Source organism: Vibrio sp. 11-4(1) (genome assembly GCF_013048625.1).
GTDB classification, from domain to species: Bacteria; Pseudomonadota; Gammaproteobacteria; order Enterobacterales; family Vibrionaceae; genus Vibrio; species Vibrio diabolicus.
On the sequence record NZ_VHSY01000002.1, the window covers coordinates 519,043 to 634,385 of the forward strand.

The following is a 115,343-nucleotide window of genomic DNA, read 5'->3' on the forward strand; positions in this document are numbered from 1 at the left end:
GTTGGCATGCACTACCGCATGCCAACTTATTGATATCATTAAATCAAAACCTAATTGTAAGTTACTGATTGAATATTGAGATGTCAATTTCCTCTACTTAGCCAGCTTCATATAGATTTTTGTTCCCGAAGCAACAAGTCTTCTTTGTCAACAAACACCCCCTTTCTTTCAACACCCGGCCCCAAAACACAGACGACACTAGGAAATGGTGCGGCATCTTGTAACTCACCAACCTTCAAGAATTTGAGCCGTCCTCGTATGAAGTACATTTCACCATTTGCTAAATAGTCATGACAGGCCTGAGTATCTGTCCTTGCGGGCACTAACATGACAACCGTAGTTCCCTTTAGCGACTCCTCATAAGCCTTCTTGGCAAAGACTCGGAGCTTTGAATATGGCGGATTACAGAAAACAACGTGACCACTCCAGTCCTGCTTCAACGCATCATCCTCTTCTGTAAAATACTTCTCACAGAGTGCTGTTTCTGGTTCGGCAGCAGCATCAAGAGTAAAGCCAAATCGGTCATTGAGTTGAGCGAAAATTTCCGGCGGTGTCTGCCACCTGTCTTTACTCTTATCACCACTATTTGCTGATGAAAACATGACATCTAGAGTACTTGATGCATGTGTTAGCACCGACACATGGGTAAAATCACCTGGGTTAATATCCAGAGGTTTGGCCGCTAACATACTGAGCTTATAAAACAGAAACTCTTTTTGTTCCCCGTAGTCCAGAGCATCTTTGCTTATAAGCTCCAGTGCTAATTTTCCTGGAATAATGGTGGTTACAGGGAAGCGCTCATCTCTATTGTAAAGCTCTTTAGTACATCGCTTGACCGCTTGTCTTAACGCACTATCAATGTCCAACCAATGCTGATTGCAGAAGTTGTCTATCAGTGTGGTTTGCACTGCCGCTAAGATGTATACCTTCACCATATTTAGACCTTCTGAGCGGCAATTGCTCGCCCAAAAACATCGAACTTTACTGTTATACAGTGCCGTCCAAAGCTCACCTGTCTTATCTTCTGGCTGAGCTTTTTCCTCTATAGATTTCAGAAATATGGAAAACCATCGCTTTGCGGCAGGTTCAGATAGTATTGGACCAACTTCAGGCAAATGGATAGTAAAATGAAAACTAATTAGTGATGAGTTGGATTTCGTCATTTGGTCAAAATGCTTTTTAAATAAAGCAATTGCATCTGTCATTAACGGACCTCGCTCTTGGTTCACTTGTATATTCCGAAAACGGTCCTTGCAGTAAAGTCGAGATGTTTCAGGGCAATAAATAACTTTGTCTTCTTTAATCATTACAATCACCCGCTATTACAGATTCAACCCAATCACTTACATCTTTTTCTACCCACGCAACAGCTCTATCACCAATGCTGACACTCTGCGGAAAATCGCCGGTATTCATCTTGCGGTAAATCGCTGAGCGCGATAACGCGGTTACATCCATCACTTCTTTTAAGCGGAGTAGTCGGTTCATGAGTTAGTCCTCTTCTATTGATTCATAAAAGAAGCCCGCCATGTATTTTTTCTCAGAATGTCCTACACAGTCTCGCCAGCACTCATGTCAAGTCAATTCCAAATAATTTCAAACACATATTACCTAAGTGAATTAGTGTACTCGATTAAACTGGAGAGTCAGACATGACAAACAAAACCGATTCAACCCACTATTCCAAAAGAAAGCCAGTAACTGAACATCAAGTGTTAGAACAGGCTGCGCAGATTATTGCTAACCGCTACTTAAGAGGAGATGTGTTTACCAGCCCAAATGCAACAAAAGAGTTTTTGATTTACAAACTAAGTCAGCACGAACGTGAAGTTTTCGCTGTGCTTTTAATGGACAACCAACATCGATTAATTGAATACAATGAGTTGTTCTTCGGGACCATTGATGCTGCTACGGTTTATCCGAGGGAAGTAGTTAAGCTCACGTTAGAGCGAAACGCCGCTGCGGTGATATTTGCTCATAACCACCCATCAGGAGAGCCTGAGCCATCGCAATCCGATAAACGCATCTCTTCACGGCTTAGTGAAGCATTGGCCCTCATTGACGTCAGAGTTCTGGACCATTTCATTGTTGGTGAGTCATGCGTATCTTTCGCTGAGAGAGGATTGATATGAGTTTACCAATACTGAACAACGACATATTGCCGCTATCAAATGAGCTTCAAGTTAGGCTGTGCGCTTCTCTTGAGTTATGCGCAATCCCCGAGGATGCCAAACGCATCGCGCTTAATTTTAGAGATTCGCAATACTACCAAACAGCTAAGGGATCTCAGCCTGTTGAAATTCACCTAACTCGAGATTCCCCCGATTGCCCCTGGCATGTAGCTGTAATGGCAAGCTTTGCCTACCCGAGTGAGCAGAGTAAACAAATGGAAGTCCAGCTCTATTTTAACTTTCGCCACGGCTGGTTTTATCAACCAGATATTGAACGCTGTGATCTCGACCAGCCCGAAGTGATTGAGCTTTTTCAATCTTGGGACAAAGCCTTTGTGAATCTACTGAATAACAAAGGTTTCAACCAACTCACTCTAACCGTTCTTAAAACGCTTTTACCTTAAACCACAACCTATTGAATAGATTGCCGCTTCCCAACAGCGGTAAGGAGCCCTTATGCCTTTAGAAACGACAACACAGACCCAATTAACCTTTGCTAATACGGTTTTAGGGATTTCAGATAAGTTCCAGGATACACTGAGAGCAGCAGTATCAAATGAAGATATATCCCAAGCAAAAACTGTCACCATCAACTTTCGCGATAGTAGTTACTCCACGGAAGCTGGTGGATTTCATCCAATTGAAGTTTGCTTTACTAAACTCAACGGTAGTCACTGCCATCTCCTTTACATAACCGACTTCAGCTTTTCTGGAGGACACTACCCGGAGCTTGCTCGCGATTTGGACTTCGATATCGGCAACAATGCCTTATTTACTCGCTACTCGGGATGGCAATGCCTTGATCGTAACGATGTGCGCGAGATGTATAAGCTTTGGGAGGGGAATTTTCTTGCTTATCTCGATATGGATAGTTTTGACGAAATAAAGGTTGAATGCTTTTAAGCGGCCAAAAGCAAGGCTTGGTCACCCCAAGCCTTGTTTCCTATGTATTAACGATTTCGAATTTTTTGCCTCATCCAAGCTTCAACATCCCGCGCTCTCCATTTTACTGATTTAGCCCCGACACGTACTTGGAGAGGAAACTGTCGGCATTCCATAAGCTTGTAGATACTGGTTCGCCCTAATGCCACACGATTCATTACCTGGCGAACATTAAGCCAATCTCCCCGATCCATTTAACACCTCAGTCCATATCATAGCCATAGAGAACATTTCCATCACGGCGCCCTAGTACATCGCGCATCCAATCTTGAACTTCACTTTCAAGCCAAGCCGTAGCACGGCATCCTAATGGGACACTTCGCGGGAAGCGTTCTTCTTTGATATACCGGTTGATAGCTGAGCGGCTTAAACTCGTCATATCCATCACCTGTTTCATCCTAATAAATCGCATGAAGCCTCCCTTTTCGTCCACTCATAAGATGAGAGTTAGTAGAGCTATTTTTTGTTCGTAGTTGTTCCCTGGAGTACAGGTTAGGTATCCAAGGGCCTAATTTATTCATTTCAATCGAAAAACAATTGGCAAAGTTAATGGTTGCAATCATTTACTGTGTTTCGCCAGCTCGCTACCCACGATAAAAACCACCTGCGTCGACTATCAATATAGTGCTTAGCTTCGCGCATCAGAGCGCAAGCTGACCTATGTGAAAGTATTAAAAACGGACTCGGAATTGGCAAAAAATCAGGTTGATACTTAAACGTCAAAGAGGAGATTATCCACCTAGCAACTCACCACGGCGAACTCAAAGGTGAAAAGCAAATGCATTCATTTGTAATTTAGTTTGTTATTCAATCTTCAATTCCGGTAAGAGTCCGCACACACATGATTTCAGAGGTTGAAACAAACTCAGACCAGAACATCATCGCAGCCATTGTAGTTCAGGTATTTTCTGATCCACAGGATAACCTATGGTGGTCATCGCTATAGCATGAAATTTCGGGGATTAGCTTCCTGATAATTTCAAAGATATATCATTACAATAAAAAGGCTTATTTGACCAATCTGTTTCCTTCTTGACTGGCTTTTGCTAACGTGTTGATACTCATAACACATAGTAAAAGGACAGCACTAAATGGCACATGATTACGAGCTAGAACAAGTAGAACAGGACCTTCTTGAAAAAGAAGAGCAATATATTGAAGAGTGCGTTAATCGCGGTGAAGATGAAACAGCGGTTAGGCAACGCCTTGAAGATGAAAAGAATCATGACCCGTCTCTAGGTCCACTACCGAGCTGAAGACACATTAACTCAATGGAGTTGGGAGGTTGCACTCCCAACTGTTAATATTGACGTATATTCAGGCTAGATACGGCTAGTTGCAAAATTTTTACAACGAGTACCATACTGCTTAGTTTCAAGTTTCGCTAAATAGCTTAACCTGTAAAATACCTTTCCGCATTGCTCAGCATAATCCGAGGCATTCCTATCAAGGCTAAACACCGGATTCTCAGGTATATAAACCAAGGACATTGACTCCTCGGGAGACATCATTAAAGCGCTTGCCCATGCTCGGTATATCTTCCCTGCGATGTTGTCACCTAGTCGACTATATCGACCAAACCCAAAGTAAGCATCACGATTCAAAATAAGCGCAACATGATAGTGAGGGTTAACTGACTGGTTTATTTCTTTAGCCCAAACGTAACGAACAGTACAACCGTACCAGCGCTCACCGTTTCTTTCTTTTTTTGCTTTATCAGCCTGCACCTGTGCCTTAAACGACTCAATAAAGCGAGTGATGACCGTCGAGTCATACTCTATTGGGTAATCGGGGCAATCTATCGCAACGGGAAGATGTAAATCGAAACGCAGAACAACACTGCGAGCATTCTCCGCCATTGCACGGTCAAATAAGTCATTGATACGCGCAAGATATTCTTCGCACAGGTTGTACCCCGGAATAACTGGATATCCGTTAAAAGATGCTTGTTTTAGTATGGTTAGCTTTTGAGTTGAATACATCTGTTTTCTCTTAGTCTAGTGAATGACATAGAGAGAGGTAGATATGTATTTTTTAATAATCCCCTCTTCAGGAGGGGTTATGATTAAATTATAAAAACGATGATTTAATATTAACTTACCAACAATTTGGTGTTGCGCTAAATCGAAGGATAAGTATCAATAAGAAGGAATCTCCTATAGCTGTAGCACAACTTATTAGAGAGACTACTCTGATAAAACATCTAGCTAGAACAAACCAATCTGCAGCTAGATAAGGCACTTCTAACAATTTCAATCAGCCTTTGAGCTACTTGATGTTAAGTACAGCTTATACGATGAACATTCTTTTTTAACCTGGACTTTCTTTCGCGGTCAGCTTTAATCTTTTCTCTGAATAAATTAATAAAACGGGTAATACTTCCTTCTAACCCATAAAACTGCATTGCGGTACCGAAGAACAACATGAAATATCAAAGTTCTCGGGTGCTCATTTAACGCATTTGATAAAACTCTATGAGCAGAACGAAGGTACCTTTCATTAAATTCATGGTTACGATTAACACTTAACCCTAAATATTTTGAATGATTATAACTATCATAATACATGACGCAACCTCATTATTATATCTTAAAGGATTAACAAACTATAAATTAATATGTAGATATCCTTTTCAGAAGACAAAAAGTAGATAAAATAAACAGTTCAATAAAAAACAGCAACAAAGCCCAAGAAGTAATTGCTAAACACCACTCTCTATTTATTTAAAAACCTTATCCATTATTTCTTTATGTGGATTTACTATTACGGATTGCAACGTTAACCTCTCAGTTCGTTCTCTTTTTATCCATTGAAGTACTTCACTCTCCAACCAACGACTTGTCCTTTTCCCCATCTTAATGTTCAAAGGAAATTTCCCATCTCTCATAAGCTGATAGATACTAGTTTTACCAAGCCCGGTAATATTTTTAACTTGAATCAATGCTATTAATTTCATTCACACCTCTCATTTTTGAACAATATCAAATAGCAAATCTTTTTTAAGTTTACCTTCGTCATACAAGTAATTAGGAAATAAATCAATGACCTTGATCTTTTTGAAAAAAATCTCACCAAATGGCTCTACAGTTTTAAGATATTCCAGTGCAACATCAAGTGACTTCTTATTTCTTGTTCCATTCGGACCAAACTGAAGTAATTTATTTCTCTTTATATATCTAACTCCCATATTAGCTTGTTCATTAAACCAATAATATAAGTTCTGAGCGTCCTGTTTGTATTTAGGCGGCATAGAGAATACCTTAATAAACTCGCCGGAAAAGTACGCCATGAGATCAATAGCCTCAAATAATGATGCTTTGGTGATCTCTTCTTCTGATAAATCATCAAAGCTATGAATTATTGCGGCTAGCCGAGCTATATTTTCAGGTAGCTTAGAAGCGTGATCTTTTACATGTTCAAATACACCTTCTGGAGCCATCTTGAACTCAATATCATTCGCGATATCAATCCAGATTTTTTGGCTTCATTTGAGAACCGAACAGTCTTTCTGGATGTATAGTTTGGTAGCTCTGATGCTTGAGATAATAATTTTTTCAATCTCTCGTTGAAGGCTGAAAGTTTATCCAACGAGTAATCAACACCATAGGATTGCCTAAAACCACAATTAGACTCCGGAGCACATACGAGAAATCTAGACAAAAAACCATTGCCACGTACATCATCCCTGCTCTTTTTTAAGAATCGCTCTAGAGCACTCCGCTGCGTCATAATGTTGATAGTGAGTCGAGCTTCTTCTAACGTAAAGGAGCCTGCTGTCTTTCTGCTTACCTTAACTTCATCCCCGCTCCATATAGCATTGAGGCTCGCTGTGTGAGACATTATTCGGCTGTTTAACAACACCCCACCTTCACTAGAACCAAGGTACGCATTGGGAATATGCTCACTTAATCCGTTCAATAAAGCTTCAACTGTACTGTCCTCAAAACTTAGGGTTTTAAGTTTGGGCTTTTTAGGAGCATTATTTTGATGTTCTAATAAAGCTTGAACCATTTCCTCCGCTGCCCCTTCATCTTCCAAATTGAATGATTTTTCGATCTGAGTTTTTCTCTTCTCAAAAAGCATTTCTCTAATACTGTACTCCTTTAACTTATTGTTATATCGCTCAGTAGATTCCTTATGAAATGATTTAATCCCCTTAGTAAGTAAATTTTCTAGCGATGACTTCCGCTCTCCTGATTCCGCAATAATTAATGACATCAGAGAAACTGGTGCCACCTTTCCTGTTGGCAGCTCTACATTTATAATCCCCTGCAGGGCTACAGACGCTGCACTAATTGTTGCTAAGTAAACCATTGGGTCTGGCGCCTGAGTGATTGTTTTTGCCTCATTAAACGCATTTGTTATCAACTTTGAATGTTCGACTCTTGGGCGGTACCCTCCATCGATTGGAAATTGATATCTATAGTAATTCACGGTGCACAACTCCTCTTTTAAGGTTGATTTACATAAGCTTGCTATTCGGCGCGAACAATGGATTCACTCCTCATAGAGTTGATCCACTCTATGATGTCCTTTTCTCTCCAGCCCACGGCTCTTGCGCCTAGGCGGATCTTGGAAGGGAATGTGGGATCAAACCTTGGGGATTTCGGGTTTTGCTTGTCATAGAGTGCTGACCGCGAAAGGCCAGTTAGCAATGCTATATCTTTCAAGCGAAGGATTTGATTTGAATGTAATGATTGATGGCCTTGCATTTTACTTCTCCCAAATTTGTTGTGATGGGAGAAGTAAACACCAAGTCAGGCAATAGGAAAAAGGAGATTACGAAACAAGAACCCTATCATTTCTTCTGATAGCCCTTTGAAATAATGGCATTAGAGTCCTATTAATTATTTGAATTTATCTGGTCTTAGTATCATTTCAACGCCTTTAGCGTTGGTAGATTTTAGCTTTAGTTCGTTCTCTAACGCGCCGAGCACATCATCAGTCACTCTCAACGCATCTCTCTTACTTAGTACAGATTGGGAGAGCCAATACCTTTCGAAAATTTCCTTTAATTTCCCAAAATAGTCACTTACAGCATCACTTTTAATCAGATTGATCACACGCCCCCCCTCCTTCGCTAACGTTCTTGGCTTGGAAGGTTGTATAATTCGTTCGCAAGTATCCAGATATACCACCGGATACCGACTTTTTATCCTTAACCAAAATCTCATAAGCTGCTTTGGAAAGCTCAAGGAAAGAAGTTGAGATGTGAAACTTAGATTCAAGATAGTAGCGGCTGGTTCTATAGGTGGAATTATCAAAGGTTAGCTGTGATAGATGCTCTTCCAAGATCCAGCAATCAGACAGCGTTACAGAGCAAAAGTCTATGATCTCAAGCGGATGGTTATACTGTTCCTCTCCGCTATATTGTCTACAAAGTACATAATCCAACTCTAGGTCCGAATACTGGAATTTTTCCACCAAAGCCTTTTGGAAAGTTGCTTGGCTATCAGTTTTGTCAACAATGAAACGATATTTAGATACTTGGACAGACTTGTTTAATCTATATTCGGAAGTCTCATCCTCATAAACGAAACAGCATCAAACTTACTAAGATCGAGCTGATGTATAGCTAATAACCTAAGAATATCACTACGTTTCAACTGTAAGTAAGGGACATCCTCTAACTTTGTTGACCCCGACAAATCTGAAGTGCGAATATTAGGTATATCTAAAGGCGAAACATATTGGCCATCTAAAAGGTGTATCCTTAAAGGTATTCGTTTAACAACATTTGGCTCACTTAGGACAACATCTTTTTTAGTTAACCGTTCTAGCTTTGGATCTATAGCCCATACATCCATCGATGTCGGAACTTTTATTAATACCGGGATATCTAGGTCAACGCATTTTTTCAACTTATCACTAATTGAAGTACCCGAATCTACTTCATCAAGTCGACTGAGTCTTTTCTTCATGTCGCTCTTCTCACCCTATAAACTGATAGCTATATGCTGCTATTAGTAGCAGAAATAGCAACGGTACACCGCTAAAGAAATCAAAACTTCATAGAGAAATAAGACACGACACTACTTATAGTAGTACATTTTCAACCCCCGATTCGAATGCTCAACTTTTCGTATTGTATCTACAAGGTGTTGACAATATTCGGAAATTCACTTAGGGTTTATTTGACTATATTGCAGTCGGCTACCGAGTACGTTACTCACTTTTCCGCTCCCTTTCTATTGCACGGGAGGTTTCAGCTGCAAATCCGGACACTGCTCCGGTTAATTCTATATGTGAAACCTAACTCCCTTTTTTATTGGAGAAAACTATGTGCAGGATAGATGCACCATTTGGCAATCGTTCCCTCGATGAAAAAAAATATCCCGTCGAACGTTTCTTGCAAGCACTCGACGAATTTGAAGTCCAAGACAATTTCCGAGCGTTATTGATTCAACACTTTTCAGAAAACTGGACTGATGTTTTTTACAGCTCTTCCAATCTTGAAGAAGCACTGTCTACTGCCAACCAGCAGAAGTCTGAACCAGAAAAATGCATAGCGCTTGTATTTAGCCGACATGTGAGCCCTCGATTTGCTCAAGAACAATTCAGTGATGATGACTCTTATAAAGAGTCCTTACTATTCAAATTTTTAGACGATGTAGCGAAGACTTACTTTCCAACATCACCTTACGGCTTCTACAAGGCTGGAATAGAAAAACATTTTGGAGAATATACTTGGTTTATTCGCAAACACTATGGAATAGAACATTTTTTCACCAAGATATTTTTTGAAGATGCAGCATTATGCTCTCTAAATGATCGCGAACGAACAAGAGTTCTTTGGGATTGTTTCAATTTGATTACTAAGCCCTTTTATTTTTCGGACGACGCAGCTTTAGTTAAAGAGACACTATCACTAGCTTCATCAAGCGAGAACTCCAGCTCTCCCAGCGAAGCTGCTCAGTATATCCAACTAGGTATAGATTACCTTAAAGCATGGATCAAACATGATGCAGAAATGGGACGAATTTCTTGTGACTTATCTAGTTTTTTTTGGGGCACGCCATGGGAACGGCTTGAGTCACTAGTTTGGCAGAAAGACTTTGATGACGAAGAGATCAAAAGGTCTCTAACTAACTGGCTCAACCACACAAAGCAGGAGCTTGAGAAGGTTTCGATTCTAAGTTTTAACTTAGATAATGCTTCAGGCCCAGAACTTGAACAATGGGCTAATCAAGTTGACCGGTACTTTAACCATATATCCCATGATTTCTACAGAGAATTTGATTGGGAGACACAACGTCATGAAGAACTGGACATTCGTCGCAACAGCGAGCTGGAAGCATTATGTTCTCAATTCAGCTCACAGCAATTAGAAACTTGGATAGGATGGTCGATCCAGCAAGACTTTGACCGCATTTTGGGCGACAAGCAAAGAGCACCAGAATTATCTAGTAGCTCTGAAAAATGGGTATGCGAAACTTTTTTTGCTACCTGGAAAGATCTTTTCTTGGCGAATATGAATGAGTTAGAAATTGAGAAGCAACTTCGCATTTTATCGGCTCATGTCCCTGCAAGAAGGGGAGTCTCTTCTGAGTTCTATTCCGCCTGTTCTGAATGGTGGCGCGAACTGTTTCGAGGGCTTCCTGAAACAGTTAATTTTCCAAAGAGGTTAATCCCTGAATGGACTACTACTGCTATTCGTTGTTTACATGGTGAAAATCTAACTCCGTATATTGATAAAAGCATTGGTATTTTGAGAGGAGAAGTCTCTAAGTCTGACGAGACAGAAACACCTCTCTACTATAGTGATCTGCTCAGGGTTTTATTGGAAAGACTAGACAAGGTTCAGCCAAGCAAATCTTTTCGTCATCGTATGTTATTAATGCGTTCTTATTCGAGTTCCTTTGCTGATGAGGCGATTTCGTTACGAGATCGTTCCTTCAATACGAGCACGAACCAGTGGTATGAGCCTATTAGCGACCTTGCTAAGAAACTTTTTGATAATAATGAAGTCATCAATTTGGGCGAAGCACCAGAAAACTATGAAAAAAAGTTATCGCAGCCCTATATAGCTTGTACTCACGAATTAGCTGAGTTTTGTCTGAGCCGTTTACGCCTTCGCAAAGGCGAAAAAGCGCGTGATAAACAATACGCAGTTGAACAAATAGTCGAACGATCTTCAGTTTGGCGACAAGGATACTTAAAGGCACTAACTGAGTTAGGGGTTGATCTTAACGGCAAAGTTCATAAAGCAGTGTATTTCATCAAACAGTCAGATCCTGATCCGGATGTACGTGCAATCGCAAATGAATGTTACAAAGCTGTCCGAAGAAACACAAAAAAGAACTCTACTATCGCAGATTTGAAGCGAGGCATTATTGCAGCTGAATGGTGGTTACTTATCTGCCAGCGACAAAATCTCGGTATGACAATAAATCATGAGGGAGCCCTCAAAACCAGACGCACCTTAATGCGTAACCCATAAACTTCATCCAACTCATTCCATCTTGGTGTACTGGAGCCCGATGCTCCTACTCCGACGTTTGCCGTCCGCCATGTAAAAACTTTACGGCCTACTCTTGTAGGCCAGTCAAGGAGTATACGTATGCCTACAAAAACTCACGGTGTTGCTAACGCCAACGCAACGAACAGAATGACCTCTAGTCAGTTAAATGAACTCGTAATCAACTGGCACATCACAGAGGCTTGCAACTATAACTGTACCTATTGTTTTGCTAAGTGGGGAAAACCCAATGAGCTGCATCGCTCATTGAGCTCTATTGAACAACTGCTCGACAAACTAGCTAACTACTTCATTCTTGGTAACCCAGAGATCAAAAGAATGCTTGGTTACCAGGATGTACGTTTAAATTTTGCTGGTGGTGAGCCAATGATGCTAGGTAGCGCGTTCTCTACTGCTTTAGTAATGGCGAAACAAAAAGGATTCCAAACTTCAATCATTACTAATGGTAGCTACCTGTTAAGACGGCGTTTCGAATTACCCGTAAATACACTGGATATGATTGGCATTAGCTTCGATAGTCAACAATCCTCCGTAAGAAGAGAGTTAGGCCGCATTGATAGAAGAGGCAATTCACTAAACGAAGATGAACTTCAGCTCGCACTACAACTTCTATCGCACACCCAAAAAGGATTGAAGACAAAAATTAACACCGTTGTAAACGCTCTAAACTGGGAAGAAGACTTTACTCATCTAATTTCAAGAATAGCAGTAGACAAATGGAAAGTGCTCCAGGTGATGCCTACTGATAAGCATGAACTGTTAATTTCAGATGATCAGTTTCGTAGGTTTGTTCAGAAACATTCAGGTAAGGGCTTACCAATATCTCCTGAGTCAAACAATACAATGACTGAGTCATACTTGATGATTGACCCAAACGGACGTTTTTATCAAAACAATAATGGTATGTCTGGTTATAGTTACAGTGAGCGTATTACTGATGTAGGTGTAGAGGCGGCCTTGAGCCAAGTAAACTTCAATTGTAATCGTTTTAAGTCTCGCTACCATGTCAAAAACATGTCCAACATCTCTGATGAGGTGCTGATATGAAAAGTGAGACATGCCTAGGGAAAGTGTCCGGAAAACCTCTAAGTGTTTACTATACGGAGTTTGAGGCACAAGTTGCCGCTGAATACTCTAGAAATGTATATGGGAATGATCTAGCACCCTATAAATGCGAGAAGTGCAGGCAATGGCATTTATCTCCAAAGTCTAGGCTTACACCTAGTAAAAAGTGCTCCAGATGCACTTCCGCTATCGGGGAATACAAAAATTCATACCCTACAAGCAAAGAAGCCAGGCTCAGAGCTAATATCATTTACGAAGAGCAAGGCATTGAGTTAGAAGTGTATAAGTGCAAGCACGGTGAAGGTTGGCATTTGACCAAAGCCAAAAGATACTAATTGCTGGGTTAAATGTAAACATGAAGTGATGTGACGATAGAGAGAGGGCTGTACCGTAGCACGGCCCTCTTTTTAATTTCCTGTTGGTTTCCCTCTCAGCCGATAGCCCTTAAGTGCACTGCGCCAGTTACAGATAGTGAACCAACTGCCGCATCATCGATGTAACTACTCCACCACTCCATCATTTTTCGTCGGCGTTCCAGGTAATCTGTTCGATTATAGACAGAGCGGATAGCATTACGGTCCTGGTGAGCTAAAGCTGCTTCAATGATATCCGGATCAAAACCTCTTTCATTCAACGTAGTACTGGCGAGAGAGCGCATGCCATGCGCGGTAGTGCGATCTTTGAATCCAATACGCCCCAACGCCTTGTTTATAGTCTCTGAATCAATAGACCGTTTGGGGAAGCGCATAGAGGGGAATACATGTACCCTATGCCCACTAATAGGATGTATGCGCTCCAGTATGGCGATAGTCTGATCAGTCAATGGAATGCGATGTTCACGTTTCATTTTCATCCGTGTGTCTGGAATAATCCAGAGTCGATTTTCTATGTCCATCTCATCCCAGCGAGCACCAGCAGCTTCACTTGGTCTAGTCATGGTGTGGAGCTGCCACTCAATTAAACATTTGGTAGCCAGCTGCATATTTGCAGTTGCGACTGTCTGTAGTAGCTCTGTTAGTTCATCAGGTTTAAGTGCAGCCATATGTTTTACATCTGGATAAGCGAACGTTTCTCCAACTCCAGATAGAACATTGTGTTGGATCAAACCGCTATTGATGGCAAAGCGCATGATTTCATTTACCAACTGGATGGTGCGTTTTACTGTCTCCAACTTGCCTCTACGAGCAATTGGCCTAAACGCCTCCTGAACTATTATTGGCGTCAGTGATTTAACCGGGATCTCACCGAACTTTGGAAATGCATAAAGCTCGAGCTTTCTCCAGTTACCTTGGACGGTCTTAGGTTTTAGTTTCGTCTTGGTCTTAACCCATTCATCAGCGACTGACTTGAATGTACAAGCTTGCTCTTGTTGAATCTGGGTCCTCTTCTCGATCCTGTCTAATTTAGGGTCAATACCTTCCTTCAGAAGTTTGCGCATCTCAAACGCTTTGTCACGAGCGCCATCAACATTGAGCATATCTAAGCTACCCAATCCCAAGAAGGTTCTGTTTTTTGTACCTGGCTTTGTGTAACGAAACTCCCAGTATTTGAGGTTGTTGGGTTTCACCAGTAGATAGAGACCTCCACCATCAGGTAAACGATAGATTCGATCTCGGCCCTGTGCTTGTTCGATTTCCTTGTCTTTCAGACGATGTATTAAGTGCGACATATTGCCCCCTGGTATGACTAAGCTACACTTAGAAAAAGTTAGGTTTTTCGCGTCATACCACTTAACCCTAAGCTATTGATTTATCGAAAATCTAAGCTGTAACTCATGTAATTCCCAAGTTTCTAATCACTTGAATAGGAACTAAGCAATTCAGGTTAAAATGGTATATTACCGAAGTCGGGAAAGATTAAAACATACACTTTGTCATACCCCAAAATGGCGAACGAACTAGGACATCTTTGGACGTTATCGGACGATAACTTATTGATTTAGAAGTATAATAGGCATAAAAAAAGACGTCCATGGACGTCTTTCTTAGGGAATGTGGCGGTGAGTGAGAGATTCGAACTCTCGATACGTTGCCGTATACACACTTTCCAGGCGTGCTCCTTCAGCCACTCGGACAACTCACCGAATCAATTTTTGGTTAGCATCATTGGCTAACGAGGCGCTAATTTAATGATTATGTGCCTGATGGTCAAGGCTAAACATAAAAAAAAGCGCCCTTTTCCACTCGATTGCTCACTAAGTAACTAAATTGAGCAAAACTGGGGCATTTAGATGCCTTGAGAATAACCGGGAACACGGAACCAACGGCGGCACATGTCCAAGAAGTACCCATACAACACACCCATACCGCAAGAAATAATGGCGTTACTTGTCACCGCGGTCACTATTTGGTCTGTAGACGCACCAACTGCGAATAAAATTCCCGCATAAACTGGAGACTGAAAAAGCACATAAGCGACCAGATCAGATACGTTTTTCATAAATGAAGACGGCGATACCTTGTTACCCTGACGTAGTACCCAATCACGAAAAACGCCATACGGCCAAGCAATAGCAATATTCACTGGAATAGATAGTGTACGTGATGCTAAAGATTGCTCAAACGTCATCCCTGAAATCAAAATCTCGACAATCATCCCTGTGATAAAGCAAAAAACAACCATAGCAAAGGTATCCGCTGCGGCGTGACGAATACAAAATGGTCCGCGAGACTTCATTAACCAACCCCTAAAATTAAATACTACCAACAATAAACAAAATAAAACTATCAACCATCAAACAAATACATGACCAGTTAATAAGGCAATTAAATCACATAAAAAGCAGCGTATGGCACTGTATTTGAAATCAAGTTGTAAATTTATAACCATTTTTTAAAATGAAAGTAGTTTTTTTCACCACCAACAACTAAAAACGCCTAAAATGACGTAAAAATGGTAGAAAAATACGGATTTAACTTACACAAAAAGTGGGATAAGTGATTGTTTGGATGGAGGGTTAGGATAAAGTTCGGGGAATAAACGATCATTCTAATAACTTATGCTACTGAGTTGTAAAAATTCAGAGTATTCCCGATGTGAGCGCAACTGAGAGCCGCACCGTTTCTCTTATGACAGAATCCAACAGCAGCGCTAAGCTCATTGAAAGTAAGGAAAAAACAGACGATTCAGCTAAGGTTAGGTATGAAGAGTAAAGACAATTCATGATTGCGTTGAATCGCGCTATATGGATTAAGCTATGATGATGCGAGCAAGAGCGTTAATGTGTCGATATCATCTTGGTTTGGAGACTGCTGACGCTTTAAGTTACGCCTTATTCGCTCGGCAACTAAAGAAACGTCTTTATTAGCATCTGGGGTGACTTGAACAATAATCGCTGAAATAGCCTCTAACGCTTCGTTGAGATGACCATTATCTAGAGCAACATAGAAGTTTAGTAGCCACTTTTCCGCATCAAGGATATCCGTTGTATTATCACCAAAGTCCGACTGGTATTGGTATAACCGTGCTGCATGGAGATACAACGCATCATTTAATTCAGACTCCACAATTGGTTTCGCAATTATGTGGTCGGCTCCTACATTTATCATGCGCTCTTGTGTTTCTTTGAATACATCCGCTGTGCAGCCAAAGATCAGTACCGACTTTACAGGCGAACTCATCGCTCGAATGGCTGATATCGCCCCAACACCATCAAGAACAGGCATATGATTGTCCATTAATATCAAATCAAATGACTGAACGGCCACCTCATCGACGGCAAGCTGACCATTTTCAACACTTGTGCACTCAAAGCCTTTGGCTCTTAGGAAAGTTTCCATAATGATCGCATTTGTTCGGTTGTCTTCGACAATGAGCGCTTTCAAACCTTTGCAATTCAGCTTATGTGCATTGACTGCTTCCACTTTCCCAGGCTCACAAGGCGTAAGCGCGATCTCGACGGTAAAGGTTGTCCCGACATTCTCTTGACTCTGCACAATCACATGACCTCCCATATGCTCGGCAATTTCTTTTACTATCGCTAAACCAAGCCCTGTCCCACCAAACCGCCTCGTCGTCGAGGACTCCGCTTGTTCAAAAGGACGGAAAATGCGTTTTTGCGCTTCTTGAGAAATACCGATACCCGTATCTTTCACCGCGAGAATTAGCTTGGTACCTGCCTTGCTCGATTTCTCGGTCAGCTCTACCTCTACGATGCCTCGGTCGGTGAACTTGACAGCGTTGTTTAGTAGGTTAAACAATACTTGGCGCAGACGGGCTTTGTCATTGTTGTACCAGCGCCCTGTTGGTAAATGAGACACGACTCTAAAACGAAGGCCTTTTTCTGCACATAGTGTTTGATAAACACTTTTTATGCTGCCGATGATCGACTCAATTGGGAAAGGCGTATTTTCGAATTCAACATGTCCTTGCTCAATTTTTGAGTAATCTAAAATCTCATTAAGTAACGTCATCATATGATCACCTGAGTCATAAAGTGTTCTCAGGTGCTTACGTTGATCATCGGTGAGTGGCGTTTTTAACAATATCTGAGCGGTTCCTAATACACCGTTCATTGGCGTACGAATCTCATGGGATAATGTGGCTAAAAATGCCGTTTTAGCGTTCGTCGAAGCCTGGGCTTTTATTCTCTCTTGCTCTAGATAAATGGTTTTTTCATTGAACTTCTCGATGAGCTGTCCAATTTCATCTTCGCTATCATAGTCAATGTCTATGATCCCGCCAGTTTTCGAGTCATCAATCTTAGCGGCAATACGGACAATCGGTTCGACAATGTAACGATTCAGCAAGTAATACCCGACCAGTACACACAAGAGTAAGAATGGAATGATCCTCCCCTCAACACTCATGACTTGTTCAAACACTTGATCGGCTACTTTAGCTTTCGCGTTGACAACTTCCATGCGCCAATCGAACTCTCCAAAATCAAGCTCACTGACATAAATTTCGTCTGTTAGTTGGAAGTTGTGCTCAATAATCACGTTCGATTCAGCATCGCGAACCTCCACACCTAAAGAATGCAGGTTCGTGTGCTCTCGAATAAACTGAAAAAGTGCATCAAGTGATAAGTCTACCGTTACAACGCCAGCGAATTGACCGTTTTGATAATATGGGGAAGACGCAGTAATCATCTGAACCTGAGTAAAAGTGTCGATATAAACCGTAGACCAACTCACAGAACCAACTGGCGCGTCAGCAGCTGCCTTATACCATGGTTCATTATCATAGCCGCCAGATTCAGGATTATTGTAGGAGTGAATTTGGTCAATACCGCCATCACTGTTTTTGTTGAAGAATAGGCTTTTATATCGCCATTGTTCAGCTTTGAGTTCTGGTTTAGGCCATACGCCACCACTGACGAGCATCTCATCACTCAATTGGAGAATATGCGGAATTGTCGTGTTGAGAGATTGAATATTTTCAGTCCCCTGGGCGAGTCCTGCAAGGCTACTCAATACACCGGTAGAGCTAAGGAGAGGCTCTTTAATCTCTAGAGCAAGGAGTTGGGTGCGTAACTCTAGGTTTTGCTCTAGCTTTTGCCTAACCGGAGGCTCGACAACCAAATAGGCAACAGAACCAATCGTTGCGATAAAGAAACACAGGTACAGTGTCAGGGCGAGAATGCTTTTTTTTCTGAGTGATGAGCGAATTTCCATAGATGTCTGTGAATCATTCCCTAATATCGATTTATCACAAATTGATTGGTAAGATGAGCGCAATCAACCAGCCCATTAACAAATGGTATTCTATTTTGAAACTACAAGACATCCTTTCTCTCCCAGAACTTGACGGTAAACTACTAAACCTAGCAAAAACTCAAGGCTTTGTAACAGCGATGGCTGCAGCGCCAAACGTATTAATGCCTCAAGAGTGGTTGCCATTCTTATGGGGTGGTGAAGAAACAGCGCCATTTACTGACGGTGAGCAATTAGAGCAATACATTGATGAGATTGTACAAATGTGGAACCAAACTCGTCCTGCGCTTCTAGAAGGATCTTGGCAGTGGCCTGAGGGATGCGCGCTAGATGAACAAGATATTGTAACAAGCCAGACCCGTGATTTCTGTGAAGGTGTATTACAAGGTTGGCAACTTGCTCGTGATGACTGGGAAACGCTAATGCCAGAGGACAGCGAAGATAATGCTCTGCTGGGCGGTGTTTTGCTTTCTCTTACGATGCTTTACGATCCAGAAACGACCATTGAAACGTTGGCAGAACAAGGCATGGAAGGCTTAGAACAGTTTGAAGAGATCTTCAATGCCATGCCAGTAATGCTATGTGGTCTTACTCAGCGCGGTGTTGCATTAGCTGAAGAGCAATAAGACACAACGCTGTCGACCATCAAGATTGAACCGCTGAATAGACAAAAGCTCTCTGGATGGAGAGCTTTTTTGATCATGTTAAAATCACATGTGGAATATATCGCGCCATATCTTGCGTGACTAAGCTAGTGTCTTCCCGAATCGAAATCCCAGCAGCTCTATCGTTGACTAGCCAGCTGCCAATTAACGTATGGCTTTGCCCAAACTTAGGTAATGGATGATACTGCTGGACGATATTGAATTTAGATTCATAAGGCCCTGCCGTTTTGAGTATGCGTTTCCCACCTTTGACGATCTCAATATTTGCGCCTTCTCGAGAGAATAGTGGTTTGATTACATAGTCTTTCAAACTGTTCGCTTTTGAATCGTTAGCAAAATAGGCAGGTAAAAGATTAGGATGATTCGGAAAGCGCTCCCACAATAACGGTAAAAGTGATTTGTTGGATAGAATCGACTTCCACATGGGTTCTAACCAATTCACTTTCGCGGTCGCTAGGTATTTCGCATATTCCTCTTCAAACATAAACTCCCACGGATAAAGCTTGAACATCCAACGAATCGCTCTGTCATCTGCATCCACGAACTGAGCATCTTCCGTCGCACCAATATCTTCGACATAAACAAACGCCGTCGCTAGCCCAGCTTCGCGCGCGCAATCTTCTAAATACTGGACAGTCCCTTTATCTTCTTCAGTGTACTTGCAGCAGCTAAAGTGAAGGGTTTGCCCGGGTTGATATTTGGCTATCTCGGAAAAACGCTCAATCAAAAAATCTTGAAGAATGTTGAATTGATCCGCGCTCTGGTGAATTAGACCTTTATTTACAACATCCTCTAACCACACCCACTGCCAAAAACCCGTTTCAAACAGGCTGGTCGGCGTATCCGCATTGTTCTCCAGTAACTTAGCTGGCGAAGTTCCGTTGTATGCAAAATCCAGACGCGAATAGAGCGAGGGTTCATTTCGGTGCCACGAAGAAGCGACCTGCTCCCACATAAATTCAGGGATCGCACATTGCGTCAGCAACCTCTCACTCCGAACTACTTCATCCACAATAGCCAAGCACATCTGATGCAGCTCTTCAGTGGGCGCTTCAATATCGTTCTCTATTTGCTCAAGCGTGAATTGATAGTAAGCACTCTCATCCCAATACGGTTGGTCATACATGGAATGGAAGCCAAAACCAAACTGGCGTGCTAACTCACGCCAGTTTTCTCGTTCTTGTATTTCTCGTCGAAACATAGTGCTTATTAACCGCCTCGGCTGACCGATACCGCTTTACCAAACCCGCCTCGAGACATCGCTCTACCAATAGTTCCACCACCACGTTTATTTAGGTTACTGGTCGCAACCTTCGTCGGCTGATTACGATAGGAACCAAAAAATTGTCCGGCACCATTATAGAATTTGGATTTATAGCGATACATTGGTTCAGAGTAATAGCTCTTGTTGTAACCTTTCAAACCGCTCAGTGCTCGACTGTAAAAGAAGCCCCCAAAGTGAGGCACATAAGCTCGGGAACTGGAACTGTAGTAACAATCGTCTTCGTAAAAATCATTTTCACATTCAAACTCATTGTTGTAGCGAGGGGCATTTCGTTCGGCGCGAGCCAAAGCTTCTTGATAAGCAATATCGCACTGCTCACTGAACTCTGGCGAGTTTGATTTGCATTCATCAGCGTCAGAAAAAATGTAGCCTTCGGTTTTCGATTCTTGTGTCGCAAAGAAGAAAATACCGCCAAAAGCAGCAAAGGGAATAATTTTCCCAAGCTTTAAACTTTTGTCCATGGAAGAACGTTTAACGTTAGAACTCCGCTTCATCGTTCCTCCTAGTACGTCATACAAGCGGCATTTAATACACCGACCGATATAGAAACAGCCGCTAATACAATACCGGCAGGCAGCTCATCTTTTTCGATACGCTCAGTCACTTTTGGAAGTAAAACAAAACGTACAATCGCAAATGCAATGATCTGCGCCAGCATTGCAACAACGCCCCATACCATAAAATCGACAATGTTGACTGAGTTTTTTGCAGCCCCCGAAATCGCAATACAATAACCAAGAAATGCGCCACTTAGTGCAATCGCTGCCGCTGTATTTTGCTTTTCTTTGATCAGGTGCCATTCATCGTAAGGCGTAAGCTTCACGTAGATGAACTTAAACGCCAAAACGAAAATAATTGAAACAGAAAAATAGAGTAAAAAGTTGGGAAAACCTGCTAACAGGTCGGCAATCATGTGCATTATTGTTCCTTGTGCATTTCTTTCCATGCAAAATCTTCAATACGTTCATCTGCAATGTAAAACAGCTTGGTACTCGGTGGTACTTCAGCATCTAAATCTGGGTTGAGTTGGATACCATGGCCAATGTCAAAAGCAATTAGCGTGGCATGATGACGCCTTTTGAGAAAAACGAAGAGACTCTCAACAGTAGTTACTGGCAGCCTTTCAGGATAAATGACCGAGTATTGAGTCATACCTCGTGTTGAAGCTAATAGCTCTTGGTGAAGTGCACTTGAGCCCGGATCTACCGCCGCTTTTGCCAGCATTTCCGCGCCAACTGCAGGTATGCATTCCGCTTTCGGACAATGTTGACTTAAAAGACGGCCTAACGCCTCATCTTTAAAGTAAGCGACCAAATGTGCGGAAGGATTCACAGAAGCGCAGTACAGCGCGGCTGACAGCGTAATATCGTCCGAGAGGTTATCAACAATAACGCAAGCGGCTTCCGCAATGTTGGCGTTTTTCATCTCTTGCGAATCCGTGTAGCTGGTCACTTTGATAAAACTGATCTCGCCTGGTAACGGGTTTTCTATTTCTGAACGGCTGCACAAAACAATCGGACGCTTCCCCTCTTCTTCATGTTGTAACATGCGAATAAGGTGCATCGTTCTCGATCCATTCCAACCCAACAATACAATATGGTTTTCCACTCTTACTCTCCGTTTTCCTAAAATACCCGCTCGCCAGTAATCCATCGCTGCTCCAGCGACACGTCCCAATAATGCAGCGAATAGGCTCAAGCCGCCTGGGATCACAAACAGTACAACAACCCATTTACCCAAATCTGTCACTGGAGAATGATCGCCATAACCCACCGTACTCGCCGTAACCATAAGGTAATAGATAAAGTTAGAGAAGCTGTCTGTTAATGCGGTTTCACCAGCGAGAACGAGCAGTCCCCATGAAAGGCTCACATACAAGCCACTAAAGATGAGAAGACTTCGGTTGCTCAATTTAAAAAGGTGTGAACTAAGCCACTTTTTAACTATTAACCACACCGCCATAAATTTATGACCTCGATATTCATTGATTACATCAATAGTAACTCATTGATAGTAAGACACAAAAAAACCAGCCATATTCGGCTGGTTTTTGAGATTTACTTTCAGTTACGCCTACTTTTTAAGCATTACCTTTCACTTGCATATTTAGCTGCTCAGCAAAGTCCAACATACGATTTAACGGAATGAGCGATTTAACACGCAATTCTTCATCAACAAAGATCTCGTGTTCTTCACCGCCTTCACTAAGCGCTTTCTCTATCGCTTTCAAACCGTTCATTGCCATCCAAGGGCAGTGTGCGCAGCTACGGCATGTTGCGCCAGCACCTGCGGTTGGAGCTTCGATAAGTTCTTTCTCTGGCACAAGTTGCTGCATTTTAAAGAAAATGCCTTTGTCTGTCGCAACGATCATTTGTTTGTGAGGAAGCGCTTTCGCTGCTTTGATCAGCTGACTCGTTGAGCCAACGGCATCGGCAAGTTCAACCACGCTTGCTGGTGACTCAGGATGAACCAAAATAGCCGCATCTGGATACACGCTCTTCATTTTGCGTAGCGCATCAGCAGAGAACTCATCATGAACCACACACTCACCTTGCCATAGCAGCATGTCTGCGCCAGTTTTATTAGCGATGTACGACCCTAGGTGACGGTCTGGTCCCCAGATGATTGGCTTGTCTTCAGCGTCTAAGTGTTCCACGATTTCAAGCGCAATGCTTGATGTAACGACCCAGTCGGCACGGGCTTTAACCGCTGCTGAGGTATTTGCATAAACCACAACCGTGTGATCAGGGTGAGCATCACAGAACTCACTGAACTTATCCGCTGGACAGCCAAGATCGAGCGAACATTCCGCTTCCAACGTTGGCATTAGAATTCGCTTTTCTGGTGTTAGGATTTTGGCCGACTCGCCCATAAAGCGAACACCGCCAATGATCAGTGTGCTTGCAGGATGACGATTACCAAACTTCGCCATTTCCAACGAGTCACCAACAAAACCACCCGTTTCTTCCGCTAGGGCTTGAATCTCAGGATCGGTATAGTAGTGTGCGATAAGTACCGCATCCTTTTCTTTTAGCAGCTTTTTAATGCGCTCAATGTAAGACGCTTTTTCTTCTTCGCTTAATGGAACTGGCTTCGGTGGGAATGGGTAAACAGTGTCGATTTTATCTAATATATGACTCATTGCTCTTGCTCTACGCAACTTCCTTTAATCCGAGTATTGTAACCTCGTTAATTTTCAAAAACCAACTTGTCGCGGGGATTTCTAGCTATCTAGCCGTATATCTTTGTTACAGGTAGCATTTCTGATTGAAAGGATCCGTTGCAAGATGGGGATAAAAGGCTCGATGCCATTCCTCTCGATTTATTCGATCACCACCGATAAAGAAACGGAAAAGAAAAAGGAAGCCGAAGCTTCCTTTTTAAAACATAACGTCTTACAGCTTAGAGCTGGCAAGTTTTGCAGATGCACTACCTGGGTATTCATCAACCACTTGTTGGTAGTACTTTTTCGCTTGAGCTGCATTGTTATTACGCTCAGCGATTTCACCTAACTTGAGCAAAGCATCGGCTCGCTTATTGGAGTCTTTATAAGACACCACCGCAGCAAAGCTCTTTACAGCATCTTTGTCCTGCTTCTTAGCGAAGTACAATTGGCCTAGCCAATAGTGAGAATTCGCTGAGTATGTGGAGTCAGGATAATCTTTCTGGAACTGCTGGAACGCTGCAATTGCGCCAGTGTAGTCACGTTTCTTGAGAATGAGGTCGACTGCATTTTGGTATGCCGTTTGCTCATCAACATTTGGTGTGTACTGACCACCTGTTTTAGCCGGTTTCGCATCTTGCGCAGGCGCGGATTTGATTTCTCCACGCACACGATCTAGCTCGACAAACAACTCTCGTTGACGTTGCAACATTTGCTTCATTTCGTAGCTATTTCGCTCTAATTGACCACGTAACTCACTGATCTCTTGTGACATTTGGTCAATTTGCTGTTGCATTTGGAGCTGAACGCGATTGCGGTTTTGTAGCAAGCGCTCTAGACGCTCTACTTCCGTTTCAGATGAACGGCTCTTAGAGACGGATGATGTGCTGTTGAGATCGGATACTGGAGCTGGTGCAGCGAACGCAAAGTTCGCTGCACTTGCCAGTAACGTAAGCGCAACAGCGCGCTTAGTGTTACTGAACATGAGGATTACCTCGAATTAGTATACTAGAACCGCGCGACGGTTCTTAGCGTAAACTTCATCTGATTGACCTAGAAGAAGTGGCTTCTCTTCACCGTAGCTAACGATTGAGATTTGGTCAGCTTGAACACCTAGTGCTTGCAGGTAGTTCGCTACTGCTTGTGCACGACGCTCACCAAGAGCGATGTTGTACTCAGGAGTACCACGCTCATCAGCGTGACCTTCGATAGTTACGTTAAGAGCTGGGTTCTTGCTTAAGTAAGAAGCATGAGCTGCAAGCATCTCTTCGTAATCTGCTGCAATTGTTGAGTTATCAAAAGCAAAGTAGATTGTTTGAGTTTCACGTAGCGCTTGCTCTTTTAGCTCTTGCTCTGTTAGCTGACCGCTTTGATCAATTGGCGTAGCTACTGTTGTTTCAACTGCGCCATTGTTGTTTGTTGCTGCACCAGTGTTAGAAGCAGCGTCGTCGCTTGAACTACACGCTGTAACAGCCATTACAGGAAGCGCGATTAGTAGCCCTTTTAGAACCTTGTTCAGTTGCATCTTATTTTCCTTTATTAATCAAACTTATTACTACAAAAACGGTGACCATGCAGGCGCTCTAACACGCCCATTTGTTGCCGGTAATCTAGCTTTGAATCGACCATCAATTGACACCATCGATAGTACGTTTTTCTTGTTGTAAATCGAGCTATACACAACCATGCCACCGTTTGGGGCAATACTAGGAGACTCATCAAGCAAGGTCTTAGTTAAGACTTGAAGAGCACCAGTTTCCAAATCTTGTTTCGCCAAGTTAAATCCTGCGTTACTGCGGTTCACCATTACTAGGAATCGCCCATCAGGAGTAATCTGGCCACCCAAATTTTGGCTGCCTTGCCAAGTCAAACGGTCAATAGAACCGCTGCCCAAATTTACTTGATAAATCTGTGGTTTACCACCCCTATCCGATGTGAAAATCAACGATTTTCCATCTGGATGCCAGAACGGTTCAGTATTATTTGATCTGCCACGCGTAATTTGCGTCAGCTTGCGAGTGTTAAGATCGAACGTATAAACATGAAGCGAGCCTGTCTTAGAGAGAACAATCGCTAACTTGTTGCCATCAGGCGAAAATCTTGGCGCACCATTATGACGTGGGTATGAAGTAATCTTCTCACGCTCACCGGTGTAGATGTTCATGATAAAGATTTCTGCTTGACCATTTTGGAAGCTAACATACGCAAGCTTTTTACCATCTGGCGACCATGCTGGTGACATTAATGGTTGCTTAGAACGTAAAACCAAGCGCTCGTTGTAACCATCGTAATCAGCCACACGAAGTTGGTAAGGGAAACGGTCTTTATCATTCACCACCACGTATGCAATACGGGTCATGAAGGCACCACGGTCACCCGTTAACTGCTCATACACCAAATCAGAGATGCGGTGAGCGTACTCACGCATGCGAGGGCCTTGAACGGTCGCGACCTTATTGAACAGCACATGATCTTTTGACAGTACTAATTCGCCATCGCTACCAAGCGCTTTACTTTTCCCGCCCGTTAGCTGGCCACGCACAATATCAACAAGTTGGTAGTTGATAACGTAATCACCTTGAGCATTTTGTTTGATTGAGCCAGTCAGCAGAGCATCTACACCTAAATTAGTCCAGGCATCAAAATTGACTTCTGATTCACTGAACGGAGTTTGTGGCATCTTGCTCGTTGGAACGGGGCTGAACTTACCACTGCGTTGCAAATCCGAGGCAATAACAGCAGAAATATCCGTTGGAAGCGCTTGAGTGCCCTCCCACTTAAACGGAACAACAGCAATTGGTCGTGCTGAATCAATACCATCGGTAATGACCAACTCTAATGCGGCATTCGCCACATTTGTCATACTGCTAAACAGTACAAACATTCCTAGTAAAAGGCGTCTAATCACGTCTTATTCCTTTTAGTCCAAAGCAACAGTTATGTTGATGTCTTTTAGTCTTTCGTTTACCGCAGCTTCTGAAGATTTAGGGAACGTCCCTACCTGAGCTATCGCTCGCTTCGCCGCTGCACATACTCGAGTATCGCCACTCAAAACGGTAACACCAGAGACCATCATATCAGTTCCTGTCGGAATCAATTTGATGTTTACCCTACACTCCTTTCCCAGCAAGTAGTCATCCTTAATCAACTTTTGCTGAATATTTTGAGTATAGATGGATGACATTCGAGAAAGTTCATCGTCAATAAATTGATTTCGAGCAGCACTATTTTTACTAACCTCATCCTCAAGACCCGCAAAAATATCATCTAACGCGGCTTCTTGAGCTTTACGCTCACGCTCGGCACGCTCAGCTGCTTCTCTCGCTTTACGCTCTCGCTCTGCCGCCTCTTTTGCCGCTTTCTCTTTTGCAATGCGCTCTTGTTCAGCTTTTTCAGCAGCTTCACGCTCACGACGTGCTTTTTCTTCCGCTTCTTTTGCTGCCTTCTCACGAGCTAGACGTTCTTGCTCAGCTTTTGCTATAGCCGCTTCTTTCGCTAAACGCTCCTGCTCAGCTTTACGCACAGCTTCTTCTTTTGCCTTACGCTCTTTCTCTAGCTTAGCAGCTCGCTCTTTTTCTTTGCGAACGCGTTCTTCTTCCTGCTTGCGCTCTTGCTCTTTTTTCTTACGTGCAGCTTCTGCTTCTCGTGCCGCTTGAGCATCTTTCGCTTGCTGTTCTTTCAACTTGCGAATTTGCTCTTCTTCAGCTTTACGGTTTTTTTCTAGCTGCTCTGCTTCGCGTCTCAATTTATCAAGACGCTCTTGTTCTTTTTTTGCTGCCTTTTCGCGTTGCTGGCGAATTTCTTTCGCTTGTTGCTGCACAAGTTTTGGATCGATGACAACAGCTTGAACCATTTGCCCTGTAGGCTCTGGTTTAGACATGTTGAAGTCCGTCCCCCAAAGCAGGGCTGCAACGAGAATTGCATGCAAACCAACCGATATTGCTATCGGTTTGGCGTATTGGTTGGGCTTCTTCTTGTGATCTTTCATAGATAATTGATGTCTATTCCCTGATATCGGTCATTAGACCTACCTTAGGGATACCAGCTCGACTTAGTTCATCCAGTAATAGAACAACATCGGCATATGGTGTTGCCGCGTCGCCACCTACCGCAACTGGTGAATCTGGCTTAACCTCTCGCTCCGCTTTCACTCGCACAATAACATCTTGCAACGACAAACCTCGCTGAACTTCTTCATCGTTTACGCTTAGGCCTAAATTACCCTCGCTATCAATTTCGATGATGATAAAACTACTGTCAGTTTCGCCAGCAAGGTCTTGCATAGATTCAGCGGTCGATGTTTTCGGAAGATCAACATCGACGCCTTGAGTCACAAATGGAGCGGTCGCCATAAAAATGATCAACAGTACGAGCATTACGTCAATGTACGGAACAACGTTGATCTCCGCTGTCATTTTTCGCTTTTTAGGTTGATAACCCGCCATGCTTTATTCCTTATCCGCGCTGTCTCGGCCAGCCATCGCTTGACGATGAAGGATGCTGTGGAATTCTTCAGAAAATGTTGCGTAAGTGTGCTCTAGTTTGCTCACTTTATTGCTTAGGCGGTTGTAGGCCATTACAGCCGGGATAGCCGCAAATAGACCCATCGCTGTCGCGATCAATGCCTCGGCGATACCCGGTGCAACCATAGACAACGTAGCTTGCTTTACTTCACCCAGCGCAATAAAGGCGTGCATGATCCCCCAAACGGTACCAAATAGGCCGATGTAAGGACTGATAGAACCGACTGTCGCTAAGAACGGTAAGCTTGTTTCTAGTTCATCAACCTCACGAGAGACAGCAACGCGCATTGCGCGGCCAGTGCCTTCCATGATGTACGCTGGTGAGTTTGCGTTGCTCTTACGTAGACGAGCAAACTCCGTGAAACCTGCGTAAAAAATTTCTTCTGTGCCTTCAATTTCGTCTTTACGCGCTTTTACTTTTTGGTAAAGCTGAGAAAGATCAGTACCCGACCAGAATTTGTCTTCAAACTGCTCTGCATTCTTTGACGCTTGAGAAAGCACTTTGCTGCGCTTGATGATCATTGCCCATGACACAATTGACATGCCAAGCAACGTCAGCATCACAAGCTTTACCAACAGACTGGCCTGAAGAAAGAGATCTAAAATGGAAATATCAGCAGTCACTATTTGTTAGCTCCGAATTTATAAAGGTTGGAATAGCTATTGGTTTCATTTTCTTATTATCGATACATGCTACCTTAACAGAGGCCTTGCACAATATCTTGCCTTGATCATTGACCAACTCTTGACAGAATTGCAGGGAAGCACGTTTTATTTCTGACACTCGGGTTAATACTGTCAAATGCTCGTCCAGCCTTGCCCCTTGGTTGAAATCAATATCCATGTGTCGGACAACAAAGCCGATATTTTGTTCCAGTAACACATGTTGAGAAATGCCTTTGGCACGTAACATTTCTGTCCGCGCGCGCTCAAAGAATTTTAGATAATTAGAATGATATACAACGCCGCCCGCATCGGTGTCTTCATAGTACACGGTGATCGGCCAGCGAAAGAGATTTGATGTGCCTTGCAAGGGAGTCCCAATATATTCAATTCTTTAAAGTAATTACTATAACTGAAGCGACAGCAATTGGTACCGAGCTAAGGGAATATTTTTGAAATTTGTAGAAAAAATAAAAGCTAGGCGAAATACCTAGCTTTTATTCGATGATTTAGTAACCGACTTTATTACAGCGTATTTCAGCCTAAAAGAAATAAAGTACCGTTAAATAAATTAAGATAGCTAACGAAAAATAGGGACTAAACAAAACTTGCCAGTACCAGTTTCTCGGTTTGAAGCCCACACCGTAAACCATGCTTGAACATACAGACCAAATCAGTGCCGGTGCGATGATTGAGTTAAAACCACCAATCGCTTGATGATAAGCTTCAGGATCCCACATCACCAATCCTACGTGCATAAAGCCAAGGATGAGAGATAAGACTCTTAACAGAGTCTTATCCATCGGAGCGTGAAGTTGCGCTACCTTATCAGCGAGATTACTCACTGTCTTTGTCCATCATTTCTGAGTGCTCTAACCAAAGAGCGTTGATGATACCGAATGCACAAGCAAGTAGTACACCTAGAATCCATGCGAAATACCACATAGTAAATGCTCCTTAGTAAAGTGAGTTTTTGTTGTCTTCAATGTACTGATCATCAAGGCGACCAAACATCTTGTAGTAAGTCCAAGACGTGTAACCAAGGATGATTGGTACCATAACAAACGCAACGCCTGTCATTAGGTTCAGAGTCAGTTCAGATGACGTTGCATCCCACATTGTTAAGCTGTGGCTTGGCATTAAGTCTGAAGGCATGATGAATGGGAACATCGCAAAACCTGCAGTAAAGATAACGCCAGCAACACCCAGACTTGAAGTAATGAACGAAATCGCACATTTTTCAAGACGAGATGCCAATACGGCAAGAAGCGGCATTGCAACACCTAGTACAGGAGCAGCCCATAGTAGTGGGTAGTTTTCAAAATTCTTCATCCACGCACCAGCTTCACGGATTACCTCTTTGTTTAGAGGGTTAGAAGCTGCATTAGTGTCGATACCGCCAACAATGACGTAACCATCGATATTTTGGATCCAGAAACCAGCCGCTACAAACGCTGCAACCGTCAGTAAACCTGCCAACTGAGCAACGTTGCGAGCACGCATATGCACTTCGCCCGTTGTTTTCATTTGTAGCCAAGTCGAACCTTGCATCAAAATCATGAACAAGCTAACTAGGCCACACAGCAGTGCAAATGGGTTTAGAAGACCAAAGAATGAGCCATAGTATGTTGGCATCAAGAACTCACTCAATTGGAATGGTACACCCTGTAGTAGGTTGCCAAACGCTACACCAAAGATGATTGGTGGAACAAAACCACTGATTGAGATACAGATATCCCAGGTATTGCGCCATTTTGGATCTTCAATTTTAGAGCGGTAGTCTAGGCCCAGAGGACGAAGCCATAGCGCTGCTAGTGTCAAAATCATCGCTAAGTAGAAGCCTGAAAATGACGTTGCGTAAACCAAAGGCCAAGCTGCGAACAGTGCACCACCAGCAGTGATAAGCCAAACTTGGTTACCATCCCAGTGAGGGGCAATTGAGTTAATCATGACGCGACGTTGCGTGTCGTTTTTACCGATAATAGGTACAAGCGCGCCTACACCCATATCGAAACCGTCTGTTACTGCAAAACCAACTAGTAGAACACCGATTAGTACCCACCAGATGAGTCGCAAGATTTCGTAATCAAACATCTTGTTATCTCCTTACCTTACGCTTCTACTTGGCGACTAACTTTGTCTTCAACAGAGTCAGCATTTTGCTCGAAGTGGTAGCGACCCGTTTTCAGGCTACTTGGGCCTTTACGAGCGAATTTCAACATGAGGTAAACTTCTGCAATCAGGAATACCGTGTATAGCGCCAGAATTGCGAATAGTGAAGTCCAGATTTCGCCAGCAGTTAGTGCAGAAGCTGCAACGTGCACTGGTAAAATTTCACCAACAGCCCATGGCTGACGACCGTACTCAGCGACGAACCAACCCGCTTCAATCGCAATCCACGGTAGTGGGATGCTGAATAGTGCAGCTTTAAGAATCCATTGTTTCTGTTCGATCTTCTGACGACACGTTTGAATAAATGCCGCACCGAAAACGAATAGCATGATGAAACCACAAGCAACCATGATACGGAATGACCAGAATAGCGGCCATACTGTTGGGATTGAGTCATCCGCAGCAGCTTGGATTTGCTCTTCTGTCGCATCAACAACATTGTCTGTGTAGCGTTTTAGAAGTAGACCGTAACCTAGGTCACCCTTCACTTCATCAAACGCAGTCATGTTTTCTTCTGACTTGTCGCCCGCACGAAGCTTCTCAAGAAGTTCATAAGCGTACATACCGTCACGAATACGATCGACGTGCTCATCACGTAGGTCACGAAGACCTGTTACTTGCTCATCAAAAGAACGTGTCGCGATGATACCCATTACGTAAGGGATCTTGATTGCGTAATCTGTGTGCATGGTTTCTTGGTTAGGAACACCAAACAACGTAAACGCTGCTGGAGCTGGTTCTGTGTGCCACTCTGCTTCAATTGCAGCAAGCTTCACTTTTTGAACTTCACCAAGCTCGTAGCCAGATTCATCGCCAAGAACGATGGTAGATAAGATAGCCGCAATACCGAAAGAAGCAGCGATAGCAAATGAACGACGAGCAAACGCAATGTCACGACCTTTTAATAGGTAGTATGAACTGATGCCTAGAATAAACATTGCGCCACAAGTGTAACCAGAAGCAACCGTATGCACGAACTTAACCTGAGCAACTGGGTTTAGTACAACTTCAGAGAAGCTTACCATTTCCATTCGCATGGTTTCGAAGTTGAAGTCCGCGCCTACTGGGTTTTGCATCCAGCCGTTTGCGATAAGAATCCAAAGTGCAGAGAAGTTAGAGCCCAGCGCCACAAGCCAAGTAACCGCTAAGTGTTGACGTTTAGATAGACGATCCCACCCGAAGAAGAATAGACCAACAAAAGTTGACTCCAGGAAGAATGCGACAAGGGCTTCGATCGCTAGCGGCGCACCGAAGATGTCACCTACATAGTGGGAGTAGTAAGACCAGTTCGTACCAAACTGGAATTCCATGGTAAGGCCTGTCGCCACACCAAGTGCAAAGTTAATACCGAATAGCTTACCCCAGAACTTGGTCATGTCCTTGTAGATTTGCTTGTTCGTCATTACGTACATCGATTCCATAATGGCCAGAAGGAAGGCCATACCAAGGGTCAATGGTACGAATAGGAAGTGATACATCGCTGTCAGTGCAAACTGCAACCGCGATAGATCAACTACGTCAATCATGGTAACTCCTATGTGTCGGCTGAATGACACTCTCTACATATTGCAATCCATATTCAAGTGTTATTTACACTTGAAAAATGTTGAATTATCACAACTCATTGTTGCAAAAATGTGCTTCATTGGTTAGTTAATTGTTAAGCATCAGCTAATATAGCTAGGGCTAATATTACTTGTAAAAACAGATTGTTTCAAAAGGTTTATAGCCGGAATGCGCTTTGATATACATCAATGTTTATGCGCGGAATTTGCACAAAAATCCATCACATTGATCCAGATCAACCAGTATTAGATACGGATGTTAAGAGAGAGTAATCAGGAGAGAAATTAACCAGTTGCGAGCAAACATAGAGTTAACAATCAATGCTTTTTACTTACTAAACTGGTATGAGAAGAAATTCAAAAAATGTGAGTTTGGTCAACTTTAATGAAGCGCTGGGCAGCAAAGGCCCAGCGCGGGAATCTTATTTTTCAATTCCGAAATGCAAATACGCACGATCTGTCGCGATTCTTCCACGTGGAGTGCGTTGTAAATAACCTTGCTGAATAAGATAAGGCTCAAGAACGTCTTCGATAGTATCCTTTTCTTCACCAATCGCTGCCGCCATGTTATCGAGTCCTACCGGACCACCACCAAATTTCTCCATAATTGCGAGTAGCAGTTTGCGGTCCATATAATCGAAACCTTCGGCGTCCACATCAAGCATATTCAGCGCTTTGTCGGCAACCTCTGCACAAATGTGACCATTTCCTTTCACTTCCGCATAATCGCGAACACGACGTAGTAGACGGTTAGCAATACGTGGTGTGCCACGTGCACGTCTTGCCACTTCCAAGGCACCTTCAGGTTCCATTGACAAACCTAAACAATCCGCGCTGCGCTGCACAATATCTTGGAGGTCTTTTATCTTATAAAACTCAAGGCGCTGAGTAATACCAAAGCGGTCGCGCAATGGTGACGTTAAAGAGCCCGCTCGGGTCGTCGCACCAATTAACGTAAATGGTGGTAAATCGATCTTAATAGAACGAGCGGCCGGACCTTCACCGATCATAATATCCAGTTGATAATCTTCCATCGCCGGATACAGCACCTCTTCAACCATCGGGCTCAAGCGGTGAATCTCATCGATGAACAACACATCGTTTTCTTCTAGGTTAGTTAACAGCGCGGCCAAATCCCCTGCTTTCTCAAGTACAGGGCCCGAAGTGGTGCGAATGTTCACTTCCATTTCATTGGCAACGATATTCGCAAGTGTGGTTTTACCCAAACCTGGAGGACCAAAAATCAAAAGGTGATCAAGTGCTTCGCTACGTAACTGAGCAGCTTTAATGAAGATCTCCATTTGGTCACGGACATGGTCCTGACCTTGGTAATCCGCTAATTTTTTTGGTCGAATAGCACGGTCAATGACATCTTCATCACGAAAGGCAGGGTTTTCTGGCGCGATTAAACGATCGGCTTCAATCATCTTTTTACCTTGAAAAATGGTTACCTGAGAGAATAATGCCGCTCGTTTAACAGCAAGTGGCATATTTCTGTATCTCGTCATCCTGTACAGCGACGAAGGAGCGTGATACAGGATCTTCTATCCGAGCGGTTTATGGTCAAATTGTTTCATTAACCGCTCAGCGTGCTGCTATTAGATTCCCGATCTCGCTAGGCTCGCTGGAATGACACAAAAAATATCGTTAAGCGATTGGCATTAACCTTAGAGAATGAGTTATCTTGAACAAATGCTCACTGTGAAACCAGCGTTACACCATTGATTTTAGAGCTTCACGGATCATTTGCTCACTGCTCATGTCCGGTTTAGCGATCTGAGACACCACTTTCGACGCTTGAGTCGGCTTGTAACCCAAAGCTAGAAGCGCGCTAATTGCCTCTTCTTCCGCGTTGTTGGATGTCGCACCAGAATCCGCAGGAGCAGCATCCGTAAATGGTGTAAATAGATCGCCAGCGCCCCACCCTTTCAAGCGGTCTTTCATTTCAACAACCAATCGCTCTGCGGTTTTCTTGCCAACGCCTGGAAGCTTAACCAGCGTAGAAACGTCTTCATGTTCCACACAAGTAACAAATTGCGTTGCTGTCATACCAGAGAGAATACCAAGACCGAGTTTAGGACCAACGCCATTGGCTTTGATCACTTCACGGAAAAGTGCTCGTTCTTTTACTGTGTTGAAACCGTATAGCAATTGTGCATCTTCACGGACGACAAAGTGAGTATAAATAATGGCTTCTTCGCCAACATTTGGCAGCTCGTAAAAACAGCTCATTGGCATCTGGACTTCATAACCAATGCCATTAACTTCAATTAATACTTCAGGTGGTTGTTTTTCAATCAGTGTGCCACGAAGACGTCCAATCACTATAAATACTCTTTGGAAATGAATTTGCGACAGGATAATAAAGAACTGGATAGACATCCAGTTAATTTTATCGGTAGCGCCCTTTTCTGGCACTGGTTGCTTTGCCCGCTAAGGCAACGAGGGTTTTGTTCGTATTGGCATGACAAATCGCCACACCTAAAGCATCGGCTGCATCCGCTTGAGGCTTGGCGGGCAGTTTAAGCATCTGCTGAACCATATGCTGAACTTGCGCTTTGTCCGCACCACCAGTACCTACTACAGCTTGCTTAATAAGACGCGCGGCGTATTCGTATACCGGCAACTCTGCATTCACCGCAGCAACAATTGCACTGCCACGAGCCTGGCCAAGCTTTAATGCTGAATCCGCATTTTTAGCCATAAACACTTGCTCAATCGCAAATACGTCCGGTTGAAACTGGGTAATGATTTCCGTGACGCCAGCGTAAATCTGCTTAAGACGGCCCGGAAGTTCTTTTTCTGAAGTACGAATACAGCCACTACCAAGGTATTGCAAATGGCGTCCATTTTGACGAATGACCCCATAACCGGTAATGCGTGAACCTGGGTCAATGCCCAAAATAATTGACATGAATGTTCCTAAAAATGAGGCCGAATGCGACCTCAATTTCTTATTATCACTTTCTAATTTCGGAGCGAATACCGCTCACTGCACATTGAGTTTACTCTAGAGAGGCCGCAACGTCGTCAGAGATGTCACCGTTGTGATAAACCTCCTGAACATCGTCCAGATCTTCTAAAGCGTCAATCAAACGAAGCAGTTTTGGCGCAGTGTCCACATCCAGTTCTGCTTTCGTTGAAGGGATAAGCGACACTTCGGCGTTTTCCGCCTCAAAACCTGCAGCATCAAGGGCATCTTTTACGAGTCCAAAATCGCTTGGCGCGGTGTAAACATCAATCGAGCCATCTTCTGATGTTTCGATGTCATCAGCGCCACTTTCTAACGCCACTTCCATCACCACATCTTCATCTAAACCTGGGGCGTATGAGATCACGCCTTTCTTGTCGAAAAGATAGTTTACACTACCATCCGTACCCAGATTGCCTCCTGACTTCGAGAACGCATGGCGTACGCCAGATACTGTGCGATTTCGGTTATCCGTCATACATTCGACCATGACCGCAGTGCCACCCGGACCATAACCTTCATAGATTACGGTTTCCATATTGTCATCGCCTTCACCACCAGCACCTCGGCTGACAGCGCGGTTGACAGTGTCACGCGTCATGTTGTTAGACAACGCTTTATCAATTGCAGCTCGCAAACGTGGGTTATTTTCTGGCTCACCGCCTCCCTCTTTTGCCGCAACAACGATTTCACGGATTAATTTGGTAAAGATTTTGCCGCGCTTCGCATCTTGCGCTGCTTTACGGTGACGAATATTCGCCCATTTACTATGACCTGCCATAATTCACCTTTTAATGTATTTTGACGCTTAATAGCAAACATGAGCTAAAAAGCGTTGCTTGGGAAATTGCTTTGGAAGTTTCTTGGGTTTATTTAAACAAAAACTCCCGCAGTTGCGGGAGTTTTCTTCAAATGTTGTGCGCTTATTCTGCGTCTTTTTCTTTCGCTGCAGTCACTGCGATTGCTAGCTCTTCTAGCGCTGCTGGGTTCGCAATGCTTGGTGCGTCTGTTAGTAGACACGCCGCTGCTGTTGTTTTAGGGAACGCGATAACATCACGGATGTTCTCGGTACCACATAGCAGCATCACTAGACGGTCAAGACCGAATGCAAGACCAGCGTGTGGAGGCGTACCGAATTTCAGTGCATCAAGCAGGAAGCCGAACTTAAGCTGTTGCTCTTCAGGTGTGATGCCTAGAATATCAAATACGGCTTCTTGCATATCTGCGTTGTGGATACGGACAGAACCGCCGCCAACTTCGTAGCCATTTAGAACCATATCATAAGCGTTAGAGTTTGCCGCAGCTGGGTTCGCTTTTAGCTCTTCCGCAGTCACACCTAGAGGTGACGTGAATGGGTGGTGCATCGCGTGTAGGTTGCCTTCGTCATCTTCTTCGAACATTGGGAAGTCAACAACCCATAGTGGAGCCCATGCAGATTCGTCAGTTAGCTCTAGATCTTTACCTAGTTTCAAACGTAGCGCGCCCATTGCTTCTGCAACGATACCCGCTTTATCAGCGCCAAATAGGATGATATCGCCAGATTCCGCTTGAGTGCGATCTAGGATGCCGTTGATCACATCTTCGTTTAGGAACTTAGCTACTGGAGACTGGATACCTTCCATGCCTGCTGCACGGTCGTTAATCTTCATCCATGCTAGACCTTTCGCACCGTAGATACCAACGAATTCACCGTAGCCATCAATTTGCTTACGAGTCAAAGATGCACCACCTGGAACGCGAATAACGGCAACGCGACCTTTCTCATCGTTTGCTGGGCCAGAGAATACTTTGAACTCAACGTCTTTCATTAGGTCAGCAACGTCTACTAGCTCTAGTGGGTTACGTAGGTCTGGCTTGTCAGAACCGAAACGGCGAATCGCTTCGCTGAATGGCATTACTGGGAACTGGCCTAGGTCTACGTTTAGTAGCTCTTGCCACATATCGCGAACCATGTTTTCCGTCACTTCACGTACTTGCTCAGCCGTCATGAAAGACGTTTCGATATCGATTTGAGTGAATTCTGGTTGACGGTCAGCGCGTAAGTCTTCATCACGGAAACACTTAACGATTTGGTAGTAACGGTCAAAACCAGACATCATTAGCAGCTGTTTGAATAGCTGTGGAGACTGAGGAAGCGCGTAGAAGCTGCCTTTGTGAACACGGCTAGGTACTAGGTAGTCACGCGCACCTTCTGGTGTCGCTTTCGTTAGTACTGGAGTTTCAATGTCTAGGAAGCCGTTGTCATCTAGGAAACGACGAACAAAGCTAGACGCTTTAGCACGTAGCTTGATGCGATCACTCATTTCAGGACGACGTAGATCTAAGTAACGGTACTTCAGACGTTGCTCTTCAGAGTTCTTTTGGTTGAAGTCTAGAGGCAAAACGTCACTGCGGTTGATGATTTCAAGACCTGTCGCAAGGATCTCAACTTCACCTGTTGCCATGTCTTTGTTTGCTTGGCTTTCTGGACGAACGCGTACTTCACCCGTTAGTTTGATACAGAATTCATTACGAAGTGTGTTAGCCACTTCATACGCATCCGCCATATCTGGATCAACAACTACCTGAACGATACCTTCGCGATCTCGCATATCAATAAAAATAAGACCGCCTAAATCACGACGACGGTTAACCCAGCCGCAAAGTTCTACAGTTTGTCCTGCAAGGGACTTGTTCAGGTGACCACAGTAATGGGTACGCATAATGAAATTCCCAATCTCTCAAATGTTGTTAACTACGCTCTGTCAGCCTCATTGCCAAGCAGAGTAAAGATTCAGTTATACGCTGAATGTCCACGAAAATCGACTACTCAACATACAATTAAGTGTGTTTTATCATTCACTGGTGCTTTTTAGTACAACAAATGTTCAAAAGCGCACCAAAGCGAAAAAATTGGTGGGGATTATAGCGTGAAATTACCTATTTCAGCAAAACTCTCGTAAAGTATTCACACGAGTAGCAAGCAGTAAAGAATAATGGATAACTTACCTCTTCGACTTGGATTGACAATGTGGTCGCATAATCAATGGCAGCAAAGCTTTTACGGCAGCGGGACAAAGCCCGCTGAACGTTTAGAAAAGTATGCACAGGTGTTCCATACCGTAGAAGGCAACACGACATTTTATGCCACGCCGACGCTCAACACGGTGCAAAACTGGAGAGCAGCAACCCACGATGATTTTCGCTTTACTTTCAAACTTCCTAAAGCCATCACTCATGAGCAAATGCTAAGAGGTTGCAGCGAACAACTGAGAGACTTCATGAAAATCATGGAGCCGTTGCATGACCGTGTGGGGCAATGGACAATTCAATTGCCAGCCGCTTTTGGTCCTGAGCACCTTGATCGATTGAAAAAGTTCTGTGCGAGCTTTCCACCTAACTTCCCTCTTGGTGTTGAGGTTCGTCATATGGCATTTTTCTCCAAAGGTGAAGAAGAGCGAGCGCTTAACCAATGGTTAGTAGAAAATAACATTGACCGCATTATTATGGATAGCCGCCCTGTCTTTGCCGCTAAGCCAAACAATGAAGCGATCATTGATGCGCAAATGAAAAAACCAAGAGTACCAGTCCACGCCATTGCTACCGCTTCACACCCTTTGATTCGCTTTATTGGTCATCCAGAAGAACAGCAAAATTACGAGTTTTTTACACCATGGCTCAGCAAGTTGCCGCAATGGATTGCAGAAGGTAAACAGCCGTATGTCATGATCCATACTGCGGACAATATAATTGCGCCGGAGTTGGCAGCCAATCTGTATAAAGACATACAAAAGCGTATAACACTTCCTGACTTAGCCTCTTTCCCGGCTGACGATGGCAACTCGCAGTTGCAGATGTTCTAACGCAACACATGACAGAGGCGTGAAATTCCCATAAAATACGCGCCTTTTTTGGTGCCTGACGTTTTCAGGCGGCTTGTATGCAGAGACTTGGTTATGAACCCTAAGAGCAATCCAGATACTATTTTTTCGGCTCCAATCGATAAAATTGGGGATTTCACGTTCGATGAACGCGTAGCGGAAGTATTTCCTGACATGATTCAACGATCGGTGCCGGGTTACAGCAACATTATTTCTGCAATTGGTATGCTGGCAGAACGTTTTGTAAAACCTCACTCAAACATCTACGACCTAGGTTGCTCTTTGGGTGCTGCTACGCTGTCTATGCGTCGCCATATCAAACAAGAAGGCTGTAAGATCATTGCGGTCGACAATTCACCTGCAATGGTTGAGCGTTGCAAATTACATGTAAACGCGTACCGAAGCGATACTCCTGTAGATGTGGTTGAAGCGGATATTCGTAATATCGATATTGAAAACGCATCAGTTGTCGTACTGAACTTTACTCTGCAATTTCTTTCTCCAGACGATCGTTACGCCCTGCTTGAACGAATCTATGCAGGTCTGCGTCCAGGCGGAATTTTGATTTTGTCGGAGAAATTCGTCTTCGAAGATGAAGTGTCAAACGAGCTGTTAATTGACCTTCACCACGACTTTAAACGTGCAAATGGTTATAGCGAACTAGAAATCAGCCAAAAGCGCAGCGCGATAGAAAACGTAATGCGCCCAGATTCAAAGAAAGAGCATAAAGAGCGTTTCGCTAAAATTGGCTTTTCTAGCTACGATGTTTGGTTCCAATGCTTTAACTTTGGCTCTATGTTCGCAATTAAATAAACCTTGCATATATATGCCCTGAATCACGCCGATTTAGGCTGTTATTTAATAATTTTAATACCATCAACTCAGCGATTAACTAACTATGTTTAACTTTGCAAACTTCTACCAATTGATTGCCCAAGACACACGTCTTCAACCTTGGCTCAATGTGCTACCACAACAGCTAACGGATTGGCAAAATGCAGAGCACGGTGACTTTGGTCGCTGGTTGAAAGCACTGAACAAGATTCCAGAAGGCTCACCGGATCAAATTGACATCAAGAACTCAGTGACCATCAGCAACGACACTCCTTTCCATGAAGGTGAGCTGAAGAAATTAGAGAACTTACTTCGTACATTCCACCCATGGCGCAAAGGGCCATACCACGTACACGGCATTCATATTGATACTGAGTGGCGCAGTGACTGGAAATGGGACCGTGTGCTTCCGCATATTTCTCCATTAAAGAACCGCAGCGTACTCGATGTTGGTTGTGGTAACGGCTACCACATGTGGCGCATGCTGGGTGAAGGTGCACGCTTAACCGTCGGTATCGATCCATCTCACCTGTTCCTAATTCAGTTCGAAGCAATTCGTAAACTAATGGGAGATGACCAACGTGCGCACCTACTGCCGTTGGGTATTGAACAACTACCTAAGTTAGAAGCGTTCGACACGGTATTCAGCATGGGCGTGCTTTACCACCGTCGCTCTCCACTGGATCACTTGGTGCAGCTAAAAGATCAATTAGTGTCTGGTGGTGAACTCGTACTAGAAACACTAGTGATTGAAGGTGATGAGAATGCAGTGTTGGTTCCAACTTCTCGTTACGCACAAATGCGTAATGTCTATTTCTTCCCTTCAGCAAAAGCGCTGAAAGTGTGGTTAGAGTTGGTAGGATTTGAAGATGTGCGCATCGTTGATGAAAACGTCACTTCAGTTGATGAACAACGTACCACAGATTGGATGACGCATAACTCTCTACCAGACTATCTAGATCCGAACGACCCAAGCAAGACTGTAGAAGGTTACCCTGCCCCTCGCCGCGCGGTTCTTGTCGCTCGCAAACCATAATTCGCTGAGATTCCTGACATTGTCTTAACTCATTTTACGAGTTAAGACATTACCCTCTTTCCTCGTACTGAGCGTGTTTGTTTTTCGAGTCCATTTGTTACATCAAAACATAAGCACGCTCTAAATAAGGATGCGCTTTTATGTCCTTGATTTTTAGCTTTTCATCACTATTCCTCAAACAATAAGTAATAGAGAAACATTCTTACTTGTGAGGCTTTATCGATATGAGCTAAACTCCTAAAAAATAAACAACTTAATCCAATCCCAAGGTTTTCAATGTTATTACGATTGACCCCGATTGTTGCCATCGCCTTACTATCTGGATGCTCACTAACCAAAGGCGAACAGTACCACCAAGAAACGTTAGCGGCTATTCAAACTTCAGAAGCGAATGTCAATAATCGCATTACTAACTTAGAGCTTCAGCTCAGCAACCAATCGGACTATATCGACAGCCTTGAAGAACAAGTCGATAAACTACAGGTTGAACTTTTGACATTTCGCGATGAAGCAATGGCAGAAGTGAAAAAGCCAAAAGAGCCGATTATTGTCCAATCTCCTGCTCCTGTGGAACCAACACCAACTCATGATATTGTCCTTGGCTCAATTGAAAAGGTCACTATCGACTCCATTAAGCAGACTTTTGATGCACGTGTCGACACCGGTGCCGCAACCTCATCTTTAAATGCAGTTGATATTGAAGAGTTCGAAAGAAACGGCAAAAACTGGGTTCGATTCCACCTGGCAGATACCAGTAAATCTGAAGAAGAAAAAAATACTTGGATCGAAGCGCCAGTCATTCGTTACGTAAAAATTCGCCAAGTTACCAGTGAAGAACTAGAACGTCGCGCTGTAGTCGAACTTTGGGTGCGCGTTGGAAAAATTCATGAAAAAGCGCAATTTACGTTGGCAGATCGCTCGCATATGAACCATCCTATTTTACTGGGTAGAGAATTTATGCGCGACATCGCACTTGTCGATGTAAGTCGTACCTATATCCAAACGGACGAAGATAAAAAATAATAAGGTAGATTATGACGTCAAAAATACCGTTTTACCTTTCAATCATCTTATTGGTGATTGCGGGCATTGCTTTGAGTGTTTTCAGACATGAAAACTACGGCGTGCCTTGGACACCAGGCGAAACTCGTCAGGTATGGGATGTAGAGGCACGTATTGAGTTCAATGCTAACGGCAATGAAGTCAAAGCTTCACTCGCAGCACCTCATACACAAAGTGGTTATACGCTTATCGGTGAATCCGCTTCCTCTTCTGGTTATGGCGTTTCCTACATTAATTCTGATTCTGGACGTCGTGCCGAGTGGTCAATTCGTCAGGCCAAAGGTCCTCAAACCATTTACTACAAAGCGCAGTTCTTAGTGGACCCTCAGGCTAAAGTTACGCCTCTACCACCAACTGAAGACATTACGCCACCAACGCTATCAGCGCCACAAGCCGCGGCGGCAAATGCCCTTGTAGAGCGTGCGATGAGTCGCTCTGCCGACAATGTGACCTTTACTCGTGAGCTCATCAAAGCGCTTAATGACCCAGACAGTCAAAATTCATCGCTACTACTGAATGACTTCAGCCGTACTGATGCACTACATAATATTTTGCTTACCGCAGGTATACAGAGTAAAACAGTCGGTGTTATCGAACTAGAAGATGGACGTCGACGCCAAACCATTCAACCAATGGTTCAGGTTTGGTCGGGTAAAGATTGGGTACTGTTCTCACCAAATTCCGAACAGAAAGCCGTGAAACCAAACTTATTAGTTTGGGATGAGTCGAATGTATCCCTGCTTGATCTTGTTGGTGGTAAAAATAGCCAAGTTCATTTCTCAATGATCAAGCAAGAAATGACTCCACAGCAAGCGACGAACAACAAGATAGAAGCTGATGGGCTGCTGAATATTTCAATTCATAGCTTGCCTCTTGAAGAACAAGCAATGTTTAAGACCATCATGCTGATCCCTATCGGTGCCCTTATCGTGGTGTTCTTGCGTGTGATTATCGGTCTAAAAACATCCGGTACTTTCATGCCAGTACTGATTGCTGTTGCATTTGTTCAAACCCAGCTATTAACGGGTATTGTCGGTTTCTTACTGATCGTTGGCACAGGCTTGATTATTCGAAGTTACTTATCGAGGTTGAACTTACTGCTTGTAGCACGGATATCAGCGGTCATTATTACCGTTATTATGATCATTTCGGTGTTCACAGTAGTCGCATTTAAGATGGGCTTAACGGAAGGCTTAACAATTACGTTCTTCCCGATGATCATCTTGTCTTGGACAATTGAACGTATGTCTATCCTATGGGAAGAAGAAGGCGCGAAAGAAGTTGCTCTGCAAGGTGGGGGCTCACTGCTCACCGCAGTATTGGTTTACTTAGCGATGACGAACTCATACATTCAGCACCTAACCTTTAATTTCATTGGTCTACAGTTGATTGTTCTGGCCGGTATTCTATTGCTAGGTACTTATACAGGTTACCGTCTAACTGAGTTACGTCGTTTCAAACCACTAGCGGAGGACTAAACGATGTTCGAAAGTTTTACTTCGCCAGCTAAGCTTCGCCATAAAGGCATTATGGGGATGAACAAACGTAACCACAGTTATATCGGCCGTTACAATGATCGTTCTAAATACCCATTAGTTGATGACAAGCTCAAGACTAAAATTATTGCGCAGGCAGCAGGGGCGACAGTCCCTGCCCTGATCGGCGTTATTCATAACCAAGCAGAAGTAAAGACAATCCATAGAATGGTGCAAGATTGGCCTGGTTTTGTTATCAAGCCCGCTCAAGGTAGTGGTGGTAAGGGTATTTTGGTTATTACCTCGCATAAAGATGGGGTCTATACCAAACCTTCCGGCTCTACAATTGGTAAGGACGAAGTTGAACGTCATATCAGTAATGCGCTTGCTGGCCTTTTCTCTCTTGGTGGTAAAAACGACGTCGCAGTCGTTGAGAACCTGATTAAGTTTGATGATTGTTTCGATGGCTTCAGTTATGAAGGTGTGCCTGATGTTCGAATCATCGTATTTAAAGGCTACCCTGTTATGGCAATGATGCGCTGTTCTACGGCGGCGTCGGACGGTAAAGCAAACCTCCACCAAGGCGCTGTGGGCGTGGGCATTGATATCGCCACAGGTAAAGCAATCCGAGCGGTGCAATTCGACCATCCAGTCACCCACCATCCGGATACAGGCAAAGACCTTTCTACCCTCCAAGTCCCGCACTGGGAGCGCTTGCTTGAGCTTGCGTCTAGTGCGTGGGAGATGACAGGGTTGGGGTACATGGGCACGGATATGGTGTTAGATAAAGAAGAAGGACCTATGGTTTTAGAGCTCAACGCTCGTCCTGGCTTGGCAATCCAAATCGCCAATGGTGCAGGCTTGCTTCCTCGTTTGAAACACATAGAGAGACTCGGCACACCTGCCGAGTATCCAAAGCCGATTGAACGTGTCGCCTACGCAGCAGAGCAGTTTGGGGTAAAACCACAGTTCTAATCGCCAATCACAATATCATTCGCCAGTAATTGTTCTGATTGCTGGCGTTTTTGTTTCCGTTTCCAAAACCGTCTACCTACTCATCTTATTAAACAAACCCATCTCACCTATAACTTGAATCAATGATCGAGCTAACAGAATCAACATAGATCGTTTCTTTTCTCCTTTAACTTTTGAGTATGATGAGGTCTCCCCTTACTCAACTTGAGAGGTTGAGAAATGCTAACAAAAGAAACAGATAACGATGAACCAGAGCTTGAAGAACAAGAGAGCTTAGACCAGCATTTACAACGCTTGTCTGAGCTTTCTGTCCAAGCACTTGAAGAGCTTGCTGAAATGATCGATATCAGAGACGACATTTCAGAGGAATAAAACTTAGCCTCCCCGCTAAGTTCTATTAATAAGCCGAGACTGTCGTCCTACAGTCTCGGCTTATTTTATACGCTTTGAAGCCTCCCTCTAACAAATACAAAAACGCCCGCAATAAATGCGGGCGTTTTGCTAGATTCGAAGTTTACGATTCAAACTCTTCGATCATCTCTTGCGCTTCGGTCTTAGGCTTATCTGTTTGACCAAAACCACGTAGACCAACTACGTGTACGTGCTCATGGTCTTTAAACACCTTACGCACCAACTTGTAGGTAGTACCTTTCTCTGGGCTGATGTTTTCTGGTGCCGCGATAAGAAGTTGCATATCCAGACGGTCACACAATTCGAACAATGTCGCGATCGATTTCGCATCCAGACGCGCTGCTTCATCCAAGAAGAGTAAACGACAAGGCACAATGTCTTTGCTGCGTAGACGACGAGACTCTTCTTCCCAGCTTTGCACTACCATCAGTAGGATTGACTGACCGGTACCGATCGCTTCACCTGTTGATAGTGCGCCAGACTCAGCCTGTAGCCAGCCATCTGTACCACGGTTCACTTCTACACTTAGCTCTAGGTAGTTACGGTAATCCAGTAGCTCTTCACCCAGAACCTGAGGAGAACGTTGACCCATATCGATATGTGGGTTCACACGTTGGAACAGTTTCGCCATTGCTTCAGAGAAGGTAAAGCGAGTCGATTCGAACAGATCTTTATGCTGCTCTTGTTGTGTCGCTAGACCGTTCAGTAGCACTTCGTGACTTTCGCGAATTTTCACGTTTAGACGTACGCCCTTGACCTGACCGAACGAGATGTTCGACAAGCCTTGGTTCAGCATACGAATACGGTTTTGCTCACGCTGAATCGTCTTCTTGATGATGCTCGCTACCGACTCAGAGCTGATCGCTAGGCGGTTTTCACGTTGCGTTAGCTCTTCCGTTAGACGCGCCAGTTCCACTTCCATCTCTTCGATTGCTTCAACTGGGTCATCAGTACGGATGATATCCTGACGAATACGCTCACGAAGGTGTTGGTATACCGCAATATAGAACAGAACTTTACGCTCTGGGCGAGCGTTGTCTTCAGACAAACGGAGTGCATCACGCAAGTCATCATTGTTTGCAACAGCAAGACGCAGCGCACCCAATGATTTATCCGACATGGAACGCAATTCATCTGCCGACATATACGCCAGTTCACGTTTGTGTAGACGACGTTCAACATCGTTTTCACGCGCTAAGCGAAGTACTGAACACCAACCCGCTTTCGCTGCAACGACAAATTTGCGCAGCTCTGCGTATTCTTTCTGCACTTTCTTCAGACGTTTCGCTAAGCCTTTCATCTCAAGCTCGGTCGACGTTATCGTGCGCTCGTATTCACTCTTACGACTACGTGAAGTATGTAAGCGTTCGTGCAGCTCGTCACGACGGCGCATTGCACGCTCTTCCGCACCTTCGTCGGCATTTACGCCATACTCTTGCAGCTCTTGTTTGAACTCTTGAACCGTTTCCAGTTTCGCTTGGTGCGAACTCTTCAAAGACGCCAATACTTGGTTGTATTGGTTCATTTGTCCTTGTGCTTGCTTCAACTCTTCACGAGAACGAGTACGAGTCTGTTCAGCTTGAATCAACTTCGCTTTTAGCTGCTCACTCAGTTCGCTACTTTTGTTCAGAAGATCAACCGAGTCTGAGTAAGCGAAGTAGTGACGACGTTCAACCAGATCCGAGAGTGCAAAGATTTGCTTCTTAAGATCTTGTAACTGTTCATCTGCCGCTTTGTATTCTGCTTCTAGTGCATCGAATTGCTCTGGGTCAGCATCAAGCGCAGACGCAATATTCTCTAGTTGCGCGACGGCTTTTGCATGATTGTTTAAGAAGTTTTTCGCCTCTGCAAGCTGAGCGATTTTCTCTTCTAGCTCATCAAAACGCGCTTGCAATGATTCATCTTCAACAAGCACCATGTGTGATGCTAGCTTGTCCAGAGAAGACAGTGCTTGCTTGCTGGTTTGAAGCTGAGAGCGTTGCTGCTGCTCTTTTGCATCCAGATCCGCCAGCACGCGAGCGATTTGGTTACGCTTATCACGAATGGTTGCGAGCGCTTGTTCTGGATCAGCGTCAAAAGCCACTTGAATGTGGTTAGACACAAATTGGTTAAATGCTTGGTACAAACGCTGCATTTTCTGAGAGTCAAACGCCGCTTTTGCGTGCTTCTCTACCACTTCTTCTCGTTCGTTACGCAGCAACTCTAAACGCTGCTCACGGGCCGCACGACCAAACAATGGGATCTCAGGCAAGCGAGAGTAACGCATTTGGCGATCGTTCATGCGAACGCAAACCGCGCCTTCTAGCTCTTCTGCATCGAACGAGCTGTCATCAAAGGCATCGATGTCACCTTCAATGATGTACAAGTCTTCTGGACAGTCGTCTAGCTCTACCAGTTTCTCTTCGATACCTGACAGGTCAGAAACAACGATAGCGTGACGAGCCGGACCGTACATCGCACTAAAGTAAGGCGCATCATCAATCGTGATGTCATCGTAGATCTCAGACAGTAATACACCGCCTAAAGTATCAGCCAAACCTTTCAGGCGAGGGTCGTTTGAACCACCAGGAGAAGCAAGACGTTCAATCTCAGTGTCAAGCTGACTGCGACGCTCAGCAAGTTTATCTTTAGCTAAGGACAGCTCCCTTTCTTGCTCAAGAACAACCTGCATGTGGTTCATTACTGCATGGCGATCCTCAAGGTCTGCCCCGCTCTGCTCTCTCAGTTTCTCTAGCGCATCATTAGCCGCAATCCAAGCTGGCGCTATCGCTTCAAGTTTACTGATTTCTGCCGCCGCGTTTTGCTCTAGACGGCGCTGTTCACCACGCTGATCACGAACTTCTTCTTGAGCTATCTCTAGTGATTCTATTTGCATCGCATGACGTTCACGTTCTTGTTCAAACGTAACTTCATCGGTTAGCTCGACGTGATATTGCTTTTTATATTCAGCAACCAGTTCACGCGCTTGACGTTGCTGATTGAGGCTACGCTCAAGATCGCGATGCTGCGCTCGCCATTGCTGTTCGTTTTGTACAATTTGCTGTGATTCTCGAGCTTTAGCGATTGCCAATTTTGCGTGCTCAGAGGCTTCTTTGCGCTCAACAGAGCCAACGATGCTCTGTACAAGCTTTAATGCAGTATCAAACTGCTCTGCCGCAGCTGATGACATATCGAGCTTATGTTTCACAGACAACAACGTATTGGTATTTTCCGACTCTTTGTTTTTCAGCTCCGCCACTAACGCTTGTGCGGATTCCGCCGTTAGGCTGTCATCGCCAAGTAGCTGCTTGGCTTTCTCCAGCGCTTGAACGGCTTGTTGGTATTGAAGCGCGCGAGTTTGCTGAACGTCAAGAGCTTGCTGGTAATCAGCAAGTTGCGTTTTAAGGCTGTCCACCTCTTCTTCCGCAACAGTAGCTTGCTCTTCCACCATCATCACGCGTTCTTGCGCTTCTTCCACTACCATCATTTGTTCTTCAAGACGCTCACTCAGCTCTTCAAGATCTTCTTGGTAGCGTTCGATCTTCTCTTGCTGACGCAGTGCGTTTTGCACCAGCTGCAAGTGATCCGAAGCCGCTTGGTAATCTTGCTCTAGAGCAGATTCCGATTCGATCAGCAGTTCTAGCTCTTCTTGAACGCGGTTAAGCAGGTTGTTTTGCTCAACGAGAGTTTCACGAGAACCGAACAACTCTGAACGCAATGACAGCGTTTTATCCAGCTTGTTACGACGATCGTTCGCGTGACGCATGTAGTCCGCAGCCACGTAGTTGGTCGACTCTGTGATCAAGTGTTTGAACAAGTCACGGTCTGCTTGCGTGGTTTTGATTGCTTCTAGCGTCATGCGGTTTTCACGCAGCGCCGATTCCATATCTTGGAACGCTTTCTTCACGCCGCCGTTTTGTGGCAGAAGGTAGTCACGTAGCGAGCGTGTAATCGCACTTGAGATACCACCGTAAAGCGATGCTTCGATCAGGCGGTAGAATTTAGAACGGTCACCAGAGTTACGCAGTTTCTTCGGAATCACACCGAATTCAAACATTTGCGCGTGGTAATCCACGATAGAAGAGAACGCTTTGAATTGAACACCTTCAAATTCTGCGATCGATTCTTTTACTTCGTTGATTTGACGTACACGAGCTTGAGTCGCTGATACGCTTTCAATCAAGATATCCGTTGGTTTCACATGGCTTGGCAGACCTTGGATAACAAACGGTTTGATGTCTACTTTCTTATCACGACCCGCAACTTGCTGCAGTTTTACTGCGAACAATAAGCGTTGGTTACGTGAGTTCACCACGTCTAGCGCCGCATAACATGCGCCCGGCTGTAGCTTACCGTACAGACCTTTGTCACGAGACGATTGGCTGCTGCCCGCTTCTGTGGTGTTACGGAAGTGCAGTAGCGTTTGGTCAGGAATCAATGCGGTGATGAAAGCCGCCATTGTGGTTGATTTACCTGCGCCGTTACCACCTGATAGCGTGGTGACCAGACCATCGATGTCAAACGTACGGGCAAAGAAGCCGTTCCAGTTGACCATGGTCAGCGATTGGTATTTACCGCGTTCAATCATGCTCATGCTTCACCCTCTTCTGTTGTTTCTTCTTGGGCTTGGTCGTCTTGATCTTCTTCAGACAATAGGCTGCCTTGGCTTGGCTCTTTGGTGTGCACTACCGCTTCACCATCGCGGATCAGACGCAGTTGCGCTTCACGCATGTCATCGCCAATACGTACATCGGCACCAAAGCGGAATACTGCTTCACTGATGCTGAATTTACCGGTTTCACCGATGTTGATGATCATGCCTAGGCGGCGTAGACGACGAAGTGACGTACGCACTTTTTCAAACAGCTTTTCTTTATCAAGGTCAGAACCGGTAGCACGGTTCGTCACTAGCTTCATCAGCTTGTTTTCATCTGCTAGAGCAAGCAGTTCGTCGTACAGCTCTTGGTTAGTGAAGATGCCTTCGTGTGCAAGACGCTCTGGGCTTAGGTAAAGGAAACACAGTACCTTACCCACCAGCATATCCAGTTCAGAAAGAACACTACGGCCAATCAGAGACGTTGAACGTGGACGAAGGTAGAAGAAACCTTCTGGCGCTTTCACCAATTCGGTGTTGTAGCGTTGGTAGAAAGAAGAAAGCTCAAGTTCAAAATCCGACAACAACGCGTGGTTGTCTAGATCTTCACTTGAGATATGACGCCCTGCTCGAAGCATGCTGTCTAGCGCTGGGAACAGAGGGTTAGAAATTGCTTTTGCCAGATTCTCTGACATGTATTCATTAGTATCGGTCGATGACATTCGCTTGTACCTTTGCCCCAAATTCGTTGATTGCTTTCCAGTCCGGTTGAATCGCTTGGTAATCCGATTCTGAATACCCAAGACGTACGGCTTGATCAACGATAATGCGAGCTAAATCAAAATGATGAGTGTAAGGATGCTGTGCAAGGTAATCTCGCAATACCACACTCAAGTCGATTGGCGTGCCTTGATCTTTATGCGCTTTTAGCATGTCACCAATTCGTTCAGACAACTCATCATTGACTTGTTGAAACTCTTCGTATTCTACTTCCATCGGAACTTGACCCGTTACCTCGTCATCACGCAGGACTAGGGCCTCATCACGAAGGTCAGAAAGCCTTTCCGCATCTGCATAAGTCAGATACCAAGGCGCATCGAAGTAATCTTTGACGGATTGACGTAGACGCGAGCTAAACGCACGGTTCTTATCCATATCAATTGCAGTACGGATGAACTTGTGCACATGTCGGTCGTAACCAATCCAAAGGTCGATCGCTTGCTGGCCCCAGCTTGTGATTCGATCCAGCTTCATTTGCAGACCAAACAACGCTTCTTCGATGAACTCTAGCTCAGGATCGCCGTACACAATTTCTTGAATATCTAGTATCTGAGTTTGCAGTTCATCACTGGCGGCTTGCAGCGTATCTTGAAGTTCACGCAACGTGCTTGATGTTTCTGATAGGAGCGCTTCACAGTTGTTGATCGCTTCGCGCCAGTCTTTATTTAGCAGATCGGCAATTTGTTGTTTTACAGATTGCTGCTGCTCATCCATCACACGTTGGTTAAGATCGATTTGATCGAAGATTTCGCCTACAGAATATTTTAAAACTCCGTATACGTTTTTCTTCCAGTGGCCCGGTGTGCCACCTTTTTGTGCTGCCTCAATCGCTTTCGCCATTTCATCTGCCACCATAGACAGTTGAATAGAAAGGCGCAGTTTCGAGAACTCACGATGACGCACGTAGTAATCGGTAATTCCTATCGCTAAAGGCGACAAGCGGTAAATGCTCGCTCCATCAGTAATCTCACTGACAAAACGGCTAATAAGGCGCTGCTTTACCATCTCGTTGATGGCGTTGTTAGCACGAAAAGCGGATGCTTCGCCAGTCTCATCAAATAATCGAGTGACGATGGCAAACGCATCATGCAATTCACCTTCACCCAATTCTTCATCGAACCTTTCATTACTCAGTACGGCAATGGCTATTAAGAATGCCAATCGCTCTGTGGTCAGGTTCAACGAGAAATCGTGCTGCTTAACCCAGCCAACCAACTCATCGATTGGTTGCTCTGCAGCATTGAGAGTCATCTCACTCATTGTTATTCCTGTTTATCGTTCTTTTTAGCCCACACATGAATGTAGCGGCCTAATGAGAGGTATGGCTCTTGTCGACAAAGTTGTTTTTCTAGCGCCAACACATCTTCAAACTCGTAATCGCCCATGTATTGCATATTACCTATGTAATCACTAAATGAGCGGATACCAGATTTGCCACAAATACTAAAGCCTGAATCTTCTATCCATTGGTAGACTTCTTCAGGTTTTAAGCCTTTTTGCGGCTGTAGTTTAAATCTTTTTCGGTGGGGCATGCCGTCTAATATATGAGGAATGTTGCCACAAACCACGTTTTTATAGACTAAACCATGGTGGTTATAGAACATCACTGATGCAATGCCTCCCGGTTTTACTTGTTCTAGTACCGTTTCAAGTGCGGCCTTAGGATCGACCAACCACTCCATGACGGCGTGAAACATAACAAGATCCACCTGTTCACCCATATGCTCACCAATGGATTGGACAGGCGAATGAATCAGGCGATACTGCTCAAGCAAACCGTTTTTTTCAATATCCTGCTTAGCCAACTGCAGCATTTCCGAAGATAGATCACATAAAGCGATTCGATGTCCGAGCTTAGCAAGCTTTTGCGACATTTGTGCCAAACCACCACCAGCATCCAACACCTCTAGGGGTTGCTGGTCAGCATCTAATTCACTTAGAATCTGTAGAAAATCTTCCCACACAATGATTTGGCGGATCTCCCCTTTGTCGGAGCCGTAAATATTTTTTGCAAATTTGTGGGCGATATCGTCGAAATTGCGGTCTTCTGTCACTTCTGCTGAGTTATCATAACGGATTGTGCCGCTATTCTGGCACAAGGAAAGCAGGAATAAAGAGGGGTACCCTCATTTTTATTATCAATTGATGTTTTTTCGGACTATTTATGTATGTTTGAGCTGAAAAAAGTAGTGTCAGCCTTGCTTATGCCACTTCCGGCATTGCTGCTGATAGGCTTGTTGGGTCTTGCTCTCATTAGTTTTACCACAAAACGTAAAACTGGCTGCTTCGTTGTTCTATTCTCTTTTGTTGGCATTTTTCTTGTTGCCTTCCAACCTGTTTCAACCAAGCTTCTTATGCCATTAGAGCGAGAGCATAAAGCCTTTTTGCCAGTTTCTGGCACCATCGACTACGTGATGGTTTTAGGGAATGGTCATGTTATCGATGACGAAATTCCACCCACCTCGCAGTTAAGCCGTGCAGCATTAATGCGCTTAACTGAAGGCATTCGTATTTTAAGAATGTATCCAGGTGCTAAATTAATTTTGTCTGGCTATGCTGGCGGTTCTGAAATTAGCCATGCGAGAATGATGGCGAACGTTGCCCTTGCGTTGGGAGTCGCGAAATCCGATATCATTTTATTAGAAGATGCGAAAGATACGTGGGAAGAGGCGCGTCAAGCGGCTGCATTCGTTCAACAAAAGGAGATTGTGTTAGTCACTTCTGCGAGCCACATGAGCCGTGCATTGTATGAGTTCAACGCAGCAGGCATTAAACCAATCCCAGCCCCGACCAACTTCTTAGCTATTAGCGAAATCAGTCAACCTTGGGATAAATACTCACCTAAAGCGCGTTACTTAGAACAAACGGAGCTTTATTGGCATGAGTACTTGGGCAGCATTTGGCAAAGATTGCGTGATACTGTCGGCCAAACACCAATGGTTGAAGCAAAGTAGTACTATCTTGAAACCACAAAAAAGGAGAGCCGAAGCTCTCCTTTTTCTTTTTAAGACTTAGGTTTGTTCAGTTTAATCACCAGCAAACATATAGCCTTCGCCGTGCACCGTCACAAAAATTTGCGGGTTCTTTGGATCAAACTCCATTTTTGCGCGCATACGTCGAATAAGAACATCAATAGTACGATCATTGGGAGCATCAACTCGGTGGCTGATCATATTCAAAATACGCTCGCGACTTAACACCTGGTTAGGGTAAGACGATAACGCCACCAAAAGTTCGTATTCTGCTTTGGTCAATTTTACGGGTTCGCCGTTACGGCTCAGCGCACGACGTTGAATGTCGAATGTCCACTCTCCAAAACGTACAATATGTTCTTCACTGGTTTCGTTCGCTTTCGCGCTACCGCTACGCGCTGCTGAAATACGCCACAGCAAGTTTTTAACGCGAACCAACAATTCCCTCAGTTCAAAAGGTTTTGTCACATAATCGTCAGCGCCCATTTCTAGGCCTACGATTTTATCAATGCTATCCGTGCGTCCTGTTACTAATATGATACCAATATCCGATTGGCTACGTAATTCACGAGTAAGCATCAGGCCGTCTTCACCCGGCAGGTTGATATCCAGCATGATCAGGTCTACATCGCCCGCTTGCAGGACCTCACGCATTTCTGCGCCACTCTCTGCTTCGCTGACTTGGTAACCCTCATTTTGGAAATATCCCGCAAGCTTACTACGAGTTACAACATCATCTTCTACGACTAATACGTGATAGCTCATTTACACCACTTTTCTGTCTTCTTATTATCCAAGACGTATTCTATTCATAACTAGTAACATTTCTAGTCATAGATACATTAAAAAGCAAGATTTAGCGTTTTTATTGATTCAAAACAAGCTTACCCATCGCTATTAATAAACGTTAATTTTTGACCATAAAACATAATAATTATAGTTACTGCTATTCATTTTAATTGATTACACTTAGGGGATATCCCTAATTGACTTTGTGATGCACAACTTGAAGCATCATTCAGGAGCCCAAAATGCAAGAAGTGAAAGCTTTTAATGAAAAACGCGCTGAAATTTACTGGTGGTTTTCGAGCTTGTTCGCAAAAGAGCTAACAGCGAAAGAGCTGGAAGCCTACCACAGTGTTGAAATTCGTAGTTTTCTAGCAGGTTTAGGTGAAAATGAGTCGCTGAAACCAGCCGTTGATAGCCTCGTTGATGCGCTAAACCGATTGCAAGATCGTGAAGACGCTCAATTGGAGCTTGCTGCTGACTTTTGTGAACTGTTTTTGAAGACAGAAAAATACGGCGCTCTTCCTTACGCATCGATGTACATCGGTGAATCAGGTTTGCTGAATGACAAGCCAGCCGAGGAAATGGAAAAGTTGATGGCAGAATTTGGCGTTCAAGTAGATGAAAATCTAAAAGAGCCTGCGGACCACTTAGCCGTTGAACTCGACTTTCTCGGCAACATGATTATCCGCTCAAACGAGCTTGAGCAAGAAAAACACATGGAAGAAGCCTTCGTTAAACAAAACGACTTTATCCAGCAACAGTTGATGTCTTGGCTACCTCAGTTTGCAGACAAATGTAAACAATTCGACGAATTTGGGTTCTACTCGAGCGTCGCGAAACTATTAGTTGCATTTTGTAAACTAGACAGCGCTTACCTTCTTGGTGAATAATTGCCGCCTATTTTTAAGGAGCCCGCCTATCGGGCTTCCTGTATACCTGGAATAACTGAATGTAAGTAAGTTGGGTATATTATTCGTTTGCCTTAACTTAGCTCAAAGACGCTTGGTTATTTAGCAGTCAAAATGTGACTTCAAATACACAAATCTCTTACTGAAAACATTGCTAGTCAGTCCACATAGGGCTAAAATGTGAGCGCAAACGATTAAATATGATTTATATGTAAACCGCTGAAATATAGCGGTTTTTGTGTTTTTTAACAGGTTGATGGCAATTTCTCATCAGATAGAAAAAAGATAAAATTCATCGACCGATGCTGCTACGTACCCTTTTGTCGTACTTGGACCAACCGCTGCCGAAACACTTAGCGCCAACCTTAGATTGCTGGGTGTAAAACCATTAGAGCATCAGGTACATCCAACACGACATATTTCAGTAGCTCGATACAGGACACCATTTATGGCCACTATAAAAGACGTTGCTCGCTTAGCCGGCGTTTCCACTACGACAGTTTCGCACGTTATCAATAAAACGCGTTTCGTTGCAGAAGCAACGCAAGAAAAAGTAATGAAAGCCGTGGACGAGTTGAATTACGCGCCAAGTGCGGTTGCACGCAGCCTAAAGTGCAACTCAACTCGTACGATTGGCATGTTAGTAACGCAGTCAACCAACCTATTCTTCTCAGAAGTGATTGACGGGGTTGAGAGCTACTGTTACCGCCAAGGCTACACTCTGATTCTGTGTAATACGGGTGGGATTTACGAAAAACAACGCGATTACATCCGTATGCTGGCTGAAAAACGTGTTGATGGCATCCTAGTGATGTGTTCTGACTTAACCGAAGAGCTTAAAGAGATGCTTGACCGTCATGCCGACATCCCTAAAGTGGTCATGGATTGGGGTCCAGAAAGCTCACAAGCGGACAAGATCATGGATAACTCAGAAGAAGGTGGCTACATCGCAACCAAACATCTGATCGACAATGGCCATACTGATATTGCTTGTCTAAGCGGTCATTTTGAAAAACTTGCTTGCCAAGAGCGCATTGCAGGTTTCCGTCGCGCGATGAGCGAAGCGAACCTAACTGTAAATGAGGACTGGATCCTTGAAGGTAACTTTGAATGTGATACGGCCGTATTAGTCGCAGATAAAATTACAGCAATGGACAAACGTCCGACAGCGGTATTCTGTTTTAACGACACAATGGCTTTGGGCTTAATGAGCCGCCTACAACAAAACGGTATCAAAGTTCCTGATGATATTTCAGTGATCGGCTACGACAACATCGAGCTTGCGGAATACTTCTCTCCACCGTTAACCACTATCCACCAACCTAAACGTCGTGTGGGTAAAAATGCGTTCGAGATCCTACTTGAGCGAATCAAAGATAAAGAACACGAAAAGCGAATTTTCGAAATGCAACCTGAGCTTGTAATTCGAAACACCGTGAAGAAAATGAACTAAAATTCGCCAAATATAACGATGTCAAATAAGCGCTCTAAAAGGGCGCTTATTTTTTGTCTCTAAATAACTTTTCCCTGACTTAGGTTTGTTAGACAAAAAATCTCGAATCTCTAAGTCTCTGTTTTATATGTAGGTAAATCACACTCGCTCACAACCTCGAGATCATCCCGCCTTATTCTCAAATATGCACAAATATGCGCTTGTCGACACTTTTTATTGAACCAAAATCACACTTTTACGGGTAAAACGTGATGTTAATTCAATATACGAAGTATGCTCATTCTGTCACGCACAGGGCAAACCATTCGAAAGGGTGGGACGCAAAGCCTCCGGCCTGAACCATAGTACTATATGGAAGGTAGCGGGGTTACCGATGGCAAGTGTGCAAGCGATGACTTTACCCTGTAATGACATTGCTTTTGCGCATGTTTGCTACTCTCTCGGACCTGACTTTTGGTGGCGTAATATTAATTACACCGAGATAACAAAACATGGATAAACCGATACTCAAAGACTCTATGAAGCTATTTGAGGCACTTGGTAATATCAAGTCGCGCTCAATGTTTGGTGGCTTCGGACTATTCGCTGATGAAACAATGTTTGCACTAGTTGTAAATAATCAGCTTCATATAAGAGCAGACCAACAAACTTCATCTGACTTCGAGAAACAAGGGCTAAAGCCTTACGTTTATAAGAAACGTGGCTTCCCAGTCGTTACTAAGTACTACGCAATTTCCAACGATTTATGGGAGTCTAGCGAACGCTTAATCGAAGTAGCTAACCAATCGTTGAAAAAGGCAAAGCTTGAAAAAGAACAGCAAGCAACTACAAAGCCTAATCGCTTAAAAGATTTGCCTAACTTACGACTGGCGACTGAACGCATGCTGAAAAAAGCAGGCATTGAGTCAGTAGAAAAACTGGAAGAGGAAGGTGCACTTAACGCTTATAAAGCGATAAGAGATACGCACTCTGCAACCGTCAACATTGAGCTGTTATGGGCACTAGAAGGGGCTATTAACGGTACTCATTGGAGCGTTGTACCTCAAGCTCGCCGAGATGAGTTGATGAACGGCCTCCAATAAAAGTCGGCCTTAAAAACTATCTTGTAAAACCGCAGTCTAATCTGCGGTTTTTTTGTGAAATTTTTTCGACTTTCCTTCTGTCTTATTATATATATCCCAAATTGGAATCATAAATATGAATAAGAAACTGATATTAGGCCTAATCCTGGTCGCGATCATTATCTTTTTAGGCGTTAACTTTAGTCAGTATTTAACGTTGGAAAATGCAAAAGCACAACAAGAAGCGCTGACCACATACATCGATCAGAACTTTGTTTTTTCGGCAGCTATTTACTTTTTTGCCTACATTGCAATTACCGCTTTTTCTATTCCTGGGGCAGCTGTGGTTACATTACTTGGTGCGGCTCTATTTGGTTTTTGGACGAGCTTATTACTGGTTTCTTTCGCCAGTACTATGGGTGCAACACTAGCATTTTTAAGCAGCCGATATTTGCTGCGTGACTGGGTACAAAACAAGTTTGGCAATAAGTTAATCGCAATTAACCAAGGCGTCGAGAAAGACGGAGCATTTTATCTATTTTCCTTACGTCTCATTCCGGTATTTCCTTTCTTTCTTATCAACTTGTTGATGGGCTTAACGCCAATGTCTGTAGGTCGATTTTATCTTACTAGCCAAGTAGGTATGTTGCCAGGCACTGCAGTTTACTTAAACGCCGGTACTCAGTTAGCCACAATTGAAAGCCTGTCAGGCATTGTTTCACCTGCGGTATTGGCCTCTTTTGCATTACTGGGGCTGTTTCCAATCATCACTAAATGGGTTATGAATAAGGTAAGGCCAACACCGAGTCAGCAAAACTCATAATTAGTAAGTGGACGTGTTTAATGAAAATATTCATTGCTAAAAACCCAGCAGAAGCGCATATCGTGTGCGAATTATTGAAAACCGAGCAAGTCTATTGTGAAGTCCGCGGAGAAGGTATTTTCGGTTTAAAAGGAGAGCTGCCGTTTAGTGATGATACCGATCCTTATGTCTGGCTTTTTGACGCCAAACAACAAGTAAAAGCAGAAGGAATAGTACAAGCCTACCGCAAACAATCCGATGGAAATGAGTATCAAGATTGGCAGTGCCCGAAGTGCCATGAGGTAAACGAGGGGCAGTTTGGTGCTTGTTGGCAATGTGGACATCAAATAGGGGAGCCTTAATAACTCCCCTACTCCTACTCAATCGATTTATTCAGCGCTAAGCAGAAACCGTTTGCAGCTTAATAAATTCGATGGAATGTTGATTGAAATCTTCAGGGCGCTCAACATTACAAACATGACCACAGTTTGGGATCTCTCGTAAAACACTAAGCTTATGCGCCGCAACCATTTCTTTAACAGGCTTAATAAACATGTAATCTCTGTCGCCCATTAAATAGAGTGTGGGAATGGGTAACTCTCGATCTTTAAAATACTTCATTAAAGGATTTACATCAGCAGCAAGAATAAACCAACGTTTAAATTCTTTTTGGCAAAGCTTCTTGGCCTCACGAATAAAAAGATGGCGAGACTCTCGCTGGCTTCTCTGTGGCATAACAATGTACGCAAAAAGTTTGTAGAGCCACATGTACGGCAGAATGTGCTTACAAAAATTACCTAATTTAACCAATATTTGAGAACGAGTATTGAGCCTTGTGACAGCGCCACCGAGTACCATTGAACGCACGCGTTCTGCTGATAATTCAGCAAGGTTTCGAACAATAATGGTACCAAGTGACATACCGACAAAATGAGCGGATTGGATCTTTAAATGGTCCAATACTTTCAAAATATCTTGGGTAACTTCCGTAAAGGTATAACGGCTGGCAATGAGCTCTTTAAGTAACTGATTTGACTTTCCATGACCTCTTAAATCGATCAGCAATAAGTTAAAGTGTTGCTTGTAAGCTTTGATTTGCTTGAACCAGATAGAAGAGCTACCGCCAGCACCATGCACAAATACAACCCACTCATGACTAGTAGGGTGCAAATAGGTTTTATGAAAAAGTAGCGGCTGGGTCATATTCAAGTATCAAAAAGGTCGTGCTATTGAGTAAAAAGCCATCCTACCACACTCCCCTTACTCAAGATAATAAAGGCACCTTATTCGGTGCCTTTCGTTACAATTTTAAGTCAATTTAACGCCGAATTGTAAAGTTGCAAATAAGCTTCTGCGGCCTTTTGCCAACAAAAATCTTGTTGCATCGCGTGCAACTGTACTTTATTCACTTCAGGTTCGTTTTGAGCATAGAGCAACAGTGCCCTTAGCATCGTTAACAACAATGCCTGCGGTGTCGGTTCGAAAAAAACAAACCCCGTCGCTTCAGAAGGGTTCACATCATAATCGTTGACGCTGTCTTTTAGACCACCGACACCACGTACTATCGGCAATGTCCCATAAGCCATACTATAGATTTGGTTTAAACCACATGGTTCAAACTCAGAAGGCATCAGAAAGAAATCAGAACCCGCTTCAACGATATGCGCAAGTTCATTATCATAGGCTTCTACGAAGACAAATTTACTAGAAAACTGTGCAGCAACCTCTTCTAGCTGAGCGGCTAGTACAGGGTCTCCGGTCCCAACAACAACTAGTTGAACATCGTGCTTCAAAAAATCGGCCAAAGCAGGCAACAAGTAATGCACACCTTTTTGCTGGGTCAACCGACAAACCATACCGAACATGGCTACATCTTTTTCAGGCAAATTTAGCCGCAGTTGTAATGCTTGTTTACACGCTTTCTTGCCTTGCGTCATACTTTGTTGGTCAGGGCAGTAATTAACTGGCAAGTAAGTATCCGTTTCCGGGTTCCAAGCACTGTAATCACAACCGTTCAAAATACCAACTAAGTCCTGCTCGCGTTGCTGAAACTCCCAAGCCATTCCATGACTGCCAAGCTCTGTTTTGAGTTCCTCTGCGTACGTAGGGCTGACAGCGTTTATCTTATCGGCATTCATTACACCAGCTTTGAGCATAGTAATATGCGTTGTACTCACCGCAGCATCGGGAACGTTTCGACAATGAAACTCTGGCAAGCACTGCACGTCTTCATAACTAAATACGCCTTTAAAAACCGCATTATGTATAGAAATGACACTTTTAGTATGAGCAAAAAACGGATCATTGCCATACCTGTGCTTGAGCAAAAATGGAACAAGACCAGTGTGCCAATCGTTCGCGTGTATGATATCTGGCTGAAAAGCAAGCTTCGGCAACATGTCTAAACATGCCGCACTAAAAAACGCAAAGCGCTCACCGTTATCGGTATACGCTTGGTTGTTCTCCGCATACATCGATGGTCGATTGAAATACGGCTGACAATCAATCAGATAAACAGGATTTTGACCTAGCATGAGCCGCAGAACTCGATAGTCCGTATGCGGCCATGATGTTAGTTCTGTTTCTAATACAACTTCTGCGTCAGCGAGTTTATCAATACTGCTGTACGCAGGGATGGTAATTCTTACGTCTTGCTGTAGGTTTTGAAGGGCTTCCGGTAGTGCCTTGGCAACGTCTGCCAAGCCACCACTTTTAATGAGACCTTCAACCTCAGAAGCTACAAACAGAATAGATAAGTTGTTAGTAGCCAACTCGAGCTCCTTTCGGAATAACAACAATGCCCTCCTCAGACACGTGGAAGTGTTTTTTATCTTCTTGAAGATTCACACCAATCTGAGTACCAGGAGCAATATCGGCATCCTTATCGACAATCACACGACGTAAAACACAGCCTTCGCCAATTTTCACGTCACCAAGAAGGATACATTCGCTGATATCGCAAGCAGATGCAATATTACTGCGGAACCCAAGCACCGACTTTTCTATTCTTGAGCCTCTGACGTAACTGCCATTACATACCAAACTGTCGATGATCTGAACACGGCCATTATCAGAGTCTGTAAATGTCGCTGGCGGCAATGGAGGATAATAAGTATGCAGCGGCCATTTACGGTTATATAGTGAAAACGGTGCGTCTTTTTCTAGCAGATCCATGTGCGCTTCCCAGTACGCATCAATGGTTCCCACGTCACGCCAATACACCTCTTCTCTTTCACCGCTGATTTTGTTAGTACTGAAGTCATACACGAACACGTCACCTCGAGGGAACATCTTAGGAATAATGTCCTTCCCAAAATCATGAGACGAAGCTTCATTATCCGCATCTTCAACCAACTCAGAGAATAACACCTGAGCTTCAAAAACGTAGTTACCCATTGAAACTAAAGCGTAATCAGGATCGCCAGGAATCGACTTCGGGTTTGCTGGTTTCTCTTCAAAGCCTACCATGCGACCTTCACTGTCCACTTCGATAACCCCAAATTGCGACGCCTCTTTTAGTGGCATACGCAATGCCGATACCGTCAGAGAAGCCTGCTTTTCTGAATGGAAGTTCAGCATTTGTTTGATATCCATCTTATAGATATGGTCAGAGCCAAAAATACAAACTTGCTCTGGTTCCTCTAATTCCATAAAACGGAGATTTTGATAGATCGCGTCTGCCGTTCCTTCGTACCAACGCTTACCAGTGCGCATTTGAGCAGGAATAGGATCGATAAAGCGGTCAGTGATGCCATTAATGTTCCAGCCCTTTTTTAAATGATGGAACAAAGATTGAGATTTAAATTGGGTGAGGACGTAAATGCGCATTAAATCCGCATTTACAAAATTGTTTAGAGCAAAATCGATCAATCGATAGCTACCACCAAACGGTACCGAAGGTTTACTACGAGATTCTGTTAAAGGTCTCAAACGAGAGCCTTCACCGCCAGCAAGAATCATTCCCAAAACACCAGCCATTTGTTGTTCTCCATATCGTTATAGCTTGGATTTGGTACTCGCTTGAATGAGTCATACTCGGGGAGTCAAGCGAATACATTTAGTAACCGTATCAGGAGTTTCTTTGAACTCTTACAACACGATAAAAAAGCTACGGCACTTCCAGTATGCAACGTCCACTCTTTTCTTATTTTTCGACGCAAAATGCACACAGTTGCACTAATTTTTGTAATAAATTATCTAAGCAGGTTCTAAATTACAATTTTTAATACGCCATTCTGTGTTCCATACAGTTCTTGCTTACTCAAGACGATATCTAGATCACACATGCAAAAGCAAACGATTATATTATGAAAACAATTTACGAACGGATTCACTACACCACCGACTTTTTGAGCTTAATATATAACAAATATATGAACGCAAAATGAAAGTTACGACGAATGTTTTTTACATAAAAAATACGTTCGCTACCAATAAATCGTGACTCTGGTGTTTTCTAGCGACAATGGTGCTTGTTAAAGTGAGGAAAGGTCGATTAGAGGAAGAATGCGCAGGAGAAAACTGTCGGCCCCTACGCAAAAAAGGCAGCGATATCGCTGCCTTTTTACATTACCTTAATGGTGCATTTTTATGCTTTCGCTTTTTTACGCTTATCTGTGACTTCCCACTTACCTTCAACAAAGAGCGCTGTCCAACCAGATGGTTTGCCGTTCTCTTCCGAACGAACGTAGTTCTCTTTTGTTTTGCGACTAAAGCGTACAACTGCAGGACGACCATCAGGATCTTCTTGCGGTGCGGTCGCTAGGTACTTGAACTTCTCAGGTAAACGCTCTTCAAAACGTGCCAGTTCAGCAACCAAAGGAGCACGTGTCTCGCGCGATTTCGGGAAGTTGCTTGCCGCCATAAATAGACCTGAAGCACCATCACGAAGTACGAAATACGCATCTGAGTTTTCACATGGTAACTCGGGGAAATGAACAGGATCTTCTTTCGGTGGCGCGACTTCGCCATTCTTCAGAATCTTACGAGTGTTCTTACACGTTTCACTCGTACAGTCCATGTATTTACCAAAGCGACCGTTCTTAAGCACCATATCTGAGCCACATTTGTCACATTCAACAACTGGACCATCATAGCCTTTGACTTTGAACTCACCGTATTCAACAAGGTAGCCTTCACAATTCGGGTTATTACCACAAACATGCATCTTACGCTTGTCATCAATCAGGTATGCATCCATCGCCGTTTCACAGATCGGACAACGCTTTTTAGCACGAAGCGCGGCCGTTTCAACGTCTTCTTCTAGAACGTTAATAATACCTTCTTCGTCACCCAAGTTGATGGTTGTCTTACAACGCTCTTTTGGTGGTAACGCGTAACCAGAACAGCCTAAGAACACACCTGTCGAAGCAGTACGGATACCCATTGGACGGCTACACGTCGGACACTCGATATCCGTCATGACGATGTGGTTTAACTTCATACCGCCTTCTGACTCATCCAGCTCCGCTTTTTCAAGATCGCCAGTAAAATCAGCAAAGAAGCTGTCTAACACAGCTTTCCAGTTCACTTCACCTTCAGCGATTTGGTCCAATTTCTGTTCCATACGCGCAGTAAAGTCGTAGTTCATCAAATCATTAAAGCTGTCATCAAGGCGGTCAGTAACAATTTCACCCATTTTTTCAGCGTAGAAACGGCGCTGATCAACTTTCACGTAACCACGATCTTGAATCGTAGAAATGATCGATGCGTAAGTCGACGGACGACCAATGCCTCGTTTCTCCAGCTCTTTAACCAGTGCTGCTTCAGTGTAGCGCGCAGGTGGCTTTGTAAAGTGCTGTTTAGGGTCAAGTGACTCTAAGCTTAGCTTATCGCCAAGTTGTACCGCAGGAAGGATTGTATCCTCGTTTTTGCCCATTGGACGTTGTACACGAGTCCAGCCGTCAAATTTAAGGATACGGCCTTTCGCTTTAAGCGTGTATTCTGCCGCTTTTACACTGATGGTTGTTGAATCGTATTCTGCTGGCGTCATTTGACACGCGACAAACTGATTCCAAATCAAAGCGTAAAGTTTGTGCGCATCAGCATCGACACCTTGCAGGTCTTCCGCTTTAACACCCACATTTGAAGGACGGATCGCTTCGTGCGCTTCCTGTGCCCCTTCTTTACTGCCATACGTCAGCGGTTTCGCTGGTAAGTACTTATCACCAAACTCAGAACCAATAAAGTCACGTACAGCGTCCACAGCCTCGGCACTTAGGTTAGTCGAGTCCGTACGCATATAAGTGATGTAACCGGCCTCATAGAGGCGCTGAGCTAGCATCATGGTCTTTTTCACGCCGTAGCCAAGACGTGTACTCGCTGCCTGTTGAAGCGTAGAGGTGATGTAAGGTGCTGAAGGCTTGCTCTTCGTCGGGCGATCTTCACGCTTACATACTTCGTAACTTGCATTCTCAAGCACAGACATCGCTGCTTTGGTTTCTGCCTCATTAACTGGCTTAAACGCAGAACCATCTTTCTGAGCAACAAGTAGTTTAAAGTCCGCTTTGTCTTTCGTTTTCGTATTCGCATGAATATCCCAGAATTCTTCTGGTACAAACGCGTTAATCTCACGCTCACGCTCAACTAATAGTTTCACCGCAACAGACTGCACGCGACCAGCAGATAAACCACGAGCCACTTTCTTCCAAAGTAGAGGTGAAACCATAAAACCAACGACACGGTCCATGAAGCGACGTGCTTGTTGGGCATTTACACCATCCATGTTCAGCTCACCAGGTGTCTGGAAAGCTTGTTGGATCGCGTTTTTCGTAATTTCGTTAAAAACTACACGTTTGTATCGCTCTTCATCGCCACCGATGATCTCACGAAGGTGCCATGCGATTGCTTCCCCTTCGCGGTCCAAATCGGTTGCGAGATAAACGCAATCTGCGTCTTTGGCGAGTTTTTGTAGTTCGTTGACAACTTTTTCTTTACCTGGAAGGATTTGGTAATTCGCTTCCCAGTCATGATATGGGTTAATCCCCATTTTTTTGATCAACGCTTTGCGGTCTTTCTCTTTTTTAACGCGCGCTTTCTCTTCCGGACTCATCCCTTTTGTTGAGATGGCTGCGGCTTTTTTCTCACCAGTGCTTTGACCGGCCGTAGGCAGATCACGCACATGACCAACACTAGACTTAACAATAAAGTCTTTACCAAGATACTTATTTATCGTCTTTGCCTTGGCTGGTGACTCCACTATAACGAGTGATTTACCCATAACTGACTCTAACGTCCTTCATAATAATGCGGGTAGAAACCTTGTTTAAAGGCCACCCGCATAATGTTCTATTTCATTGCTTCTTTTTTTACTATTGTGCGAGATGAAAAGAAGATCAACTGCTTTTTTGAAATTCAGATCCGATTGGTTGACAATTCATCGTCTTTATACTTCAAAGAGACAGGGTTCTGAAAGGTATTGAGCGGCATATCTAAACAGGCAAACTTAGCATCCGCTAATCCAATGCAATAAATTTTGTTACGCATCACAAAATAGTTTCGTTCAGTGGCTCTGTCATACTCCTCCAACTAATCATACTTACACTCTAAAAATTGATCTGTTTAGGCTAAGTGAACGATTGACTGAATTAATCATGCAAACCCATTTTAGTTGTAGGTATACTCAGCGTTCTCAACTGAAATGAATGGTAGAAAAAGTATGTCTGATAGAACGTTTATCGAAGAGTTCGACCTTCTTTTGATCGCTAACCAAATCATCCAAGAGCACGATGATTACATCGAAGGGATGCGAGCAACAAGCGTAGAAGAAAAAGAAGGTGTTTTAGTTTTTAAAGGTGAATACTTCCTTGATGACAAAGGTTTACCAACTTCAAATACGACTGCAGTATTCAATATGTTCAAATACTTAGCGCACCACCTTTCCAAGGAATTTACGCTGGTTAAATAGTAGCGGAAAACAAAAAAAGCCAGAGTGTTATTCACTCTGGCTTTTTTTGTTTCAGGTCAGAATATTTAGCAGCTTAAAGCCTTAAGTTTGTCGAAGTAGTCAGGGAACGTTTTCGACGTACACTTTGGATCGTTAATCGTCACAGGCGTATCACTAAGTGCCACCAGCGAAAAACACATCGCCATTCGATGATCATCGTAAGTATCAATTGCAGCATGCTTTAACTGAGAGACAGGTTTGACAATGATGTAGTCTTCCCCTTCTTCCACTTCCGCACCAACTTTACGTAATTCCGTCGCCATAGCTGACAAACGGTCTGTTTCTTTTACACGCCAGTTATAAACGTTACGAATAGCAGTAGTGCCTTCGGCAAATAGCGCTGTTGTCGCGATGGTCATTGCAGCATCAGGGATATGGTTGTAATCCATATCGATGCCTTTCAATTGACCAGCACGTGAAATTACGTAGTCATCACCCCATTCAATTTCTGCACCCATTTTTTCAAGCGCATCAGCAAATTGAATATCACCTTGAATGCTGTTTTTACCGATACCCGTGACTTTAACTTCTCCGCCTTTGATGGCTGCCGCCGCCAAGAAGTAAGAAGCAGAAGACGCGTCACCTTCAACCAAGAAATCACCTGGAGCGATGTATTGCTGACCGGCAGGAATCACAAACTCTTGATAGTCGTTGTTGATCACATCGACCCCAAACTGCTTCATGATATGCAGGGTGATATCGATATAAGGCTTAGAAACCAACTCGCCTTCGGTGTTGATGCGAATTTCACCTTCAGCCAATGGCGCAGACATTAAGAAAGCGGTCAAGAACTGACTTGAAATGGATCCATCGATAGAAACTGTACCTGCTTTTAGACCAGTACCGACTATTTTGAGAGGCGGAAAGTTCTCGTTTTCCATGAACTCAACGTTCGCACCAGCATCTTTCAGTGCCGTGACAAGGTGACCAATTGGACGCTCTTTCATACGAGGTTCGCCCGTCAGTACATACTCCCCTTCTCCAAGACAAAGAGCCGCAGCTAATGGTCGCATCGCAGTGCCAGCATTACCGAGAAATAACTCTACCGGTTCTGAGACAGAAAACGGACGCCCAAGGCCTTCAACGAGACATTCTGTTTTATCTTCGGAAAGTTGGTATTGAACGCCGAGTTTAGTCAGCGCATTCAGCATATGACGGATATCATCACTGTCGAGGAGGTTAGTAAGGCGAGTTCTGCCTTTAGCAAGAGCAGCAAGTAAAAGAGCTCGATTAGAAACGCTTTTAGAGCCAGGAAGGTTCACTTCCCCTTGAATTTTATTGATAGGTTGTAACGTTAGGCTTTCCATTAAAAGTTGATAATCCTTTGTGCCCTCAACATACGATTTTTTATGAGAGCTAAACAATTCTTCGTGAATTCAGACTACCCAAAAAAACACGACAAAACCAGAGCAAATCGGCGCTAATTTATGAATATACTCAAGTAGCCTAAAGATGCAGAATTAAAGGCATTGCCAGCGATGTAAATAAGAGCGAAAGAGGCGCGACGAAACAGCAAGCTATTTCGACTTTATTTGACGATAAGCCAGCCCTACTGTGCATGCCTGGTTAGGCTACCTTAGGTTAAAATAACATAGGATTAATAGGCGATATCAACCCTGACTCCATCATCAAAATATAAGATACGAACTTCATCCCCTCGACTAAATAGCATATTTTTATCAACATCTTGGATAACATTAATCAGCTTGTCGCCCTTCACTTTAATGAGTAGCTCAACTAACTTATATTCAACCGTGTATTGGTAATTACTTTGATTTTGTGCAACCGCTGCAAGTGCACCCACTGCCGTCGCAACTTCTCGTCCAGTACCACCACCAAATTGATTGCCGACTAAACCGCCTATTGTGGCACCAAGTAGCGTTTTCCAACCATTATTTTTCGATTGAACGACCTCTTGCTGAGTAATATAACGGACAGAGTCAATCTTCCCATACACCACTTCATTTACCGGCTTGGCAACATTTCTTTCATATGCTGCGTTGGCGGCAAGTGGGAAAAACAGTATGATCCAAAGCCATACTTTCACAATATTTCTTGACCAGGTCATCATAAACTCCTCTGACTCTAATGTTGGTAACGACTTCTTATGGCTATTTATTTAACTGAACTCGATGATACGTTCAACTTTCCCTCTCCGTATAAAGCACTCAGCGATCCCAATGGTTTGCTTGCTTTTGGCGGTGACTTAGATCCCATGAGAATCCTCAATGGTTACTATCAAGGCATTTTCCCTTGGTATGGTCCTGGAGAACCTATTCTATGGTGGAGCCCTTCCCCACGCGCTGTTTTTGATCCCTTAGCGTTTAAACCGTCTAAAAGTCTCAAAAAATTTCAGCGTAAACATAACTATAAAGTAACGCTCAATTTCGCGACAGAAGAAGTGATTAGACTATGTTCATCAACACGTCCTGCAGAGGAAACTTGGCTCAACGAGGAAATGCAAGCGTCTTACATTGAGTTAGCTAAACTTGGTCACTGTCACTCTGTAGAAGTATGGCATGACAACGAGCTCATTGGGGGACTATATGGCATCTGCGTTGGTCAACTTTTTTGCGGAGAGTCGATGTTTAGCCTAAAAGATAACGCATCTAAAATTGCATTGTGGTACTTATGCAACCATTTGGCGTCAAAGCAAGGTCAATTAATCGATTGTCAGGTTATGAACTCGCACTTGGCATCACTTGGCGCATTTGAACTAGAGCGTAACGAGTTTATGCAAAAACTACTATCTTTAAGAGAAAAACAAACACTATTTGATACCTATAAGCCCCAAGTTTTGCAGGATTCAGTATGAGTACGGATATACAACATATTCGAATTGGATTAACGAATAATCACCCTTGCAGTTACTTGCCTGAACGGCAAGAGCGTGTGGCGGTGGCACTTGATGCAGGGCTGCATACTGAAGAAAACTATCAACTACTGATGGCTAACGGTTTTCGTCGTAGTGGAGATACCATATATAAACCGCACTGCGAGCATTGCACCGCTTGCCAGCCAATTCGAGTCTCGATTCCAGACGTTAGACTATCAAAAAGTCAGAAGAGGCTGCTCAGTAAAGCACAGCCTTTACGTTGGGAAATGAAACCCGAAATGGATGAGGAATGGTTTGCGCTTTACAGTCGGTACATCTGCAAACGGCATAAAAACGGCACTATGTATCCACCAAAGCGTGATGAATTTTATCGGTTTGCCCAAACCAGCTGGTTGACCACTTCATTTTTGCATATTTACGATGAGTCAAATCAATTACTCGCCATTGCGGTAACGGATGTAATGACTCAATGTTCGAGTGCATTTTATACTTTTTTTGACCCTGACTACCCGTTATCTCTTGGCACTTTGGCAGTGCTCTATCAAATAAAATACTGCCAAGAAAACAAACAACAGTGGCTTTATTTGGGTTATCAGATTGATGAGTGTCCAGCAATGAACTACAAAACACGCTTTCAACGCCACCAAAGGCTAGTAAATCAGCGTTGGCGAGGGTAGAATACGCCTCAACTTTACATAATTACTATTTAGCGGCAGAATATAGCCCGCTAATATTGCCTAATTTCTAAAGAGGATTAAATGGCTAAAGAAGACGTAATCGAGATGCAAGGCACGGTCCTTGACACTCTACCAAACACTATGTTCCGTGTTGAACTTGAAAACGGTCACGTTGTGACTGCTCACATCTCTGGCAAGATGCGTAAGAACTACATCCGTATCCTAACGGGTGACAAAGTAACTGTAGAGATGACTCCATACGACCTGTCAAAAGGCCGCATCGTCTTCCGCGCTCGTTAATCTCTGATTTTCGGATGCAATAAAAAACGGAGCAAACTGCTCCGTTTTTTATTGCATGATTTTTATTTCCGAGTAGGTTCAGGCAAACAAAAAGCGCACGATAAAATCGTGCGCTTTTACTTCCCTTACGGGGCAGCGATTAATGCATCGCTGCCTCTTTCTCACTCAAATATTCAAATTTAAGTGTGTCATTCACTAGCGTTACTTTCACAGTGCCGCCGTCGACTAGAGAGCCAAACAACAATTCATTAGCCAAAGGTTTCTTAAGTTGCTCTTGGATAACGCGTCCCATTGGGCGAGCACCCATCGCCTTATCATAACCTTTATTCGCTAACCAATGGCGTGCATCTTGCGATACCTCCATTGATACACCACGGGCATCAAGTTGCACCTGCAGTTCAACAATAAACTTATCAACAACTTGATGGATAACGCTTTCATCAAGGCTGTTAAACCAGATGATGTTATCAAGACGGTTACGGAACTCAGGAGTGAACACCTTCTTAATTTCCGCCATCGCATCGTGACTGTTGTCTTGCTGAATCAAACCAATTGATTTCTTCTCAGTTTCAGCCACACCCGCGTTGGTTGTCATAACGAGGATGACATTACGGAAGTCTGCTTTACGACCGTTGTTGTCCGTTAGAGTACCATTATCCATCACTTGCAATAGCAAATTAAAGATATCTGGATGCGCTTTCTCAATCTCATCAAGCAATACTACTGAATGTGGGTGCTTGATAACAGCGTCTGTCAGCAAACCACCTTGGTCGTAACCGACATAACCAGGAGGCGCACCAATTAAGCGACTCACGGAGTGACGCTCACCATATTCCGACATATCAAAACGAAGTAGCTCGATCCCTAGAAGCTTAGATAGCTGCACCGTCACCTCTGTTTTACCCACCCCAGTAGGGCCAGCAAACAAGAATGAACCAACTGGTTTGTTATCCACGCCCAAACCTGCACGTGTCAGCTTGATCGCTTCGGATAATGCATCAATCGCATTATCTTGACCAAATACCAACATCTTCATCTTGCTATCTAGGTTCTTCAAGATGTCTTTATCTGAAGAAGAAACCGACTTCTCTGGGATTCGTGCCATCTTGGCAACCATCGCTTCGATATCGGCAACACCAACCGTTTTCTTACGGCGGCTTGCAGGAGCAAGACGACTGCGAGCGCCAGCTTCATCAATGACATCAATGGCTTTATCTGGTAAATGACGTTCATTGATGTATTTCGCCGAAAGTTCTACCGCGGCACGCAGTGCTTTATTGGTGTAACGTACTTCATGGTGTGCTTCGTACTTCGGCTTCAAGCCCATCAAGATTTTAGTTGTGTCATCCAGAGAAGGTTCTACAACGTCAATCTTTTGGAAGCGACGGGACAACGCACGCTCTTTCTCGAAAATGTTGCTGTATTCTTGGTATGTAGTCGAGCCGATACAACGCAACTTACCGCTACTTAGTAGAGGTTTGATAAGGTTTGCGGCATCAACTTGACCACCAGAAGCCGCACCCGCACCGATGATTGTGTGTATCTCATCGATGAACAAAATTGCATCTTCTTCTTTTTCAAGCTGTTTCAAAATCGCCTTGAAGCGTTTTTCAAAATCACCACGGTACTTAGTACCAGCCAATAGAGAACCAATATCCAATGAGTAAATCACGCTGTTTTGAATAACTTCCGGGACCTGCCCTTCTACAATTCGCCAAGCAAGACCTTCTGCGATGGCTGTTTTACCTACCCCGGCTTCACCCACTAATAATGGGTTATTCTTGCGGCGGCGGCAAAGTACTTGAATAGTGCGCTCTAGCTCTTTATCGCGACCAATCAGTGGATCGATATTGCCATCTTTAGCGACCTGATTAAGGTTAGTCGCAAAGCTTTCCAAACGTTCTTCAGAATTCGGCTCTTCGACACTCTCTGAACTGAACGAATCTGATGATGGGTCTTCGCTTGCACCTGACGCTTTAGTAATACCATGGGAGATAAAGTTAACAATATCTAATCGGGAGATGTCGTTTTTCTTCAGTAGGTAGGCGGCATGCGACTCTTGCTCACTGAAGATCGCCACAAGCACGTTTGCACCTGTTACTTCGTTGCGGCCAGACGACTGTACATGAAAGACGGCGCGTTGTAGCACACGTTGAAAACTCAAAGTCGGCTGGGTTTCACGCGTCTCATCACTGTCTGGGATAAGAGGCGTAGTTTGATCGATGAATATATCGAGTTCGTTACGTAAAGCGTCAAGATCCGCTTTACAAGCTAAAAGGGCTTCCTTAGCTGCATCATTTTCCAATAATGCAAGTAGGAGGTGTTCGACAGTCATAAACTCGTGGCGTTTATCTCGCGCCCGAGCAAATGCACCGTTAAGGCTTGACTCTAGTTCTTTATTTAGCATAAGTACCTCCCGAAAAAACAACTTGGGTTGTTCGAGCAAGTCTTCTTTGTTTACGCTTGCTCCATAGTGCAAAGTAGCGGATGTTCATTTTCCCTTGCGTACATCGTAACTTGCGCTACTTTTGTTTCGGCAATTTCTGCACTGTATGTGCCACAGATTGCCTTTCCTTCATAGTGAATCTTGAGCATGATCTGAGTCGCTTTATCAATGTCATGTGAAAAGAATCGCTCAAGTACCTCTATGACGAAATCCATAGGTGTATAGTCATCATTATTTAGTACAACATTGTACAGCTTAGGTGGCTGAACTTTCGTACTTTCTCGCTCCAGAAGATCAGAGTCCGGAGTGACCCATTCAAAATTTTTACTCATGGCAATTCAAAGATATCGTATCAAAGGGTTGATGTTTTCGACCTATAAAAACAATCTACCACAAGCGTGCAGCGCGGTGTAGTGAGATATGGCACCGAATTCGATCTTTGATCGATAAAAGTTGCTACCTAATATAGAGACTAATGCAGGTCTTGAGGGGGCGCAAATAAAAGATGCTTGTCGATAAGTTACACATTTTTACTTATAAAATAACTTTCTTTTTACCCCCTCCGAGCTATTGCGAAACATCTCTCAGTCTTCTACCGAGATCACACTTCCTAACTGAGAATGGGGTAATTATCACGAAAACTTCATTTTTTATTCAGTTAGAGGATTCATCTATCATAAGCAACACGAACAGTATGGTTTTTCCAGTGAATACTACTTTGCAGGCTAATTGACCAAACTTCCGCGTATATACGAAAAACTGTTTGCAAATTTGTTAATCTCAAAAGTGATTTGTTTTCAATTATGTTTCTGTTTGTTGCTTAATGCTATTGACTGTCGGGATTCATTGACTACAGTGGAAAGTGTTGATGCATAAATCGTCATTTTGAATCCATTTGTTTTTAAGCAGCTTGGTGAATGTGATTTCTCATTGACTAGATGTTTGTTAGCGTTCGCTGACAATAGTAGTACCAGGTTAAAGGTATAACTTGGTTGTTGTAACAACTCAGTAAAAAATGCATGAGGGATGTAAAAGCATGGCTACAGGTACAGTAAAGTGGTTTAACAATGCCAAAGGATTTGGGTTTATTTGTTCAGATGAAGAAGAGGGAGATATCTTTGCCCACTACTCAACTATCCAGATGGACGGTTATCGTACACTGAAAGCAGGCCAACAAGTCTCATACGAGATTGAAAAAGGTCCCAAAGGCTGTCACGCGAGTAGCGTCGTGCCTCTTGAAGGTCAAGCCAAATAATTAGAGCGCTGTCGAAAAATAAAAATATTGCTCTCGAAACGTCATTTTGATGTTCTGAAGAGAAAAATAAACCCGCCAAGATAGCGGGTTTCTTACTATTTGTAGCTTATGAAATACAGAGAGACCACATACAAAGTATTGATAAAAGAAGAAACACGCCGAAAGCGACGTGCTCTTTTCATCTATTTTACTTGTTAATGATCGCGTTAAAGGTTTCGCTTGGGCGCATCAACTTAGAAACCAATGCATCATCTAGCAGATAGTAACCGCCCAGTTCTCCTTTCACACCCTGTGCGTTGTTTAGCTCAGCGACGATTTTTTCTTCATGCTCTGACAACGCTTTCGCAATCGGTGCAAACTCAGCAGCGAGATCAGCATCGTCTGTTTGCTCGGCAAGTGCTTTCGCCCAGTAAAGTGCGAGGTAGAAATGACTACCGCGGTTATCTAATTCGCCCACTTTACGTGACGGAGACTTGTTGGTATCTAAAAACTCACCAGTCGCTTTGTCTAGCGTATCCGCCAAAACTTGCGCTTTCGGGTTGTTTGCCACCACACTTAGATGTTCTAGGGATGCAGCTAGTGCTAAGAACTCACCTAAAGAATCCCAACGAAGGTGATTCTCTTTTTCTACTTGTTGAACATGCTTAGGAGCAGAACCACCAGCACCTGTTTCAAATAGACCACCGCCATTCATCAATGGAACGATAGATAGCATCTTAGCTGACGTACCTAACTCTAGAATTGGGAACAGGTCTGTTAGGTAGTCACGAAGAACGTTACCCGTTACAGAGATAGTGTCCAGACCCGCTTTCATACGCTCTAGCGAGTACTTACAAGCATCAACAGGAGATAGGATCTTAATCTCTAGACCGTCAGCATCGTGCTCTGGTAAGTAGGTATTTACTTTCTTAATGAGTTCAGCATCGTGCGCACGGTTTTCGTCTAGCCAGAATACGGCTGGAACACCTGTTGCACGTGCGCGAGTCACTGCTAGTTTAACCCAATCTTGGATTGGTGCGTCCTTCACCTGACACATACGGAAGATATCGCCTTCTTCAACCGCTTGCTCTAACAATACGTTACCCGCAGTATCAACAACGCGAACAGTACCCGCTGCGTCTAGAATGAATGTCTTGTCGTGAGAACCATACTCTTCTGCCTTTTGAGCCATTAAGCCAACGTTAGGCACGCTACCCATAGTGGTCGGGTCAAATGCGCCGTGCTCTTTACAGAAATCAATCACCGCTTGGTAAATACCTGCGTAGCTACGATCTGGTATCATCGCTTTGGTGTCTTTTTGTTTACCATCTGGTCCCCACATTTGACCAGAAGAGCGAAGCATTGCTGGCATAGAAGCATCTACAATAATGTCGCTTGGTACATGTAAGTTTGTGATACCACGATCAGAATCAACCATCGCAAGTTCTGGTTGAGTTTGGTAAACCGCTTGAATGGCCGCTTCAATTTCTGCTTTTTGCGCTTCAGGTAGAGACTCAATTTTTGAGTAAACATCACCGATGCCATTGTTTACATCAACGCCTAGCTCTTCAAACAGCTTGCCGTACTTATCGAAAACGTCTTTGTAGTAAACTTTTACTGCATGGCCGAAAATGACAGGGTCAGAAACTTTCATCATTGTCGCTTTCATATGAAGAGACAGCAGCACGTCTTGTGCTTTCGCTTCAGCAATCTCTTTCTCGAAAAATTCAACCAGCGCCTTCTTCTTCATCACTGAAGTGTCAATGACTTCTTTATCTAGTAATGGGAACGCAGACTTGAGCTCTTTAACTGTACCGTCATTACCAACAAACTCGATTTTTACCTCTGTTGCACCAGAGATAGTCGTAGACTTTTCGCTACCAAAGAAGTCATTGTCCGACATGCTCGCAACATGAGACTTAGATTCTGCTGACCACGCACCCATTGAATGTGGATTTTTCTTCGCGTAGTTCTTAACCGAAGTTGGAGCACGACGGTCTGAGTTACCTTCACGAAGTACTGGGTTAACCGCACTACCTTTGATTTTGTCGTAAGCCGCTTTAATCGCTTTCTCTTCGTACGTGCTCGGTTCTTCTGGGTAGTTTGGTAAATCGTAACCTTTCGCCTGAAGCTCTTTAATCGCCGCTTTAAGCTGAGGAACTGAAGCTGAAATGTTAGGTAGCTTGATGATATTTGCTTCTGGAGTTTGAGCTAGTTCACCAAGCTCAGTCAACGCATCGCCAATGCGCTGTTCTTCTTTTAGATGCTCTGGGAAGTTAGCGATAATTCGACCTGCTAGTGAAATATCACGAGTATCTACATTGATGCCAGACGATGCTGTGAATGATTGAATGATTGGTAGTAATGAATAAGTAGCTAGCGCCGGCGCTTCATCAGTGATGGTGTAGATAATTGTAGGTTTTTCTGTAGGCATGAAATTTCCCTATTTTTTAATCAACTTGTTGGCTGATCAACTCAGCGTCTGAGTTGGTTTAATTGACGCATTGCTGCACGTTAGCAGTACATGTCTCCTCACTAACGCCACATGCGGTTCGCACTCTTTGTTGTAGTTTGAAGCTCTGGGCTCTGAATCCATGAGTGCACTGATATAATTAAACAAATAACACGAATTAGTCTATCATTCTGTGCGCGTTTGTTAGTTTTAGGCGCGCAAATCATATCCGATCATGAGAAAACTTAAAACTTTCAAACACAGTTCATTTACATTTTTGCAGGGTAGTTAACATGTCATCTCGTACAGGTCATGAAAAAGGTCGCGGTCGCAATCAATCCCAAACGGGCCGATTTAAACACTCAGGAGCTCGCAATAGCTCAAAGACTCGTACTCAAACAAACCGTCGCCCTGTTCGCTCAGCAAGAAACCAAAAGCCAAAAGTGGCCCCCAAAGATCGTAAAGTCATTATTTTCAATAAGCCTTACGATACGCTCAGTCAATTTACCGATGGTGATGGTCGCAAAACGTTAGCGGACTATATCCCAATCAAAGATGTCTATGCGGCTGGCCGATTGGACCGAGACAGCGAAGGTTTGATGGTGCTCACTAACGATGGCATCTTGCAGGCGAAGCTCACGCAGCCAAAGTCAAAATCCCCGAAGACTTATTGGGTTCAAGTCGATGGCGCTCCTCTAGAGCAAGATCTTGAAAAATTGAGAAAGGGAGTAGAGCTAAAAGATGGTATGACCCTACCAGCCGAAGTTGAAGTGATTCCAGAACCACAAGTCTGGGATAGAACCCCTCCTGTTCGTTTTCGGGCAAATATCCCAACAACGTGGCTAGCCATTACCATTATTGAGGGAAGAAATCGCCAGGTGCGTCGCATGACTGCACACATTGGCTTCCCTACTTTGCGCCTCATCCGTCATTCGATGGGTGATATCGTCCTTAACGACCTAATGCCTGGTGAATGGAGAGAAATCTCTCTCTAATACGGCAGAAAAGATAAAAGCAGGCTTAAAGCCTGCTTTTTAGATTCGTACTTTTTCAGTTAAGCCCTATCTAATGAACTAAGGGATTACTGCTCAGCAAGCCAGTTTTTAAATGCCTCTTTTTCCGCCGGAGACGCTTTCTGGTACATCGTCTTTAATACATCAACCATTGGACTGTCGTTCGATGCGACTGTTGAACGGGTATCACCACTCTCAACTCGAGGCTCGATATCACTTACTGATTGTTGATGCTGATTCACAGTTACATAACTAACGGCAACACTCGCGATACCGCCAGCAATATTGTAGTTACGAGATTCTTGAGGGTAATTACGACCAATTTGAACACCATCTGACTCTAATACATCTTCGACCAAAGCAATAGGTTGACCTTTGGTGTCCAGCAGTTGCCAATCTAAAGGTGAGATGTTGTTTTGCGCTTGACGAAGAGTTTTAAACTCTGGTAGTTCAAACTTTAGTTTTTCATTTTCAACATCAAACTTAGCGATGATCACGTCACTGTAAACTGTCTTAAGGTTTTCGTTTGTTTCAAAAGCAGGTTGATATTTGAAGACAATTTGGTTAGTTCCGTCGGGGATCTCAATTGTCTTCTCACTAGAGAAAAGTCCCCCCTCAAGTTTTGGCTTCTCCATATTGACGGCCAGTAACTTCACGTCTTCTGGAACCACTAAAGTCGTTGCAGCATAAAGGTTTGTACTGGCAAGAATAGACAACGCCATTGCCACTTTTAATGATAACTGCATAGAGTTTTTCATCCTTATCTTCATAGTAAAAGACCCAGCATATAGCTGGGTCTTACAATATCAAACTGGGTATTGATTACCAGTAGAAACGTGCACCAACACCGAAGTCAGTTTTAGAATCAGTTTCTGCAGTTGTTTTACCAGCTTCTAGCTTATCACCATCAAAATTGTAACCCGCTTCTGCGAATACGCGAGCCCATTTAGAGAACTTGTATTCAACGCCAGCGTAAAACTTAGATTGGTCGCCATCTTTCTTGCCAGATTTGTCAGAAGATGACATTACTAGCTCGTAGCCAGAGTAAAGTGTTGTTTTAGGAGCTACAGCGAACATGCCTGCTAGAGAGATACCGTGAGAATCGATAGTCTCGTTAGCTGCTTTGTCTTCATTTTCGTTGTAGTAGTACGTAGCACCTAGAGTGTGCTCATCTAGAGCGTATTCAGCAGTTACTTCGAAAGATAGGTTCTCAGTGTTGTTACCTTTAGAAGCAATCTTGTTCTCAGAAGAAAGAACGCCAGCGTGTACAGATAGGTCATTGAAAGACTTACCTACGAATACTTCGCGGATTTCTTCGTTTTGATCTTTCTCACCTAGCGCGTAACCAGCTTTTAGCCAGAATGCGTCATTTTCGTAAGCGTATTTAATTTGAGAAGAGTTGTTCCACGCGTGTCCGTAAAGAAGTGCAGAACCACCGAAGAAGTATGAGTAATCAGCTCCGTAGATGTCATCAGCCCAAGTACCTTCTTTACCAAAACGAAGTGTACCCATATCGCCCATGTCGAAGCCAAAGATGTGACGGCGTACGTATACTGAATCATCAGTACGCTCGCTTGAATCAGCACCTGCACCGTAGTTGTCACCTAGAGCAACACCGATTTCAACTTCACCTAGAACTTTTAGGTTGTCGTTTACAACGTAAACACCATTTACACCCATACGAGAAGAGCTAGTGTTTAGCTCTGCAGTGTGGTCTGTGCTGTCTAGGAATAGAAGAGTTGGACGTAGCTGACCGTAGAAATCTACAGAACCTTCTTCAGATTTGAATACTTCAGCTGCGTTCACTGAAGTTGCAGACGCAACTACAGCTAGTGCTAATAGAGTTTTTTTCATAATTAATCCACTGCCTTTTCTTAGTTCGGGATATCCTTGTCCGGTTCCCTTTTTTTATATGTTTGAGATAGAGCGTTAACAAAACGTTATACAGCGCCTTCTCAAAATCTGGAGCTAAGAGTGCAAAAGATTATTCTGGCTGTCAAATTTTCTAAATACCAATGTAAAAAAACAAAAATAACATTTAAAAACAACAGCTTGAAAAGTTTATCTTTATTTATTCGACGAACATCTAATCAATCCTCTTGATTTTTCATAATTTATAAAACCATTAACAATGAGATTTTAAACCCAAAACAAATACTAAAAAACACAATATATAGAATAAAAAACCATAAAAATATCATATTTGGAGTTTTATATTTTTCATATAATGAAATTAATTTCATTTAGATAAGGTTCAATATTTTTTTGTGAAGAAGATCTACATTCCTCATAAAAGCATTCCGTTTTGTGAACTACTGTACAACTAGTGATGTGTGCTACTATTCGCCTCCAACGCATTTGAGGCCCGTATGCTGACCAGTAACATTCAAAAATCGATTCGTAATAGCTATCAAAACCTGCAAGATCAACTTGATAACTTTGTACCTAGAAGAGCACAAAACTACCTTGTTGCAGAGATTGCAAAAACGCTGTGCGGTCAGTACCACAAATCTAACCGAATACTGGTTGCAGAAGCAGGGACTGGAATTGGTAAGTCGCTCTCCTATCTAATGGCTGCCATCCCCGTGGCTGTACATAACAATAGAAAAGTGGTTATCTCAACGGCGACCGTAGCTCTGCAAGAGCAGCTCATAAATAAAGACCTCCCTCTTTTTCGTCGGATTACCGACCGAGAGTTTTCTTTTATTTTGGCAAAAGGCCGTCAACGCTATTGTTGTGCAGAAAAACTTGCTTCAGCTTGTGGTGCTGATGGTGGTCAGTTAGCCATGTTCGAAACCAAGCCTAAGCAAAAAGATATAGAGCTGTTGGAAACAATGCATCGCTCTCTTGCGCAAGGTAAATGGGACGGTGACCGTGATTCTTGGCCTAAAACCATCGATGATAAGCTTTGGCAACTGATTGTCAGTGATAAACACAGTTGCAATAACAGTCTACCGGGCCATCGCAGCTGTCCATTTCAAAAAGCGCGCTCGGAGCTGGATAAGAATGATGTCATCATTGCGAACCACTCTCTCGTCATGGCAGACGCAGACTTGGGGGGCGGAGTAATCTTACCTGAGCCAGAAAACACGATATACGTCTTTGACGAGGCACATCACTTGCCTCATGTCGCCCGCGATCATGCTTCAGCATCTGCGAGCTTAAAAGGTGCGGCAGCGTGGCTTGAGAAGTTAAATCAGTCGATTAGCAAGTTTTCATCGCTCGCAGACGAGAAGCGCGTAGCTCGATTTCGCAACGACCTTCAAGACGCGGTTCAGAACTTGATACCAGCACTGACTCAACTGCCTAAACAGTTCGATCCAGCTCAATTTGAAGAGAGTATCTACCGCTTTGAGCACGGTGAACTGCCAGAATGGCTAGAGAACCAATCCAAAGAGTTAAAGCAGTTCAGTAAAAAAGCAAATCAAAGTGTGGCAAAAATTGCCGACCTTATTGCGGAAAGAGTAAAAGATGGGGAGCTTGCGACAAGATTGGCTGAACCAGCGCTTGCAGAGCTCGGCTTCTACATTCAAAGGTTAGAAAACCTAGCGCAAGTCTGGCACTTGATGGCTGAGCCAACTCGTGAAAAAGGTGCGCCTTTGGCTCGCTGGTTAGAAACCCACCCCGATCGCGAGGGTGATTTCATTGTGAGTGTTTCTCCGCTTGAAATTGGATGGCAACTCGACCAACAAATTTGGAGCAGGTGCATTGGCGCCATTTTAGTTTCCGCAACGATGCGTGCATTAAACTCCTTCCATTACTTTTGCCATCAGGTTGGTATTGATGGAAAACCAGAATCAGGCACACAGTTTTTAGCGCTTGCTTCACCATTCGATTACCAAAACCAGGCAGAATTGCTCATCCCTGCGATGAAATATGAACCACCAGCGCCTCAATTTACTGAATATCTTATCGAGATATTGCCTAAGTACTTGGAAGACAAGAAAGCCAACTTAGTATTATTCTCATCCTATTGGCAGATGAACCAAGTTGCGAAGGCGCTGTCTTCGGAGTTCATAAAAAAAGGCTGGGCATTGCAAGTTCAAGGTGAAAGCTCACGTCAAGAAATTCTAAAAAAACATAAAAAGCTAATAGAATCAAATAAAACCAGCATCTTATTTGGTACTGGCAGTTTCTCTGAGGGGCTAGATTTACCTGGCGAATTACTTGAAAACTTGGTGATTACAAAAATTCCATTTGGTGTTCCAACCTCTCCTGTCGAACAGGCTCACTCCGAATATATCGAGAAAAAAGGTGGGAACCCGTTTATGCAAATAACTGTACCTGACGCAAGCAAAAAGCTGATCCAGAGCGTAGGTCGCTTACTGCGTAAAGAGAGAGATTCTGGTAGAGTAACGATTCTTGATCGACGCCTAGTCACTAAGCGATACGGACAAGCCTTAATCGACTCACTACCTCCATTTAAACGTAAAATAGAATATTAGAAGAATCACCATTTATGGAAATGATTGAGCCAACTATGCTGTTGGTGTTGGCGCTTGTCGCTTTTGTCGCTGGATTTATTGATGCAGTTGCTGGTGGTGGTGGCATGCTAACCGTACCTGCTCTATTATCGTTGGGCTTGCCGCCCCATATTGCACTAGGCACCAATAAACTTGCGGCTACCTTTGCCTCTTCTACTGCGGCATTTACGTACTACAAGAAACGTTTATTCAAGCCTCAATGCTGGGGAAGAGCATTTGTAGCGACGCTTGTCGGAGCAACATTAGGTACCCTACTTGTGGACGCGATTAGCACGGATTGGCTAGAAAAAGGGTTACCCCTTGTTATTTTAGCGGCGGCGTTATACACCGTCTTCCATAAAACACCACACTCTCCTCATCAAAGTCCAATTCCCGAGCCTTGCCCAAAACTTCATAGAAAACAGTACATGCAAGGATTATCCATAGGGTTCTATGACGGGCTCGCAGGGCCTGGAACTGGGGCTTTTTGGACGGTAAGTTCAATGGCTCTGTATCGGCTGAATATCTTGCTCGCCTCTGGCTTAGCAAAAGCAATGAACTTTACCAGCAACTTTACCTCTTTGATCACGTTTGCAGTCCTCGGTCATATCAACTGGGTGCTAGGCTTAACAATGGGGGTATGTTTAATGGCTGGCGCTTTTGTTGGCGCACATTCCGCCATTCGGTTTGGTTCTAAATTCATTCGCCCTGTATTTGTTATTGTCGTCAGTATACTGGCCATAAAATTGGCTTATGACGCATGGTTTGTAGGTTTGTCATGAACATTTCTCAACTCCAGGAAAACCTAGAACAAATGGCGAAGCAAGCCGCTGTTCTTGACCGTCAAAGAGGCGAACACCATGTTCCGCTTTTTGATGAGCGCTTATTTGGTTGTCGCTCTCGCTTACTTACTCCTTGCGTAAAAGAAGCAAAAGCTACGCTGGATGCGATTGTGCGTGAGCAAAATGAAGGTAAGCTCACCGCTTTGCGTGCTGAGTACCTCACTGAACGGTTAGTAGCGCAAATAGGTGCGATTCAACGCGAGATTTCTACCACCAAAATTCGCAAGAATGAGATCAAACATAGCAGCCACTTCCGCAAGCCTATTAACGTGCTTTATCAGGAACTCGCTCAACACCAAGAGTGGGCAAGACGCTTGCGCGAAATGGTGTTAGAAAAAGAACGTGCTGTCGAAAGCGCTCCGAGTTTTATGCGTGCCGAGGCTCAGAAAGTGTTACTAGCGACCGAGCAACGTTTGGCACGTTGTGAGGCAGCGCTTCTGAAACTAGAGAACCAAATTACACATAGGGAAAAACACCAATAATGGCCGATCAACCAACCTCGCCTTTAGATGAGGCACCTGAAGAGATCAAATTGGCTGTCGATTTGATCTATTTACTTGAGAGCAATGAGATAGATCCAGAAGTTGCGCTTAACGCTTTGAAGATCGTGCAAAACGACTTAGAAAACAAATTAAAAGCAAAGTAGCCCAACGTTTCGCTCCTTTCACCGAGACTCGTTTTCAGTGCTCTTGCACAATGATACTATTCATAAAAAAGTACGCCCTCAAAAAGGATAAACAATGAAAGTAATCAGCTTTAACATCAATGGACTACGTGCGCGACTGCACCAACTCCAAGCGCTAATCGACAAACACCAACCAGATGTGATTGGCCTTCAGGAAATTAAAGTTCACGATGAAGCATTCCCGATTGAAGCTGTCGAAGCCATGGGCTACAAAGTGTATTTCCATGGTCAAAAAGCGCATTACGGCGTCGCAATGCTTTGTAAGCAAGAACCTCTACACGTACAAAAAGGGTTCCCGACGGATAACGAAGAGCACCAAAAGCGCATGATCATGGCAACGTTTTTAAATGAAAACGGCGAAAAGGTCACGGTGCTAAACGGCTACTTCCCTCAAGGGGATAACATCAGCCACGAAACAAAATTCCCATACAAACGTCAGTTTTATAAAGATCTGATGACGTACCTAAACGATCATCACAATAGTGACGAGCAATTGATTGTTATGGGTGACATCAACATTAGCCCTATTGATGCAGATATCGGTATCGGCGAACCAAACCGTAAGCGTTGGCTAAAAACAGGTAAATGTTCATTCCAACCGGAAGAGCGCGAATGGCTGAAAACCTTGCTAGACTGGGGCTTTGAGGACACCTTCCGCAAGCTATATCCAGAAGTGAACGATCAATTCTCGTGGTTTGATTATCGCTCTCGCGGGTTTGATGATAACCGAGGTCTACGAATTGATGTCATTTTGGCGACCCCTTCTCTCGCGCAAAAATGTATTGAGTCGGGTATCGATTATGAATTGCGCGGTATTGAAAAACCTTCAGACCACGCTCCAATTTGGTCGACGTTCAAGTAATACATAACTGAGCAATAAGCGGGACTCAACGCTAAGCTTAACCCATGAAAAAGGGAGACTCTGTCTCCCTTTTTCATGCAAGTTACTTTCTACTCAGCTAGTTCAGCGGCCAAACCGTTTGACCATCAACACTGACTGGCGTTTGAGCAAATTCGTTCAGACAGTAGCCGGTATTGCTGCTTGCAAAGTAAGTGAGAGGCATCGGCGGTAGATTCAGCGCCACAACCTGCTGTTTCGCTTTTTCTGTGAACGAGAAGCCCCACATATCTAAATAGCTCGTCATGTCTCGCTGAGAGATGTAGCTCAGAGCAATAAGCAACCAGTCGTTGTTTGAGATGCTATTTGCCTCTTCACGAGAGTAGTTGGCGAAACCAATACTCAATCGTCTCTCATTCCAAAGCGCATCATCCGATTTTAAACGGTTAAACTCACGTTCAGTCAGGTGCAATCGCGCCAATAAATGCCAACCATTTTGCAGTACACCTTCATGCTGCGTCGCCATCATCATTTGAATGTAAACGCGAGCTCCCCAACTCCAACCAGTTTGATTTTGCGCTGCCATGTAAGCGTTTGGATCCGCTTGAGTTCGGCTTGCTTGCAATAATTCAAACTGGCCTTTGAAATCCAAGCTTTGGCAAGTTGAAACTTTCCCCGTATTCTGGAAGAAACGAGACTTACTGTAATACGAATAGTAATTGGTCGTTGAATGCCCTTCCCAGCCTGCAAATCGGAATCGACCTTTTTCCAAGCCATGACCAAGCTCATGTAAATCACCGTGACCGAGTGGGCTGAATGACCAGTAAGCATCGTATGGGTTACCAGAACAGCCGTAACCACACGTCGCTTGGTCAGCGTTCATATGCTTCACCATATCAATATTGGCGATTTCCCAACCTTGATTTTTGGCATACTGGATAATTTCCGGAACCTCATCGATACCCGGCCCTTGGAAACCAGCCAAGACATGTGGGTAGTTATAAACATATTCTTCTGTCGCCAGGGCCATTTCAGCTGGTGTCGACCACATCTCATCGTTGACAGATTCAAGCATTTTGTCGCGTTTAGAGTGTACCTCAAATCCAGGCGTGATCAGTTCAGCCCAATCGAACAAATTCGCTTCAAGCCCCTGAATAAACGCATCGTTATCCTTTTCACTTCTCCATACAGGGTGTTGCGCTACATGGCTAAATGTTAGAGCTACTGGTACATCATTATTGTTAAAGTGAACCTGGATAGGCCCGCCATAAGGTGAAGTCAGCGTGATGGTTTCACCCGGCTTCACCTCATAGGCGAAAGAAGTCAGCATTTTTGGTCGCGTGTATCCATCTTTGCTGAACTCATGAGTTGCGCCACTTCTTAAACTGTTGATGACAATTTTAGTCGTCACTTCATTACTGTCATTGCGCGTGACCGTAAAGGTCTCCCCAGGAAGCGCATACACACCAGCAGAGCGGAAGTTACGCTTTGATTCCATATTAATCGTTGCGCTGATTCTCTTTACTTCAGGGCTAAACTCACTACGGCTGAAGTTCCCCATATTTGGTTGTTTTGGGTTCACGCTTCGGCTGTTGTATTGTACGTAATCGGCAAAATACGATTTTAGGAATTCGGTCGTTTGGGTTGATTGTTTGTCCATTGGGAACACAACCGTTTGACGATAGTGATCAGCCAGCAATACCATGAGTTTTTCGTATTGGTAGCCATCTTGATTAAACAAATCTACTTTTTGTTCATCAAGCTTTTTCAACCGATGGCGAATACTGTTTGCCCCTGCATAAAATTGACTTTCCATATTCGCAGTGTCAGGACAAGATTTGTCATCACACTGTGACAAGTCAACATTGAAGTTTTGAGATTCAAAACGAGACAACAGCGCTTGTTGCGTAGCAACAGAGTCTGGCACGAAGTTCATGAGTGATGAAGGCGCCCAATCAACCAAGCCTAACTTACGCCAATAGTTATCTCCCACATAATCAACATGGAATTTTTCCAAAATGTCTCGGCCAAGTTCAGTTAGTCCTCCATCCCAATGCAGGTATAGAACAGGAATTTGGGCTTGCTCAGCGTATGCCAGAGCATCGAGTACTTGTTGGTTGGTGTCGCCAGATTGCAGATGCTGTGACAAGATCAATAAGTTTGGAGTATTGGTTTGCAAGCAGCTAAGTAGCTTCGAACCATCGCATAGGTTGGCCTCGTTAAACGCCAACTCTTGTGAAACATTGTCTTTCAGCCAATTCCGAGTCGCTTGCTCATCAGGGAAGTAATAAGACTGATCCATTTGCGCGATGACAACGTTTGAAGTAGCTCCGCCTGACAACCAAGTGACCAGGTTGCTTAGCCATTGAGTCATCGTTGCATTCGAAGACTCGGGAAAGCGTTGTGCCGTTCTAAATGGGTTACTACCTAATAGCGCATAACGTTGACCATTAGCTTTTTCTCCAGCAACGCCAATTGACAACGCCTGATCTTTATAACCGCTAGCCATGGCCTTGTTGGTCATCAAGATGGTGTCGTTGAACCCATACTGAGGTGCCAAGATCGCTGCATCATGAGTTGGATCCCAATAAAGGCCAGAAAGGTTTTTCGCAATTGCAGATTTGATCGTATTCGACTGTTTCTTGTGCCCTTCCACAACTTGCCGACTTTCTCGGATGAAATCGTTCGGGTCAGAAACGAGCAGTGCATTACCAGTTTCCAGAGCTTGTTGAACTGGAGCTGGCGTTGGTTTTACTTGAGCATTAGATTGTGACTCTCCCTCTCCCCCACCACATCCAGTGGCAACGGCGGCAAGGCCCAACGATAGAATTGTTTTTTTCATTTTTACTTACTAAACAATGAGTTTATCAAATATTAATGTAAGTACATGAATAAAAAGAAATAGTCTTTTGTATCGGTAGGGAAAATAGGAATGAAGATAACAAAATCATCAAAAAGCAATGGTACCCATTCCGATACCATTGCTGACATTAATTATTAACTTAAAGGACGTAGGTATGCCAAGAAGCGCTTCTCTGCCACTTTAAAGCACCACAAGATCATAAACGTCAGTGCCATGTAGAACAGCCCCGCCGTTAGGAAAGATTCAAATGGCGCATAGTAACGTGAGTTAACTAAGCGCGCAGCGCCAGTTAGATCCATAATGGTAACGATACCCGCGACCGCACTACCGTGCAGCATGAAAATCACTTCGTTTGAATAAGCTGGTAATGCTCGACGCAGTGCACTAGGCAAGATAATACGTCTGTATGTCATAAACTTACTCATCCCATACGCTTTGGCAGCTTCTACTTCACCTTTGGGCAAGCCATTAATCGCACCACGAATAATTTCTGCTGTATAAGCCGACGTATTAAGAATAAAAGCGACTAAAGCACAAAACCAGGCGTTTTCCCACAAGGTATCTTTCACAGGAAAGAACTGATCCATACCGTAATAAATCAAATACAACTGGACCAACAACGGTGTTCCACGGAAAAAGTAAATGAATCCCCAAGAAGGTAAGCTAAAGGCATAATTCGTACTATTACGTGCCACGGCTAATGGAATAGAGACACACAAACCGATAACCAACGCTAATCCTACCAGCCAAACTGTCGTCCAAAGTCCCTGAAGATAAGTTGGGAAGCTTTCAATAATCAAAGAAAAATCCATAACTTACCTCGCATGAATACTGAACTTACGCTCAACAAGCTTGAGTAGCCCGGTCGAAACGCTGGTAAAAAATAGAAAGATGAGCGCGACAGCCATGTAAAAGGTAAACGGCATTTTCGTCGTACCTGCCGCCAACGAGCTCATTCTCACCATGTCATCCAGGCCGATGATGGACACTAACGCTGTGGTCTTGAGTAACACTAACCAGTTATTACCAAATCCAGGTAATGCATGACGAATCATCTGAGGCAGTAAGATTCTTCTAAACGATAAGGCTGAGCTCATACCATAAGCTTTCGCCGCTTCTAGTTCACCTTTGTCCACCGCCATGATCGCTCCGCGAAAAGTCTCCGCCATGTAGGCACCAAAGATAAAACCAATCGTGAGTACACCTGCAATAAATGGGCTGACATCAATATAGTCGGGTAAGTAAGACGTCCATTCATGGTTTGGATCACTCGAAGCAAACCACTCATTGAGCGTTTCGTTAATGGAGTACAGGCTATTGTTTAAAAGTATTTGTCCACCAAAGAAAATCAGCATCATCAGAACCAAATCTGGAATGCCGCGAATGACGGTGGTGTAAAGAGTGGCAATCGCCCTTGCCCATTTGTAAGGTGCTAACTTAGCTAATGCGCCAAGCATACCTAAGATCACCGCAAGAAGGAGTGAAAGCACTGCAACTTCTATCGTTACTAAAGCCCCTTTTAAAATCGAAGCTTCGTATCCTTGTAAATCTAGCATAGGTGAGTTCCTAATCCCTAAACTCAAAAAATCGACCGTTGACTACTTCTAGGAACAAGCCAACGGTCGCTTAATTACGGTTTATTCACCGTACACATCGTAGTTAAAGTATTTACCAGCAATTTCTTGATAAACACCTTTCTCACGTAGTGAAATTATCGCCGCGTCCAATTTCTTCGTTAGATCTTTATCTTGTTTACGCACGGCAATACCAAAACCTTCACCGAACCACTTAGGATCGGTCAATGACGGACCAACAAACTCGTACGCGTCGCCGCCCGCTTTATTAAGCACACCTTCTTCTAGAGCAGAGGCGTCGCCCAATACAGCGGCAACACGACCATTGGCTAAATCTAGGTAAGCCTCATCAAAAGAACCGTAACGAACAATTTCTACTTTATCGCCATAGTTATCTGTCAGATATTTGTCGTGTGTTGTTGCACGTTGAACGGCGATTTTCTTGCCATCTAGGTTGTCAAAATCCAGATTCGCACCCTTCTTGGCAATAAATTTGTTTGGAATCAGTGCGTATTTGCCAGTGAAATCGACTTTCTTCTTACGCTCTTCAGTAATAGACATCGCAGCGATGATTGCGTCGTACTTACGCGCTAATAGAGAAGGAATGATGCCATCCCAATCTTGCGCGACAATCTTACATTTCACTTGCATTTCCTCACAAAGCGCGTTGGCCATGTCTACGTCGAAGCCTTTAAGAGAACCATCCGTTTCTGTCCAGCTAAACGGAGGGTAAGCACCCTCAATGCCGAAGCGAACTGTTTTCCATTCTTTCGCTTGAGCGACACCAGATACTGCCGTTGCAGCGATCGTTGCTGCTAATAACCACTTTTTCATTTCCATACTCCTGTGATTGCTATTTTATTTCGTTTTGTTTGTTGTGCTGGCTTAGGAGGCAATAGTCTGCCGCCTAAAAATATTAGTAAATGGATGAGATAAACTGCTGTAATCGTTCTGAATCCGGGTTTGTAAATAGCTTAGCTGGATTTCCCTGTTCTTCCACTAAGCCTTGATGCAAGAACATCACATGGTTTGATACGTCTCGCGCAAACGCCATTTCGTGCGTGACCACCAGCATGGTTCGTCCTTCATCTGCCAAATCTCTCATTACCCCTAATACTTCCCCAACAAGTTCTGGGTCAAGCGCCGAGGTTGGCTCGTCAAACAACATCACTTCAGGGTCAACTGCTAGCGCACGGGCAATAGCGGCACGTTGCTGCTGACCGCCAGATAAGTGTCCAGGATAATAGTCTTTACGCTCATATAGGCCTACTTTCTTAAGCAAGACTTCTGCGTTTTCAATCGCTTGGGCTTTTGGTACGCCTAGGACATGAACAGGGGCTTCAATCACGTTTTCTAATACTGTCAGGTGTGACCATAAGTTGAAACCTTGGAACACCATCGCTAGCCGTGAGCGAATACGTTGCACTTGCTTTTCATTAGCAGGAACAGATTCCCCTGCTCGGTTGTTCTTCATTTGGATTAATTCACCATTCACCCAAATTTCGCCTGCGGTAGGCGTTTCTAGCAAGTTGATACATCTAAGAAAGGTACTCTTACCAGAACCGGAAGAGCCAATGATGGAGATGACATCTCCTTTGTGCGCGGCAAGAGAAATTCCCTTGAGAACTTCATTTTGTCCAAATGTTTTGTGCAGGTCTTTTATATCTAGCGCTGGTACATCATTCATGCGCTCTACTCCCTGTGTTTTTGTCACTGCAATTAAGGGACTCCGCCCTCTCTAATTCGGAACAAATTAGCACCACACCCTGAAACTTGCAACAAATTATTAACCTAAATAATTCGAATAGAAAGATACGATAGCCAAATTAATATGCAATATATAGCAACTTATTCTTCAAAAGCTGAATATTAAATATAAAAAAGCCCCTTTAAAAGGGGCTTGATAAATTTACAAAAGTGTTAATTGAAACTTATTTAGGGTCGTAATGAATTAATTAAAACGACTGACTACCAATGAGTTTGAAGTACGTAATGTCACTTCATTTTCTAGGCCTTCTTTTTCAGAAGTAATGATGCCATCCAAGTCTTCATCTAGCTCAGGCTCTGACGCTTCACCATTAGAAAAGAAGCTCATGAAAACTTTAGAATCGATATTGCTATCGTCACTCAATACCAAAGCAGTGCGATTAAAATCGTCCGAAGCTGAAACTTTCAAACCGTTAACGGCTGATGTTGGGAAATTGTAGTAATGGAGCTCAGGAACAACAACAGAGTCACTGTCGCTCTTTGTGAAAATACGATGTGTGACTTTATAGTCGCCTGAAGCCGCAAAGTAAGCAACACGAGTAAAGCCTTCTGTAGACGATGTTAAACCCATGTCCAGATCAATCACCGAGTCTGCACTTCCTTGTGTTGATACACTTGGTTTTGTGTTTGGCAGGTTATCAATATTTAAGTAAGAGCTTGGATCAACGTCAATATCCCATCCATCAGAGACCGTTTCGTTAAGTAGAGAGTCCCAACCATTAACTTGATTCTCTGAGAACGCCATGTAGACCCAAGTTTCTTTATTCGTTGCACTAGGGCGATTATATTCAACGGCCGTTTTATCTAGCTTCAGCGCATCATACGCAAAGCCGTTAGTAATAAAACCAATGTGGAGAGTGTCGTAAGTATAATCAGAAGACGAATAAATGTTTGACGTATTATCCGCTCTGACTAAGGCGATCTCACCAGTCCCCCACGAACCAATACCATACTGGTAAAGCGCTTTGTCGCTTGAACCAGATTCATACTGGAACAACGCCGTAGGCTCACCTTTAAGCCCCATAAGCTCATCGGTAGGCAACATATCAGGGTTAGGTGACGTGAAAATATCGGTTTGCGAGACAAAGTTGTAGTCTCCACCACCTGATTCAGCATTTCGGTAATCTAGGTTAGTAAACTTATTGCTTGCTAAGTTACCGCCAGTAAAGCACTTGTTCAAAGAGTCTCGGTTAAGGGCAAACGTGGCATTACGTAGTTTCTTATCTTGTAAGAATTCTTTTGAAAACGTATTTACGCGAGCTTCTCTACCGTTAAATTCTATTGCTTGAAACGTTACAAAGCCGCCGTCAGGAATATCTTCAAGATAAAACTTAAAGTTATCAGTGGTTGGTTTGATGATGTCTCCGGCTCTTTTGCCATCTGCATCAGAGTAGTAACCGATAACATAGTTAGTCACTTGCTCTTTTGACGCTGCGCTATAGGTTAAAACCGTTTTATCACCGTTTAGCTCAGTTTTGTGGTCATACACCGTACAACCTTTCGCAGTAGCTTCACTTTCAGTCATTGTTGCTGGTATAGCAAAATCAAAAGTAAACGCTGTTTTCGGCGCAGCACCACCGCCGCCACCGCCACCGCCGCCACAACCGACCATTAACCCTGAGATAATTGCCACTAGTGGCAGTACTTTAAGCTGTTTCATGTCTTTTTCCTAAACTGAGCGGCAATGATTAGCCAAAAAATCGTCTTTGCCCTGTAGAAAGCAAGAATAAAGCCAGCTTTATATAATCATCATGAATATTGATATTTACCCCGCATCCCTCGAACGATAAGAGCAACAAATTCTAATTTTATGCAACTTGTGTAATGAAATTACACAAGATTTCACCATCTCATTCGCATGCCAGAAACTTTCTGTAGTTTTATTTCACAACCATTCTTAAAGTGATCTAAATCAATCACCCTAAATGGCTATCTTGCTAGACTCCTGCCAAAAGATGAGGATTTTTTTGTGCCTCAACACAATAAGTTATTAGCTATGCTTAGGCACAATGTCGACGTGTAACAAATCTAATAATAGCTAGCATAAGCGTGCCGCAGGATGCGGATTAACACAATTGAATGAAGAATTCATAACTTTTAAATATATGAGGAATCTATGTCAGACGCAGTTAACAAAACGCACTCTGATTCAGATATCGAGACCAAGAGCTACCGTGAGCTTCATCGTCCAGCATCTGAGTTCGCAAGCCGTTCAGACTACCTAGACCACGAACTACAAATTATGAAGCCGCGTCGTTTCGGCTTAAACTTGCCAGGTCGTGACTTCCGTTTTGAACTTGAAGATCTTGTTCCAGCACTTGCCGGTACGATTGGTATTATCGCGATGTACTCTGCGGTAATGATGTCTTGGGCTGAAGGCCTAACTGCCGCATGGGACCATGTTAATCTGGGCAAAGATTTCGCCATCGAAGTTGCCCGTGTAGAGATGCTCATCCCTGCACTTCTTTTCTGTGTACTTGCTTCTGGCTTTATTAACCCTAAAGCCAACCTAGCTGGTAACCACGGCCCAATGATCCCTCTTATTGGTACCATCGCGCTTGCTGGTGCTCACCCTCTTGCATTGGCAATTCTCATTGGTGTGTTTGGTTTAATTCTGAGCCTGTTAAAAGGTGGTTCAAAACTGGTTAACCTCACCTCTGAAGGTACGGCTGGTGGCCTTCTCATCTTCTTGGGTTTAACCGGAACGATGAGCCAAATTAATTCCATTCAAGCTTGGGCTGTTGGTTTGCAATCCGACACAGTTGCCGCAGGTAGCATGGGTTACATCGGTCTAATCGTTCTTGCGGTTACCATTGGCCTGTACGCGTTTCTTGCTAAAGTGAACAAACGCTGGCTAGCAATCCCTGTTTGTGCCTTCACTGGCCTTGCAATCGCACTTGTTCTTGGCGCAGGCTTCGATATTAAATTCGTAACCGAGACGGGTCTTCCAAACCTAAACCCAATCTACTGGTGGGGTTCAACGGAAGAAGGTTGGATGCTTGGTCTTCCTAATATGGAACACTTCATTGCTTCTCTACCATTCGCAATTCTTGCTGTAGCAATGTGGTCTCCTGACTTCTTGGGTCACCGCATCTTCCAAGAAATGAACTACCCACGTAAGAGTGAAAAAGTACTGATGGACGTTGATGACACAATGACAATGTGTTCTGTGCGCCAAATGGTCGGTACCGCTGTCGGTGGTGGTAACATCACATCATCTTGGGGGACTTACATGATCCCTGCAGCAATCGCGAAGCGCCCTATTCCTGGCGGTGCAATCTTACTAGGTTCTCTATGTATTATTGTTGCAATTCTTGGTTTCCCTATGGATGTTGCTGTATGGCCACCAGTTATGCGCGTTGCTCTTCTCGTTGGTGTATCTCTGCCACTACTTGAAGCAGGCATGCAGATGGTGAAAGACTCAAAAGATTCACAAGCAGCAGGTATCTGTATCTTTGGTTCAGCAGTCGTTAACCCTGTTCTAGCTTGGGCACTAACTATGCTTTTAGATAACAACGGCTTAATTGGTGATAAAGAGCGCGCGTCTCGCTTGTCGTTTGTAGACAAGATTGTGATCCCAGTAAGCGTACTTATTATCTGTTTAGTTGCTATGCTTGCAGTTGGTATGCTTGAAGGCCAATATGGCATCCAAGCTTGGCTGTAAAGCTGACAGTTCAGAAAATGTGTGGGTAGCGCTAGTCGCTACCCCATTTTTATCGAGATTTTTGAGGATTTATTGATTTAGTTTAAGGTTTGCAAAAAAATTTTAGTTTAACCTCTAACTGTTGCTTAAAAAGAGAAACGTTAAAACTAGTGACAATATTTATAGTTTTGTAACTCGAACATTTAAATTTAAGACTATAAATATTGTTATTCATAAGAGTGTACTGTTCCCCTCTTTAACTTGGGGATAGCTGGCTCAACGGCGAAGCAGTACGTATTTTTTTCTACTAAAAAGGTAGGTATGTCATGGCAGAGCAATTTGCTAAAGCTTGGGAAGGTTTTGCTGCAGGCGACTGGCAAAACGAAGTAAACGTTCGTGATTTCATTCAGAAGAACTACACTCCGTACGAAGGCGACGAATCTTTCCTAGTTTCTGAAGGTACTGAAGCGACTAACAAGCTTTGGGCTAAGGTAATGGAAGGCATCAAACAAGAGAACGCGACTCACGCTCCTGTTGATTTTGATACTTCAGTTATCTCTACCATCACTGCTCACGATGCAGGCTACATCGAAAAAGACCTAGAAACTATCGTAGGTCTTCAAACTGACGCTCCTCTAAAACGTGCGATCATCCCTAACGGTGGTATCCGTATGGTTGAAGGTTCATGCAAAGCCTACAACCGCGAGCTTGACCCACAAGTTAAGAAAATCTACACAGAATACCGTAAAACTCACAACCAAGGCGTTTTCGACATCTACACTCCACAAATCATGGCGTGTCGTAAGTCTGGCGTATTGACTGGTCTTCCTGATGCATACGGTCGTGGTCGTATCATCGGTGACTACCGTCGTGTTGCTCTATACGGTATTGATTTCCTAATGAAGGATAAATTCGCACAGTTCTCTTCTCTACAAGAGCGTTTCGAGAACGGCGAAGACCTACAAATGACAATGCAGCTTCGTGAAGAGATCGCAGAGCAACACCGTGCTCTAGGTCAAATCAAAGAAATGGCTGCAAAATACGGTTGTGACATTTCTCGTCCTGCTGAAACTGCACAAGAAGCTATCCAGTGGACTTACTTCGGTTACCTAGCTGCTGTTAAATCTCAAAACGGCGCGGCAATGTCTCTAGGCCGTACTTCTACGTTCCTAGACATCTTCATCGAGCGCGATATCGCTGCTGGCCGCATCACAGAAGAACAAGCTCAGGAAATGATCGACCACTTCGTAATGAAACTACGTATGGTTCGTTTCCTACGTACTCCTGAGTACGATGATCTATTCTCTGGCGACCCTATCTGGGCAACTGAGTCTATGGGTGGTATGGGTCTTGACGGTCGTACGCTAGTTACTCGTACAAACTTCCGTTTCCTAAACTCACTATACACAATGGGTCCTTCTCCAGAGCCAAACATCACTGTTCTTTGGTCTGAGCAACTACCTGAAGGCTTCAAGAAGTTCTGTGCGAAAGTGTCTATCGATACTTCTTCAATCCAGTACGAAAACGACGACCTAATGCGTCCAGACATGAACTCTGACGACTACGCAATCGCATGTTGTGTATCTCCAATGGTTGTTGGTAAGCAAATGCAGTTCTTTGGTGCTCGTGCTAACCTTGCGAAAACTATGCTTTACACCATCAACGGTGGTGTGGATGAGAAGCTAAAAATCCAAGTTGGTCCACAAATGCCGAAGATCGAAGGCGATGTACTGAACTACGATGAGTTGTGGGAGAAAATGGACCACTTCATGGATTGGCTAGCGAAGCAGTACGTGACTGCACTAAACGCTATCCACTTCATGCACGACAAGTACAGCTACGAAGCGGCACTAATGGCTCTACATGACCGTGACGTTAAACGTACTATGGCTTGTGGTATTGCTGGTCTATCTGTTGCGGCTGACTCTCTGTCTGCAATCAAATACGCAAAAGTTAAGCCAATCCGTGACGAAGACGGTCTAGCAATCGACTTCGAAATCGAAGGTGATTACCCTAAATTTGGTAACAACGACCCACGCGTTGATGATATCGCATGTGAACTTGTTTCTGTATTTATGGGCAAAATCCGTAAGCTTAAGACTTACCGTGATGCAATCCCTACTCAGTCAATTCTTACTATCACTTCAAACGTGGTTTACGGTAAGAAAACTGGTAACACACCTGACGGTCGTCGTGCTGGTGCTCCATTTGCTCCAGGTGCTAACCCAATGCACGGTCGCGATGAGAAAGGTGCCGTAGCATCACTAACTTCAGTTGCAAAACTGCCGTTTGCTGACGCACAAGATGGTATCTCTTACACATTCTCTATCGTACCTAATGCACTAGGTAAAGATGAGGGTTCACAACGCGCTAACCTAGCTGGCCTGATGGATGGTTACTTCCACCACGAAGCGGGTATCGAAGGTGGTCAACACCTAAACGTGAACGTTCTTAACCGCGAAACTCTAGAAGACGCCGTTAAGCACCCAGAGAAATACCCTCAGCTAACAATCCGTGTATCTGGTTACGCTGTTCGCTTTAACTCTCTAACTGCAGAGCAACAAGCTGACGTAATCGCACGTACATTCACAGAGTCTCTATAAGACTTTAATGAAATAACGTTTTAGTGATACAACAAAGGCTGATGCTTAGAAGCATCAGCCTTTTTTTATTTCTTGAATGAAAGTTGTGATATTACGAAAGATTTTGCCCACATTCTTACGTATGATGCGAAAAAAGTTAGTAAATAAAGTATATGAAACTCAGTAAATTAATTGTTCTTACTCTTCTTTCTCCAGTTGCGATGGCATCCACTAAGTCTACGGTCTCTTTTACACTCGACAATGATGGTATTTTCGGCGTCGACCAAGACTACACAAATGGTATTTTTCTTTCCTACGCAACAGGCCAACTGAAACAAGAAAGCCAATGGAAATGGCTGAGTCTGGCAGACTCAGTACACCCCAATATCGATAAAATAGAGTTGGTTCTTGGCCACAAAATGTGGACTCCAAGCGACATTGAAGCGGATTATCCACTGGTCAATGATCGCCCATATGCGGGTTATCTACATACTGAGATCAACTATCTTTCTTTGACTGATGACAAAGCCGTCCGCTACAACTTCACCATCGGTGCAACAGGTGAAAGTTCGCTTTCAGAAAAAGCGCAAGAAATCGTTCACGGCATAACAGGCTCGACCGACCCACAAGGTTGGGATTACCAGATCGACGATAAAGTGGCGTTTAGCCTTGGCTACCGCGTATTTAATAAATTGATGCGCAGCGAAGGACAAAAAACGCAATGGGAAATCACCAACATTAACGACATCAATGCGGGTAACTTCCGTAGTGATGTCTCTCAAGGCGTCATGTTTCGTTGGGGTACAAACCTAGCAAGCAGCATCGGAGCCGCCAATATTAGTGTAGAGAGCCCATTCTCAGCGAGTATGCTCGCACAGGATACTTCAAGCTGGTTCTTATTTACGGGGTTTGAAGGTCGTTACCGTTTCAATGACATGACCATCGAAGGCGATCGCCCTGGTATTCCTGAGCCATCAGCGCCATACGACGTCACACTGCAAAATTGGCAAGCAAGCGCCGTAGCAGGTGCAACTTGGTATAACCAAAATTACGGTGCAAGCCTAACCTTTACGATAAAAACGCCAGATTATGAAGAATCCCAAACTGATGTTTATGGGACAGGCTCCTTCTCTGTGTTCGCCTTTTTTTAAAAGCTGACTTATCCCTGTATCCACACCAATCTAAATACAAGGCAAGTTCTCTCGTTTGGTATTAACCAACCCTGTGATCAAGCATTTATTTAGATTGGTCTATCTATTTTCTTTCTTCACATAACCTTGCCTTTAGTACCGACAAAGCTGTTTTAACCCTGCTTTTTGTAATAAAATAACAGCTAGAATTTACTAGTAATGAGAGCAAAAGATGTCAACAACTGGTCGTATTCACTCATTTGAGTCATGTGGTACCGTAGACGGACCTGGTATTCGTTTTATCGTCTTCTTGCAAGGTTGTTTGATGCGCTGTAAGTATTGCCACAATCGCGATACATGGGATACGCATGATGGCAAAGAAGTTACGGTTGAAGAGATCATTTCCGAAGCGAAAAGTTACCGCCACTTCATGAATGCATCAGGTGGTGGCGTTACTTGTTCTGGCGGCGAAGCGATGCTTCAACCTGAATTTGTACGGGACTTTTTCCGCGCAGCTAAAGCAGAAGGTATTCATACGTGTCTAGATACGAACGGTTATGTTCGTAAACACACTGATGTTATTGATGAAGTACTGGATGCAACAGACTTAGTAATGCTTGATATCAAGCACATGAAAGATGAAGTGCACCAAGATCTCATCGGCGTATCGAACCGACGTACATTGGACTTTGCTCGTTACTTGCAAAAAATCGGAAAGAAAACTTGGATTCGCTATGTAGTCGTGCCTGGTTACACAGATGACCCTGAAGCAGCACACATGCTTGGTGAGTTTATTAAAGATATGGATAACATCGAAAAGGTCGAGTTACTTCCTTATCACAAATTGGGTGCCCATAAATGGGAAGCATTGGGCTTAGAATACCCACTCGAAGGGGTAAACCCTCCACCGAAAGAAACTATGGACGAGATTCAATCCATTCTTGCGCAGTACAACGATAACGTAAAATACTAAGTGAACAGCAAGACTAACCTCTTTAAAATACCAGCATATTGCTGGTATTTTTTTAACTATACCTAAGTACCTTCAATGAATCTCTATGAGTTGATTTAGGTATAAAAAGAACAATAGAAATGATTGCGTCATGATCGCATAGGAAGGAAGTAACATGGATTGGTTTAACTTGGGCTCTCTGGTTGTCATACTTTGGATAGTGCTCGCCTACTGTCTACCAGATTGGAAAAAAGTAGTTTGGCCCAAGCTTGAAAAGGAAAAAGCATTTCAGCACCTCGTTTTTGCAACACTCTTTTTTTTCAGCATCCTATGGGCAACTCAAGCAGGCGTAAAAGAAGGACTACAGATTCATTTTCTCGCGCTAACAACGCTGACGATGATGTATGGTTGGCGTATGGCCTTTCTAATCAGTATCCCCGCAATGCTGGTCAACCACCTGCTACATGATGTGTCGTTGTTGCAGTTACCCACGTCTTTAGTATTGTCTGCCCTGCTTCCTATCTTCATTAGTTACCTCGTCTTTCTTTTGAGTTATCACTACTTGCCAAGAAACATTTTTGTGTTCATCTTCGTTGCAGGTTTTTTCAACGGCGCGATAACAGGAAGCCTGCATCTGCTGATTAACTCCTTTTACCATTTATCGGTTGGTCATTACGATTGGGAAACCATTCAACATAACTACTTTATTTTTGTACCGTTGCTTGCCTTCCCTGAGGGCCTATTAAATGGTATGTCACTGGCGGTTTTAACCGTATTCAAGCCAGAGTGGCTAAGAGTATTTTCAGACCGAGACTACATATACAATCATTACCATAAATAAGTGTTTTTAAACTGGTCAAAAGTGACAGTTCTTGCCATTTTTTAGTATTAAATATGTGTTGAGATCATGTTTCACTCATGTCTTAAGCGTTAACCTAAGCACATTAAAAATGTATTAGATATCTAGTGAGGTCATCATGGAAATGTCAAACGCTCAACGTTTGATTCTATCAAACCAATACAACCTTATGTCTCAACTTGATCCAAGTAATGCGGCCAAATACAAACGCTTACAAACGATCGTTGAACGTGGCTATGAGCTACAAATGCGTGAGTTGAATAAAGATTTCGGCTGTCTGTCAGAAGCGGAGTGTCGTGAGATCATCGACGTTATGGAGATGTATCACGCGATGCAAGAATCTTACAACATGCTCGATACCGAAGATCGTAACAAAGTGGATCAGCGCCGCTTGCAGTTCCTTGGGTTTGATATTGCTTCAGAGGCCCAACAAGTCCATTACGTACGCTTCCTTATTGATTCTGAAGGTCTGTACCCTCAATTTGATAAAGCAGACCATCACTTTAACAGCCAAATGCCAATGCTGGATAAATACCGTCGTATGCTACAAACTTGGCGCAACTGCCCTCGTCAGTACCATTTATGCGAAAACGAGCTTGCACAAATCTTCAGCGCATAAACTATTCGTCTACGAAAAGGAAAGCACTCGCTTTCCTTTTTTATTTGCCCTGTCACAACCTTACCGCTGCTTTTTCACCTTCTTACGCTTCCCTTGTGCGATGTAGAGCAATGAATCACTGAGACTCTTCTGTCTTTGCCAAATATCTGATTTCTATTGCACCTATTCACGACATAAATTCATCTTCAGTGAAAGAGTGATTCAAATGTCACTTTTGCAATAAATTCATAATTGTTAAGCAAAATTGCAAATCCCCGACTAGGCTTAAGTAGAGAAAGGCTGTGATTGAAAGATTCATACCCACCGCTCACCGTTGTAATGAAAAAACTGTCCATAAAGCAAAGTCTTTGGTGTCGCCAATCTTACATTCTGTACGAACCAAATGTGATAACAGGACGTATATTCAAACAACAAGGAGCATAACAATAGGTGGGAAAGCCTGAATCAACGTTCGTCGGTAGACTGACTATTAAAGGGGAAAGCGACATGAGTATTTTCGACCACTATCAATCAAGATATGAAGCTGCAAAAGATGAAGAGATGTCGTTACAGGAGTTTCTAGCCCTGTGTAAGGATGACAAAAGCGCTTATGCTAATGCAGCAGAACGCCTACTGATGGCGATCGGTGAACCAGAGATAATCGATACGGCAAAAGACCCGAGATTGAGCCGCATCTTCTCGAATCGTGTTATCTCTCGTTATGAAACCTTTAAAGATTTTTATGGTATGGAAGATGCCATAGAGCAAATTGTGTCTTACCTAAAACACGCGGCGCAAGGTTTAGAGGAACGTAAGCAGATCCTTTACCTACTCGGTCCTGTCGGCGGTGGTAAGTCCTCACTTGCTGAAAAACTTAAGGCTTTGATGGAACAGATGCCTATCTATGTTCTTACTGCTAATGGCGAACGTAGCCCAGTGAATGACCATCCATTCTGTCTATTCAAAGCCACGGAAGACGGCGATATTTTGAAAAAAGAATATGGCATCGAGCAACGTTATCTTCGCTCGATTATGTCGCCATGGGCCGCTAAGCGCCTTCATGAATTTGGCGGCGATATCACTAAATTTAAGGTAGTGAAAGTTCGCCCTTCAATTCTCGATCAGATCGGTATTGCTAAAACAGAACCTGGGGATGAAAACAACCAAGATATTTCATCACTGGTTGGTAAAGTCGATATCCGCAAACTCGAACATTATTCGCAAGACGACCCAGATGCCTACAGCTACTCCGGTGCGCTGTGTAAAGCAAACCAAGGTTTAATGGAATTCGTTGAGATGTTCAAAGCGCCGATCAAAGTACTTCACCCACTATTGACGGCAACGCAAGAAGGTAACTTCAACGGTACTGAAGGTCTATCTGCGATTCCATTCGACGGTATGATTCTGGCTCACTCGAACGAATCTGAGTGGCAGACTTTCCGTAACAACAAAAATAACGAAGCCTTCCTCGACCGTGTGTACATTGTAAAAGTACCTTACTGTCTCCGCGTATCCGAAGAAGTGAAAATCTACCAAAAACTGCTTGAAAACAGTGAGCTGTCTCAGGCCCCTTGCTCTCCAAGCACGCTCGAAACTCTAGCGCAATTCAGTATTCTTTCACGCCTGAAAGAACCTGAAAACTCATCCATTTTCTCAAAAATGCGCGTCTACGATGGTGAAACGCTAAAAGACACCGATCCGAAAGCGAAAAGCTATCAAGAGTATCGTGATTATGCGGGTGTCGATGAAGGCATGAATGGTCTCTCTACACGTTTCGCCTTTAAGATTTTGTCGCGCGTATTTAACTTCGACCAAACCGAGGTGGCAGCCAACCCTGTACACCTGTTCTATGTGATTGAACAACAGGTTGAGCGTGAACAGTTCCCTGCTGAAACGGCAGAGAAATATCTCGAGTTCTTGAAAGGCTACCTAGTGCCTCGCTACGTTGAATTTATTGGTAAAGAGATTCAGACCGCTTATCTCGAGTCTTACTCTGAATACGGTCAGAACATCTTCGACCGCTATGTCACCTACGCAGACTTCTGGATTCAAGACCAAGAGTACCGAGATCCAGAAACTGGTCAGCTATTTGATCGATCTTCACTGAACGCTGAACTAGAGAAGATCGAGAAAACCGCTGGTATTTCTAACCCGAAAGATTTCCGAAACGAAATCGTTAACTTTGTGCTTCGTGCGAAAGCGAATAACAATGGTCAAAACCCGGTTTGGACCAGCTACGAAAAACTGCGCACAGTAATCGAGAAGAAAATGTTCTCCAATACCGAAGAGCTACTTCCGGTTATCTCATTTAATGCGAAAACCTCTTCTGAAGATCAGAAGAAGCATGACGACTTTGTCGCTCGCATGATGGAAAAAGGCTATACCGAGAAACAGGTTCGCCTACTTTCTGAGTGGTACCTACGAGTACGTAAGTCATCCTAACCCAGTATTGAGTTAGGTCGCTTGTGAAACATGAAGAGGGCTATTTCATGGCGCAATTTATAGACCGAAGGCTCAATGGCAAGAACAAGAGCGCTGTTAATCGACAGCGCTTCTTGAAGCGCCACAAAGAGCAAATAAAAGAGTCGGTAGCAGACGCAGTGAATCGACGCTCGATTACGAATACGGAAACGGGCGAAGACGTCTCTATCCCTCACAAAGACATCAATGAGCCGATCTTTCATCAAGGCAAAGGTGGTGTTCGCGAACGAGTTCATCCCGGCAATGACCAGTTCATTACTGGTGATAAAATTGAGCGTCCTAAAGGTGGCGGTCAAGGTAGTGGCTCGGGAGAAGGCAATGCCAGTCCAGATGGAGAAGGCCAAGACGAATTTGTATTCCAAATATCAAAAGATGAGTACCTCGATATTTTGTTCGAAGATCTCGAGCTGCCTAATCTAGAAAAAAACCAAATTGCCAAAATTACTGAATGGAAAACGCACCGCGCAGGCTTTCAAACTGCTGGTATCCCTTCAAACATTGCGGTAGTACGTTCGCTGCAACAATCTCTTGCACGACGTACGGCAATGACCGCGGGTAAGAAACGTCTTCTCAAAGAGCTAGAAGATGAACTTGCTCGCATCAAAAACATTGAACCCGCTCAGCAGTTTGAAGAGAACCGCTTGAAGGCTGAAATTGAAGAGCTGCGTAAGAAAATTGAGGGGGTTCCATTTATTGACACCTTCGACTTACGCTTTAAAAACTATGAAAAACGCCCTGTACCATCTAGTCAAGCTGTGATGTTTTGTTTGATGGACGTATCGGGCTCGATGGATCAAGCAACGAAAGACATCGCAAAACGTTTTTACGTTCTGTTATACCTGTTCTTAACTCGTACTTACGAGAATGTAGACGTTGTCTTTATTCGCCACCACACCCAAGCGAAAGAAGTGGACGAGCACGAGTTCTTCTACTCGCAAGAGACCGGGGGCACTATTGTATCCAGCGCATTGAAACTGATGGACGAAATCGTAAAAGAGCGCTATCCAATTGGACAATGGAACATTTATGCTGCGCAAGCATCTGATGGCGATAACTGGGCAGATGACTCGCCAAGATGCCGCGATCTATTAGTGAACAAACTACTGCCAAACTGTCAGTACTACTCCTACATAGAAATTACGCGACGCTCGCACCAAACTCTATGGCATGAGTACGAAAAACTCACCGATGAATTTCCGAACTTCGCAATGAAAAACATTCGCTCTGTGGAGGATATTTTCCCAGTCTTCCGTGAACTATTCCAAAAAGAAACGGCGTAAGGAGGCTAGCGATGAGTACCGCAACGAAAAACCTCTCAGGAGAGGCGCCTAAGAAGCGTAATAGTAAAATGCTGCCAGATGGACCGGATTGGACATTTGAGCTGTTGGAACGCTACCACAAAGAGATTAAGCGTGTCGCACAACACTATCGCCTAGACACTTACCCTAACCAGATAGAAGTGATTACTTCCGAACAAATGATGGATGCCTACTCAAGTATTGGTATGCCCATCAATTACAACCACTGGTCGTTTGGTAAAAAGTTCATCCAAACGGAACAGAACTATAAGCATGGTCAAATGGGGTTAGCCTACGAGATTGTCATTAACTCCAATCCGTGTATCGCCTATTTGATGGAAGAAAACACCGTGACAATGCAAGCGCTAGTGATTGCTCACGCTTGTTACGGGCACAACTCTTTCTTCAAAGGTAATTATCTGTTCCAAACCTGGACGGACGCTAGCTCCATCATCGATTATTTGCTGTTTGCCAAAAAGTATTTGGCTGAATGTGAGGAGCGATATGGAGTACAGGAAGTGGAAAAACTGCTCGACTCCTGCCACGCCTTAATGAACTTTGGTGTGGATCGTTACAAGCGACCAGAAAAAATCTCCATTACCGAAGAGAAAGCGCGACAAGAAGAACGCGAGGCATACTTACAGTCTCAAGTGAATGAATTGTGGCGCACAGTACCAAGAGCCAAAACCAAAGAGGAAGATCTTAAAGAGCGTTTCCCAAGCGAGCCTCAGGAAAACTTGCTCTACTTTTTCGAAAAGCATGCCCCGCTACTAGAGCCGTGGCAACGTGAAGTCGTGCGGATTGTACGCAAAATCAGTCAGTATTTTTATCCGCAAAAACAAACGCAGGTCATGAACGAAGGCTGGGCAACATTCTGGCATTACACCATTCTCAACCATCTTTACGATGAGGGTTTGGTATCCGAAAAGTTCATACTAGAGTTCTTACATAGCCATACCAGTGTGGTAGCTCAACCGCCTTATAATAGCCCTTACTTTAATGGTATTAATCCATACGCCTTGGGCTTTGCAATGTTCCGGGATATTAAACGTATCTGTGAAGAACCAACTGATGAGGACAAGGAGTGGTTTCCGGATTTGGCAGGAACCGATTGGTTAGATGCGGTACATTTCGCGATGCATAATTTCAAAGATGAAAGCTTCATTAGCCAATACCTTTCTCCGAAATTAATGCGTGATTTCAAGCTGTTTGCGATCAACGATGATGACCACAAAAACTTTATTGAAGTCGCCGCGATACATGATGAGATGGGTTATAAACGCATTAGAGAAACCTTAGCCGCTCAGTACAACTTATCTAACCTTGAGCCAAACATTCAGGTATTTAATGTCGATGTTCGTGGGGACCGCTCACTCACGTTGCAATACGTACCTCATAACCGAATCCCGCTTGATGACAGTTACGAAGAAGTTCTGAAACACGTATACCGATTGTGGGGATTTGATGTCATTCTGCAAGAAGTAAAAGACACAGGTCACCGAGAAGTCTTAGCGACCTGCCCTAAACGGAACCAATATGACACAAACATCTAACTAATACTTGGATATAAGCAACAAAAAGGCTCCTAATTCAGGAGCCTTTCTCGTTCTTAATTCAATGTGACCTTTAGTTATGCTTGCTTCGCCACAATAGCGCGCACCGCCTCTAGATCTTCTGGCGTATCAACGCCGGCTGCTGGCGCTTCTTTCGTTACCGCTACATGAATTTTTTCACCGTACCAAAGCACTCGTAGTTGCTCAAGGCACTCGATCTGCTCCAATGCGCTCGGAGCCCAGTTTACATACGTATTAATGAAACCAGCTCGATAAGCATAAATACCAATATGACGCATTAATGGATTGGCAATGATTTTGTCTTGTTTGGCAAAGTTATCGCGATCCCAAGGGATAGTTGCTCGGCTAAAGTACATCGCATAGCCTTGCTCATTAGCCACAACTTTAACTGCATTCGGATTGAACACTTCTTCTTCCGAGTCTATTTCTACGGCTAATGTCGCCATCGGAGCATCACACCCCGATAAGTTATCAGCAACCTGACGAATGATAGACGGTGGAATCAAAGGCTCGTCCCCTTGCACATTAACAATAATGTGGTCTGCAGGAATAGCCATCTTTTCAACAACTTCAGCAAGGCGTTCAGTACCTGATTCGTGGTTAGGAGAGGTCATACAGACTTTACCACCAAACGACGAGACAGCATCAGCAACACGCTCGTCATCAGTTGCCACGATAACATCTTCCGCACCCGCTTGTAGCGCTTGCTCGTAAACCCACTGAACCATAGGCTTACCGCCAATATCCGCTAACGGTTTACCAGGCAAGCGGCTCGATGCGTAACGCGAAGGAATGACAACCGTAAAAGACATTAGCGTCCCTCATCCATACTCATAGTACGAGCCTCAGGCTCGAGCAGAACGGGAATACCCTCTTTGATTGGGTAAGCGAGGCGATCCAATTTGCAGATCAACTCTTGATTCTCTTTATCGTACGTCAGCTTACCTTTGCAAACAGGGCAAGCTACAATCTCAAGCAGACGGTGATCCATAAGCCGCTTTAACCTCTTTTATTCTCTTTAAAATTTGCTCTGCATCGTTTGGTTCAAACTGGGCAGATACAGGCAGATACCACCAATTATCTTGCGCATAATGGCTGCACTTGACGGCATCTTTCTCGGTCATAATCACATTGGCCCCTTGTTGAGCCAATGCTTCTAATTCTTGTTGGTCAAAGTCTTGATGGTCAGCAAAACCTTTTGTGACTTTAACATCTGCGTTCATCGAGTTTAGTGTATGAAAAAATCGTGGTGGATGCCCAATCCCTGCAAATGCCACTAGCTCTTTTAACTCAGAAACTTCCACAAGTTGCTTAGTCTTGAGATTAATGGCTTTAGATGGCGCTAAAGTCATTGCGATTTCGCCCGTATGTGCTTGACCGCCATTGGTGATGATAAAGTCGACTTCAGCAAGACGCTCGACCCCTTCACGAAGTGGGCCAAGCGGAATGAGGCTTTCATTGCCAAATCGGCGATTCCCATCCACAATCACTAACTCAATATCACGGCCTAACGCATAATGTTGTAACCCATCGTCCGTAATAATGATATCCACACCTGACTCAAGCAGTGCTTTCACTGCATTTGAACGCACCGGGTCTACCGCAACAGGCGCTCCTGTGCGTCGATGAATCAACTTAGGTTCATCACCACAATGTTTCGCAGGCGTATCTTCTTTTAGCACTAACGGATAGGCAGGAGCTTTTGCTCCATAGCCACGAGAAACGACCCCTGGCTTAAGCCCAAGCTGTTGCAGTTGCTCAACAAGCCAAACCACAACTGGTGTTTTGCCATTACCACCAGCCGTGATATTGCCGACAACAATAACGGGGATAGGCGCGTTGTAGGCTTGCTTACGGCCTGTTTGATATTTCTTTCGCTTAGACTTACTTATTGCTCCAAATAATACACTCAGTGGCCACAAAAGCGGCCACAAGAGGTATTTTATTGGATGGTTTTCAAACCAGATTTTTTCAACCACCGCGTCTATTCACCAAACTGAATACGGTGCAATTGTGCATACGCACCATTTTTTGCAATAAGATCGGCATGGTTGCCACGCTCAATGATGGCGCCATCATCAACCACAAGAATCTCATCGGCTTTCTCGATAGTTGACAAGCGGTGCGCAATCACGAGTACCGTTTTGTCTTTCTGCAGCTCATCTAATGCAGCTTGGATAGCGCGTTCTGATTCTGTATCCAAAGCAGAGGTTGCCTCATCAAGAATCAATACCGGTGCATCACGCAATAGAGCACGTGCAATAGCGACACGTTGACGTTGACCGCCAGATAGACTCGCGCCATTTTCACCAATCATGGTATCAAGCCCATCATCCATTTTGCTGATGAATTCCATAGCATGCGCGAGTTTTGCCGCTTTCTCGATATCACTGCGCTCGTATTTTCCATCCGTTGCGTAAGCAATATTGTTTGCAATCGTGTCATTAAATAAATGAACATTTTGTGATACTAGCGCAAACTGCTGACGCAAGTTCTTTAGCTCGTATTCACGAATATCATGTCCGTCTAATGTGATGGAGCCACTATCAACATCATAGAAACGATTGAACAAGTTCGCGATGGTACTTTTACCGGAACCGGAACGACCAACCAGCGCAACGGTCTTCCCTCTTGGAATATCGAAGCTGACATTTTCCAATGCTGGCTTTTCTGCGCCAGTATAAGTAAAGCTTACGTTTTTAACTGAAACATCGCCATTTGCGCGTTCAACTGTCAACTTACCTTCGTTTTTCTCAGGCTCAAGGTCAATCAACGCAAAGAGCGTTTGGCTCGCGGCCATACCACGTTGGAACTGAGAGGTAACGTTAGTAAGCGCTTTAAGCGGACGCATCAAACCAAACATCGCAGAGAAGACAACGGTAAATGTACCTGGAGTCAGTTGCTCTTTAATCGAGTCAATACTTGCTAAGTAAAGAACGGCAACAATAGCAAGTGACGCAATCATTTGGATGATAGGGTTAGCCGCTGCTTGAGCTGTCACCAACTTCATGCTTTGTTGACGCATTTGGTTGCTGACTTTTTCAAATCGTTTACGTTCGATATCCTGGCCGCCGTAGCTCAACACGACTTTATGGCCTTTCAGCATCTGCTCTGCTGACGCAGTCACGTTGCCCATCATTGTCTGCATATTTTTGGATATTTTTCTAAAACGTTTAGAAACGACACCAATACCCCACGCGACAACAGGAGCAACAGCAAACAGCACTAACGACAACTGCCAGCTGTTGTAAAACATCAGGACTAACAGGCCAATGATACTTGCACCTTCGCGAACGATGCTCACTAACGCTTGGCTAGTTGCCGCAGATACTTGCTCTGAATCGTAGGTAATGCGTGACAATAAATTGCCCGTCTTTTCCTTATCGAAGTAAGACACAGGCATATGCATAAAGTGATTGAATACCATACGGCGGACTTGCATAACCACATTGCCGGATACCCAGCTCAAACAGTATGTGGAGACAAATCCACTTATGCCACGGACAAACATCATGGCAAAAATAATCAATGGAAGCGTGCGTAGAAAATCAGATTCAGCGTTCCCAAAACCTTCATCTAGTAATGGTTTTAATAGGGAAATCATATAGGTATCTGATATAGCATTAATAACTAATGCAATGACTGCAACGACAAGACCTGACTTGTAAAGGCGAATAAATTGCCATAGACGCTTAAACGTCTGCCAAGTCGTTTCATCAGTATTTATCGACATAGAAGTGCTTTATTTTCTTACATTAAGACTCTCATTCTACTCCCTTACGCAGCATCTGCCTATACCAAGGCTCAAATGTATCGCTACGTTTGGTTTCTGAGCGCCAATTATCACGGTGAATAGAGAAGCTTACCTGACCATATTCCCCAGTATCAAGCCAAGTAATGTCAAGCTTGCGATATGCTGCAACAACATGTTCTGCCGGCATTCCCCATTGATTATTTTTTGCCAAAGAAGCAACGGCCACACTCGGGTTTACCGCCTCAATAAAGCGAGGATTCGACGAACTTTTACTACCATGATGAGGGACCAACATCACATCACTTTTTAACTTTTCAGGCTCCCTGAGCAAGATCCACTCGCTAATGGTCTCAATATCACCAGTAAAAAGCATACTGAACGTAGAAATAGGGTCGGTAAGGCGTAGTACACAAGAGTGCGGATTATATGCACGTTGAACAAGAGCAGGAGGCCAAAGTACTTCTATATTTAACCCTTGCCATTTCCAATGATCGCCGCGAGTACAAGACTCATATCCGATAAAGTTTTGGCTACTGAGTTTGCGCTGTGGCGAAAAGGAATCTTCAATGAACAAGCGTCCTCCTGCATGGTCATTGTCGGAGTGGCTGAGGATCATCGTATCGATGCTTTCATAACCTCGTTGATGCAAGACCGGAGTGACGACCTGCTCCGCAATACTGCCATTTTGCCATGCTTTACCTGTATCATAGAGCAACACTTTATCGTCTTTTTCTACAATCACCGCAAGGCCATGGCCCACATCTAGTACATCAATGCGCCAATGTTGCTGATCATATTCCGATGTGAGCATAATACTAATTACAATGCCAAGTAACAAACACCACGCGTACTGAAACATGAATCGTTGAAACACCAAGCAAATAATTCCCGCCAGAATCAACCCTGTCATTTCTATACTAATGGGTTGCCAGGAGCCTATCGCGTACTGAATTGACGTGCTCAATGGCTGCAATGACCAGTCCACCAACTGCCACAGAGGCTTTGCTATCATTTCAAGAAATAAAGATGAGAACAGGGCCAGAAACATCAAAGGCACAACGATAAATCCGAACCAAGGAATAAACGCCAAGTTGTATGCAATTGATGACAAACTGAAACCAGAAAAGTAATAGCCACTAATAGGCACGATTAACGCACTCAACATCAATTGAGTAAGCAATAACACTTTTAACTTCGCCTTCCAGCCCCCGTTTTGATGCCGAATCAAATTGATTGCAAACAGCACTGCGCAAACTGACAAATACGATAACCAAAAACTCATGCTATACGATGCAAAAGGTTGAACAAGCAGTTGTAGCGCTACCGCGAGCAAAAGTACCCGCCAGGAAGCCCAGTGCACTAAGGTATATTTGAGAACGACGTAAATAACACATACAGACACCGCGCGGGTAGTAGGTAATGAGAAGTCCGCTAACCAAGCATAGGCAACGGCAAACATCAGCCCACATAAGCTAGGCAATAGCTGGTATTGAGGTAACGCATAACGAATGGCACCGCCCACCACTACCCCAAAAGTAAACGCCATACCAATATGTAAGCCCGAAATCGAGACCAAGTGCAGTAAACCACTGTCTCTGAGTGCTTGCCAATCCTCCTTAGATAACCAAGAGCGATCGGCAAAAACTAACGCATTTATTAACGAGAAATGATGAAGGGAGGACACATCCTCCGAAACATCAGCGATAATGGCTTGGCGCAAAGATGTAGTAGAGCGAATAATCCAGGTAACATCCTTGTTAACAACACCGCGTGCGATAATGCTTTTACCCATTGCGTGCTTTTCGGCATCAAAACCAGCTTCGTTGCGTAGGCCTGTAATCGGCTTTAACGAGACGGATGTCGTAAACTCACTGTTAACATCGAGTGGAAAAGGCGTAATAAGACGGATTTTAGGTTTAAGAAAAGGTAACAGAGTTTGAGAATTTACCTTTTTTAGAGCCACAATGCCTTCATATCCGTGACTTATTTGCGTAAAAGGGCTGTCAACTTTACCAATTATGGTAATATTCTCCCCTGCTTGAAAAAGGGCTTGTCTCTGAGACTCCAATACATTGCCGTGGACGATGACAACCATAAAGCCCGCAATTGCGCCTATGCTAATTAAGCCACGACGTAATTTGATTATTGAGCCAGTGGTTATTATTCCCAGCAGCAGCCAACGCCAATCTGGTATTGTCGGCCACCAAGCTGACGAAATTACGCTCGCTACAAATAACGCCAAGGTCCAACTTTTTTCTGAGAGAGTCATGCTGTCCTATGCCTAGAAAGCTGATAAAACGCTTCATGCCAGATCATGAATTGATCAAACGCCAAAAAGCATTGAAGGTCTTCGGCAATGTGTTGTACAACCCGAACTTGTGGTGTTTAAATCGTCGCTCGGCGTCTGGGGCTTTTGCTGTCGGGTTATTTATGGCATTTGTTCCGCTACCAAGCCAAATGATCATGGCTGCAGGTTTGGCAATCATGCTTGGCGTCAATTTACCTCTCTCCGTCGCTTTGGTATGGATAAGCAACCCCATCACCATGCCTGTGTTATTTTATTTTGCGTATAAGCTTGGCGCTTTAGTGATGCATGTTCCTCCGCAACCTTTCCACTTTGAACTTTCGTGGGAATTCATCATGCAACAGATGAGCACTATTGGCCCTCCATTCTTATTAGGCTGTGCTATCTGTGGTGTCGTATCCGCGATTATTGGCTACTTCGGCATTAGAGGACTTTGGCGCTACTCAGTGGTTCGGAGCTGGCAAAAACGCAAAATAAGATAAGACGTTACTGCATAAAAATCAGCATTTGCGCTATCAGTTGAGGGGCACCTAACAGTTAGAATGAAACACGATGTCGCTCAAGTTGGACAAATACAAAAAAGGACCGAATTCGGTCCTTTTTGCTTTTCTCGTATTGTAAAACGGTTGGTTATTTAGAACTCAGCACCGCTGCTGGATTTAACTTCGCGGCGCGAGAAGCGGGATACCACGTTGCAAGCAAACTCAGAACGATCGCCGTCATCGATACCAATGCTACGTCTGGCCAGTGTAACTGTGATGGTAAGAAGTCAACGAAGTAAATATCACCCGATAAAAACTGATGTCCAATTAAACTTTCTAGCCCTTTTATTAACGGGGTTAGATTTAATGCCACTAATACACCGATAACACTGCCGACGAGACTGCCGAATACACCAGAGAACACACCTTGCCAAACAAAGATACGTTTGATTAGGCTATCTTTTGCTCCCATAGTTCGCAAAATTGCAATTTCTGCGGCTCGATCTTTCACTGCCATCATCAGCGTAGACACAATGTTAAAACACGCCACGCCAATCACCAGTACCATCACCAAGTACATAATAGTGCGCACGAGTTGTATATCGCGATATAAAAAACCAAACTTTTGCTGCCAGCTTTTCAAATACACGTAAACATCCACCATGCTACCTACCTCACGAACAATAGAAGGTGCATTGAGAACATCATCCGTTTTTAGTGAAATGCCAGTGACCCCTTCCCCTAACCTCGCGTATTGCTGAGCATCCGCTAATGGTACTAACGCTAGAGAGTGGTCGATTTGGCCATTCAACGTTAAGAACCCTGACACCTTCACGCGCACACGCTTAGGAGCCTGCACTTTTTTTGCGCCGCCTGTTTGCGGAATCATCAACGTAATGTAATCCCCCACGGCGACATTTAGCTCGTTTGCGACACCTCGGCCTAAGATCACTTGCTGCTGACCGGCATAAAAGTTTTGCCAAGCTTCCTGGTCAATAAAATTCGATAAGCTCGACACCGCTTGCTCGAAAGTAGGCTCTACGCCACGAACTTCTATCGCTTTTAGATTACTGCCTTTTTCTGCTAACCCCGTAAAACGAACGTACGGCGCTGCCGCAACAACATCTTCATGGTTTAGAGCTTGATTCATCGTTTTGGTGTAGTTATGAAGCGGGCCATTAACGCCTTCCAACTCACCGTGTGGAATAACTGACAACACACGCGATTGCAGCTCGCGCTCAAAGCCATTCATTGCAGAAAGACCGATAATGATCACGGCTACACCAACCGCAATGCCAATCGTTGAAGAAAGCGAAATGAAAGACACCATCTTGTTGCGCTTTTTCGCTCGACTGAAGCGACCACCAATCATCAATGCTAAAGAGGTAAACAAAATTAGCCCTCCGCAAACGCAGTATCAGTCACAAAACGATCCACGAGCAAACCATCTTGCATGTGCATTTGACGATCCATTTTCGCCGCCAGCTCTTTATCATGCGTGACAACCAAAAATGCAATGTTTGACTCTTTATTGAGCTCGCGCATCAAATCATAGATAGACAGTGCCGTATTATGATCTAAGTTCCCCGTAGGTTCATCGGCCAAAACCAGATCAGGCTTATTCACCAATGCACGCGCAATCGCAACACGTTGACGCTCACCGCCCGATAACTCAGAAGGCCTGTGTTGCATCCGATGACTCAAACCAACTTTATCTATCAACGCTTTAGCCGCCTGTTTTGCATCCGCTACTTTAGCGCCGCCAATCATCAGTGGCATCGCCACGTTTTCAAGCGCAGTAAAATCAGCTAACAAGTGATGGAACTGGTATACAAAACCAAGGTGCTTGTTGCGTAAAGCCGCCTGTTTATTCGAACTTAAAGCCGATAGGTTTTGCCCTAGAAAATCAACTTCACCATGAGTTGCGTCATCTAACGCCCCTAGAATATGCAATAAGGTACTTTTTCCGGAACCAGAAGAGCCAACAATAGAAACCAGCTCCCCTTTATCGATATCGAAACTTACGCCTTTCAACACTTCCGTATCTAACGAACCCTCTCGGTAGACTTTACGAATATCACGACATTCTAATAGCTTATTCATAGCGAAGTGCCTCAGCAGGTTTAACAGAAGATGCTCGATAAGAAGGATAAAGCGTAGCAGCAAGGCTAAGAGCAATCGCCAACACCACCACTAAAAGAATTTGCAGTGAATCAATCAAGATGGGTAGATGACCACCAAAACTGAATAGCGCCACACCAGCAGATTCAAGAATCGCATTTAGATTAAGTGACAAGATCACGCCCGCAGCGCCACCGACAATCGCGCCAATTACACCGCTGCTCGCCCCTTGTACCATGAAAATGGTCATCACTTGAGATTGAGTCATGCCTTGAGTTTTCAATATTGCGACTTCTGATTGTTTCTCCATCACCACCATGATTAAGGCGGAGATAATATTAAATGCAGCAACTCCCACGATCAGACCTAGCATGAGTCCCATCATGTTCTTTTCCATTTTCACCGCTTGGAAAAGCTCACCACGCTGTTCGCGCCAATCACTCCATTGCCACCCGTCAGGCATGGGTTGATCAGCAAAATCCGTCACCATAAATGGATCAGAGAAAAAGACACGCCAACCAGAAACCGTGTCTTTCGGAAAGCGCATCAGCTTAGATGCATCCGTCATGTTAACAATCATTAATTGACCATCAACGTCCGATCCCGTGTTGAAAATACCAGCGACAGTAAAATTGCGCTGGCTAGGAATACGGCCAAGTGGGGTAAACTGCGTCGCGTTGGTCACCATTAAGCGCACTTTATCCCCCATTGATACCTTTAGAGAGCGCGCCAAACTATGACCTAAAAAGACATTGTAATCGCCCGCTTGAAGTGACGATAATCGCCCAGCAATCAAATGGTTGCTAATCGGGTCGCCTTTCTTTGGTTCAATGCCAATGAGGTAACCTGCCGTCAGTTGCGCAGAACTCTGAATTACAGCCTCTCCACGCACGATAGGCTCCGGTTCAGATTCACTCGACATCGCTTGAACAAATGAAGGGGCAGACTCGGTCAACGGCGTTTTTCCATCGTGTTGTGAAACAACAGCGTGAGGCAGCACACCTAAAATGCGCTCTTTTAACTGCGATTCGAACCCATTCATCACAGAAAGAACCGTCACCAACGCCATTACACCGATCGTAATACCCGCCGTCGACATATAAGAAACAAATCGGCTGAACCTATCTCCAGAGCGTCCCCGAAGATATCTCAAACCAATAAATAATGAGATAGGATGATACATATAAGACAAACCAACTGGTTGTTTTGATATAAAGCTTTAGCAGATTATCTTACCTTACTCTTCTCATTAAGAAGACAAGAGAATCGCTAAATTTGTCAACGACATGCAATAAGTCTGTATTTAGGGCAAAAAGTTCA

Annotated in this window: 105 protein-coding genes, 1 tRNA gene and 1 riboswitch; of the genes, 41 read left to right on the forward strand and 65 right to left on the reverse strand. The window is 43.9% G+C overall.

What is annotated here, in order from left to right:
• Positions 1–107: 107 nt before the first annotated feature.
• Positions 108–1,307: a phage N-6-adenine-methyltransferase gene (locus tag FKN16_RS24500; RefSeq protein WP_249370513.1), complete on the reverse strand. Its 1,200-nt coding sequence runs from the start codon at positions 1,305–1,307 to the stop codon at positions 108–110.
• On the reverse strand, positions 1,300–1,488 hold the full coding sequence (locus FKN16_RS05710) for an AlpA family transcriptional regulator (RefSeq protein WP_170902237.1): 189 nt from the start codon (positions 1,486–1,488) through the stop codon (positions 1,300–1,302). Before FKN16_RS05710 ends, FKN16_RS24500 begins: the two co-directional genes overlap by 8 nt.
• A gap of 164 nt (positions 1,489–1,652) precedes the next feature.
• Between FKN16_RS05710 and radC the strand changes: the two genes are divergently transcribed.
• The 3 genes from radC to FKN16_RS05725 are packed head-to-tail and all read left to right on the forward strand — an operon-like array spanning position 1,653 to position 3,074.
• Positions 1,653–2,132, forward strand: coding sequence for a DNA repair protein RadC (gene radC / locus FKN16_RS05715; RefSeq protein ID WP_170902239.1), 480 nt, complete (start codon positions 1,653–1,655; stop codon positions 2,130–2,132).
• Complete coding sequence (locus FKN16_RS05720) at positions 2,129–2,575, forward strand: DUF2787 family protein (protein ID WP_170902241.1); 447 nt, start codon at positions 2,129–2,131, stop codon at positions 2,573–2,575. Before radC ends, FKN16_RS05720 begins: the two co-directional genes overlap by 4 nt.
• 52 nt (positions 2,576–2,627) lie before the next feature.
• Positions 2,628–3,074: a DUF2787 domain-containing protein gene (locus FKN16_RS05725; RefSeq protein ID WP_170902243.1), complete on the forward strand. Its 447-nt coding sequence runs from the start codon at positions 2,628–2,630 to the stop codon at positions 3,072–3,074.
• 241 nt (positions 3,075–3,315) lie between these two features.
• Here FKN16_RS05725 and FKN16_RS05735 read toward each other — a convergent pair whose 3' ends face one another.
• Positions 3,316–3,525, reverse strand: coding sequence for an AlpA family transcriptional regulator (locus tag FKN16_RS05735; protein ID WP_170902246.1), 210 nt, complete (start codon positions 3,523–3,525; stop codon positions 3,316–3,318).
• A gap of 679 nt (positions 3,526–4,204) precedes the next feature.
• Here FKN16_RS05735 and FKN16_RS05740 point away from each other — a divergent pair.
• Positions 4,205–4,369 (forward strand): hypothetical protein, encoded by a 165-nt coding sequence (locus tag FKN16_RS05740; RefSeq protein ID WP_170902248.1) that lies wholly within the window; start codon positions 4,205–4,207, stop codon positions 4,367–4,369.
• A 66-nt stretch (positions 4,370–4,435) separates the two neighbouring features.
• Here FKN16_RS05740 and FKN16_RS05745 read toward each other — a convergent pair whose 3' ends face one another.
• The 7 genes from FKN16_RS05745 to FKN16_RS24520 form a co-directional block, all read right to left on the reverse strand.
• On the reverse strand, positions 4,436–5,095 hold the full coding sequence (locus FKN16_RS05745; RefSeq protein ID WP_170902249.1) for an inovirus Gp2 family protein: 660 nt from the start codon (positions 5,093–5,095) through the stop codon (positions 4,436–4,438).
• A 737-nt stretch (positions 5,096–5,832) separates the two neighbouring features.
• Complete coding sequence (locus tag FKN16_RS05750) at positions 5,833–6,069, reverse strand: AlpA family phage regulatory protein (protein WP_170902251.1); 237 nt, start codon at positions 6,067–6,069, stop codon at positions 5,833–5,835.
• A gap of 9 nt (positions 6,070–6,078) precedes the next feature.
• Entirely contained in the window at positions 6,079–6,552 is a 474-nt protein-coding gene (locus FKN16_RS24505; RefSeq protein ID WP_249370514.1) for a DUF3987 domain-containing protein, read from the reverse strand.
• Entirely contained in the window at positions 6,522–7,547 is a 1,026-nt protein-coding gene (locus FKN16_RS24510) for a YfjI family protein (protein ID WP_346341406.1), read from the reverse strand. Before FKN16_RS24510 ends, FKN16_RS24505 begins: the two co-directional genes overlap by 31 nt.
• A gap of 41 nt (positions 7,548–7,588) precedes the next feature.
• Positions 7,589–7,825, reverse strand: coding sequence for an AlpA family phage regulatory protein (locus tag FKN16_RS05760; RefSeq protein WP_170902253.1), 237 nt, complete (start codon positions 7,823–7,825; stop codon positions 7,589–7,591).
• 135 nt (positions 7,826–7,960) lie between these two features.
• Positions 7,961–8,176 (reverse strand): hypothetical protein, encoded by a 216-nt coding sequence (locus FKN16_RS24515; protein ID WP_249370515.1) that lies wholly within the window; start codon positions 8,174–8,176, stop codon positions 7,961–7,963.
• Positions 8,177–8,614: 438 nt separating this feature from the next.
• Positions 8,615–9,034, reverse strand: a complete 420-nt coding sequence (locus FKN16_RS24520; RefSeq protein ID WP_249370516.1) for a hypothetical protein — start codon at positions 9,032–9,034, stop codon at positions 8,615–8,617.
• A 359-nt stretch (positions 9,035–9,393) separates the two neighbouring features.
• Here FKN16_RS24520 and FKN16_RS05770 point away from each other — a divergent pair, with 359 nt between their 5' ends.
• The gene (locus tag FKN16_RS05770; RefSeq protein ID WP_170902255.1) at positions 9,394–11,553 is read left to right on the forward strand and encodes a hypothetical protein; all 2,160 of its coding nucleotides are present in this window, start codon (positions 9,394–9,396) and stop codon (positions 11,551–11,553) included.
• 120 nt (positions 11,554–11,673) lie between these two features.
• Entirely contained in the window at positions 11,674–12,639 is a 966-nt protein-coding gene (locus FKN16_RS05775) for a viperin family antiviral radical SAM protein (protein WP_170902257.1), read from the forward strand.
• A gap of 448 nt (positions 12,640–13,087) precedes the next feature.
• Here FKN16_RS05775 and FKN16_RS05780 read toward each other — a convergent pair whose 3' ends face one another.
• The 4 genes from FKN16_RS05780 to FKN16_RS05795 form a co-directional block, all read right to left on the reverse strand.
• Positions 13,088–14,326: a tyrosine-type recombinase/integrase gene (locus FKN16_RS05780; protein ID WP_170902259.1), complete on the reverse strand. Its 1,239-nt coding sequence runs from the start codon at positions 14,324–14,326 to the stop codon at positions 13,088–13,090.
• Positions 14,327–14,651: 325 nt separating this feature from the next.
• Positions 14,652–14,739: transfer RNA gene (locus tag FKN16_RS05785), tRNA-Ser, on the reverse strand.
• Positions 14,740–14,883: 144 nt separating this feature from the next.
• Positions 14,884–15,333 carry an L-alanine exporter AlaE gene (locus tag FKN16_RS05790; protein ID WP_047008566.1) on the reverse strand — a complete coding sequence of 150 codons (450 nt, stop codon included), beginning with the start codon at positions 15,331–15,333 and terminating at the stop codon, positions 14,884–14,886.
• A 518-nt stretch (positions 15,334–15,851) separates the two neighbouring features.
• A complete protein-coding gene (locus FKN16_RS05795; protein WP_170902260.1) occupies positions 15,852–18,272 on the reverse strand; it encodes an ATP-binding protein in 2,421 nt (806 codons plus the stop codon).
• A 53-nt stretch (positions 18,273–18,325) separates the two neighbouring features.
• On the opposite strand from FKN16_RS05795, the gene FKN16_RS05800 reads away from it, so the two are divergent.
• Complete coding sequence (locus tag FKN16_RS05800) at positions 18,326–18,937, forward strand: YecA family protein (RefSeq protein ID WP_005390772.1); 612 nt, start codon at positions 18,326–18,328, stop codon at positions 18,935–18,937.
• Between the two features lie 73 nt (positions 18,938–19,010).
• Here the strand turns inward: FKN16_RS05800 and FKN16_RS05805 are convergent, their stop codons facing one another.
• The 21 genes from FKN16_RS05805 to aspS form a co-directional block, all read right to left on the reverse strand.
• Complete coding sequence (locus tag FKN16_RS05805) at positions 19,011–20,177, reverse strand: glutathionylspermidine synthase family protein (protein ID WP_170902262.1); 1,167 nt, start codon at positions 20,175–20,177, stop codon at positions 19,011–19,013.
• An 8-nt stretch (positions 20,178–20,185) separates the two neighbouring features.
• On the reverse strand, positions 20,186–20,755 hold the full coding sequence (locus FKN16_RS05810) for a DUF1190 domain-containing protein (RefSeq protein WP_005390768.1): 570 nt from the start codon (positions 20,753–20,755) through the stop codon (positions 20,186–20,188).
• A gap of 8 nt (positions 20,756–20,763) precedes the next feature.
• Complete coding sequence (locus tag FKN16_RS05815) at positions 20,764–21,180, reverse strand: DUF350 domain-containing protein (protein ID WP_005390766.1); 417 nt, start codon at positions 21,178–21,180, stop codon at positions 20,764–20,766.
• The gene (locus FKN16_RS05820) at positions 21,180–22,223 is read right to left on the reverse strand and encodes a potassium channel family protein (protein ID WP_170902264.1); all 1,044 of its coding nucleotides are present in this window, start codon (positions 22,221–22,223) and stop codon (positions 21,180–21,182) included. Before FKN16_RS05820 ends, FKN16_RS05815 begins: the two co-directional genes overlap by 1 nt.
• Before the next feature lie 118 nt (positions 22,224–22,341).
• The gene (nadA, locus tag FKN16_RS05825) at positions 22,342–23,403 is read right to left on the reverse strand and encodes a quinolinate synthase NadA (RefSeq protein ID WP_005390762.1); all 1,062 of its coding nucleotides are present in this window, start codon (positions 23,401–23,403) and stop codon (positions 22,342–22,344) included.
• Positions 23,404–23,656: 253 nt separating this feature from the next.
• Positions 23,657–24,409, reverse strand: a complete 753-nt coding sequence (gene ybgF / locus FKN16_RS05830) for a tol-pal system protein YbgF (protein WP_047008561.1) — start codon at positions 24,407–24,409, stop codon at positions 23,657–23,659.
• Between the two features lie 15 nt (positions 24,410–24,424).
• On the reverse strand, positions 24,425–24,949 hold the full coding sequence (gene pal, locus FKN16_RS05835; RefSeq protein WP_005378293.1) for a peptidoglycan-associated lipoprotein Pal: 525 nt from the start codon (positions 24,947–24,949) through the stop codon (positions 24,425–24,427).
• A gap of 30 nt (positions 24,950–24,979) precedes the next feature.
• Positions 24,980–26,332 (reverse strand): Tol-Pal system beta propeller repeat protein TolB, encoded by a 1,353-nt coding sequence (gene tolB, locus FKN16_RS05840; RefSeq protein ID WP_005390758.1) that lies wholly within the window; start codon positions 26,330–26,332, stop codon positions 24,980–24,982.
• 12 nt (positions 26,333–26,344) lie between these two features.
• Complete coding sequence (gene tolA, locus FKN16_RS05845; RefSeq protein WP_053807177.1) at positions 26,345–27,412, reverse strand: cell envelope integrity protein TolA; 1,068 nt, start codon at positions 27,410–27,412, stop codon at positions 26,345–26,347.
• Positions 27,413–27,425: 13 nt separating this feature from the next.
• Positions 27,426–27,869: an ExbD/TolR family protein gene (locus FKN16_RS05850; RefSeq protein ID WP_005378298.1), complete on the reverse strand. Its 444-nt coding sequence runs from the start codon at positions 27,867–27,869 to the stop codon at positions 27,426–27,428.
• A gap of 3 nt (positions 27,870–27,872) precedes the next feature.
• Complete coding sequence (gene tolQ / locus FKN16_RS05855; protein ID WP_005378301.1) at positions 27,873–28,571, reverse strand: protein TolQ; 699 nt, start codon at positions 28,569–28,571, stop codon at positions 27,873–27,875.
• The gene (gene ybgC, locus FKN16_RS05860) at positions 28,561–28,980 is read right to left on the reverse strand and encodes a tol-pal system-associated acyl-CoA thioesterase (RefSeq protein ID WP_012841975.1); all 420 of its coding nucleotides are present in this window, start codon (positions 28,978–28,980) and stop codon (positions 28,561–28,563) included. Before ybgC ends, tolQ begins: the two co-directional genes overlap by 11 nt.
• A gap of 172 nt (positions 28,981–29,152) precedes the next feature.
• Positions 29,153–29,455, reverse strand: coding sequence for a cyd operon protein YbgE (gene ybgE / locus FKN16_RS05865; RefSeq protein WP_031780163.1), 303 nt, complete (start codon positions 29,453–29,455; stop codon positions 29,153–29,155).
• Positions 29,448–29,555, reverse strand: coding sequence for a cytochrome bd-I oxidase subunit CydX (gene cydX / locus FKN16_RS05870; RefSeq protein ID WP_000270284.1), 108 nt, complete (start codon positions 29,553–29,555; stop codon positions 29,448–29,450). Before cydX ends, ybgE begins: the two co-directional genes overlap by 8 nt.
• Before the next feature lie 12 nt (positions 29,556–29,567).
• Positions 29,568–30,704, reverse strand: coding sequence for a cytochrome d ubiquinol oxidase subunit II (cydB, locus tag FKN16_RS05875; RefSeq protein ID WP_170902266.1), 1,137 nt, complete (start codon positions 30,702–30,704; stop codon positions 29,568–29,570).
• A 17-nt stretch (positions 30,705–30,721) separates the two neighbouring features.
• Entirely contained in the window at positions 30,722–32,308 is a 1,587-nt protein-coding gene (gene cydA, locus FKN16_RS05880; protein ID WP_005378311.1) for a cytochrome ubiquinol oxidase subunit I, read from the reverse strand.
• Between the two features lie 461 nt (positions 32,309–32,769).
• Positions 32,770–33,774, reverse strand: coding sequence for a Holliday junction branch migration DNA helicase RuvB (gene ruvB / locus FKN16_RS05885; RefSeq protein WP_031780162.1), 1,005 nt, complete (start codon positions 33,772–33,774; stop codon positions 32,770–32,772).
• 286 nt (positions 33,775–34,060) lie between these two features.
• Positions 34,061–34,672: a Holliday junction branch migration protein RuvA gene (ruvA, locus tag FKN16_RS05890; RefSeq protein WP_012841979.1), complete on the reverse strand. Its 612-nt coding sequence runs from the start codon at positions 34,670–34,672 to the stop codon at positions 34,061–34,063.
• 67 nt (positions 34,673–34,739) lie between these two features.
• Complete coding sequence (ruvC, locus tag FKN16_RS05895; RefSeq protein ID WP_012841980.1) at positions 34,740–35,261, reverse strand: crossover junction endodeoxyribonuclease RuvC; 522 nt, start codon at positions 35,259–35,261, stop codon at positions 34,740–34,742.
• A gap of 91 nt (positions 35,262–35,352) precedes the next feature.
• The gene (locus FKN16_RS05900) at positions 35,353–36,099 is read right to left on the reverse strand and encodes a YebC/PmpR family DNA-binding transcriptional regulator (RefSeq protein ID WP_012841981.1); all 747 of its coding nucleotides are present in this window, start codon (positions 36,097–36,099) and stop codon (positions 35,353–35,355) included.
• A 142-nt stretch (positions 36,100–36,241) separates the two neighbouring features.
• Positions 36,242–38,020, reverse strand: coding sequence for an aspartate--tRNA ligase (gene aspS, locus FKN16_RS05905; protein ID WP_170902268.1), 1,779 nt, complete (start codon positions 38,018–38,020; stop codon positions 36,242–36,244).
• 306 nt (positions 38,021–38,326) lie between these two features.
• On the opposite strand from aspS, the gene FKN16_RS05910 reads away from it, so the two are divergent.
• From FKN16_RS05910 to FKN16_RS05940, 7 genes are all read left to right on the forward strand, one after another.
• On the forward strand, positions 38,327–39,160 hold the full coding sequence (locus FKN16_RS05910; RefSeq protein WP_249370517.1) for a DUF72 domain-containing protein: 834 nt from the start codon (positions 38,327–38,329) through the stop codon (positions 39,158–39,160).
• A gap of 93 nt (positions 39,161–39,253) precedes the next feature.
• Entirely contained in the window at positions 39,254–39,991 is a 738-nt protein-coding gene (gene cmoA / locus FKN16_RS05915; protein ID WP_048626189.1) for a carboxy-S-adenosyl-L-methionine synthase CmoA, read from the forward strand.
• A gap of 85 nt (positions 39,992–40,076) precedes the next feature.
• On the forward strand, positions 40,077–41,048 hold the full coding sequence (cmoB, locus tag FKN16_RS05920; RefSeq protein WP_005390743.1) for a tRNA 5-methoxyuridine(34)/uridine 5-oxyacetic acid(34) synthase CmoB: 972 nt from the start codon (positions 40,077–40,079) through the stop codon (positions 41,046–41,048).
• A 276-nt stretch (positions 41,049–41,324) separates the two neighbouring features.
• The gene (locus FKN16_RS05925; RefSeq protein ID WP_012841986.1) at positions 41,325–42,071 is read left to right on the forward strand and encodes an ATP-dependent zinc protease; all 747 of its coding nucleotides are present in this window, start codon (positions 41,325–41,327) and stop codon (positions 42,069–42,071) included.
• Positions 42,072–42,082: 11 nt separating this feature from the next.
• A complete protein-coding gene (locus tag FKN16_RS05930; protein ID WP_005390741.1) occupies positions 42,083–43,588 on the forward strand; it encodes an inactive transglutaminase family protein in 1,506 nt (501 codons plus the stop codon).
• Between the two features lie 3 nt (positions 43,589–43,591).
• Positions 43,592–44,560: an alpha-L-glutamate ligase-like protein gene (locus FKN16_RS05935; RefSeq protein WP_170902272.1), complete on the forward strand. Its 969-nt coding sequence runs from the start codon at positions 43,592–43,594 to the stop codon at positions 44,558–44,560.
• 219 nt (positions 44,561–44,779) lie between these two features.
• Positions 44,780–44,932 (forward strand): hypothetical protein, encoded by a 153-nt coding sequence (locus FKN16_RS05940; RefSeq protein ID WP_005390736.1) that lies wholly within the window; start codon positions 44,780–44,782, stop codon positions 44,930–44,932.
• A gap of 142 nt (positions 44,933–45,074) precedes the next feature.
• Here FKN16_RS05940 and mukB read toward each other — a convergent pair whose 3' ends face one another.
• Genes mukB through cmoM form a run of 4 tightly spaced genes read right to left on the reverse strand, consistent with a single transcriptional unit; the run spans position 45,075 to position 52,378 of the window.
• On the reverse strand, positions 45,075–49,538 hold the full coding sequence (gene mukB, locus FKN16_RS05945; protein WP_170902317.1) for a chromosome partition protein MukB: 4,464 nt from the start codon (positions 49,536–49,538) through the stop codon (positions 45,075–45,077).
• A gap of 2 nt (positions 49,539–49,540) precedes the next feature.
• On the reverse strand, positions 49,541–50,266 hold the full coding sequence (gene mukE / locus FKN16_RS05950) for a chromosome partition protein MukE (RefSeq protein ID WP_005378379.1): 726 nt from the start codon (positions 50,264–50,266) through the stop codon (positions 49,541–49,543).
• Positions 50,247–51,584 (reverse strand): chromosome partition protein MukF, encoded by a 1,338-nt coding sequence (gene mukF / locus FKN16_RS05955; protein ID WP_048626187.1) that lies wholly within the window; start codon positions 51,582–51,584, stop codon positions 50,247–50,249. The genes mukE and mukF overlap by 20 nt, the downstream gene beginning before the upstream one ends.
• 2 nt (positions 51,585–51,586) lie before the next feature.
• On the reverse strand, positions 51,587–52,378 hold the full coding sequence (gene cmoM / locus FKN16_RS05960; protein WP_031780158.1) for a tRNA uridine 5-oxyacetic acid(34) methyltransferase CmoM: 792 nt from the start codon (positions 52,376–52,378) through the stop codon (positions 51,587–51,589).
• A gap of 114 nt (positions 52,379–52,492) precedes the next feature.
• On the opposite strand from cmoM, the gene elyC reads away from it, so the two are divergent.
• On the forward strand, positions 52,493–53,278 hold the full coding sequence (gene elyC / locus FKN16_RS05965) for an envelope biogenesis factor ElyC (protein WP_006742121.1): 786 nt from the start codon (positions 52,493–52,495) through the stop codon (positions 53,276–53,278).
• A 72-nt stretch (positions 53,279–53,350) separates the two neighbouring features.
• On the opposite strand, the gene torR is transcribed toward elyC, so the two are convergent.
• Complete coding sequence (gene torR, locus FKN16_RS05970) at positions 53,351–54,061, reverse strand: two-component system response regulator TorR (protein ID WP_005390726.1); 711 nt, start codon at positions 54,059–54,061, stop codon at positions 53,351–53,353.
• Between the two features lie 266 nt (positions 54,062–54,327).
• Here torR and torD point away from each other — a divergent pair, with 266 nt between their 5' ends.
• The 5 genes from torD (at position 54,328) to FKN16_RS05995 (ending at position 58,671) form a co-directional block, all read left to right on the forward strand.
• The gene (torD, locus tag FKN16_RS05975) at positions 54,328–54,975 is read left to right on the forward strand and encodes a molecular chaperone TorD (protein WP_170902274.1); all 648 of its coding nucleotides are present in this window, start codon (positions 54,328–54,330) and stop codon (positions 54,973–54,975) included.
• Positions 54,976–55,441: 466 nt separating this feature from the next.
• A complete protein-coding gene (gene purR / locus FKN16_RS05980; RefSeq protein ID WP_005390722.1) occupies positions 55,442–56,446 on the forward strand; it encodes an HTH-type transcriptional repressor PurR in 1,005 nt (334 codons plus the stop codon).
• A gap of 285 nt (positions 56,447–56,731) precedes the next feature.
• A riboswitch (cyclic di-GMP riboswitch) is annotated at positions 56,732–56,821 on the forward strand.
• Positions 56,822–56,937: 116 nt separating this feature from the next.
• Positions 56,938–57,528, forward strand: a complete 591-nt coding sequence (locus FKN16_RS05985; RefSeq protein ID WP_005390721.1) for a TfoX/Sxy family DNA transformation protein — start codon at positions 56,938–56,940, stop codon at positions 57,526–57,528.
• Positions 57,529–57,643: 115 nt separating this feature from the next.
• Entirely contained in the window at positions 57,644–58,330 is a 687-nt protein-coding gene (locus tag FKN16_RS05990; RefSeq protein WP_104971470.1) for a TVP38/TMEM64 family protein, read from the forward strand.
• 20 nt (positions 58,331–58,350) lie between these two features.
• Positions 58,351–58,671: a hypothetical protein gene (locus FKN16_RS05995; RefSeq protein ID WP_005390719.1), complete on the forward strand. Its 321-nt coding sequence runs from the start codon at positions 58,351–58,353 to the stop codon at positions 58,669–58,671.
• A gap of 37 nt (positions 58,672–58,708) precedes the next feature.
• Here FKN16_RS05995 and FKN16_RS06000 read toward each other — a convergent pair whose 3' ends face one another.
• The 4 genes from FKN16_RS06000 to topA all read right to left on the reverse strand — a co-directional run bounded on the left by FKN16_RS06000 (position 58,709) and on the right by topA (position 65,528).
• Positions 58,709–59,512 carry an alpha/beta hydrolase gene (locus FKN16_RS06000; RefSeq protein WP_170902276.1) on the reverse strand — a complete coding sequence of 268 codons (804 nt, stop codon included), beginning with the start codon at positions 59,510–59,512 and terminating at the stop codon, positions 58,709–58,711.
• A 110-nt stretch (positions 59,513–59,622) separates the two neighbouring features.
• A complete protein-coding gene (gene glgA, locus FKN16_RS06005; protein ID WP_170902278.1) occupies positions 59,623–61,080 on the reverse strand; it encodes a glycogen synthase GlgA in 1,458 nt (485 codons plus the stop codon).
• Positions 61,070–62,287, reverse strand: a complete 1,218-nt coding sequence (gene glgC, locus FKN16_RS06010) for a glucose-1-phosphate adenylyltransferase (RefSeq protein ID WP_170902279.1) — start codon at positions 62,285–62,287, stop codon at positions 61,070–61,072. The genes glgA and glgC overlap by 11 nt, the downstream gene beginning before the upstream one ends.
• Positions 62,288–62,897: 610 nt before the next feature.
• On the reverse strand, positions 62,898–65,528 hold the full coding sequence (gene topA, locus FKN16_RS06015; protein WP_109168522.1) for a type I DNA topoisomerase: 2,631 nt from the start codon (positions 65,526–65,528) through the stop codon (positions 62,898–62,900).
• A gap of 438 nt (positions 65,529–65,966) precedes the next feature.
• Between topA and FKN16_RS06020 the strand changes: the two genes are divergently transcribed.
• Complete coding sequence (locus FKN16_RS06020) at positions 65,967–66,215, forward strand: YciN family protein (protein ID WP_005387884.1); 249 nt, start codon at positions 65,967–65,969, stop codon at positions 66,213–66,215.
• A gap of 65 nt (positions 66,216–66,280) precedes the next feature.
• Here FKN16_RS06020 and aroA read toward each other — a convergent pair whose 3' ends face one another.
• Together aroA and FKN16_RS06030 are read right to left on the reverse strand one after the other, a co-directional pair.
• Positions 66,281–67,561 (reverse strand): 3-phosphoshikimate 1-carboxyvinyltransferase, encoded by a 1,281-nt coding sequence (gene aroA, locus FKN16_RS06025; RefSeq protein ID WP_170902281.1) that lies wholly within the window; start codon positions 67,559–67,561, stop codon positions 66,281–66,283.
• 290 nt (positions 67,562–67,851) lie between these two features.
• Positions 67,852–68,322, reverse strand: coding sequence for a glycine zipper 2TM domain-containing protein (locus FKN16_RS06030; protein ID WP_170902283.1), 471 nt, complete (start codon positions 68,320–68,322; stop codon positions 67,852–67,854).
• Positions 68,323–68,361: 39 nt separating this feature from the next.
• On the opposite strand from FKN16_RS06030, the gene aat reads away from it, so the two are divergent.
• From aat to infA, 3 genes are all read left to right on the forward strand, one after another.
• Positions 68,362–69,069 carry a leucyl/phenylalanyl-tRNA--protein transferase gene (aat, locus tag FKN16_RS06035; protein ID WP_048626183.1) on the forward strand — a complete coding sequence of 236 codons (708 nt, stop codon included), beginning with the start codon at positions 68,362–68,364 and terminating at the stop codon, positions 69,067–69,069.
• Complete coding sequence (locus FKN16_RS06040; protein WP_145474280.1) at positions 69,066–69,767, forward strand: arginyltransferase; 702 nt, start codon at positions 69,066–69,068, stop codon at positions 69,765–69,767. Before aat ends, FKN16_RS06040 begins: the two co-directional genes overlap by 4 nt.
• Positions 69,768–69,848: 81 nt before the next feature.
• Positions 69,849–70,067: a translation initiation factor IF-1 gene (gene infA, locus FKN16_RS06045; RefSeq protein WP_001040192.1), complete on the forward strand. Its 219-nt coding sequence runs from the start codon at positions 69,849–69,851 to the stop codon at positions 70,065–70,067.
• Positions 70,068–70,206: 139 nt separating this feature from the next.
• On the opposite strand, the gene clpA is transcribed toward infA, so the two are convergent.
• Positions 70,207–72,474: an ATP-dependent Clp protease ATP-binding subunit ClpA gene (gene clpA, locus FKN16_RS06050; protein ID WP_005390700.1), complete on the reverse strand. Its 2,268-nt coding sequence runs from the start codon at positions 72,472–72,474 to the stop codon at positions 70,207–70,209.
• 50 nt (positions 72,475–72,524) lie between these two features.
• The gene (gene clpS, locus FKN16_RS06055; protein ID WP_031780157.1) at positions 72,525–72,845 is read right to left on the reverse strand and encodes an ATP-dependent Clp protease adapter ClpS; all 321 of its coding nucleotides are present in this window, start codon (positions 72,843–72,845) and stop codon (positions 72,525–72,527) included.
• A 704-nt stretch (positions 72,846–73,549) separates the two neighbouring features.
• Between clpS and cspD the strand changes: the two genes are divergently transcribed.
• On the forward strand, positions 73,550–73,768 hold the full coding sequence (gene cspD, locus FKN16_RS06060) for a cold shock domain-containing protein CspD (protein WP_005378407.1): 219 nt from the start codon (positions 73,550–73,552) through the stop codon (positions 73,766–73,768).
• Positions 73,769–73,955: 187 nt separating this feature from the next.
• On the opposite strand, the gene FKN16_RS06065 is transcribed toward cspD, so the two are convergent.
• Complete coding sequence (locus FKN16_RS06065) at positions 73,956–76,181, reverse strand: NADP-dependent isocitrate dehydrogenase (protein ID WP_170902285.1); 2,226 nt, start codon at positions 76,179–76,181, stop codon at positions 73,956–73,958.
• Positions 76,182–76,492: 311 nt separating this feature from the next.
• On the opposite strand from FKN16_RS06065, the gene FKN16_RS06070 reads away from it, so the two are divergent.
• Positions 76,493–77,194: a pseudouridine synthase gene (locus FKN16_RS06070; protein WP_170902287.1), complete on the forward strand. Its 702-nt coding sequence runs from the start codon at positions 76,493–76,495 to the stop codon at positions 77,192–77,194.
• A gap of 86 nt (positions 77,195–77,280) precedes the next feature.
• Here FKN16_RS06070 and FKN16_RS06075 read toward each other — a convergent pair whose 3' ends face one another.
• Positions 77,281–77,958 carry a DUF2057 family protein gene (locus FKN16_RS06075; RefSeq protein WP_170902289.1) on the reverse strand — a complete coding sequence of 226 codons (678 nt, stop codon included), beginning with the start codon at positions 77,956–77,958 and terminating at the stop codon, positions 77,281–77,283.
• 76 nt (positions 77,959–78,034) lie between these two features.
• Entirely contained in the window at positions 78,035–79,066 is a 1,032-nt protein-coding gene (locus tag FKN16_RS06080; RefSeq protein WP_006742133.1) for a porin, read from the reverse strand.
• A gap of 515 nt (positions 79,067–79,581) precedes the next feature.
• Here FKN16_RS06080 and dinG point away from each other — a divergent pair.
• The 5 genes from dinG to xthA all read left to right on the forward strand — a co-directional run bounded on the left by dinG (position 79,582) and on the right by xthA (position 84,064).
• Positions 79,582–81,657 carry an ATP-dependent DNA helicase DinG gene (gene dinG, locus FKN16_RS06085; RefSeq protein WP_170902291.1) on the forward strand — a complete coding sequence of 692 codons (2,076 nt, stop codon included), beginning with the start codon at positions 79,582–79,584 and terminating at the stop codon, positions 81,655–81,657.
• A 14-nt stretch (positions 81,658–81,671) separates the two neighbouring features.
• Positions 81,672–82,457 (forward strand): TSUP family transporter, encoded by a 786-nt coding sequence (locus FKN16_RS06090; RefSeq protein ID WP_170902293.1) that lies wholly within the window; start codon positions 81,672–81,674, stop codon positions 82,455–82,457.
• Positions 82,454–82,999: a primosomal replication protein gene (locus FKN16_RS06095; RefSeq protein WP_048626180.1), complete on the forward strand. Its 546-nt coding sequence runs from the start codon at positions 82,454–82,456 to the stop codon at positions 82,997–82,999. Before FKN16_RS06090 ends, FKN16_RS06095 begins: the two co-directional genes overlap by 4 nt.
• On the forward strand, positions 82,999–83,163 hold the full coding sequence (gene rsmS / locus FKN16_RS06100) for a pleiotropic regulatory protein RsmS (RefSeq protein ID WP_170902294.1): 165 nt from the start codon (positions 82,999–83,001) through the stop codon (positions 83,161–83,163). The genes FKN16_RS06095 and rsmS overlap by 1 nt, the downstream gene beginning before the upstream one ends.
• A gap of 94 nt (positions 83,164–83,257) precedes the next feature.
• Entirely contained in the window at positions 83,258–84,064 is an 807-nt protein-coding gene (gene xthA, locus FKN16_RS06105) for an exodeoxyribonuclease III (RefSeq protein ID WP_048626179.1), read from the forward strand.
• A gap of 97 nt (positions 84,065–84,161) precedes the next feature.
• Here the strand turns inward: xthA and FKN16_RS06110 are convergent, their stop codons facing one another.
• The 6 genes from FKN16_RS06110 to FKN16_RS06135 all read right to left on the reverse strand — a co-directional run bounded on the left by FKN16_RS06110 (position 84,162) and on the right by FKN16_RS06135 (position 91,904).
• Positions 84,162–86,882, reverse strand: a complete 2,721-nt coding sequence (locus FKN16_RS06110) for an ImpA family metalloprotease (protein WP_170902295.1) — start codon at positions 86,880–86,882, stop codon at positions 84,162–84,164.
• A 155-nt stretch (positions 86,883–87,037) separates the two neighbouring features.
• Positions 87,038–87,715 carry an ABC transporter permease gene (locus FKN16_RS06115; RefSeq protein ID WP_005390676.1) on the reverse strand — a complete coding sequence of 226 codons (678 nt, stop codon included), beginning with the start codon at positions 87,713–87,715 and terminating at the stop codon, positions 87,038–87,040.
• Positions 87,716–87,718: 3 nt separating this feature from the next.
• Positions 87,719–88,459 carry an ABC transporter permease gene (locus FKN16_RS06120; RefSeq protein WP_006742137.1) on the reverse strand — a complete coding sequence of 247 codons (741 nt, stop codon included), beginning with the start codon at positions 88,457–88,459 and terminating at the stop codon, positions 87,719–87,721.
• An 81-nt stretch (positions 88,460–88,540) separates the two neighbouring features.
• Complete coding sequence (locus tag FKN16_RS06125) at positions 88,541–89,311, reverse strand: ABC transporter substrate-binding protein (protein WP_012841998.1); 771 nt, start codon at positions 89,309–89,311, stop codon at positions 88,541–88,543.
• A gap of 82 nt (positions 89,312–89,393) precedes the next feature.
• Complete coding sequence (locus FKN16_RS06130) at positions 89,394–90,164, reverse strand: ABC transporter ATP-binding protein (protein ID WP_005378438.1); 771 nt, start codon at positions 90,162–90,164, stop codon at positions 89,394–89,396.
• 264 nt (positions 90,165–90,428) lie between these two features.
• Entirely contained in the window at positions 90,429–91,904 is a 1,476-nt protein-coding gene (locus FKN16_RS06135) for a hypothetical protein (RefSeq protein WP_053807156.1), read from the reverse strand.
• Between the two features lie 456 nt (positions 91,905–92,360).
• Between FKN16_RS06135 and FKN16_RS06140 the strand changes: the two genes are divergently transcribed.
• From FKN16_RS06140 to FKN16_RS06180, 9 genes are all read left to right on the forward strand, one after another.
• Positions 92,361–93,908: a DUF3360 family protein gene (locus FKN16_RS06140; RefSeq protein WP_005390668.1), complete on the forward strand. Its 1,548-nt coding sequence runs from the start codon at positions 92,361–92,363 to the stop codon at positions 93,906–93,908.
• Positions 93,909–94,213: 305 nt separating this feature from the next.
• Positions 94,214–96,490, forward strand: coding sequence for a formate C-acetyltransferase (gene pflB, locus FKN16_RS06145; RefSeq protein WP_005390666.1), 2,277 nt, complete (start codon positions 94,214–94,216; stop codon positions 96,488–96,490).
• Between the two features lie 152 nt (positions 96,491–96,642).
• The gene (locus tag FKN16_RS06150; RefSeq protein WP_170902296.1) at positions 96,643–97,620 is read left to right on the forward strand and encodes a lipid A deacylase LpxR family protein; all 978 of its coding nucleotides are present in this window, start codon (positions 96,643–96,645) and stop codon (positions 97,618–97,620) included.
• A gap of 211 nt (positions 97,621–97,831) precedes the next feature.
• Positions 97,832–98,572 (forward strand): pyruvate formate lyase 1-activating protein, encoded by a 741-nt coding sequence (gene pflA, locus FKN16_RS06155; protein ID WP_005390663.1) that lies wholly within the window; start codon positions 97,832–97,834, stop codon positions 98,570–98,572.
• 154 nt (positions 98,573–98,726) lie between these two features.
• Positions 98,727–99,392 carry an energy-coupling factor ABC transporter permease gene (locus FKN16_RS06160; protein ID WP_006742143.1) on the forward strand — a complete coding sequence of 222 codons (666 nt, stop codon included), beginning with the start codon at positions 98,727–98,729 and terminating at the stop codon, positions 99,390–99,392.
• Positions 99,393–99,528: 136 nt separating this feature from the next.
• Positions 99,529–100,029, forward strand: a complete 501-nt coding sequence (locus FKN16_RS06165; protein WP_005390659.1) for a YfbU family protein — start codon at positions 99,529–99,531, stop codon at positions 100,027–100,029.
• A 486-nt stretch (positions 100,030–100,515) separates the two neighbouring features.
• Positions 100,516–102,450, forward strand: coding sequence for a PrkA family serine protein kinase (locus FKN16_RS06170; protein ID WP_005390658.1), 1,935 nt, complete (start codon positions 100,516–100,518; stop codon positions 102,448–102,450).
• Between the two features lie 47 nt (positions 102,451–102,497).
• Positions 102,498–103,769 (forward strand): YeaH/YhbH family protein, encoded by a 1,272-nt coding sequence (locus tag FKN16_RS06175; protein ID WP_005390656.1) that lies wholly within the window; start codon positions 102,498–102,500, stop codon positions 103,767–103,769.
• Positions 103,770–103,780: 11 nt separating this feature from the next.
• Positions 103,781–105,340, forward strand: coding sequence for a SpoVR family protein (locus FKN16_RS06180; RefSeq protein WP_006742146.1), 1,560 nt, complete (start codon positions 103,781–103,783; stop codon positions 105,338–105,340).
• A 77-nt stretch (positions 105,341–105,417) separates the two neighbouring features.
• Here FKN16_RS06180 and kdsB read toward each other — a convergent pair whose 3' ends face one another.
• The 5 genes from kdsB to FKN16_RS06205 are packed head-to-tail and all read right to left on the reverse strand — an operon-like array spanning position 105,418 to position 111,384.
• Positions 105,418–106,173, reverse strand: a complete 756-nt coding sequence (gene kdsB, locus FKN16_RS06185; RefSeq protein WP_170902297.1) for a 3-deoxy-manno-octulosonate cytidylyltransferase — start codon at positions 106,171–106,173, stop codon at positions 105,418–105,420.
• Entirely contained in the window at positions 106,173–106,352 is a 180-nt protein-coding gene (locus tag FKN16_RS06190; protein WP_005390649.1) for a Trm112 family protein, read from the reverse strand. Before FKN16_RS06190 ends, kdsB begins: the two co-directional genes overlap by 1 nt.
• Positions 106,333–107,340, reverse strand: a complete 1,008-nt coding sequence (gene lpxK, locus FKN16_RS06195) for a tetraacyldisaccharide 4'-kinase (protein WP_170902298.1) — start codon at positions 107,338–107,340, stop codon at positions 106,333–106,335. Before lpxK ends, FKN16_RS06190 begins: the two co-directional genes overlap by 20 nt.
• A 5-nt stretch (positions 107,341–107,345) precedes the next feature.
• Entirely contained in the window at positions 107,346–109,094 is a 1,749-nt protein-coding gene (gene msbA, locus FKN16_RS06200; protein ID WP_005390646.1) for a lipid A ABC transporter ATP-binding protein/permease MsbA, read from the reverse strand.
• A gap of 31 nt (positions 109,095–109,125) precedes the next feature.
• Positions 109,126–111,384, reverse strand: coding sequence for a DNA internalization-related competence protein ComEC/Rec2 (locus FKN16_RS06205; protein ID WP_170902299.1), 2,259 nt, complete (start codon positions 111,382–111,384; stop codon positions 109,126–109,128).
• A gap of 8 nt (positions 111,385–111,392) precedes the next feature.
• Between FKN16_RS06205 and FKN16_RS06210 the strand changes: the two genes are divergently transcribed.
• On the forward strand, positions 111,393–111,902 hold the full coding sequence (locus FKN16_RS06210; RefSeq protein WP_005390643.1) for a DUF2062 domain-containing protein: 510 nt from the start codon (positions 111,393–111,395) through the stop codon (positions 111,900–111,902).
• Between the two features lie 148 nt (positions 111,903–112,050).
• On the opposite strand, the gene lolE is transcribed toward FKN16_RS06210, so the two are convergent.
• Genes lolE through lolC form a run of 3 tightly spaced genes read right to left on the reverse strand, consistent with a single transcriptional unit; the run spans position 112,051 to position 115,206 of the window.
• Positions 112,051–113,295 carry a lipoprotein-releasing ABC transporter permease subunit LolE gene (gene lolE / locus FKN16_RS06215; RefSeq protein WP_170902300.1) on the reverse strand — a complete coding sequence of 415 codons (1,245 nt, stop codon included), beginning with the start codon at positions 113,293–113,295 and terminating at the stop codon, positions 112,051–112,053.
• 2 nt (positions 113,296–113,297) lie between these two features.
• Positions 113,298–114,005, reverse strand: a complete 708-nt coding sequence (gene lolD / locus FKN16_RS06220; RefSeq protein WP_170902301.1) for a lipoprotein-releasing ABC transporter ATP-binding protein LolD — start codon at positions 114,003–114,005, stop codon at positions 113,298–113,300.
• Entirely contained in the window at positions 113,998–115,206 is a 1,209-nt protein-coding gene (gene lolC, locus FKN16_RS06225) for a lipoprotein-releasing ABC transporter permease subunit LolC (protein ID WP_065645406.1), read from the reverse strand. The genes lolD and lolC overlap by 8 nt, the downstream gene beginning before the upstream one ends.
• Between the last annotated feature and the right edge of the window lie 137 nt (positions 115,207–115,343).

Coding starts and splice junctions, on each gene's coding strand:
- FKN16_RS24500 (WP_249370513.1), bottom strand. CDS start 1,307: ATGATTAAAGAAGACAAAGTTATTTATTGCCCTGAAACATCTCGACTT.
- FKN16_RS05710 (WP_170902237.1), bottom strand. CDS start 1,488: ATGAACCGACTACTCCGCTTAAAAGAAGTGATGGATGTAACCGCGTTA.
- radC (WP_170902239.1), top strand. CDS start 1,653: ATGACAAACAAAACCGATTCAACCCACTATTCCAAAAGAAAGCCAGTA.
- FKN16_RS05720 (WP_170902241.1), top strand. CDS start 2,129: ATGAGTTTACCAATACTGAACAACGACATATTGCCGCTATCAAATGAG.
- FKN16_RS05725 (WP_170902243.1), top strand. CDS start 2,628: ATGCCTTTAGAAACGACAACACAGACCCAATTAACCTTTGCTAATACG.
- FKN16_RS05735 (WP_170902246.1), bottom strand. CDS start 3,525: ATGCGATTTATTAGGATGAAACAGGTGATGGATATGACGAGTTTAAGC.
- FKN16_RS05740 (WP_170902248.1), top strand. CDS start 4,205: ATGGCACATGATTACGAGCTAGAACAAGTAGAACAGGACCTTCTTGAA.
- FKN16_RS05745 (WP_170902249.1), bottom strand. CDS start 5,095: ATGTATTCAACTCAAAAGCTAACCATACTAAAACAAGCATCTTTTAAC.
- FKN16_RS05750 (WP_170902251.1), bottom strand. CDS start 6,069: ATGAAATTAATAGCATTGATTCAAGTTAAAAATATTACCGGGCTTGGT.
- FKN16_RS24505 (WP_249370514.1), bottom strand. CDS start 6,552: ATGGCTCCAGAAGGTGTATTTGAACATGTAAAAGATCACGCTTCTAAG.
- FKN16_RS05760 (WP_170902253.1), bottom strand. CDS start 7,825: ATGCAAGGCCATCAATCATTACATTCAAATCAAATCCTTCGCTTGAAA.
- FKN16_RS24520 (WP_249370516.1), bottom strand. CDS start 9,034: ATGAAGAAAAGACTCAGTCGACTTGATGAAGTAGATTCGGGTACTTCA.
- FKN16_RS05770 (WP_170902255.1), top strand. CDS start 9,394: ATGTGCAGGATAGATGCACCATTTGGCAATCGTTCCCTCGATGAAAAA.
- FKN16_RS05775 (WP_170902257.1), top strand. CDS start 11,674: ATGCCTACAAAAACTCACGGTGTTGCTAACGCCAACGCAACGAACAGA.
- FKN16_RS05780 (WP_170902259.1), bottom strand. CDS start 14,326: ATGTCGCACTTAATACATCGTCTGAAAGACAAGGAAATCGAACAAGCA.
- FKN16_RS05790 (WP_047008566.1), bottom strand. CDS start 15,333: ATGAAGTCTCGCGGACCATTTTGTATTCGTCACGCCGCAGCGGATACC.
- FKN16_RS05795 (WP_170902260.1), bottom strand. CDS start 18,272: ATGGAAATTCGCTCATCACTCAGAAAAAAAAGCATTCTCGCCCTGACA.
- FKN16_RS05800 (WP_005390772.1), top strand. CDS start 18,326: ATGAGCGCAATCAACCAGCCCATTAACAAATGGTATTCTATTTTGAAA.
- FKN16_RS05805 (WP_170902262.1), bottom strand. CDS start 20,177: ATGTTTCGACGAGAAATACAAGAACGAGAAAACTGGCGTGAGTTAGCA.
- FKN16_RS05810 (WP_005390768.1), bottom strand. CDS start 20,755: ATGAAGCGGAGTTCTAACGTTAAACGTTCTTCCATGGACAAAAGTTTA.
- FKN16_RS05815 (WP_005390766.1), bottom strand. CDS start 21,180: ATGCACATGATTGCCGACCTGTTAGCAGGTTTTCCCAACTTTTTACTC.
- FKN16_RS05820 (WP_170902264.1), bottom strand. CDS start 22,223: ATGGCGGTGTGGTTAATAGTTAAAAAGTGGCTTAGTTCACACCTTTTT.
- nadA (WP_005390762.1), bottom strand. CDS start 23,403: ATGAGTCATATATTAGATAAAATCGACACTGTTTACCCATTCCCACCG.
- ybgF (WP_047008561.1), bottom strand. CDS start 24,409: ATGTTCAGTAACACTAAGCGCGCTGTTGCGCTTACGTTACTGGCAAGT.
- pal (WP_005378293.1), bottom strand. CDS start 24,949: ATGCAACTGAACAAGGTTCTAAAAGGGCTACTAATCGCGCTTCCTGTA.
- tolA (WP_053807177.1), bottom strand. CDS start 27,412: ATGAAAGATCACAAGAAGAAGCCCAACCAATACGCCAAACCGATAGCA.
- FKN16_RS05850 (WP_005378298.1), bottom strand. CDS start 27,869: ATGGCGGGTTATCAACCTAAAAAGCGAAAAATGACAGCGGAGATCAAC.
- cydX (WP_000270284.1), bottom strand. CDS start 29,555: ATGTGGTATTTCGCATGGATTCTAGGTGTACTACTTGCTTGTGCATTC.
- cydB (WP_170902266.1), bottom strand. CDS start 30,704: ATGTTTGATTACGAAATCTTGCGACTCATCTGGTGGGTACTAATCGGT.
- cydA (WP_005378311.1), bottom strand. CDS start 32,308: ATGATTGACGTAGTTGATCTATCGCGGTTGCAGTTTGCACTGACAGCG.
- ruvB (WP_031780162.1), bottom strand. CDS start 33,774: ATGATTGAAGCCGATCGTTTAATCGCGCCAGAAAACCCTGCCTTTCGT.
- ruvC (WP_012841980.1), bottom strand. CDS start 35,261: ATGTCAATTATTTTGGGCATTGACCCAGGTTCACGCATTACCGGTTAT.
- FKN16_RS05900 (WP_012841981.1), bottom strand. CDS start 36,099: ATGGCAGGTCATAGTAAATGGGCGAATATTCGTCACCGTAAAGCAGCG.
- aspS (WP_170902268.1), bottom strand. CDS start 38,020: ATGCGTACCCATTACTGTGGTCACCTGAACAAGTCCCTTGCAGGACAA.
- FKN16_RS05910 (WP_249370517.1), top strand. CDS start 38,327: ATGTGGTCGCATAATCAATGGCAGCAAAGCTTTTACGGCAGCGGGACA.
- cmoA (WP_048626189.1), top strand. CDS start 39,254: ATGAACCCTAAGAGCAATCCAGATACTATTTTTTCGGCTCCAATCGAT.
- cmoB (WP_005390743.1), top strand. CDS start 40,077: ATGTTTAACTTTGCAAACTTCTACCAATTGATTGCCCAAGACACACGT.
- FKN16_RS05925 (WP_012841986.1), top strand. CDS start 41,325: ATGTTATTACGATTGACCCCGATTGTTGCCATCGCCTTACTATCTGGA.
- FKN16_RS05930 (WP_005390741.1), top strand. CDS start 42,083: ATGACGTCAAAAATACCGTTTTACCTTTCAATCATCTTATTGGTGATT.
- FKN16_RS05935 (WP_170902272.1), top strand. CDS start 43,592: ATGTTCGAAAGTTTTACTTCGCCAGCTAAGCTTCGCCATAAAGGCATT.
- FKN16_RS05940 (WP_005390736.1), top strand. CDS start 44,780: ATGCTAACAAAAGAAACAGATAACGATGAACCAGAGCTTGAAGAACAA.
- mukB (WP_170902317.1), bottom strand. CDS start 49,538: ATGATTGAACGCGGTAAATACCAATCGCTGACCATGGTCAACTGGAAC.
- mukE (WP_005378379.1), bottom strand. CDS start 50,266: ATGTCATCGACCGATACTAATGAATACATGTCAGAGAATCTGGCAAAA.
- mukF (WP_048626187.1), bottom strand. CDS start 51,584: ATGAGTGAGATGACTCTCAATGCTGCAGAGCAACCAATCGATGAGTTG.
- elyC (WP_006742121.1), top strand. CDS start 52,493: ATGTTTGAGCTGAAAAAAGTAGTGTCAGCCTTGCTTATGCCACTTCCG.
- torR (WP_005390726.1), bottom strand. CDS start 54,061: ATGAGCTATCACGTATTAGTCGTAGAAGATGATGTTGTAACTCGTAGT.
- torD (WP_170902274.1), top strand. CDS start 54,328: ATGCAAGAAGTGAAAGCTTTTAATGAAAAACGCGCTGAAATTTACTGG.
- purR (WP_005390722.1), top strand. CDS start 55,442: ATGGCCACTATAAAAGACGTTGCTCGCTTAGCCGGCGTTTCCACTACG.
- FKN16_RS05985 (WP_005390721.1), top strand. CDS start 56,938: ATGGATAAACCGATACTCAAAGACTCTATGAAGCTATTTGAGGCACTT.
- FKN16_RS05990 (WP_104971470.1), top strand. CDS start 57,644: ATGAATAAGAAACTGATATTAGGCCTAATCCTGGTCGCGATCATTATC.
- FKN16_RS05995 (WP_005390719.1), top strand. CDS start 58,351: ATGAAAATATTCATTGCTAAAAACCCAGCAGAAGCGCATATCGTGTGC.
- FKN16_RS06000 (WP_170902276.1), bottom strand. CDS start 59,512: ATGACCCAGCCGCTACTTTTTCATAAAACCTATTTGCACCCTACTAGT.
- glgC (WP_170902279.1), bottom strand. CDS start 62,287: ATGGCTGGTGTTTTGGGAATGATTCTTGCTGGCGGTGAAGGCTCTCGT.
- topA (WP_109168522.1), bottom strand. CDS start 65,528: ATGGGTAAATCACTCGTTATAGTGGAGTCACCAGCCAAGGCAAAGACG.
- FKN16_RS06020 (WP_005387884.1), top strand. CDS start 65,967: ATGTCTGATAGAACGTTTATCGAAGAGTTCGACCTTCTTTTGATCGCT.
- aroA (WP_170902281.1), bottom strand. CDS start 67,561: ATGGAAAGCCTAACGTTACAACCTATCAATAAAATTCAAGGGGAAGTG.
- FKN16_RS06030 (WP_170902283.1), bottom strand. CDS start 68,322: ATGACCTGGTCAAGAAATATTGTGAAAGTATGGCTTTGGATCATACTG.
- aat (WP_048626183.1), top strand. CDS start 68,362: ATGGCTATTTATTTAACTGAACTCGATGATACGTTCAACTTTCCCTCT.
- FKN16_RS06040 (WP_145474280.1), top strand. CDS start 69,066: ATGAGTACGGATATACAACATATTCGAATTGGATTAACGAATAATCAC.
- infA (WP_001040192.1), top strand. CDS start 69,849: ATGGCTAAAGAAGACGTAATCGAGATGCAAGGCACGGTCCTTGACACT.
- clpA (WP_005390700.1), bottom strand. CDS start 72,474: ATGCTAAATAAAGAACTAGAGTCAAGCCTTAACGGTGCATTTGCTCGG.
- clpS (WP_031780157.1), bottom strand. CDS start 72,845: ATGAGTAAAAATTTTGAATGGGTCACTCCGGACTCTGATCTTCTGGAG.
- cspD (WP_005378407.1), top strand. CDS start 73,550: ATGGCTACAGGTACAGTAAAGTGGTTTAACAATGCCAAAGGATTTGGG.
- FKN16_RS06065 (WP_170902285.1), bottom strand. CDS start 76,181: ATGCCTACAGAAAAACCTACAATTATCTACACCATCACTGATGAAGCG.
- FKN16_RS06070 (WP_170902287.1), top strand. CDS start 76,493: ATGTCATCTCGTACAGGTCATGAAAAAGGTCGCGGTCGCAATCAATCC.
- FKN16_RS06075 (WP_170902289.1), bottom strand. CDS start 77,958: ATGCAGTTATCATTAAAAGTGGCAATGGCGTTGTCTATTCTTGCCAGT.
- FKN16_RS06080 (WP_006742133.1), bottom strand. CDS start 79,066: ATGAAAAAAACTCTATTAGCACTAGCTGTAGTTGCGTCTGCAACTTCA.
- dinG (WP_170902291.1), top strand. CDS start 79,582: ATGCTGACCAGTAACATTCAAAAATCGATTCGTAATAGCTATCAAAAC.
- FKN16_RS06090 (WP_170902293.1), top strand. CDS start 81,672: ATGGAAATGATTGAGCCAACTATGCTGTTGGTGTTGGCGCTTGTCGCT.
- FKN16_RS06095 (WP_048626180.1), top strand. CDS start 82,454: ATGAACATTTCTCAACTCCAGGAAAACCTAGAACAAATGGCGAAGCAA.
- rsmS (WP_170902294.1), top strand. CDS start 82,999: ATGGCCGATCAACCAACCTCGCCTTTAGATGAGGCACCTGAAGAGATC.
- xthA (WP_048626179.1), top strand. CDS start 83,258: ATGAAAGTAATCAGCTTTAACATCAATGGACTACGTGCGCGACTGCAC.
- FKN16_RS06110 (WP_170902295.1), bottom strand. CDS start 86,882: ATGAAAAAAACAATTCTATCGTTGGGCCTTGCCGCCGTTGCCACTGGA.
- FKN16_RS06115 (WP_005390676.1), bottom strand. CDS start 87,715: ATGGATTTTTCTTTGATTATTGAAAGCTTCCCAACTTATCTTCAGGGA.
- FKN16_RS06120 (WP_006742137.1), bottom strand. CDS start 88,459: ATGCTAGATTTACAAGGATACGAAGCTTCGATTTTAAAAGGGGCTTTA.
- FKN16_RS06125 (WP_012841998.1), bottom strand. CDS start 89,311: ATGAAAAAGTGGTTATTAGCAGCAACGATCGCTGCAACGGCAGTATCT.
- FKN16_RS06130 (WP_005378438.1), bottom strand. CDS start 90,164: ATGAATGATGTACCAGCGCTAGATATAAAAGACCTGCACAAAACATTT.
- FKN16_RS06135 (WP_053807156.1), bottom strand. CDS start 91,904: ATGAAACAGCTTAAAGTACTGCCACTAGTGGCAATTATCTCAGGGTTA.
- FKN16_RS06140 (WP_005390668.1), top strand. CDS start 92,361: ATGTCAGACGCAGTTAACAAAACGCACTCTGATTCAGATATCGAGACC.
- pflB (WP_005390666.1), top strand. CDS start 94,214: ATGGCAGAGCAATTTGCTAAAGCTTGGGAAGGTTTTGCTGCAGGCGAC.
- FKN16_RS06150 (WP_170902296.1), top strand. CDS start 96,643: ATGAAACTCAGTAAATTAATTGTTCTTACTCTTCTTTCTCCAGTTGCG.
- pflA (WP_005390663.1), top strand. CDS start 97,832: ATGTCAACAACTGGTCGTATTCACTCATTTGAGTCATGTGGTACCGTA.
- FKN16_RS06160 (WP_006742143.1), top strand. CDS start 98,727: ATGGATTGGTTTAACTTGGGCTCTCTGGTTGTCATACTTTGGATAGTG.
- FKN16_RS06165 (WP_005390659.1), top strand. CDS start 99,529: ATGGAAATGTCAAACGCTCAACGTTTGATTCTATCAAACCAATACAAC.
- FKN16_RS06170 (WP_005390658.1), top strand. CDS start 100,516: ATGAGTATTTTCGACCACTATCAATCAAGATATGAAGCTGCAAAAGAT.
- FKN16_RS06175 (WP_005390656.1), top strand. CDS start 102,498: ATGGCGCAATTTATAGACCGAAGGCTCAATGGCAAGAACAAGAGCGCT.
- FKN16_RS06180 (WP_006742146.1), top strand. CDS start 103,781: ATGAGTACCGCAACGAAAAACCTCTCAGGAGAGGCGCCTAAGAAGCGT.
- kdsB (WP_170902297.1), bottom strand. CDS start 106,173: ATGTCTTTTACGGTTGTCATTCCTTCGCGTTACGCATCGAGCCGCTTG.
- FKN16_RS06190 (WP_005390649.1), bottom strand. CDS start 106,352: ATGGATCACCGTCTGCTTGAGATTGTAGCTTGCCCTGTTTGCAAAGGT.
- msbA (WP_005390646.1), bottom strand. CDS start 109,094: ATGTCGATAAATACTGATGAAACGACTTGGCAGACGTTTAAGCGTCTA.
- FKN16_RS06205 (WP_170902299.1), bottom strand. CDS start 111,384: ATGACTCTCTCAGAAAAAAGTTGGACCTTGGCGTTATTTGTAGCGAGC.
- FKN16_RS06210 (WP_005390643.1), top strand. CDS start 111,393: ATGCCTAGAAAGCTGATAAAACGCTTCATGCCAGATCATGAATTGATC.
- lolD (WP_170902301.1), bottom strand. CDS start 114,005: ATGAATAAGCTATTAGAATGTCGTGATATTCGTAAAGTCTACCGAGAG.
- lolC (WP_065645406.1), bottom strand. CDS start 115,206: ATGTATCATCCTATCTCATTATTTATTGGTTTGAGATATCTTCGGGGA.